Origin of the sequence: Bacillus sp. 007/AIA-02/001 (assembly GCF_004634455.1) — a bacterium.
Lineage (GTDB): Bacteria > Bacillota > Bacilli > Bacillales > Bacillaceae_G > Bacillus_A > Bacillus_A cereus.
The window spans coordinates 1-115,343 of the sequence record NZ_SEIY01000006.1; the positions used below are offsets into that span (position 1 = coordinate 1).

Sequence of the window (115,343 nt, forward strand, 5' to 3'; positions counted from 1 at the left end):
AAGAATTAAAACAAAACTAAAAGGATTGTCCCCTGTGCAATACAGAGTTCAATCCTTAGTAGCTGCTTAATATATTTGTCTAATTTTTTGGGTTCAGTTCATACATGACTGGTCTTTTACATTCATACATTTAACTTTCATTAACACTTATATTCATTTTCTAATAACAACTTGAATAACATCAGCTAAACCAGTGTGCCCTTTCCCTTCAATTCGCTCTTGTTCGCCATTAAAGAAATGAATTACCTTATGTTCTTCACACCAAGTAAGGATATCAATTGGATTATACAGCATATCAACATCTTTTGGTCCACCAGTACCATAGTTTATTTGTTTTTTTGAGTAAACTTCAAACATAATTAAACCACCAGGCTTTATCGTTTGTATCATTTTACCTAATATCATTTTTTTATAATTATCATGAAAATGTCCAAATACCATAATTGCTGCATCATATTCATTTTCTGGCAAACTATCAGCTAATAAATCTACTTTTTTTGTATGCACGTTTACGTTATGCTTCTCTGCCAATTTTTTTGTCTTCTCTAATCCATCTTCCGAATAATCAATAGCTGTTACTTCGTTCCCTTGTCTTGCTAGAAATACAGCATTTCTACCTTCTCCCTCCGCGAAAGCTATTACTTTATTGTGATTTGCTAAACGAAATGCTTGTTCTTTAATAAATGTATTAGGTTCTTCCCCGTAAAAATATTCATCTGATTTATATCGATCATTCCAAAATTTAGTCATCATCTTCTCTCCTTCTTCATATCATTTTCTAACTACAATTAAAGATATCGAAGAGTCTTTTTATCCTTAATTAATTTAAAAATAAAAGCAGATTAAAAATCCACTTTTATTTTTTTCGCAAGATCTACGATTTTTTGATTTCGTAACTCTTCTTCCATTTTCTCTTCTGCTGCGAGCATTACTTCATTAATTAAACATCCAGGTTTGTCATGTAAACAACATTCAAACAATGATGTTTTACCTTCAATTGCATGTATAATATCTAAAAATGAAATATCTTCCCAATTCTTACTAAGCGAGTAACCGCCCTTTGGACCAGATGATGAATGTATCATCCCTTCCTTCGTCAACTTAGTTAGTATTTTAGACAAGTACGTTGGTGAAACATTTTGCATTTCTGCTAATTGGTGAACACTAACTAACTTATTTGGTGTAGCCTTTGCCAGAAAAAGCATTGTATGAAGAGCATAATTTGTAGCTTTAGAATATTTCATAATACAGCTCCTATTGTAGACTTCATGTATCTACAATAACTTTATTTTTTTATTATGTCAAACGTTTGTAATACTCCATACAACATTATTTCTTCACAAGTAATACATCTGCCGCGCAAATCGTCACTTCTCTAAATGGAGAGTCAAATAAAACACCTAGTTCAAAACCATCTTCAGTAAGAGCTATTTCATGATATAACCACCAAGCATTTTCAAAGCTTTCCGGCATAGAACACTTTGTTACTCCTATAAAGGTTACTTCAAGTTTATCAAATTCACTAAAAGTACCACTGCAATCTAATACGATAGACAAAGTATCTTCTGATTCTCTCTTTATTACTTTAATTACACTATCGTGTAGTGATGTCTTGTGTAACTGAGCGACATTTGACGGAAGTTTTTTCTCAATGGAATTAAAATATTCTACGTATAATTGATCTAATTGTGCCACTCTTTTCTCATAATCTGTTGTCCACTTTTGCATACGTTTTTTCAGTTCACCTGATGGGTATTCTGAATTAATTGTGATGTTTTGTATAATTGAGTATATCGATTCAGGAAGGAATTTTAATAAATCTATTTTCCTTTCCTCTATTTCTTCCTTTAAACTTTGTATATCCATTTCTGACCATTCTTTTATAGACTCTATAAAACTTACAAATTCTAAAACTTGCATTTTTTTATACCAATCTCTTGTAAAATATTTCAATGACACCTCTCCTAAAACATTTTTAAATCCAGTAAAAACAATATATCCACTTATTATATCATTCCAATAACTATTTTTTCTAAAGAAAAAATGTAAAACTGTAAATATTCCGCCTATTTTTTCTAAAACTTCAGAATATTTATAAAAGTATAAAATTAGAATACATTTTAGCTGTACAAGATTCACCTGTACAAAAATTCAAACAAAAAGGGATGGTTATATGTTGAAGAAATTAGTAGCAGGAACATTAGTAGCGGGTTTTGCATTAACTGGAGGACTAGGTGTGGTAAGTGCTGAAGAAAAAAGCAACACAATTAAGTCATTTGATTATTTAAAAGTGGATGAACAAAATGTTAATTCATTTGCAAAATTAAATGATCAGGATAAGAAAAATATCCAAATTACTATGGTATTACCAGAGCAAAATGAAAATGGGGATTGGCTAGCTTATGGTTTTACTAGTCGTGAAACATTAGATGCGTATATTGAAAAGGATAAAAAAGCAATTAAAAATAAAATTAATCCTTTAGGTAGCGGTGCTGGTAGTACTGATTTTTATGAACATAAAGATAAAGGTGGCCAATACATTTACTGGAGCAGCGGATTTAAAAACTTACCATCTAGCTGGAATGACAGAATTTCTTCTGTAAGTACAGCGTCACCTTCTGCAAGTTATTCAACGACACTTTGGGAGCACACTTCAACACAAGGATATGGAAAAGGCGTTTTATTTAAACATGCTGATTGGTACGGTAAAACTGCTAATTTAGCTGCTGATTGGAACGATATTACTTCAGCGATTGAAATTAAATAGTAATAAGACATTTAATTTCTTCTATAAAAATTCAAACCACTATTCTCTCTTTCATTTAGAGAATAGTGGTTTATCATATTTCTATTTAAGCATGTACAGCATGTCCTACTGCTTGCATTAACGCTTCATGAATCGCCTCAGATAAAGTTGGATGTGCTGCAATATAATCTCTCATTATATCAGCGGTAACTTCTGTATGAATCATTACGGTTCCTTGACCAATAAGTTCAGTTGCATAAGGACCGATAATAGAAATCCCTACAATTTCTTGGTATTTAGGTTCCACAATGACTTTTACTTTCCCTACTTGTTCTCCTAAAATAAGAGCTTTTCCGTTCGCTGTAAAAGGAAATTCTCCGATGAGAATATCACCATATTGTTCTCTTGCACCTTTTTCACTTAACCCGACACTAGCTATTTCTGGAGCTGTGTATATACATCGAGGCACAGCGTGATAATTTACTTTCACGTCTTCTCCACTTGCGTGTAATGCTGCTGTCGTTCCTTCATGGAAGGCAACGTGAGCAAGCTGAATTCCACCGATCACATCACCAGCTGCGTAAATATGTGATACGTTCGTTTGCATATGTTCGTTCACAGCAATCCCTTTATTTGAAAACTGAACCCCTGCTTTTTCTAAATCTAATTGTTGTACACGTGGTTTTCGGCCGACAGAAATGAGAACATATTCCGGGTTAGCTTCTTGGATACTACCTTCATATTCAAATGAAGCTTGCTTCTTATAATTATTTAATCCTTTTAAAGCAGCTCCTGTAAATATTTCTACGCCATCACTTTCTAATTTCTCTCTTAAAATATGTGCGATATCTTCATCTTCACCTGGTAATAATTGCGGTGCCATTTCAACAATCGTAACTTTTGTCCCAAGGCGACTATAAATACTTGCAAACTCACATCCTATTACACCACCGCCAACGATTAACAATGAAGATGGTACACTCTCAAGAGACATCGCATGGCTACTATTTAAAATCCATTTTCCATCAAACGGAGCGAATGGTAATTCTGTAGGTTCGGAACCAGCTGCGATAATAAACCTCTCTCCATCCACTACTTCTTCTTTATTTCCTTGTACAACTCGCACACGATGATCCGTTTCGAATTTCGCTTTTCCTTTTACAACTTTAATTTTATTTTTCTTCATTAAATATTGTATTCCTTGGACGAGTTGCATTACGATTTGTGATTTCCTTGCCTGTATTTGATCCCAATCAATTGATATACTTCCTGTATTAAGCGTAACCCCATAATCATTCGCTTTTCTCACAATGTCATGCACTTCTGCACTTTCTAACAATGATTTCGTCGGCATACACCCAACATTTAAACACGTTCCGCCAAGGTCAGCTTCATCAATAAGAGTGACCTCTTTTCCATTTTGAGCCGCGGTAATTGCCGCTACATATCCAGCTGGTCCGCCTCCAATTACAACTAATTTACTCATTCTCTCACCTTCTCTTTATAAAAGAATTGTTATAGGTTCTTCTAAATAATATTTAATTGTGCGTAAAAATGCAGCTGCTGGTGCACCGTCTAGTACACGATGATCGAATGTTAAACTTAAAGGTAACATACTACCTTTTTTAAATTTTTTCCCTTTATATACAGGAACATGTTCAATTGCGCCAATACCTAAAATACCAGTCTCAGGTGTATTTAATACAGGTGTGAAATATTCAATACCAAAGCTACCTAAATTACTAATTGTAAATGTCGTTCCGTGCATATCATCACTACTTAAGCTACCTGCTCGCGCCTTTTGTGCCATATCCTTAATCTCTTTAGACAACTCTACTAAAGATAAATTATTTGCAAAGCGAATAGCTGGAACGACTAATCCTTTTTCTAATGCGACTGCTATGCCTAAATGCACATGTTCAAATTGATGAATGGCATCATCTATATAAGCGCTGTTCATTTCTTTATGCTCTCTAAGCGCTAATACAACAGCACGAGAAACGAAATCCGTAATGGTTAGTTTGTTTTCGTATCGTTTTTGCACAACTTCCGCTATGTCTTTATGTAATGCAACTAAATCTGTAACATCTACTTTCATCGTTAACGTTAATTGCGCACTATTTTGTAAGCTTGCATGCATACGACTCGCAATTGCTTTTCTCATACCAGTAACAGGAACGACTGTACTTTCTTCTTGTTCAGGTACTTCTGGATTTGCTACTCTTTCTTCTAGCGCCTTTAATACATCTGCCTTTGTAATCCTTCCGCCAGGACCTGTACCAACTAATGCCTTGATATCCAGATTTTCAGACTTTGCAATTTTCTTCGCTACAGGTGAAATTTTAATTCTTTGCTTCGATACTTCTTTCCCATTTGGTTCTTGATTTTGTACATTTTGTACTTCTATATTAGATGTTTTTTCTTCTATAACATGTGTGCTTTCCTGCATTTCTACTTTTTCATTCGGTTTACCGATGTAGCAAATTACAGTACCAGGCGGCACTCCTTCATCTTCACTTACAGCTATATCAAGTACCGTACCATCAGCTGGCGCTTCAATTTCCGTTTCAATTTTTTCTGAATTAATACTAGCAATCAGTTCTCCTTTTGCTACATTATCGCCTGCTTTAATATTCCAGCTCGTAATAATACCTTCTTTCATCGCCATACCTAACTTCGGCATTACAACTTCTACAGCCATGTGTCTCTCTCCCTTCTCATCGTTTTATTACACATGTAATAAAGATTGGTCTCCAATCATTTCTGATACAGTTTCAATTACTTTTTCTGGCGTTGGCAAATACAACTTTTCAAGTGGTGGTGAGAACGGAACAGGTGTATGTGGTGCTGTAATTCGTTTAATAGGTGCATCTAACAAATCAAAACCTTTATCCGCTACAATTGCCGCAATATCTGTTGCGATACTACATCTTGGATTCGCTTCGTCAATAACGATAAGACGATTTGTTTTTTCAACAGATGATAAAATAGTATCTTCATCAAGCGGTGATAAAGATCGTGGATCAATTACTTCTACTTCAAGCCCCTTTTTCGATAATTGCTTTGCAGCTGCAAGTGCTGTATGAACTTGTTTTCCGATTGCGACAATTGTTACATCAGAACCTTCTCGTTTAATATCTGCTTTTCCTAAAGGAATTGTATAATACCCTTCCGGCACTTCACCTTTCATATTGTAAAGTGTTTTATCTTCAAAGAAGATTACTGGATCATCATCTTCAATTGCTGCTAATAATAAGCCTTTTGCATCATACGGCGTGGAAGGAACAACAACTTTAATACCTGGTATGCTCGTAAATAATGCGTACAAACTTTGTGAATGCTGAGCTGCTGCACTAAAACCAGCACCATGCATCGTACGTACTGTAACGGGTACTTTTGCTTTACCTCCAAACATATAACGGAATTTCGCACCTTGGTTTAATACTTGGTCAAGACAACTACCGATAAAATCATTAAACATTAACTCAGCTATCGGACGTAACCCAGTTGCAGCAGCTGCCATCGCAGCTCCCATATAACCCGCTTCAGAAATTGGTGTATCCAATATACGATTTCGGCCAAACTCTTGTACAAGTCCTTTCGTAACACCAAGAACACCACCCCAAGCTTCATCATCTTGCAGATGATCAACTTGTGCACCGCCTGCAACATCTTCACCTATTAAAATTACATTTTCATCACGACGCATTGAGATTTTCATCGCTTCATTAATTGCAGTTGACATACTTACTGTTCTAGTCATAATTTTTCACCCTCCTCTTATTTGTAAGAAACGTATACATCTTTTAATAATTCTTCATCGTCTGGGTATGGACTATTTTCACTAAATTCAATGGATCTTTGTACTGCATCATCTACTGCTTTTTCCATATCAACAAGTTCAGATTCCGTTAATAAACCTTCATGAATTAAATGCTTACGGAAATTCACAATCGCATCTTTTTCATTTAAATGTTCTTCTTTTTCTTCTGATGTTTTATATGTTTGCGCTTCACCTTCAAAATGACCGTAATTACGATATGTCATACATTCAATAATTGTTGGACCATCACCATTACGCGCACGTTCCACTGCTTCTGCAGCAGCTTTATATACAGCTAGAAGATCTTTTCCATCTACTTGAACGCCTGGAATATTATAAGCTTTTGCACGATCCGCAATAGAATCACAACTTGAAGCATATTCAAATGTAGTTGCTTCACCGTAACCGTTATTTTCTGCAATAAAAATAACTGGTAACTTCCAAATCGCCGCTAAATTAACCCCTTCATGGAATGTTCCTTCATTATTTGCTCCGTCACCGAAGAAACAAACACTTACATCTTTTGTTCCTTTATATTTAGCTGTCAATGCTGAACCGCAAGCAAGTGGGAAACCCCCGCCTACAATGCCATTAGCACCAAGCATTCCTTTATCTAAATCCGCAATATGCATGGAACCGCCTTTACCTTTACATAATCCTGTCGCTTTCCCGAAAAGTTCAGCCATCATACCATTTAAATCACAACCTTTTGCGATACAATGTCCATGACCTCTATGTGTACTTGTAATACTGTCACTATCCGTTAAGTGGGCACATACACCAACTGCTACCGCTTCTTCACCTGCGTATAAATGAACGAAACCTGGCAAAACGCCTTGCGCGAACAATTCATGTACCTTATCTTCAAACTTACGAATCTCTAACATTTTTTCATACATCCAACGAGCTTGTTCTTTCGTAATTTCATTCCCTTTACTTTCAGTTGTTTTTAACATGTCCAGCCCTCCTATTTTCTTGATCATCTTTTATATTGCAAGTACCGTGCCAAATTCTAATCCTTGATTTAATAGGTTTTCTCTTTTCTTTCATAATAAAAAAGTGGACAAAATGAGACATCTGTCTCGTTTTGTCCACTTTTGTTCACCTAATTTGAGAACTATTATCTTATTCATTATCAAAGCTCTGCTGTAATTTTCGGATGTAAATAATTTGGCCAATATGATATGCATTATGAGTTGTTACATTCGCTAACACTTCCCACCACTTTGCAGAAACAGGAAATCCTACTACATCACTTTCAACCTTTTCTTCATTTATAAGATTTTGCCATTGTAACAGTTTTTCTAGTAGTTTTTCCCGTAATTCATCGAAAGTTTGATTATCTGAAAGCATAAAACTTTTGTTATTATCTCCTATAGAGGGTACTGCATTAACATTTGATTCTTTATACCTAGTTTGCCACGTAGAGTTCCAATACAGTAAATGTTGTACGATTTCAGCTATACTATTACTCTCTTCATTCGGTTTCCAGAAAGCTTCCCTCTCAGATAAATCCTTAACTGCATCTGAAAATGGCATATACCAACTGGGATCATTTGCATTTGCTAATAACTGATCTGCTAATACATCTTTCACATGGACCATTTTTCTTCCCTCCTGTTAAAAAGATTCATTTCATGACAATACTCACTTCTCTAAATACGCTGAGTTTGTAAGATTTCCTCTTTTTAAGCATAACCCCATACATATGCACATAAAGAAACCGAAAGCACCTAATACATAAGCTAATGCATAACCACTTCTCCCAATAACCCAGCCCGCAATTCCAGGTCCAATCATTTGCCCAACTGCATAGAAAACAGATATAAAACTAATTGCCATTGAGACATATTTCGGAGATACTTGCTTTGAAGCTGCAACTTGAATTAATAATAGTATACCTCCGAGGCTAGAACCCCAAATAATTGCCGACACGATAAAACCAGTTATATTTCCAAATATAATTGGAGCCATATCACCTATAATAGCTAATAAAAGCGCACTACATAAACTCTTCTTTATACCAATTCGATCCGAAATAAATCCCCAGACAGATGCTCCTACGATTGAAAAGATGCCAGCAATTGCATAAACAGTCCCCGAAATTGATGCTGAGATACCACTATCAATCATAAAACTAGTTTGATATAAATTTGGAATTAAATATACAACACCAACAATAAAATACATCCATGCAATGATATATAGTTCTTTCGTTTTCCATAAAAACGATTTATTACTCATTTTTTGCTCATCTTCAGTAACTTCTGGATTTTTCAAAACAACTGAAGCGGCAAATACAATGATACATGTAATAACTCCAAACAAAAACCATGCACCACGCCAACTATACTCAGGAAATGTGCGCACTACATAAGGAACAATTATTCCACTAAATAGCATACCTATACCTGCACCGCTTAATAACAATCCCATTACAGTTCCTCTTTTGTCTGGAAACCACCCTACCGTTATTGACATGAGTGGTGTATATACAAGAGCACTACCAGCTCCAGCACATAGCATACAAAAAGCAACTATCCAAAATGAAGAAACAAACGCTAATCCCATTAAACTTATAACGACGAACCAACTGCCTATTAATAAAACTGATTTTGCGCCAAAACGGATAGTAAATATTCCAGATGTTCCTACAGTTAATAAATAACCTAAAAAAAGTATGGTTCCTAGCATACCTGATTGAGCCGTAGATAAGTGAAGTCCTTCCTGCATAAATGGCAGTATAATTCCATATGCCATACGGGCGAAACCAGTTGTTGTTATAATAAGAAAGATTCCTATTAATACAAATATCCAAAAATGACTTTCATTCCGCTCTTTCATTTAAATTCCTCCATAAAAAATTATTTCCAATTGGATGTTGATTGTAATTATAATGATTATGACAAAATACAACTACCAAATGGTGGAGGAGTTTACGGTATAACGGATTTTTAATACATACGCAAAATTTCAGAAGGTTTCATTCCATATTTCTTTTTAAATGACTCTGAAAAATGACTAATATTATTGTATCCAACAGCAACTGCCGTTTCGGTCACATTACTAGTTCCCGAACGCAATAAAAGCATTGCTCTTTCCATTCGCTGTTCTCTTAAATATGCAAATGTGGACGTGCCAAATAATTCTTTAAAACCAATTTTTAATTTATAATCATTTAATCCTACTATTTTAGCCAATTCTAATAATGATGGGGGTGACTCCATTCTTTGAAGTAAAATTTCTTCAGCTTGTTTTATTTTATTTAAATCCTTTTTGGATAATTGGCTCCTTTTATTTGCATCACGATCATTCAGTAATACTTTCCCAAAGTATATAGAAAGCAATTCGAGCGCTTTACTTTCTATTTCGAGTTGATTAATACGATCCTTTTGGGGATTCTCTAACATTCTCTTAATAATATTAGATGTTAGGGCATCAATGGGGGTTTGAAACTTTTTAAAAGATTGATTTCCTATTATAGTATGAAAATCATGACTTTTTTCAATAGCACAATTTAGCATGAAATGATTAAACAACTGTACAGGAATTCCAATTGCTAATGAATATAGTGGAGTTTCTTTTTCATATTCAAATAGAACTTCAAAGTCATTCATAAAATATAAATAGCTATTCCCAGCCATTAATTTATTTGTAGAGTAACCAACTTGTACTTCCCCGGATCCTTGTAAACAAAAATTAAGTTCCACCATTGCTGCATCCGATGCAAATTGAATGCGATGGTTTTTATGAAACTGGTAATTTGATAGCACTATTTCCATTCCAGAAAACGAGCTCCACCTTCGCACTTCACCCATACCTATTGTTTTTGGCACATACATATATCTTTCTTCTACAACTTGTAACCCATGAAAATATTTACTAAAAATATCATGAAAACTGTTAGTCTTCATGAAATCCACACTCCTTTTATATACAAATTACAATCAATTGATAATCATTTTCAATTATAACGAATATCTTTATACAATAAATAGCTTTTACCTTTATATCTCGTTATGATAAAAGAAAAAGAAAGCGAGCCGACAATGAATAAAAAAATTGCAATTATTACTGGGGCTTCAAGTGGATTCGGCCTATTAGCAACGCTTGAACTTGCGAAAAAAGACTATTTAGTCATTGCTACAATGCGAAACCTAGAAAAACAAGGAACCTTACTATCTCAAGTTACTGAACTCAACTTACAGCAAAATATAAAAGTTCAACAATTAGATGTAACAGATCAAAATTCTATACATAACTTTCAATTATATATAAAAGAAATAAACAGAGTAGACCTACTTATTAATAACGCAGGATATGCAAATGGGGGCTTTGTAGAAGAAATTCCAGTAGAGGAATACCGCAAACAATTTGAAACGAACCTATTTGGGGCTATATCAATTACTCAGCTTGTCTTACCGTATATGAGAAAACAAAGAAGTGGAAAAATCATTAATATTAGCAGCATTAGCGGCCAAGTTGGATTCCCTGGTTTATCTCCTTATGTATCTTCAAAATATGCATTAGAAGGCTGGAGTGAATCACTTCGCTTAGAAGTAAAACCTTTCGGAATAGATGTTGCTTTAATTGAACCAGGTTCTTATAACACAAACATATGGGAGGTTGGGAAACAACTCGCTGAAAACCAATCTGATACAACATCTCCTTACAAAGAGTATATGGATAAAATACAAAAACATATTAATAGCGGCAGTGATACATTTGGTAATCCGATAGATGTTGCTAATAAAATTGTAGAAATTGCTGAATCTAAGCGTACAAATTTACGATATCCAATCGGTAAAGGTGTGAAATTTATGATCTTTGCGAAGAAGATTCTTCCTTGGAGATTGTGGGAATATCTTGTTTTGAGGAGTTTTAGGAAGTTGTAAATAAAAAGAGTAACTATCAAGATAAATAATGGTAGCTACTCTTTTTAAATATTCATCATAAAAAAACAAAACGATATTAATATGTAGAAAGAGGATCAAAATAAAGTAACATTGAAACCATAAAAACAAATGCGAAGAATCCAATTATAGAAAGAATATATTCCTTTGTTTCTCTGTTATACTTCCATTCCATCCATACGCGTAATAAGGAAATTGCTCCAAAATAAGTAAGTACAGCAATTCCTATATTAGCATTTTCTACTTTGAACAGATAAATAAAACTTACTATAAGATATATGATAAAAAGACCTATTTCTAATTTTACATGTAAACCATTTACATGTTTATATATCCAAACATTCCCCTTTGGCATATTTAATTTTTTCCTTAAAAACTTTTCTAAAAAATATCCTCCAATTATCATACTAATAACTATAATCCAAATAGTAGAGTTGCCCATTGCATTCCCTCCTATTAAATTAATTATGTTTTCGTAACAAAGTGGACTATATAATTTTTTAATGTTTCGATAATATCTTCATTTTCTTTATGCTTACTTCTTTAGTAGTAGTTTTATCAAGACATGTTTTATGTATTGTACAGCAACAATCTATTTCCCATCCTTTTCTTCGGGATGTATAACTTTTTTCTTGCTATTTTTTCAAAATGAATGCAGATAGTACTCATAAAATTAATAGAGTTATTTTTCTAATTGACAAAAAAACTATCCTTTTATTTTCTTACTTTCATTTTCTCCGGCTGATCACTCGGATACGTAGCATTCTCTTTATTTTCAACGTCCCAACTAATTATAGTCGCACTATCACGTCCCAACTGATGATGCACGTGTTCTAAAACATTGTGAATATTTTCTTTAAGTGTTTTATCATTTCTGTTCATAGCATTATACAAATTTACAGGTATTTCATATCGGCGTTCCCCGCATTCTAATACTCCATCTGTCACCATTACAATTCGGTTCTTTCCAGTACGTAATTCACGAATACCTGATGAATAGCAAGGAACAGGTAAATCAAATGTGTTTACATTTCCAATCCATTCGTAAAAATGACGTTGATTTAATGCATATTGTCCTAACTTATGTAACTCTTCATGAAATACATACACTAAACAATCACCGATAGAAAGCCACCATATATAATTTTCTTTCCTTACACATAGTAAGCAAGCTGTTTCACCTTTAATTTTTTTGCACTTTTCCTTAAATGAAGATGCCTGAAAAATTGTCAGTATATGATTTTCAACAGATTGAAACACTGTATTAATTGGTTCATTCAAAATTACTTTTATATTTTCATATTCTTTTTCGATTGTATTTACTACTAAATCAACACTTTCTGCACTATTATGTCCATCTAATATAGCTGCAAATTCCCATTCGCCATTTGACCAAACTAATGCACCATCTTCATTCTTTTTCGCTCCAGCACTTATATTCCCACCATATTTACCAAGTACAATATCACCATATTGTTTAACTGAAATTTCTCCTAAACACATTTCTATATTTCCAACCCATGAATATTGTGTATTATTTTTTGTATGCATACTCATTTACCATATACTTTCGTATTCTTTCACATAGTTTTTTTATTTTCTCTTCGTCACCATATGGTGCGCCAGTCCATTTCGCTATCTCGGTTGGTGACCAAAACTCTTTTGGTGTATTCGGATAACGCGGAATAATGTGCATATGCATATGTGGTACACCATTTCCTGAAACAAAAGTGTAAATATGCTCTGCACCTTCGCTTTCTTTTAGCGCTTTACTTACTCTACTTGTTATAAGTCCGAACGCTTTCGCTTCTTCATCTGTTAGTTCAGCAAGGCCAGGTACATGTCTTTTTATATCTATCATTACATAACCCAGGTATGTTTCTTCACTATCCCAGTGGACATGTCCAACGTAAACGAGTTCATCTTCGTAAATAGCTCCACCTGGAACTATAATATTTCCTATATGTTTTTTGCAAATGAAACAGTTTTGTTCTATTTGATTGTTTGTTGACATATCCATCACCTTCCTTTTCATATATAATATCACAAAAAAAGGAAAAACAGGTTTAGTATTCAGAATTTTCATTCTTTTGATACAACAATTTTTGAAATGAATTTACATCTCATTATTTCTTCAAAAACGCAATCCCAATTATAATCCCAATCACAATTCCGATTACTAAATTATTTGTAAAGTGCCCTTGAAATACACCAATTACAACTCCTATACCGACACCTATTGCCAAAGCATCATTTCTTTTTTTATTTTTAGCCAAAATTACATCTCCTCCCATCATTTCTCCCTAAATAACATACATTTACTTGAATGTATTAATATAAGGACTATCTCGCTTAAATATTTCCAAAAAATGTACTGTAACTTCACATATAATATTTTCCATTTTCTGTACATACTCCTTTTATATTGGAAAATTTTCAAGTAACTATTAATTATACATAGGCATTTACTATAAGAAAGCTTCGTAATTTATTGAAGGAGGAACGATTCAAATGTATCCTCATTGGAATCCAAATATAAATCAACAGTATGTTTATTCCTCTCATCCCGCAAGGAATACATTGCATCATGATTCACAATATATGATGCAGCGTATTGCAAGTCTTGAAAATCAATTAACTAAATTAATCTCATTAATCGAGGAAAATAATCAATTAATTAAATCAATGGAACAACAAAAAACCAAGTTTGTGCGCCAGCTGGAGGTTCTGTTATCGTTCGTATGTGATCTGGATGCAATAAAAAACACACTTTGTATTATAAAAGTGTGTTTTTTATTCATTATTTTCTTTTCGTATGGAACCCTTGTGTAATTCGATCTAATATAATTGCGATTACTACGATAGCTAATCCAGCTTCAAATCCCATTCCGATATTAACTTGTGTTACAGAGCGATATACATCAACTCCAAGTCCTGGAGCTCCTACAAGTGATGCTGTTACAACCATCGATAACGAAAGCATAATGCTTTGGTTCACACCAGCCATAATCGTTCCGGTTGCAAGTGGTAATTGTACTTTAAATAGTTTTTGTGATGCCGTGGATCCAAACGCATTCGCTGCTTCAATTAAATCTTCTGGAACTTGTCTAATTCCTAAGTCAGTAAAACGAATTGTCGGTGGCATTGCAAAGATTACTGATGCAATAATTCCAGGTACTACACCTACTCCGAAAAATGTAATCGCTGGAATAAGGTATACGAATGCAGGCATTGTTTGCATAAAATCTAATGTTGGTTTTAAAAATTTTGAGAAACGTTCATTTTGAGATGCTAATATACCAATTGGAATTCCGACAATAATTGAAATAATAACAGACGTAAGTACGAGTGCCAATGTTTGCATCGTTTGTGCCCAGTAGTTAATATTCAAAATAAATAATAATCCAATAAGCGTAAAAATGACTAAAGATAATTTCCTCGTTGTGTACCAAATGAGGAAACATAAGATAATAATCATCAATATGGCGGGTATTATTGTTAAAAAATTAGTGAGTAAATCAACAAATCCGCCAATAATATAAGAGAATCCTCGGAATAAGCCTTCAAAGTGCTCATATAAACTTGCAACAAATGAGTCGACCCATTCCCCTAATGGAATCCGCGGTATACTATTCATCGTCTTTCACCTCTTCCTCAATGTTTCCTGCAAGAGCTTGAATGACACTTTCACGTTTAATAATTCCTCTTAGCCTTTTCTTCTCATCGATTACTGGTAACGGATATTTCATCTCTGCCATTTTTGCATATGTCTCTTCCAGTAAAGTATCCAAATACACATGCGGAATATCATTAAGTAATAAATCAGCAATCGGCCACTGTTTTTGTACTGCTTTACTCGCATCATCCGCAGTTAATATACCTAAAAACTCATACTTTTTGTTTACAACATATACAGTTGAAACACCTGCATTCCTCATAATTTGAAGGGCTACACGAGGTCCACGATCAATTAATAAAGTTTCTGGTCGTTTTAAAATAGACTCCGCCGTAATTACTTTTCCTAAATTCACATCCGCAACAAACTTTTCTACAAATTCATTAGCGGGGCTCATCATAATTTCTTCTGGTGTTCCAATTTGGACGATTTCTCCATCTTTCATTAATGCGATACGATCTCCAATTCGAAGCGCTTCGTCTAAATCATGCGTAATAAATATAATCGTTTTTTCCATTTTATCTTGTAACTCTAACAATTCATCTTGCATTTCTTTTCGAATAAGTGGATCTAATGCACTGAATGACTCGTCCATTAGTAATACATCTGGATTATTCGTTAGTGCCCTTGCGATTCCAACGCGCTGTTGCATACCACCACTAAGTTGACTTGGGTAATTATCTTTATGATGATCGAGTCCTACTAACTGTAGCGATTCTAACGCTTTTTTCTCTCGCTCTTCAACCGGAACTCCTTGTATTTCTAAACCATATGCAACATTTTGTATAACTGTACGATGCGGAAATAGAGCGAATTTCTGAAATACCATACTCATTTTCGTTCTTCTTACTCTCCGTAACTCTTCTTTTCCCATCGTTGCGATGTCTTCACCATCTATGTATATATGACCTGCAGTTGGTTTAATCAATTGATTTAACATACGAACTAGCGTAGATTTCCCGCTACCAGACAAACCCATAATAACGAAAATCTCTCCAGAGTAAACTTCAAACGTTGCTTTTTTCACCCCAACGTTCATTCCTGTCTCTTTTAAAATTTCCGATTTACTTTTTCCTTCTTTTAATAAGGAAAGGGCCCTTTGCGGATGTTTCCCGAATACTTTTGTTACGTTTTCAACACGCACCTTTGTATTATCCATGTCACTACTCCTTTTCTACCCATCTATTCACATAGTGTTGCGATTTTACCAAGAAATATTACATAAAAATGACATTCATAAGATTTCTTTAAAATTCTCGTTTCCGTTCATAATAAGAATGCTTACTTATACATTTATTTTATAAGGCAAACGTTACTTAGGAGGTTTTCGATGCGAAAGAAAATTTGGTTTATATGCCTTGCATTATTTATTACTATGATTTTCACTTCATGTAATGCAACAAATGCAAATTCGAAAGGAAAAATTAAACTTGGTGTAACAAGTTGGAAAGAAAATATTGCAACCGCAAACATGTGGAAAGTTTTATTAGAAGAAAAAGGCTACAAAGTTGAGCTCATGTATTTAGAAAAAGCCGCAATTTGGACTGGTGTCGCTCGTGGTGATGTTGATGCGAATTTAGAAGTATGGCTACCAGTTACAGATAAACCGCTAAACGATCGTTATAAAGATGATATTGTCTTAAAATCAAAATGGTACGAAGGTACTGGACTAGGTTTAGTCGTCCCTTCTTATATGAAAAACATAAACAGTATCGAAGATTTAAATGCTCATAAAGATGAACTAGAGAATAAAATTGTCGGTATCGAACCCGGTAGTAGTCTTATGAATTTAACGAATAAAGCAATGAAAGAATATGATATAAAACTAAAACTTGTCCAATCCTCTGAAGCTGCGATGATGAGTGAACTAAAGAAAGCATATACGAAAAAGAAACCAATCGCTGTTACGCTTTGGAATCCGCATTGGGGCTTTTCAGAATTTGACTTAAAATATTTAAAAGACCCTAAGAAAGTATATGGTGAAAAAGATGACATTTATTACTCTGTTCGTAAAGGTTTCGAAAAAGACCATCCGGATATCATAAAATACTTTGACAAATGGAAGATGAACGATGAACAGCTTGGTACATTAATGGTCGAGTTAAATAAAACGAAAGATCCCGAAGAAGCGGCGCGAAAATGGATTAAGAAGAATCAAGCGCTAGTTGATGAATGGATAAAAGATTAATAAAAATAGGCTAGAGGGTTAGCATATCCTCTAGCCTGTTTTTAACTTATTTTTTCGTAACAACGTTATCTACAATCCCATATGCCTTCGCTTCTTCTGCAGTCATAAAATAATCTCTTTCTGTATCATGTGCTACTCTTTCAATCGGTTGCCCCGTTTTTTCTGCAATCATTTTATTAATATCATGCTTTAACTTTAATATTCTTTTCGCAGTTATTTCAATTTCTGTTGCTTGCCCTTGTGCACCACCAAGCGGCTGATGAATCATAATTTCACTGTTAGGGAGAGCAAACCGTTTTCCTTTTGCCCCTGATAATAATAACAATGCACCGAATGATGCCGCAAAGCCCATGCATAGCGTTTGCACATCTGGTTTAATTAAATTCATCGTATCTAATATTGCAAAACCTGCTGTCGTTGAACCGCCAGGGCTATTGATGTATAAGAATATATCTTTTTCTGCATCTTCTGCTTCTAAAAATAATAATTGCGCTACGACACTACTCGCTACTTGATCATTAATTTCTGAGCCGATAATAATAATGCGGTCTTTCAATAACCTTGAATATATATCATAGGAACGTTCTCCTAATTTTGTTTGTTCTACTACATATGGAATTGCATTCATTTTAAATCCCTCCAATACTTGTTATGCTGCGTAAAGCATATAACTGTAGGAAGAAGGGTTTTTCACATTAAATAATAAGACTGGCTGTTTAGATGGTAACTTAGTAAAATCTATTGTCGGAAGAAGCTTCGTTAATAATTCCGGTCTTTCCTCACGAATAGATGTTACAACAACTTCAATATCCTCTGTGAATTCGACTATCTCAATCCCTTCTTCACTTACAGTTTTCAGCCTATTTCTACTCCGAAATAAAGAAGCTTTCACTGCACCTTCTGATACAGAACACACTTTAGCAATATCAGCGATACTATATTGAAAAACATCTTTTAATAATAAAATTGCGGATTGCTGTACATTTAATGAAGACAATACTTTCCCTACCATTTCATGCAAATCTGCAATGTTCTCATGTGGTTCTTCAAATGTGATTTGTTCTCTTATTTTTTCATGAACAGACTTAGACTTCATCTGATCTAACCAACGATTTCTTGCTATTTTATAGACGAGTGTCATACAAATTTCTTTATTTCTATATTTTTGAAGCACTTTACACACTGTTTCTTGGGCGAGATCTTCCCCATCCCATTTGTTTTTCGTTAAAAAAGTACAGTATCTTTTTAACTCTCCATATTGTTCAATTAAAAAGTTTATATTTGAATGATTCATATCGATATGATTCTTTAAAACATGAGTTACTTTTGTGCACAAAATAACCACTCCTTTTCAGCGCTTACTTAATAAACGATTCAACATTAAAAAAAGTTACGGGGATATAAAAAAATAATGTTTATGTTCAATAATTCGCGGTCATAAATATGTTATGTACAATTTTACGTGAGGAGGAACAAATTTGCCAAAATTAACAATTGAAGGTACGGGAACTTTTGATGTGAAAGAAGGAACAAAGTTAGTATTAGCAATTGAGGATAGCGGTGTCAACATTCTTCATCGTTGCGGCGGGAATGCACGTTGTACAACTTGTAGAGTAGAAATACTAGCAGGTGATTTCTGTGAAGCGAGTGCGAATGAGAAACATGCAATGACGGAAAAAGGAATTGAAGATCATTTACGATTATCTTGTCAAATGCGTGTACATAAAGATATAGTCGTTCGTCCGGTACTTACAGTTGAAAATTCAGGTCTTGATGCTGGGCCACGCCCGGCGGAGTAAAGTGATGAATTTAAAACAGCTCGCTGGCGAATATGCTGCTAACTTTGTAAATGATGGCATGAAAATTGGGCTTGGTACAGGTTCTACTGTATATTGGACAATACAAAAATTAGGTGAACGTGTAAAAGAAGGATTATCATTTCAAGCTGTACCGACATCAAAGGAAACTGAAGCATTAGCACAGCAACTAAATATCCCCCTAATTTCGTTAAACGACGTACAAAGCCTTGATCTTACAATTGATGGAGCGGATGAAATTGATTCAAATTTACAACTTATAAAAGGCGGTGGTGGTGCATTACTTCGTGAAAAAATCGTTGCCTCTTCCTCTAAAGAACTAATTATCATTGCTGATGAATCGAAATTTGTAACACATTTAGGTAATTTTCCATTACCTGTTGAAATCATCCCTTTTTCATGGAAACAAACCGAAAATAAAATTCAGTCTTTAGGGTGTCAAACCACATTACGTTTGAAAAATGATGAAACTTATATAACCGATAACAATAACATGATTATCGATTGTATATTCCCTAATCATATTTCTAATCCTGCCCATTTACACACCCAATTAAAAATGATTACTGGTGTAGTTGAAACAGGGTTGTTTATAAGTATGACGAGTACAGCAATTATTGGTACTAAAAATGGGATAAAGAAATTGTAATAAAAGCTAACTTTTTAAAGTTGGCTTTTTAGTATGTTCTTCTTCTCTTAATAGTGCTTTATTATGATATACTAGGAAAACGTAAACTGATTACACTAGAAAGGACTGAACATTTTGCAATCCAAACTTATAACAGAACTTGCTGATTTAGAAACTGCCTTTCATATTCGAAAAGAAGTATTTGTAAAAGAACAAGGTGTCCCTCTTGCAGATGAATTCGATACATTCGATGAAATCGGAGAGCAATGTAAACATATTTTAGTTTATTATCATGAACTTCCTGTAGGCACAGGTCGTATACGATTTGTTGATGGTGTCGGAAAATTAGAACGTATTTGTATTTTAAAAGATTATCGTACATACGGATTAGGTAAAGTCATCATTCAAACGTTAGAAGAACTTGCTCGTAACGAACAAGTTACGAAAGTGAAACTACACGGTCAAACACAAGCTGAAGGATTTTATAAAAAATTAGACTATGAAACTTCTTCTGATATATTTATGGAAGATGGCATTCCGCACATACTTATGACGAAAATGTTATCATAATAAAAAGGGTAGTATATGAATCTTATGTATTCATACACTACCCTTTTTTATTAATAGAAAAGTGAATTCTTAAGATTACCTTTTGCATCAAAGCCCATCATCTCTTAGTTCATACCTAAGTAAAGCTTACACTGTTTTCCATAATGATAATGCATAAATCCAGTTTGGATCACCATTTCCTTGATAACTCTGGACTGCTTCATATACTTTTCCTTCGTGTAGAACTCTATCTCCCTTTTTATATGCTTTTTTTGCATCCCACGCTTCATATGAAGCGCTTTCGGTTTTTGTAGTAATTGTGAATATATCACTCTGTACGGATTCATTTCCAGCTACATCAACAGCTTTCACTACATATTTATAAGTAGTATTAGCGAGCAGATTTTTATCCAAATAAGAAGTTGTATTGGATGTTGCAATCTTTTTCATTGATCCTTCTGTTTCTCTATAAATATCATAATGGTCTACACCAATATTATCGTCAGATGGACTCCACATTAAATCCACACTTGACGCTGTCGTTCCCATACTATGTAATCCTTTTGGTTGTGTTGGTGCTTCTGTATCAGGAGTCTCAACTGTCGTTTTTACTGTAAGCGCTGTACTTTCTGTCGATACATTGCCAGCTGCGTCAATTGCTTTTACAGTATAAGAGTATTCTGTACTTGGTTGTAACTTCTTATCAATAAAATGAGTCCCTGGTACTGTATCAATCATCTCTCCGTTACGGAAGATTTGATATCCTTTTACCCCTACATTATCCGTAGAAGCGTTCCATGTTAGTTCTACACTATTCGCTGTTACTTTTTGCGTCTGAAGTCCATTTGGAATACTTGGTGCTTCTATGTCTGGTTTCACATCATTAATAAGATTAACATCAATTACATTATAGAATGCATTTGCTGTATCAGCTACATCCCATACTGCTAAAATCACATGATATCCACTACGATCAGTAGGTACATTGATTTTATGAGTTAAATTATTTGAAGCTGCAGAACCATCATGTTGTACAGTTCCAATTGGTTCGAAATCTGCTCTTGTTAGCGCTTTATTTGGATTCCATCCTTTTTTAGTAATATAGTAATGCCACTTACTCGTTAAGTGAGGCGCAGTATACTTCCAAGTAAATGTATTTTCCCCACCAGTGATTGTATTTTTAAACCAACGATTTGCTGTTTGTTGATCTAAAATACCACCAAATTTTCCGCCTGCTGAAGCAATTTGTCCATCTACTGGACCACCTTGTGGGAACCCTTTTGGAGCTTCTAAACTTTGTGGTTCATACATAACACTTCCACAGTTTACATTTAGCGCACCATAAGTTGGACTACATAAAGCGGATCGGCTACCGGGCTTTTCAACAAAACCGTGCGCATAAGCATTTTGAGGAATAAGTGTCGTACTAATAATTCCAGCTGTTAATGCTACAACTCCTAAACTTTTTTTGTTCATTTTCATATTTTGTAGTTGTTTTAAAAATCGATTATTCATGTTCATGTCCCCTTCTTGTTATACTTTGTAGTGGAATGTGGGCTTTGATGTAAAAGAATAACAAGAGACAAACTTGTACCGATGTATGTGTTAATTATGCATACACCGCAGTGAAAATATATTTTTTCCTTGTGAAATATTTCACTTTATGAATATATCATGACATAGAACTCGCCTAAGCATGTGCAGAAGTTGTGCAGAAACAGTGAAATTATTACTAACATATAAAACCACATCCTGAAATCATAAAGTAAAACTTTAATTAGTTGGGGTTTTACGGTCGGTTAATACGGGATAAAATAAAAGTGTGCAGCAGAAATTGTAGACTTAGTTCTCAAAATTCACATTTAGTATTTTCATTTTTTCCATTTAAACAATTCTTCTCTTCTTACAACAGAAAAGTGTCTATATCATTTAATATAGACACTTTTTTCATGTATAACTTTATATTTATTACTGACCTACAAATGTAAAGATTTCATCAACAGCTTCTTTATATCCACCCGATGTTCGGAATGATTCCTTCAAATTCAAAGCAGCCTCTTTATATGAAGGGTTATTTAAAACTAACTCCACACTTTCACGCAATTTCTCCACGGTTAATTCATTCATATGTAATTGAACTCCTGCTCCAAGACTCTCCACTTGCTTTGCGATTGCTGGCTGATCTGCACTTTGCGGTATTACAACGAGCGGAATCCCATTATACAGTCCTTCATGCACACTGTTCATCCCGCCGTGTGTAATAAATAGTTTCGTATAAGTAAGCAGTTCGGTTTGAGGCACATAGTTTTTCACAATGAAGTTTTTAGGGATTTCGCCTAGATCACTTATTTTTGTTTTATTACCAATAGACATGACAATTGTATGCTCGCTATTCTCAAAGGCCTTCATACACAGTTTATAAAAATCAATCACTTCATTAAAAACAGTACCTAATGAAATATAAATCGGACTTTTTTCTTGAATTGAAGTAAAATCAACGTCTCTGTTTTTTACTTGTGCAGAGATAGATGGTCCTACAAATTTATATGTTTCATCAAACGTATCACCAAAAGGCTGGAACTCCTTAATTGTATACACAATAGTAAGGGGTGCAGGATTACAGAAAACTTCATACGGTGATTTTATTTCAACACCATATTTTTCAGCAATTCCCTTCGTTAAGTTTTGAAAATCATTCTGTATTTTATCATGAATTTCTACTGGGATATTTTTTGACAGATGACCTAACATTTGCTCAAAAGATTTTTCATCCTGCGCAAAAGATGTACATGAATTTATAGATGGCAATTTAAGAATTTGAGCAATTAAGTGCCCACAGCCAAACATAGAATCATGAATTATGTAATCAAAATGTTCACCTTCAATTTGTTCTAGAACACTAGGTATAACAACATCTGCTGTATGTAGAAGACCGTTTATTCTTTCCTGTAAATAATTTCTGCCTCCAGATAGAAACGCTTTTATAAATTTTTGATCGTCAATCGTTCGTACAGTAGCACCTGTCTTCTCAATTCGTTCCCTAAAAGCTTCTATTGAAAAATAAACGACCTCTTCACCACGAGAAATCAATTCTTCTACAACTTGTAAAGTTGGATTTATATGTCCTTCTGATCCAGCGTTAATAAATAAAACACGCGCCATAATAAACACTCCTTACGTTAAATCGTTTCTATGTTGGAAAAGTACGGATTCTCTCCATACTCTTTTCTTAGTTGTTCGTATCATGTTCCTACTAAATTGATCTAGCAAGTCTAAAACCGAGATCATCTATATGAAATGTAGGATGGCTTCGACGACGACAAGTAGCGCCGCACCCTCTCGCTGTTTCAGCCCAACTACCACCACGAAAAATGCGGTATGATCCGTACACTGTTTCATCATACAAATCATAACACCATTCCCAAACGTTCCCTAGCATATCATAAAGTCCCCATGCATTCGGTTCTTTTTGGCCAACGTCATGAATCTCTCCATTTGAATTTTCATTATACCACGCTATATCATGAAGTTTCCCGTATGTATATCCGGTTGTACTTGCTTTACATGCATATTGCCACTCTGCCTCACATGGTAATCGGTAGCCATTCGAATCTAAATTACATTTCACAATTTGACCACCATCACTAATAGAATAATATTCTTTTAATCCCGCTATTTTTGAAAGTACATTACAAAACGCAATGGCATCGTTCCATGAAATATTTACAACTGGTTTATGATTTTTTTCAAAATTATTTAATGTGCTATTTGTAATAGCATCATATAGTTCGATTGTTACAGCATACTTTGCAAGAAGAAATGGTTGAATTTGTACTAGCCATTCTTTTTTTATTCGATCATCTCTTAATACTACCTCTCCAGCTGGAATATTTACCATTAATGAATCGATTGTTTGAATTAAATCATTAGTCATTTTCTATTCCTCCAAACGTTCATTTTATATGAATTTATAGTCATATACTCATTACAAAATACAATTTTCAAAAAGCGTTAAATTTTTCATAATAAAAAACGATTAGTTTAATTAAACTAATCGGTAAGATCCAAAAAGAATTGTTGTGTCACATTGTATTATTATATGTGCTCTAAAAATTTCCGAACCTCATTTGGAGATTTTAAAACAATAACCTTTTTCTCTTCGGACAATTGCTCTAACCCTTTTAAAATTGTAGGTCGTTTAGCATTAGGATATTTCCATATCCATTTAAAAAATTGCAAATCAAATCTTTCTTCACATCCCGCGCCCATATCTGGTCTTGTTTTATTCCGGTATTTTACAATTCTTTTAAACGCACGATAAATACAAATTGTTCTATGAATATCAAGGAAGATAATTGTATCAGCTGCATTCAGTCTGATATCCATCGTCCCGCCATAATTCCCATCAATAATCCACTTCTCATCTTTAATTAAGTTATTTTGAACTGCTATTTGTTCTTCTCTCGGAACACCTTCCCAATTCGGTTTCCAAAATAATGCATCAAGATGATGCACCTTAATATTTAATTTATTTCCTAACTGCCTTGCTAATGTAGATTTTCCTGAACCACCAGAACCAATTAATATTATTTTTTTCATACCTTTACGATACATTCTATAACTTCTTCAATAGCTTCCTTATTAGCAAAAATCCAGAAGAACATTTCTTCATTTAACTTTAATAAATCTGGTAACTGGACAAAATAAGCAATAAAGATAATTTGAATTGAAAGCATAACATACCAAATAGCTTTTAGTTCTTCTTTCGTTAAATCATTTTGTTTATAATAACCTTCAAAGACTTTGCTAACGATATGTAACCATTTCCCTCTTAATCTTTCATTACTAAATAGCTCGCTTAATACACTTGTACAGCAATAACATAAATCAAATATTTTTACATTATTTTCTAAAATCTCAAAATCTATAAACCCTTCCAGTTTATCATCTTTAAAGATTACATTCGATAGATGCATATCACGATGAATAATTTGTCTCGGTAATGAATGGACCGTTTCCTTGAAAGCTGCGTGCATTCGCTCCGTCTTTTGAATTACCTCTCGATGAACATACTCATTCTTTTCTAAAATCGGTATAGCCCATTCAAATACCATCTTATATAAATCTCTTTTTATTAACTCATGGTCACTATTCACCGAATGTAATGCTTTGTGCAGATTAGCTATTTCTTCTCCAATTGTACTTGCTAGCCTTTCCAGCTTATTCGTATCTTTTATTTCTAAAACACTTCCGGCAACATACTCATATAAGCAATAATATTTTTCTTTATATAATACATATTGTTCATCATTTTCTGTCTTTACTACTCTCTGTACTTTAATTCCCTTTTCATACAGTTGCTTCAAAACATCGAATTCAACTAGAAGTTGCTTTATCGATCCCGTTCTCTTTAAAATGTACTCTTTATTCTTGCATAAAACCTTCGCTACTTTTGGTTGCATTACAGTAGCTGTGACATGTTCATTTCGAAACCAAAGCTTTGCAATTTCCAGTGCTTGTTCCATTTACAAATACCCCTTTTACAATTCTTATTTCTTCCGAAAAATAACCTCACACAGTATTCCCACTCCAACACCAATTGTATAAGCCACTACATCACTCCACAAAAAACCGTATCCCAACACGAGTCCCCCCAAAGTCGTTGCACGAATGCTATCTATCCATTCCGCATGATACAATTGGCTCGCTTCAATCCCGTAGCAAAACATTAAACTAATAAAAGCCAACTTCTTCGTCTCTGTTTTAGGAAACAAAAATCCAAAGCCAGTGAAAATCATTAATGCCCATAATGCATCACCTAAATAATCATTTAATAGATGTGGTAGTGCAAAAGCAAACTTTCTTGAGCTAAGACCTAAAATAATAACAACTATAGTAAATAGTGCATATACTACTCTATTTCGTTTCGTATTCATTTTAAAGTCTCCTAATATGTAATGTAAAACTGTAAATAGCTAGTAAAACAAAGTTATTTTACTAGCTATTTATTGATTGCTTTTATGATAAGAAAATGTGGATTCATATTTAAATAATGATATGATTTTTCGCTTACTTCTTTCATTTTTTCAATTGCCTTCGGTTCCACTATCTCTTCTAATACAAAATAATTTGTAGTTTCATTTAGTATGTCTTGTAATGATCTTCTAAAAAACTTGACTTCAATAGTAATATTCGGTTTAACCCAAGTATCTATTAATAACTGTTTTTCAAAATAATTTTCACATGGAAACTTTGTGAAATCCATAAAAGGATGATGAATAGAATAAATAAGTTCTCCACCTGGCTTCAATACACGACGAAATTCTTGAAATACTTGATTCCAATTTTCTATATAATGAAGAGTTAATGAACTTACAATCACATCATACGTATTATCTTCAAATGGCAATGTTTCTTGCAGATCATGACAAAGGAACGTCGCTTCTTCTCCTATATTTTCTTTTGCTGCTTTTACCATTTCAGGACTTACATCAATTGCTGTAACATTTGCTCCTCTTCCTATGAATTGAGAAGTATACCATCCAGCTGCACATCCAGCATCTAATATCTTTTTTCCTTCTAGTTCCTTTGGAATAAGCTCCATCATCGCCGGTCTTTCATAATAACTGTTATATGGATTTGCGAAATCTAGATTTTCTTTATATGTACTCGCTAATTTATCATACGTATCTTTAATCGAATCTTTCATTACACACACTCCTAATACATATTAATCCATTAACTCCTGCTGCTTTTTCTTTGAAAATGATTGTAGTACTAAATCATACGACCAATCAATCATTTTATTAATTTGCTCCTGCTCTATACCCTTATGAATATAAACGGTATTCCAATGTTTTTTATTCATATGATACCCTGGAATAATTGTTTCTGGATAATCTTCTCTTATTCTTAATGCGACTTCTGGATCACACTTTAATGTAATCGCAGCCTTTTCACCTTCTTCATGATTTACTATCGCAAATATTTTATTATTAAGCCTCATACATGTTGCACTCCAGCCATCTGGAGAATCTTCTGTCGCTTTTCTTTTCGATAAACAGTACGCTCTTGTTGCATTCATTTTAATTGGCACCTCTTATTCTTTCCCTGTTTGATTACGATGCATCACAATTTGCTTCGTTGCTTGAAATTGCTGCTCACCGTAAAACTTTATTAGCTTCTCTCCGCAAAATAGACTAACAATATTAATATGAGATATTTCTCGAAGTAATATTGTAAGCATTTTCTCTCCAATACCTTTATTTCTTACATTCTCATGTACGACAACATCTTCAATGTATGCTCGAAAAACACCATCAGAAACGACTCTAGCAAATCCAACTAATTCATTTTCTTCCCATACTCCAATGGCTATACTATTCTTTAACATTTTTTCAATATCGACTTCTTTTCTTTCTGGCCACCAGCCGACAGAATCATAAAGCTTCTTAATTTTTTCTGCACAGATTGGTTGTTCTTGTTGCAATTTATACGTGTACATATGCTTTCTCCCATCAATCAGTATACATAATATTATTATAATCTCTTTTCAAAAAAGTGCTGACTATGACCTTTTGGATGATCTTCAACGATACCATACTCTCGGTAACCGTGCTTTTTATAAAATTCTGGCGCTTGAAAACTAAATGAATCTAGCAATATTAATCTGCACCCTTTTTCCTTCGCAATTTCTTCAATTTTATGTAACAGTTGACTACCATAACCGTCATGACGAACTGATTTATCAACCCATAAAAAGTCGATATGAAGATGATAAAAATACATCGTACCTGTTACACCACCAAATATTTTTCCTTCTTCATTTTTTACTACGAGGCTTACTTTTTCCATCGGCTGTTTTACTTCATCTGTTAAGATGGACATATTATATTGAATGACTTTATTTTTAATGTATTCTCCTTCAATACGTGTACCGTTCTCTATATGTTTCATATACATTGCTTCCTTTCAACTTAGTAAGCTACATTTTATTTTTCCCCTTTAAAATACTAATCAAAACGAATCCACCATATGTAACAAAGCATGAAAAGCCAATTATCCCTGGTACAGAGACATAGCCTACCCTTATGTAATTTATAACTGCAAAACAAGCGATAGACAATAAAATAGATGGCCAAAATATAACAGCTATTTTTCTTCGCCCTCGTTTCGATGTACTTTCTTTCTCTTCAGAAACACGTGTGCCAAAAAGCAATACAATACAAATAAGGATCGCTGCAAAGTAAATTGTATCTAATGACAAATTGTGATCATATAGGGCGATTCCAACTTCAAGAGCAATAATCGTTAAAATTAAAATAATGATTGTTAAAGTCTTTAAGTTTCTTTTCAATCGCTCACTCCTAGCATGCTTTCACTATATTCTTTGTATATGTACTTTAAAACTACTGCAAAAGCTTCATCTACCTCTTTATTTTCACGGCGATTCGGTAAATCTTTTCCCCCAATCACATAAAGAAGTGGAAATTCGTTAAACATTCCTATAATACCAATATTTATTGTAGCTGTGAGTAATCCACCTGTCATATGAGTTATATGATAATATGGAATTTCTTCATACTCTCCTTGCTGTCTTACCATGCCGCTAATAATTGGTTCCCATAATTCTGGTTCTGATTTATAACCTTGAAAGGTTTGTATGAAAAGGGCAAGAACTTCACTTAATTCTCCAACATTTTTCTCATCTCTAGCATTCTCTTGTATATGAATTTTTGAAAAGTACGTTTGTGCGTACATTTTCACAGCATCCCATCCACCACAGTGCATTACAACTGACTGTGCAACGTAACTATCATGACAAGCAATCATTACCTCTACCGCTTGACTAAGTGTTAAAGAAGTTCTTCCTTGTAAATGCGGATATAACTGCGCACTATCTTCATGTGGATTAAATTTAATGTAATGAAGTATATCATTCCAATTATGTTTATTTTCCTTCACCATTTGCGTTACTACAAATCCAATGACTAATTTTGCTGCTGATGCTAACGGAATATTTAATTCACTATTATACGAAGCAACTATACGATTATTTTTTGTAGAATAAATTGCCATTCCCACATAATTAGATTGTACCTCTTTTATTTTATTTATAACAGTTTCCATTTCTATCCCTCTTTTTATATCGTTATATTAACTTCTAATATTTCAACATTGAATGTAAAAAACCTTTTCATTAGCTATTAAAATAAGAAAAAGGTAGCATGAATTTTTTCTTGCTACCGAAAAATATTTATTCTTCTATAGGATTTTCAGGACCGTTAAGTTCCAGCTGATAAAAAGCTAAATCTAGCCATTTATTAAACTTATAACCAGCTTTTTTTATTGTTCCTGCATGAACAAATCCATAGTTTTGATGCAAGGCAATACTTTTCTCATTCTCTGCATCAATTCCAGCAATTAAGGTCATATACTCTCTTTCCTTTGCAATTTTGATTAATTCTTTCATTAATGAAGACCCAATGCCATTTTTTCTATATGCCTTATCTACATACACAGAATGTTCAACTGAATATTTATAAGCAGGCCACGCTCTAAATGGGCCGAATGTCGCAAATCCTACTACTTTATTATCTAATTCATATACGATAATTGGATACTCTTCAGCCTTTTTTTGTTCATACCAATCTATTCTATTTTCAAGGGTTACAGGTTTATACGCATATACAGCTGTTGTATAAAGTATCGCATCGTTATAAATATCTAAAATGTATGCTAAATCTTTTTTCGTTGCTTCCCTTATCATTATTTTCTTCCTTTCATCATGTTCACCTTATTTTACTATCTTTTTAATAGTTTTATTTTATCGAAATTTCCGATTTTTATCTACATACGAATACTAGCTTTTCGGAAACCATCAAATATATTTATTGCAGCAGATAACATGTAGAAGAAAATTCCTCCCCCAATGAGCCACGTTTTAAACTCCTCTGAGGAAATAGTAAATGCATTTGCCAAATACGTAATAAACCCTGCGTTAAATACATGTGGATTTACTACAATTACAATGAATACTATCGTCCCAGCTATTTGAAGAATAGCATTCCCAATCGCCAATCTTTGCGTCCATTGTCCCTGCACTAATTTATAAAGGGATATACATATTTCAAAAACGATCATAATTACAACGATTGGCCAGTACTGCAATAAAACATCTTGATTAAAAGTTGGCGAGACAAACTTCAGTCCATTTGCCGTACCGTTATATACGCCAACAAGATAATTCGCATAAAAGTAAAGTGTAGCCCAAACTGCTGTCCACATTAAACCTCCAAAAACTTCAAACTTCGAGATTGCTTTTTTCTTTGGGATATACGAGATGTTTTTCAAATCATCTGGTGTCCATTTTTTTAAACTTGTCGTCAACGGCTCGATACCTTTGTCTTTATCTGTTCTTTCTAAAATAACAAACACAACTGTCAACCAGAAAAATACATGGAGGCCCACTTCAAAAATTCCCCCAATGCCTTTACCTATCAATTGTAAAATAACATTTAATACCGCTTGATCACCACTATAGCCTATAAAATTTTCTGCAACCATTGATATGAGTGCAATGACAGCTGCGATTGGTATAATCATTTTTAACAACGTTGTATATACATCAAAATAACGTGGTCCAATTAAATGCATCGGTCTATCCAAATAACCATTAGCCAATGAAACCGGACTCCCCAATTTTTCGAGAACGCTCTTTACATCTTTCTCATTATAATCTTCAGGTAACATATCATCTATAGTTGACCTTAGTTCAAGTGTAATATCTTCACGATTTTTTTCAGGTAATCTCTTCGCAACCTCTTGGATATAGAGATCAATTAAATTCATTCTCTTCCTCCTCCTTTAATAAGTTATAAAGTTCTTTCGAATCCTTTATCCATTCTTTTTTCAACTGCAAAAATATTTCTAATCCATAATCACTTAAAACATAATACTTACGAGGTCTACTCTCCGTTTTATCCCAACTACTCGTCACTAATTCCTGCTTTTCTAATCGGCGAAGTAGTGGATATAAAGTACTTTGATCAATTGTAACCCCTGATTGCTCTAATAACTGGACAAGTGAATATCCGTACTGCGGCGTTCTTAATTGACTTAAAACAGCTAACGTTAATGTCCCTCTTCTTAACTCAGTAATTAACGAATTTAATAAAGTATCCATTCACTCACCTCATTTCCATTACTATATGTCATACAGTATGTGTTTTATACTATGTATCGTACAGTATTAATGTGACAAAAACTATAATTTTTTACCAAAAAACAGATAATGAACAGCGCAAATTATATGATTTGTGCTTTTTTAGCTAAGTTATATATAACACTCTATAAGGTAACAACCTTAACTACTAATTTTGAAGTTCCAGTAATGCTATATTAAGTTACAAATATCGTATACATATGATGTGAACATAACATCTCACTATAGGAAGCTATAAAAACGGTGAATTACCATGCTTGAATAATTCCCGTTTTCAGCACCTAATCAACGTTATTTCCTTCATAAACTTCATCTTGTTCAAAATCTTTATTTTTGTTTGGTTTATTAGAGAAAAATAAAAAAACAATTAAATTAGGTTAATTGTTTTTCAAATACAAAATCTTTATTTTTTTAAATAACCTATGATATTCGAAAAGACAAATTCTCCAAATGCAAGTGGTATATAAATAAACCATAACTTTAATATTGCCTTTGTTTCTTTGTGATCAGAATCCCCCATTAAAACCAACCCTATCCTTTTTCTTCTAATATTTTCATTTTAATTCCAATAACAAGGAAATTATACCATTTATTAATGTTTTAGTCTATTTTTTCTGAAAATTAAATAAATAAAATTCTTGTATTCCCTCAATATTCAGATAAACATAATAACTTTTTTACGTTTCATCTTCAAAGTCAATAATGACTCCTGTTAGAACCGCTACATTACCAATCGATTGGATCCCGTGACCAATAAAATCCACCTTAAATTCTTCCTACTTTAATTTATGTAATGATATAATAACACTAAATTTTCAACACGTGCTTAATAGATTGGGGGCTTATAATGGATAAACCTCTCACTGCATTACAAACTATTATTATACATATGAATACAACTGAGCATTGGCATGATTTTATTTGTTACTGTCAGCATCGCGAAGCGGGACTTCGAAAATTAGCTTTTAAACATTTAGAGACATTTATTACAAATGCAAAGAAATGGGAATCAAAAGATCAAGAAGAGTTTGCCATTTCGCTGTTTACTATTTTAGATGTATTAAACGAAAAAGATGAGGTCTTAACTTTCTCACTAAATAGTTTTCTAATTGACATTCTATATAGATGGACAGAAAACAACCCATTTGATTCAAGACCTTTTAGATGGATAGGAATTTATATGGACTCTAGCAATAAAGAAGACGATTTAGAAAAATCCCTTCGAAAAGCGATTGAATTAGGTGGTGATACCGAACAAGAAGCCATGATATACCTAGTTTCTAATTACATCAATACTTTAGAATTTGGTACACATGAATTCCCTTCAGGTTATTGCGGAGATTTAAGTGAATGTATAGAAAAACTTCCCTATATGCTTCAATTAATTGATAGAATTCAGAATAAGAACATAAAGGAGCAAAACATTGGGCAAATACAAGAACAACTACACCTTATTCTAGATTGGTTAAAACATACACAAATTCCAGTAGATGCCGTTCGTGTACGGGAAAAAGAACAAACTAAGAAATTAGAAAAGGTCATTGTATATTATTTACACAACAGCTCAAGTCGTTAATTCATCGTGTACAGAGATAATAAAGTTGTTTAAAAAACGCCAGTCATGTTATTCAACAATCGGGCTATATAACGGAATAAATCCTTGTAAAAATTAAAAATATTTGAAATAATCGTCATTAAGTTGAAGTAGAGCGATTGCAGAAAAAGGTGATACGACTTTTTCTTACTTAATAATTGCACGATAGTTAAAAAATTCAACTAATTATATTCCGAAAGGGTGTGTGTAGTATCTTATCAACTAATGTTTTTACTTATAAATCTAAGGATGGAAAAACAATAATAATTAGAGAAGCTAAAGAACGGGATGCAGAAAGAATACTAGATTCTGCTTCAAAAGCTTTAATAAACGCTCCATACATGCTAAGTACGGTTGAGGATGTAAAAAAGGTGCGTATCGATGCTATTCAAAAAACGTTAAAAGCTTATCATGAAAATCCAAATTATGTACAGTTTATTGCTGAAGTTGATGGTAAGTTAGTCGGTGCAATAGATTTTAAGAACGGAAACAAAGAAAAAATTAGTCATCAAGGGGCTTTTGCGATGACCATACTACCCGAATATCGAAATTATGGTATTGGAAGAGCTCTTCTAGAAACGTTAATCAATTGGGCTAAAAATAACAGTAAGATTGAAAAAGTTTGTCTTGAGGTAATGGAAGATAATCTAGGTGCAATCCAGTTATATAAGAATCTAGGCTTCTTTGAAGAGGGTAGAAAAGCAAAGGGTGTAAAATTGGATGGTAGCTATCAAGATTTAATATTAATGGCTTTATTCGTTTAAAATTGAACATTAATTTCAATATAAAAAGAGGGTCTTCATAGTCATCTCCCTGTTAAGTAGACAGTAATAGAAACCCTCTTTTTATATTTATCCCACATTAGCTTGCAGTAAAACTCCCCACTGATTATAGTTTCACTTTATTTTAATCCTTTAATTAAAGGTGACGCTTCCCCACTATGGAAAATCCATAGGTCATGAAGTGATCTCGTACATCCAACATATAGTAACTTTGCATCATGTTTTGTGTCTTTGTAATGTTCTTCATCCACATCAATTAAAAGCACCGCATCAAATTCTAAACCTTTCGCTAAATAGACAGGTACTACTGATATACCACCTTCATATTTACTTTGGTTTGCTTCAATTACGTTTACCGTTAATCCTGCATTTGTTAATTCCACATATATATCACGGCATTCATCTTCTGTTCTTCCGATTACCGCAATTGTTTTCACATCTGCATTTTGCAAATGTTTTACCGTCTTCACAATTTCAGTAAATTGATTTTCCGCATGAATTACTTTCACATCTTCTCCACTGCGGAAGACTGGTGTTGCGAGTCCTACTGGGATTTCTGCATTTTTAATTATTTCATTTGCAAATTCAATAATTTCTTTTGTAGAACGATAACTTCTTGTCAATTCATAATAACCGGTTTCTTGGAATACTTCCTTAAAAGCATTCCAATCTTCAATTCCTTGGTAATCATAAATCGCTTGCGATAAATCACCTAATATAGTGAAAGAATTACCTAATGTAATTTCTTTTAATACATAAACTTGGAAAGGCGAAAAATCTTGCGCTTCATCAATAACAACGTGATGAAACTTCTGCCCGATTTCAATCCCTGTTATACGATGATGTATGTATATTAAAGCTGGTAAATCTTCTACATACACTTCTTTTTTACGACAACTCTTTTCTGTTTCTTTAACAAGTTCTTCAGGTAATACCTCGAGTATTTCTTTACTTTTTACTATTGAACTATACAGTGAAAGAGCACTCATTTTCGGCCAAAACTTCATATATGCGTTCAGTCTCTTAGTCGCTTCTTTTTTAAGTAATTTTTTCTCGTTTGTTTCCCCGAATTTTTTAAGTTCAATTTCAATCCAGCGCTTCATTCGTCCTACTAATCGTTCTCTTCTTTTCTGTAAAGGATAATGTTTATATTCAACTTGCATCCATTTTTTAATATCTTCTACTGGAATAATCGCTCTATCCCACGCCTCAAAATCTTTTGTCGGAACTAACTCATTTTCAAATTGGATCATTCTCTCTTCAATAAACGTCTTAAATTCCAACGTACCCTTTAATTTACCTAGCATTATCTTCTTTTCATCACGATTAATTGAAAATGCTTCTTTCAATTTTTCTTCTGTCTGCTTTAGTTTCACTGAATCATCTAACGTACGTAATGCCCAATCCAGAAACGTTGTTTGACTAATATTCCCTACACCTAATTCAGGAAGTACACTCGAAATGTAGTCTAAAAACAGACTATTCGGCGCAAATACGATCATTCTTTCTGCTTCTAGTTGTTCACGATATTCATAAATTAAAAAAGCAAGGCGATGTAAAGCAATTGTTGTCTTTCCGCTCCCTGCAACCCCTTGAATAAGTAATGGTAAATTTCTTTCCGCTCGAATAATATCATTTTGTTCCGATTGAATCGTTGAAACAATATCCTTTAGCTTATTATCTTTATTCTCACCTAATCGATATAGAAGAAAATCATCGGCATGCGATACATCTTCATTTCCTTTTACATATGTATCAACAACACGTTCAAGTTCTCTTTTTCGAATGGAAATGTTTCGTTTTAAATACACATCACCTTCTACTAAGCCATCTGGTGATTGATAAAATGCTAATTCTTCTCCACCGGTAAATGAATAAAACATACTTGCGACAGGCGCCCGCCAATCAATAATGATTGGCTTCATCGTGTCCATATCCGAAACCCCTACTTTTCCGATATAAATCGGCATAACTTCTTCTTTTCCATCTTCCTGAAAATCTAACCTTCCAAAGTACGGCTCTTGCACACCAATACGTAAGTTTTGTCTATTAGACTCCCTCATACTTTCAAGAATTTGCTCTTTAAAATCTTCTCCATAATAAACCGGGGTTTTTTCAAGCTTATCCAATTGCTCATCCATCGTATGTAAAGTATCCTTCATTTTTTGTAACTCATCTTCAAATATGTTGCTCATTTCGACGATTCCCTCCTGTCCGTTCTAATTTTTCAGTCGAAGTATCATTGTATTAAAAACCCAATCATAAAGTCAATAGTTTTCGTTTAAATTTTCCGAAAAAACTTACTTTTCATCTTTCTAATTTAAAAAGAATATGCAACATCAAAATCACACAAATACACATATAGTATAGTGATGCATACAAAAGATACTACTTTCTATTTGTCTCCTATTTAATTTATCTATTAACAAATATTGTAAAAATTAAAGACTTTAATCAATGGGCGTTTTACTGCCCACAAATAGTAGGATAAATAAAAGTAAAGGAGGCTCTTCGAATGAATATTTTTAACATTTTGAATCCATCTCAAGATTAAATATGCTTTTATCTGGCTGTATCCTTATGGTTTGTTGGTCAATTATGTATGTTGAAATATATAGACTTACAAAATCCGTCTGGCCATGTGTTATCATGCATGCGATCGAGGATGCTGTTTCTACTGTTTTAGTTACAATAACAGGGATTATTACTCTTACAAACAGTAGTGATTTTTGGTTAAATCCTACTAGCGGGGTCGCTGCTACTGTTTTATTTCTCGGAATTGGAATCGTACTAAGAACTATAAGAATAGAAAGAGAACGACAATTATTCACACAATAAAAAGCAGATAATGAATTCGTCATTATCTGCTTTCCAATTTTTAAAACTACCTTATTATATTTTTTGATACATAAGCCAGTCACCAGAGTCTATCACTTTCTTTAACATCTTTTTATTCTGAGCGATATACACATATGCCTCAATTTCCCTATCAGCAACATATACTGTTTGCGTGATTCGATCATATAAATCAGTCTCCGCATTACCTGTATATTCTTCTAGTTCATCTAACTTACACAATATCTCATCATTTACTACATAAACTTCTCCATACACCTGTTCTTCAATCGAATAAGTCATGGCCGGATATCCTTCATTCGTATCAAATAATTTTCCATATGTCCAAGCTCTGTCTGCGATGCATGTTGCACCTTGCATATAATGAGCATTCGTTTGTCCTCTTCTTAATGTGCCATAAACGAACACATGATACATAAATTCTTATCCCCTTTATATGTCTCTACTTTCTTATTTGTAAATAAGCACGAATCATAAAGTAACTCACTTCATTCGGAAGCTGTTCTTTAATAGATTTCAGCCCACCCTCTGCATTTTGAACGGCAGTTTCAATAAGAGATTCATACTCTGCTGGAACAAAGCTTTGCCAATCTACTTCCATTCCATCCTCATAGCAGCGAATTAAATGGTTTTCAATTGTTTGTCTTGATAAGTTACGTTCTTTTGCAATCTCATTCAAATCAATACCTTGTTTATACATTTCATATGTTTCTAAATGAGAATTTGCGGTTGCTTTTCCTGACTTTTTACGCTCTGAAACTACTTCTGTCTTAATCGTTTCAGCATAATTTGGATTTTCCTCAATAAAATGCTGAACTGCTTGTAAGAAGTGCGAGCCATATTTCACAAGTTTGTGTTCTCCGATACCTTTTACCGTCAACAATTCAGAATCATTTTGCGGCATTTTCACACACATATCTTTTAATGTTTGGTCAGAGAAAATAACGAACGGAGGTACACCTTCTCCTTGTGCAATTTCTTTACGTACTTCACGAAGCACTTCAAATAAAGGATGGTCTTGAACAATTTGTCTTGTCTCTACTCGTTCTTTTCGTAAAACATTCTCTTTACCAAGTAATACTTCTTTCCCTTTTTCAGTTACTTTTAACGTCGGATAAGTGCCATGTTCAACTGCAATTAACTCGTCTGAAATTAAAAACTCAATAAACTCACTGACCTCTTTTACACTACGGTTCGATAAAAGCCCATACGTTGGTAAAGTATGAAAATTAAATTCAATAACTTTCTTATTCTTCGACCCAGTTAATACTTGCGCTATCATTTGCTTTCCAAAGCGTTGGTTCGTTCTAATCATGCATGATAAAACCATTTGTGATTCTCTTGTCACATCGATGCTCTCGCGATTGTCTGTACAATTACCACAGCGTCCACAATCTTCTTTCGGTTCTTCTCCAAAGTATTGCAAAATGAATGATTGTAAACATTGTTCTGTATGACAGTAATCGGTCATATTTTGCAATTTTTCAAGTTCATTTGAAAAACGTGATTCTCCAGTTGATTGATCAATTAAAAAACGCTGTACTTGTACATCTTGAGAAGAATATAACAATATACATGTACTATCTAATCCGTCACGACCAGCACGTCCTGCTTCTTGATAGTAACTTTCCATATTTTTTGGAAGCTGATAATGAATTACGTAACGAATATTCGATTTATCAATACCCATCCCGAATGCAGATGTTGCTACCATTACACTTACTTCATCTCGTAAAAAGAGTTCTTGTTGCTCATTTCGATCACTATCACTCATACCAGCATGATATTTTGATACAGAAACACCTGCCTTCATCAAATCTTCATATAACTGATCGACTACTTTTCTAGTAGCTGCATATATAATCCCGGATTCCTTTTGATTTTGACGAATATAATCCGCCAAATATGCATTTCGATCTTGCCCTTTAATGACAGAAAACGATAAGTTCTCACGCTCAAACGTTGTCATAATTGTATTTTCTTGATTAATTTCAAGTGTGTTACAAATATCATCACGTACTTGCGGTGTTGCTGTTGCTGTTAATGCTAATACGAGCGGCTTTTCTGGAAGATAATCTAATATGCGATGTATATGTAAATAACTTGGACGGAAATCATGTCCCCACTGTGAAATACAGTGTGCTTCATCAATCGCAATCATAGGGATTTTCATATCAATAAGTTGATCAACAAACTCCATCGAATCAAGACGCTCAGGCGCCACATAAAGTAACTTGTAATGTCCTTGTTTCGCTAATTGAATTCGCTGATTTGCTTCTGCAATAGATATAGAACTATTAATATATGTAGCTGAAATGCCATTCTGTACCAATGTATCTACTTGATCCTTCATAAGTGATATTAGAGGCGATATAACCAACGTCGTTCCTTCAAATACTAATGCCGGAATTTGATAACAAATCGACTTACCGCCACCCGTTGGCATAATACAAACCGTATCTTTCCCATCTAGTACATTTTTAATTGTTTCATCTTGTCCTCTTCGAAACGAAGAATAACCAAAGTAGGACGCTAAAAGTTCTTGTGCTTTAGTAAACAAAAAAGAGTCACCCGCTTTTCTTTATCTTTCATCTACTTCTATTATATCAATCACTTATGCGACTTGAAAGGGATGATTAGATGCTTATTGTTTTTTCATTATTCTATGTTTCTTCACTTATTTAATATGAATTAGCATCATTATTTTATATGTTTTACAACATTTATAACGTAAATCCAGTACACAAGAAGAAAGAGTTTCAATTTAAATGTTCATTTTATTTCCCTTTCTTGAATACTACTAATCGTATACATATAAATTCAGGAGGTTACTATATGAAACATCGTAATATGAGTTCCATCAAGGCAAAAACGAAAACACAAAAACTCCAATTCTCTAATAATGATGCGTGGAAATATGAATCATACTATAAGTACCAGCCATTATTCTCTTATAAAAAGCTTTTTAATTTTCTTTCTCAACTTTTTAGACGTTAATATATGTGCAAAAAATATATCATTCACAGAATTTTTCTCAATATTAAATGTATAGACTTACTACAATTCAGTTGTTACCATATATAATAATCTGTTGGATAAACCCCTTAAGTTGACCTGCTTATATTAGCAGGTCTTTTTCATGATTACATACTTCTGTGTACCTCGATCTCACTTCCAAGTCTTTTCTCCATTTTATAACCATATTTAGATCCCAACAATTAATGATAATCATAAATTGTTGGGATTTAAATTGTTCACATATAATTATGCAATTCTTCTTTCTCAATACACAAAACACATTTTACTTGTTACTATAAAAGTACTCCAGATGAGTTTTTTGCTCATCGACATTATCTAGTTATTGGGGCCTGCCGCGGGAAGCAGGTCCCTTTGACTGTATGAAGGTCCCAATTTCATTTGGACACATTTACCAGGTTTTTTCAAAAGAATTTTATGATAACATTACGTAGTCGAGTCCGACATCTCGGCAATACCCTTTTGAGGGTCTGCAACTTCCCTTACAGACCCTCTTTTACTTTATATTCAATTTATTCATATATACCACAACACCATTCATTGAATTTCTCCATTTCAAATTCCCTAAAAATAATCTAGGACACGTAACTAAAAATAAATCTTCATCATACTTTGAGTTATACATGTTCAAAGGAGTGTTACTATTTATGTATTCTTATTGGCAATCGTATTACTCCCCCTACCATAACCCTTATGTAAACTATGATTTATCCGTACGGAACTACCGAATTAGTAAAAATGAGAATTTTTTAAAAGGGTATATGCGTTCTTTATGGGAACAACACGTCGCTTGGACGAGATTGGCTATTATAAGTATAGTATTTAATTTACCAGATGTTAATGTTACTGTTGGACGACTTCTACAAAACGCAACACATATGGGACTATCACTTGAACCATTTTACGGTGAGGATGCAGTGAAAAAATATAGTGCATTAATTAAAGATCACTTAGTAATTGCAGCGGATCTTGTTAAAGCCGCAAAAGCTGGTAATCAAAATGCAGCGGCCGCTATAGAGAAAAAATGGTACGCTAATGGTGACGCAATTATTGAATTCCTTAACAGAATCAACCCATATATAGATAAAGAAGAATTTAGAAAAATGTTTTATGAACATTTAGCACTAACGAAAGCAGAAGCACTTGCCTTCCTAAATAAAGATTATGAAGCAGGAGTAAAACTTTACGATAAAATTGAAAAAGAAGCATTAGAAATGGCTGACATGATAACAAACGCAATCGTAAAACAATTCCCGCAAGTATTTCAATAAAGTGAAACTTTAATCAGTGAGGGGTTTGTTCATCCCCCACTGATTATCAGCTCTCACCAATCGGCTTATTTAGTTTTCTCTCCATGATATTTCACCTCTCCTCTTTACATTTAGCTTATATCGATATATTTTATTAATATCCGTTTTTTATAGGAGGAAATAGTTTGATTAACGCGATTGGTCTCGTTTTTATACTTACAAATAAACACGAGAAAAAAAAGAAAGTTTACTTAAATGAAAAATTTGCACTAATAGATATTATTGATTCTAAAGAAGTATTTGATGATGAAGGGAATCCTTTAGTAGAACTAACATGTAAATACAGTATATATTTAGATGAAAAATATTACTGTAAATCTCTCGATGATTATACCGGACAAGTCTTTCCTTTCTTAAGTGCAAAAATAGGAAAAGGTCTTCTAAGAAACTTAAACTATTACTTTTCTTACGTTGATGCCTATGATAAGAAACCACCAGTTAAAGAAATAAGACCACTTATGAAACAAGTAACTAACAGATAGCCAAAAATACCAAAAAAGAAAGCATCTAACCCTGGATGTTTTCTTTTTTATTAAAAACTCATTAACTTTCATCCTCTTCTAAAAGTATGTATCCAAGCATATTTTAAATTAAAAACATTGGAGGATTAGAGTGAATGAAATACTCAGAAACAATTATAAGCAAACGACTTCGAATACTTAAAATGACGGGTATGTTTTTCATGCTAGTGTTAATAGCATGGATTGGCTATACAAAATTACTTTATGAAAACGGCTTTCTTCAAGAAAAAAAGAATTCAGTAGAAGTAATGAACACTAGCATTACAGGAGAAATAGAGCAGCTTTTTCATATAAACTTGCAAGGTTATCGAAAAACAAGCCTTGATGCTGTTATAGAAGCCAGTAAAACCGATCCAAGTGAACTATCCTTAATTGAACTAGTCAACAAATCCTGCTCGCGAGATTGCATAGGTGAACCAGTTACATATGTAAACTCAAACAATGGATATATCTTTTATAAGGAATCTAATGGAACTAATGTAGCTATAACGGTTAAAAAGAAAGACAAATGGGTAATTGTAAAGAAATCTGTTCAAGATGGAATATAATCACCCAAAAAAAGAGTACGCATCGTACTCTTTTTTATTATTAATACCCTTCCTCTTCATGCCTACAATGGCATTTCGCTTTTGTTTTACAATGACATTTTTCACACTCACACTTCGGTTTCTCTTTGCAACAACACTCGTGAAAATCATTGCGCTTACATCTACATCTCCCAAACATTAAATCATCCCAAAATTTATTACAATCTTGAAAATGTCCACAATGACAAGTATTTCTCATAAATATGCTTCCTCCTTGATAGAATTCATCATATTCTATGTTTGAAAGTATACAAAGGCTTGTTTATTAGTCTATTTTCTCCATATTATAAGTAGAGTTAAAAGATTAAATAAAAATAAAAACCGTCACATGACGGCTCTTATTTTTGCAAACTACTCTTTTGTATAAAAATATTTAATTCCTTTCATATCTAACCAAGCAGTTGCTTTATCCAGTTCGTTCCCTTGACGATAATCTGTTTCGAAATACACAAGCCCTTGGTTATCTCCACGAGATATTATTTTAGAAGTATATCCAAGCTTATCCATCATTTGAATCATGTCAGAAATTAAATTTACACCAAATTCATAAGTAACTACTTTGCTATATTTATTCACTATAATTCCAACCCCTTCTTGTTTTTTTATCGGCTCAACAATTTGATTTGTAAACCAAGCTAACGGCTTATTTCCAATCAGCTTATTTAAATCACACTTGCCGATACCAGCCACATTGCCTGTCTCTGTGTATTGCCAAATATCACATGGATACGTCGGTTTGTTACCACCATAACGAGGAATCCATACAAAATCACAATTGACATTTTCCATTTCAAATGGAGCATACATATGATGAGCAATATATAAACCGACTTTCTTAGCTCCTAATCTGCGTAATTCATCAATAAAAGCTTGTGCACCCGCTCTCATATCGTTCATTGTTCTTACTTCTACGTCAGCTACCCAAACTGTTGCATTTTTATCACCACGGTTCCAAAAGTCTCTTGCTTCTATCCGTGCATCCTCTACTGAAACGAAACGACAGAACGCATAATTACCAAACGGAATATTCCTTGCTTTCATTGCTTGTACATAATTTTTATATAAAGGATCTACATAGTTTGAACCATCTTGCACACGTGCAATTACGAAATCTAATTGTGGTGCTGCGATATCCCAGTTAATGTCGCCATTCCATTTCGAAATATCTACAATATAACCCATTATTTAACATCTCCTTTTTCATTATTATATTCAAAGCTTGTTTTTTTGTTATTATCAACTAATAAATAGTATGAGAGGTATTATATTATTGGGTAATAATTTAAAATTCGGCTTATGTATTGAGAAAACAAAATATTATTACGGGTTTAATAAGTAAAGATTTACAAAACTCTAAACTATATAAAGTGAAACGATAATTAGTAGGAGGCTACGAGCAGTGTAATTCCCACCTAATTTCTTAGCTTCATCCGAATTTTGAGGTAAGAATTTTACTTCCCGCAAATAGCTTGATAAATAAAACCACCTTTCTGACAGGTGGTTTTGTGTACTAATTTACATATAAATTGTCCATATTTTTATAGTTACTTAATATACTTGTTAACTAAAAATAAGACAATTTTTAGTTTTTAATCAAACCAATTTTCGTTTTATCTGACGTACTCATAGTACCATTTACGTGCATCTAACCAAGCTGTAAATTTATCGATATTCCCGGACGGATAGCCATTCGTTATAGCATAACCAATGCCATCTTTTTGAACGACAATTTGTCCATCAATACCCGCATCAACCATAGCTTGAGCCAAATCTTGTAAATTACTAAATGCTACACCACCAGTTTTTACTTTGAGCAAATCCGCTGCACCTCCTCCAGTTTGTCCTGTAAGAGCAAATACAATAGAATTAGCGATTTTATCAACATTCCATTTTGCCATGTCGGATTCATTATCAATAAACCCTAATTCAATAAGAATAGCCGGTGCCTTCGTTCCATTTAATACCGCTAAATCTGTACGTTGTTTCGCACCTCGATCACGCCATCCAATATCTTTTGCTAGTTGAGCTGAGATTTTAGCCGCCAAATCTTTCTGATCATAATATAAAACCTCAACACCCTGTCCATTTCCATCACTTGCATTAAGATGAAAAGAAATAACTAAATCCACAGCATGGGAATTGCTATTCCGAATGATATTATTTAAATTTTGTGATTGAGTTGCCCCTACCTCGTCCGTATCGTCATAAACCGTGTGTCCTAGGGCTCTTAACTTAGCCGCCACGGCATCTTTAACTTGCCTATCTAGAACGTGTTCTTTCCGATTACCGAAATTAGCACCTTGAACAATACTATTGTGTCCTCCGTGCAAACTATATCTAGCCATTATTCATCAACATCTCCTTTCTTAATATCTTATTCAAAACTTGTCTTATTGCTATTCCCACTTACAATCTTAACTGTGCCCATACGTCCTATATTTTCTAAAAGTGATGCAATTTGTTTTCGATATAAAAAAGCTATCGCTTCATAAATCGAATGATTTATTCTCTAAATTACTTTTACATGAATGACGACACGAACAAAAAAGCATCACCCTTTCGGCAATGCCTAAAAACTCTATTTTACTTTTCAGCTCCCTAAATAAATAGAGTTTAAAATCACTGAAACTACACCTATATTTCCTCCCTTTCCTTCACAGCTTCTTTCAACCTCTGCAACATATACCCAATTCCTTTACACCCCTCTAGCGGATATGTAATCATTTCTTCTGGATATAACTTTGTCACTACTTTTTTATGCTTCTTCCCTGCTAGTAAGACGATTTCGTCAAACTGTAGTAAACTTTTATCTACCATCTGTTTTTGTAATTGCTCTATACTTATTACCTCATCGCTTTTTGAATCAAATGCAAGATCATAGTTTTCTAATACAATATCACTTGGTCTTAAAAATCCATGTTTCGCTGATAATATAACCCAGTTTTCGAAAAACATAGTTGCGTACGCCTGACATGCTTTTCCGAACGGACTAATATATACATCTTTTGCTTCCATCGGTCCGTAGTCTGAATGTTTATCCCAAATTTTCTTTTTTCCGCATGGAATTATACATAGCCTTTTCATATATATTTCTACTCCCTTTACTTTGGTAAATAAAATTCGTTATTTTGTACATTTTTTTCTCGAGATACTATATAATAATTCTGAAAGTTAAAATTACATATTTTACCATATGCGTACTATAGATTACTCTCATTGCAAATATTATAATACCATAAAAAATTTTTCATTTTTTCTTCAAAATAATGAAACTAAATTATAATGCAAGTATGTATTAATAAAACAATAAAGGAGGTTCATAAAAATGAAAAATATTATTCCTGCACTATTAGTCTATTTTATCGTTTGCGTTATTTCCGTTATCATCCCAGCATCTGAAGGCTATAATTATGTCGGCTGGAAGTTATTTGTTGGGCAAGTGTATGCGATACCTATTTTCTTCATTACTACGATAATCACATTTTATATAAACAAGAAAAAATCTTACGAATAAACGATTATAAGGATAGCTAACGCTATCCTTATTTTAATTCGTTAATCAAAACTTTATATCCTTTCTTCTAAAAAGTTAAACGCAACATCTGTATTTCAGCGTTTAAACGCAGTTCCTCCGAAATCCAGCTCTCTAATTTTGAAACAGATGCAATATTTTTTCAAAAAGCCCCTGTAATTTACTTTTCAATACTTCCATATCATTAAGCATACACAATGCGACTGTTTAAAAGTTAAAAATTTCTGCTTATTATAAATAAAAAAGGACAAATAGCCAATCTGACTACTTGTCCTTACTGTTCATCTGTACGCAATACGATTAAGCTTGGAATGCTTCTGTTAATACTGGTACGATTTGTTTTTTACGAGATACAACACCTTTTAAAGTAGCTGTATTGTTTTCTAGTGATACGTTGTATGCTTTCTCAACAACGTTTGCTGCTTTACCGATCGCAAGACCGACAGAATCGTTAGTTAAGATATCAGTTACAACGAATAAGAATAGGTCTAAACCTTTTTCTTCTACTACTGCAGAAATTACTTTTTCAAGTTCCGCTTGGTGTACAAGAACGTCGTTTGTATCAACAGCGTTTACTTGTGCGATTTCAACTTTCGCATTACCCATTTGGAATTCTTTAGCATCAAGAGAGATTAATTGCTCCATTGTTTTTCCGCTTAAGTCAGCACCAGCTTTTAACATTTCTAAGCCGTAGTTATCTGCATCTACACCAGCGATTTCCGCTAATTCACGAGCAGCTGCTACATCTTGTTCTGTGCAAGTTGGAGATTTGAATAGTAAAGAATCTGAAATGATTGCAGATAACATTAAACCTGCAACTTCTTTACGAATTGTTACGCCATTTTCTTTGTACATTTTGTTTAAGATTGTAGCTGTACAGCCAACTGGCTCACAACGATAGTATATAGGATCGCTTGTTTCAAAGTTAGCAATACGGTGATGGTCAATAACTTCTAACACACGAACTGATTCGATATCGTTAGCACTTTGTTGACGCTCGTTATGGTCAACTAAAATAACGTTGTCCACTTCGCTTGCTACTGTCTCAACAAAACGCGGTCCTTCTACTTTAAAATAGTCTAACGCAAATTGAGTTTCACCGCTGATTTCGCCTAAACGTACAGGCTCAGCATTCATTCCTAATTCTTTTTTCAATTCTGCATAAGCAATTGCAGAACAAATTGCATCTGTATCTGGGTTTTTATGCCCGAAAACTAGTACTTTTTCCATGTTTTCCACCTCTTCATGAAAAGGATATCTTAAAGAAGCAAATATGACAATATTTAAAGCATATTTTTTTATAAATAATTGCACTTTCTTCTATATTTTTCATCATTTTCATAAAAAAAATCATCTAAAATGAATTAGATGATCGAAATGTATGTTTCAATTAAAATAGTGTAGGAGCTTGCACTACATTGTTAAAAGCAAAATTTGAGGATAAGCCATTATTCAAAAGGTTTACATCTATAACTTGATAAAACGCATTTCCAGTGTCTGCAATTTCCCAAACAGCTAAAATAAGATGGTATCCACTACGGTCAGTTGGTACATTTGCTTCGTGCGTTACTGTTGTCCCTGGTCTAGCTCCACCGTCATTTTTTACATAGAATGGCACTAAATCTAAATCTGATCGCGTCAAAGGTTTATTTGGATTCCAACCTTTTTTCGTAATATAATATTTCCACTCTTTCGTACTATGAGGAGCCGTTAGTTTCCACTTGAATGTATTCGTCCCGCCATTTAACGTAACTTTCTTCCACCTATCTACAGTTTGAACATCTAAAGCGGGAAAATGACCAGCCCCTGCAATTTGTCCATCAGAAGGTCCTAGTTGTGGAAATCCACCTATCCCTTCTACACTTTGTGGTTCATATTGAATTGGTCCACAATTTACATTTACACCTTGCTTACATAAATAAGATCGGCTCGCTGGTGATTCTACATATCCATGAGCTGAAGCCTTTTCTGAAAACCCAAATGTTAATAATCCCGTAAGTAATACGCCACCACTTAAAATAACTTTCTTCATCTTTTGTAAACTATTCTTTTTCATTCTTTCATCCCCTTCCCATAATAAAGCGAAAATAACTATAGTCGGCTAGTCATCTTCTCTACATTTATTATAAGACGAGAATCATTACTAAAAGAACCCTCTAAAAACTTTCTCAAATTCATTTAGTGCGTTAATTAGATTATAATTAACTATTTTAACACCGCCAGAAAAATATAGACGGTGTTAAAAATAGTCGTTTATTATTCACTTACTAATAATTAAGCACTCTCCCCGTTTGATTATAACTTAAATGTTTTTATAATAAAGAACCGTAGCATCTAACTTTCCATTCGGAGAAATTGCATACCCTGGTATTGTTCCAACTTCTTGGTAGTCTAGTGATTTGTACAATTTATTGGAAGGATCTCCTTCTCTAGTATCTAATACTAAAAGAGACCTGTTTTCTTGCTTTGCTCGTTCCTCTGCTTTTTGCATAAGCGATCGTCCAATACCGTTTCGTCTAAAGTTTGGATGAGTCATTAATTTGCAAATCTCAGCTCTATGAATTCCGTTAGGCTTAGTAACTAATTGTAATTGAATACTCCCTGCTACTTCGTTGTTTATTTTAGCCACATACAATATCACTTCTGGCGCTAATACTGTTTGCCAATACTTTGTTGCATCTTTTTGTTCCAGTGGAGGCAAAAAACCAATTGATGCCCCATCATTTACAACCATTTTCAAAAGTTTCGAAAGTTCTTCTATATCATTTTCTAGTTTCTTAATTTCTTCAATTACTAAATTTCGCATTACTTTTCCCCCTTTTGTTTCATTGTAACAATTTTTAAAGAAGGAATAATGAAATAATAAGAGGAATTTATAGTTAAGATATGATTTTTTGTGAAAGGATAACGATATGAAATATATATTAGATAAAATGTACGCAAAAGAATTACTCGAATGGGCATATGAACAAAACCCGGGCCCTTGGTTTGAACATTCACTACATGTTGCTCATGCAACTGAAAACATAATTATAGAACTTATAAAAAAAGGGTACAAGCTAGATGCTGACATAGCATATAACGCTGCCCTTTTGCATGATATCGGAAGATACAAAGGTTTTACCAAATCGGTCATTCATTCCTATGATGGTTATATGTATATGAATGATTTAGGGTATACAGGAAACGCTGTTATTTGTGTGACACACTCATTCCCATGCAAAAATGAACATATAGATATCGCAGCAGAATGGAGTCTCGTTCCTGACCATATGAGAAGCCTATTAGTTGAAATATTAAATGAACATTGTAACTACGACTTATACAATAAAGTAATTACTCTTTGTGACGCTCTTGCTGATGCGGATGGCTTTACTACGCTGGAAAGAAGATTAATTTCTGTTGGTTTGCGTCATGGTACAACATCTCATACATCTTTACATTGGAAAGGGTTTTATGCGATTAAGAAAGAATTAGAAGCTTTAATCGGTAAGAGTATATACACAGTTCTTCCTGATGTAGAAAAATCTATTTATGAAGATATAGAATATTAAAGTAAATACAAATTGAAAACGATAAAATTTGTATTTATGTTTCTAAAAGACTCTTTCAAAAATGGAGGGATTTCTTATTAGTAAAATAGGATTTGACTTGATAAACCTTGAGGGGAATTTTGAATTTGGATATGAAGATATAAAAAAGATTTCTATGAGATGTAAATTTTCTAACTGTTCACATACAAACGAACCAAACTGCGCGGTTAAAAGAGCTATCTCTGACGGTGCTCTTTCTGAAGAAGTAGTTAACAGTTACTATAGAGATTTTAATGAGGCACATTATGTTTCTAAACAGAAAAATAAAACAAAAGCCATTGATTATATGAAGCAATTGAAGCTTTTTACAAAACCTTAAAATTAAATAAATAGTTGTTATTTCTCATTCCTACTAAATTTAAAATTCTCCCATTATTGTATAACCATAAATTGAACCCATCCTAGATAATTTTTATACTCAAATTTAATTTCACATAAAAAACGTTTTAAACATAAAGTTTAAAACGTTTTTTTATTCAATGCTTTTGATTTTTCAATTCTGTTAAACACTCTTGCACTAAAGTTACCGCTTGACTCATCGCAGCTCCGCCAGCAAATGCTGCTGAAACACCACATGCTTCTAGAATCTCTTTATCCGAACATCCTTGATCAAGACAACCTTTTGTATGATAAATTGTACAATACTCATCTTGCGTTGCTAAACTAATTCCTAATGCAATAAGTTGTTTTTCTCTTTTTGTTAAAGAACCCTCTTGAAAACAAGCTTGCGTGAACGCATTATATGTCTCAGCGATTTCAGGAATTTGATTTGTAAAACTACCTATACCTTCTTTATAATGATGTAGAATATCATTTATCGAACTATGTTGCTCATGTTCCATCTTATTCCCTCCAGTCATATTATCCATACTTATTGTAGTATGTGATGAAATGGAGGCAATATACCTTCTTTTAAATTAAGAATTTTTAGTTAATTTAAGTTATAATTTTAAATTATCATCTACAATAACTTTTTCTCTAGAACTTTTTCTTTCAACCTCTTTACTTCTTTCTTCCCAAAATGTTAATCCTTCAATCCCCACATTTTTAGGATTAAATACTGGATCTTTCCCTTCTTTTTTCTGCGTTTCATAATCTTTTAACACTTTTAATGCGGTTTTACTTAAAAGTAAGATTGCGATTAAGTTTAACCATGCCATACTACCGATTCCTAAATCTCCAAGATTCCATAAAAGCGACGCTGATTCAACGCTACCGATGTAAACCATAATTAAAAATCCAAATTTTAAAACTGGTTTTAACCAGCCATACTTCAGTTGACGATCTAAATAAGTAAGTGTCGTTTCAGCGATATAGTAATAAGCGAGTAACGTTGTAAATGCAAAAAAGAAAATCGCAATTGAAATAAATATTGGACCAAACCCTGTTATCACAGTTTCAACTGCTTGTTGTGTATAAATTGGACCAGCTTCCACATTTCCTATGTTTTGTACAATGGCGGTTTTCCCTTCAGGTATAACATTATACATACCTGTTATTAAAATCATAAGAGCTGTCGCTGTACATACGACAATTGTATCGATATATACGGAAAACGCTTGAACTAATCCTTGTTTTGCGGGATGCGATACTTCAGCAGCCGCCGAACTATACGTCGCTTCTCCGACACCAGCAACGTTTGAAAATACAGCGCGTTTTACGCCCCATGCAATAGCTGCACCAACAATTCCACCAAACATTTCATTTACACCAAATGCGCTAGAGAAAATTAAAGCAAACATCCTTGGAATCTCCGTTACATTCGCAATTAATATGATACATGTAACAATTACATAACCAATTGCCATAAATGGAACAAGCATTTGAGAAACGCCAGCAATTCTCTTTACACCACCAAAAATAATTGCTGCTAGTAACATGACTAAAAATATACCAGTTATATATTTGCTAATACCATTAGAGTTTTCAATTCCAACTGCGATACTACTAGATTGAATACCTGGTAATAACACGCCATATGAAAGTGTTACAACTACTGCTACAATGACTGCAAACCATTTCATTTTCAAACCTTTCTCAATGAAATATGGAGTACCGCCGCGATATTCATTCCCTACTTTAATTTTGTATACTTGAGATAATGTTGATTCTACAAACGCGCTCGCTGCCCCTAACAAAGCCATTACCCACATCCAAAATACAGCTCCAGGACCGCCGAAAGCAATTGCTGTCGCTACCCCTGCAATATTACCAATTCCAACTCTTCCTGATAAGGCTAAACAAAATGCCTGAAAAGATGATATTCCCGTCTCTGAACTCTTTCCTTCAAATAATAGTTTAATCATCTCTTTAAAATAACGGATTTGCAAAAAGCGTGTTGCAATCGTGAAATATACGCCTGCCCCTAATGCAAAAACAACTAAACCGATACTCCACACTTGCCCTACTAACCATTCTACTAAATTCTCCATCCAAATCCCCCTTATCATTCTTTGGAAAAGCAATTTTGTATATAAAAAAAACGGACAACTATTATCAAACTTTCTAGTTGTCCGCATCTTTCATTATTTCATCCCTCAATTTTTATCAGTAAAACGCCCTATTACTTTATATTTACCCAAACACTTTTCACTTCTGTATAATTATCAAGCGCATATGAACCTAATTCGCGGCCAATACCAGATTGTTTATATCCACCAAATGGTGTAGCTGCATTTTCTAAGTTATAATCATTAATCCACACTGTTCCTGCTTTTAATTTATTTGCTACTTGATGACCCGTTTTGATATTTTTCGTCCATACACCCGCAGCAAGGCCATAGGATGAGTTGTTCGCTCGTTCAATTACTTCTTCTGTCGAATCAAATGGAAGTACGACAACAACTGGTCCAAATATTTCTTCCTTAACGATTGTCATATTGTCTGTAACATCTGTGAATATAGTTGGCTTAACGAAATAACCTTTTTCAAGCGCACGTTCGCCACCAGCCGCAACTGTAGCACCTTCTTTCTTCCCTTGCTCAATATAATTTAACACACGCTCTTGTTGTTTCTTAGATACGAGTGGACCCATTTCCGTTCCTTTCTCCATACCTGCTCCAAGTTTTACGTTGTTCGCCATTTTCACAAGTGCATCTACTACAGTTTCATAATGTTTACGATGAACAAATACACGTGATCCTGCGCTACAATTTTGACCGTGATTATACATAATACCTTGGAATGCACCATTTATCGCTTCTTCCAAGTCCGCATCTTCTAAAATGATATTTGGTGATTTTCCGCCAAGCTCTAACGTTACATGCTTAATCATTTCTGCAGATTGACGCATAATATACTTTCCTGTAACAGTAGATCCTGTAAAAGCAACTTTATCAATGTCATGATGATTTACAATTGCAGCCCCTGCTTCAGGACCAAAGCCTGATACAAAGTTTACAACGCCGTTTGGAAATCCAGCCTCTTTAAAGAGTTTCGCTGTATATAGTAAAGATAAAGGCGTTTGCTCTGCTGGCTTTAATACAATCGTACAACCTGTCGCCAGTGCAGCTCCCATTTTCCAAGAAGACATAACAAGCGGAAAATTCCACGGAATAATTTGTCCTACAACACCAACAGGTTCATGTCTCGTATAATTCAAGTAATCTTTTGAAATCGGGATTGTTTGCCCAATAATTTTTGTAGCCCATCCTGCGTAATAACGATAATTTTCTACAGTCGCTGAAATATCATCATCAAGTGCTACTTGATATGGCTTTCCATTATCTAAAGCTTCTAGTTGCGCTAATTCTTCTCTATGTTCTTCAATTAAATCTGCTAATTTATAAATAAGATGCGCTCTTTCAGCAGTAGTCATTTCTGCCCACGGGCCAGATTCAAATGCAGATCTTGCCGCTTTTACTGCAGCATCAATATCCTCTTCTTGCGCTTCACATACGACTGCTAGAACCTCTTCTGTTGCTGGATTGTACGTTTCAAACGTCTTTCCGCCAATAGCAGAAACAAATTCGCCATTAATAAACATTTTAATTTCTTCATTTAAAAACGCTTCCACTTTTGGTTTCAGCTCAATATTTGTCTTTAACATTATGTTCTCCTCCTTATTTAAACAGCTGCATGAGCTGCAATATTTGATAAAATCGTTTGAAGCTTTTGATCTTCTTCTACAGTTAACCCTAGTCTTGGATAGCGAGAAGGTCCTCCCGCTTGCCCATGTAATTCCATAGAACGTTTAACGATTTGAACATATTTCCCTGATCCTTCAAGAAACTCGCAAAGTGGTAAAATAGCATCGTTTATTTCCCACGCCTTTTCTAATTCACCATTTTGAAAATGCTCATACATTTTTGTAACGAGACCGGGAACAATATTTCCTGCTACTGAAACCCATCCCGAGGCACCAACTAAATATGATTCCATAACTAAATCTTCAGAACCACAGAAGACTTGGAAAGCCCCTTCACTTTGTCTTACTAAATCTCTCGCTTTTCGAATATCTCCGCTAGATTCTTTAATATGTGTAACATTTCCACACTCTTTTCCAATACGGAGCATTAGCTCTGTACTCATATCAACACCAGAAGTAAATGGATTATTGTATAACATAATTGGTATATTTACAGAGTTTGAGATTTCTTTAAAATGAAAATAAATCTCCTCTTCCTTCGGTTTACAATAGTAAGAGTTTATAATTAATACACAATCCGCTCCGTGCGCTTCTGCATGTTTCGTATATTCAATTGTTTCTTTCGTCGTCTCTGCTGCAGTTCCAACAATAACTGGAATACGGCCATCAATTTCTTTCAACACGGTTGCTACCATTTTAAATCGTTCTTCTTTTGATAAACTTACAAATTCTCCTGTACTTCCATTAATGATGATACCTGCAACGTTTTGTTCGATAAAGTAATTTACATTTTGCTTTACCCCATCCCAATTAATTTCCTGAAATTCATCCATCGGTGTTATTAATACTGGAAATGCCCCTTTAATTTTTTGCATATTTATCTCTCCCTATCACATTTTATTTTAATAAGAAACCTGCCGGAAACGGATCCGTAGGGTCTAATAGAAATGTCTGCATCCCTGTAATAAACCCTCTACTTTCAAAACGGAAAATGTATCCTAGTTCCTCCTTCTTCACTTTCTCCACAGTTATAAAACTATTAAATATACTTTCATTTTTAAAAGGTTTATCCGCCATATAATCATTTTTAAATAACGCATGAACATAGGAAACAATAGTAGAAACAAAACCTGGCGAACGTACGATAAAGTTATCTTCATGAAATGTAATCGACTTTATATGGTTCTTTTCTTTTTGCGAAGGATCTACTAAAATAAGCCTTTTTATTAGCGACTGTTTTTGTATAGTCTGTAGTGTAGCTTCTCCCCATCTTTTCAATTCAGAAATGTTTTCCATGCGAATTTCTGGCGAATACGCACCTTTCTCTACAACTGCATATACTTTATCTGCTTGTATGAGAGAATAACTTACATTACCAACCTGTAAATTTTCCTCAATCATATAGCATAGTTTGCTTTCAAACGAAACCGATATAACTTCATCATTCTCTACATACGCATGAACTAAAAATATTCCAGATAACGTTTCAATTTTATATTGATTGGACTCTCTCTTTTTTAAATAACCACTTTCGAGTAACATCGTTATTACTGCAACAATGCCTCCATAATGAAGCGGAATCGAACCTTCATGATTAAAAAATAATACAGCTGCATCCACTTCATTATGGATAGATGGAACGACAATACACCCATTCAAACCGATAAAACCACGTGGTTCATTTAATAAAAGCTTCATCTCTTCTGCTAATTCACCTGAAAATTGTTCATTTAATTGCTCCAAACTGTAGTAGTATTTGCATGGTACGTCTTTCATTACACGAAATGTCTCGCCATTTACATGTACGTCTACTGCTGTATACATTTTTTGAATGTTCATTTTATATCCTCCGTTTCATGTTCCATCGGCGGAATTAGCAAAAATCCTTCTTTAAGTGGATCCATTTCATTGTAAAAAAATCTATGCATACCCATAAGCCAAGCTGATCCCGTAATTTTCGTTATGACAGCTTCAATATTTTCAACATGTGTCGTATCCATGACATATCCTTTAAATAAAGAACCAACGATACTCTCATGAATGAACTCTTCACCAATTTCGATTTCTTTCTGAGCGTATAATACAGCTAGCTTCGCAGATGTTCCTGTACCGCATGGAGATCGATCTATTCCGCCTGGTGGTACAACAACTGTATTTTTCACATGCGCACATTCATGAGTAGGATCTGTATAAAATTCAACATGTGTTAATCCTCTTATAAACGAATACTCTGGATGAGTGATTTCAAACTTCTCATTAATTGTGTTCCTTATATGAACCGCCTTATCGATGATTGTAGATGCATTTTCTGGTACTAATTCTAGATCTACTGATTTCGCATCAATAATGGCATAAAAATTTCCTCCATACGCAATATCAGCCTCTATAGTTCCAATGTCTTTCACTTGTACAGTAATATTTTTCAATAAAAAAGCTGGTATGTTACAGAAAGATACTTCTTTTGCTTTTCCATCTTGAACAGCAATATCTACTTCAACTAAGCCAGCCGGTGTATCTAGTTTTAAAGAAGTAATCGGTTCAACTACCGGAATTAAACCTGATTCAACTAACGCTGTACATACACCGATTGTATCGTGACCACACATCGGTAAATATCCACCTGTCTCTATGTATATAACACCTATATCAGCCTCAGGATGACACGGGTCTGTTAATAATGCTCCTGACATTACATCATGACCACGCGGTTCATTCATTAACAATTTTCGAATCCAATCATACTCCTTTTTCATATGTAACATCTTCTCTGCCATCGTCTCTCCAATCAACTTTGGAAGTCCACTAATTAATGTCCTCGTTGGATTCCCACCTGTGTGTGTATCAATCGTCGTAAAGACTCTTTGTGACCTCATCCATTTAACACCCTTTCTGTAAAACGACTCAAACGAAGTGGTTCAATAGGAATAATTGTCTCTTTTTCATTTAATAACTCTTCAATTACTTTTCCAGTAACTGCTGCAAGACTAATCCCATCACCTTCATGTCCAGCGGCAATGAAATAATTCGGAATATGTTCCACTCGTGAAATAATCGGTAAATGATCTTCTGTCCACGGACGTAAACCAGCGTAAGAACGAATTACCATCATATCTGCCATTTTCGGATAAAAACGAATTGCTCTATTTGCGATACATTTAATGACTTCATTATTTATCCTCGTATGAAATCCTACAAATTCACGACTACTACCAATTAAGAAATTTTGACTTTCAGTAGGCTCAAATACGAGCGCAACCCCGTATTTTTCAGTTAAAGCATCCACTTTTCGTTTTCCGCCAAATTTAGAAATTAAATAACCGAATTCCATTACTTTACGGCATCCTACGTGTTGTTGCCTTGAAGCTACAATAATATGCCCTTTTCTCGGTTCAATTGGTATATTTATATTTAACATCTGACCAATCTTAGGAGCCCACACACCGGCTGCATTTACAACTTGTTGTGCTGTAAAAGTTCCATTCGTAGTTTCTACAACAAATGAACCATCCGTCTCTATTTCCATACTCTTTACTTCCGTCTGCTTAAAAGCTTTTGCGCCAAACTTTTGTGCCTCTGACAGAAGCGAGAAAGCAAGGAGATATGGATTCACAGTTGAATCCGTCGCACATTCTAAACCGCCTAATAAATCATCAGCAAAAAAAGGCGACTCTTCCCTTATATCTTGCCTATCAAGCATTCGAAACGGTAATCCAGCTTCTTGTTGCCGATTTACCCATTGCTGCGCAGCTTCCATCTCTTCGTCTGACTCACATACGAGAATACTTCCTGGTGCCCTATATTCAAATGAATGCTCTAATTCTTCACTTAAATCAGTTACTAATTTTTGACTTACTAAAGACATTTGACTATCAAATCCCGGGTCTTTATCAATGGCCAAAATATTCCCATCACACCGTGAAGACGTCCCGCTGACAAATTCCCCTTTTTCAATGATTGTTACGTCTCTTCCGTATTTTGAAGTGTAATAAGCGATAGAACACCCTATTATTCCACCACCTATAATTAAAACGTCGCAGTGCCTCACAATATACTCCTCCTTTCCTAGCCCTCTCACTTTCTTTTTATGCAATTGACGTGCCAATTCTGTACATATACAATTTTTATAAAAAATATTTTTATTTGTAAAAATATTTTAAATTCATAGTAAATAGGTGTATTATTTTTTTATCACTGTCAAAATTTTTATACATAACAGGAGGACATTATGGAATTCTCATTTCCGACTATACAAGAATTTTTGGAAAGCGTTTTAATCAATCATACATGTAGCCTTGATCGCATTAAGAAAATAAACGAAAGGTTTTATTACCTCCCTTCTACTACAGAAGAATATAATTGCGCAATTATTTATGTAGATGACTCATTCACTGCATTAATTGACGCTTTTTCTTATGAATTAGCTGTTATCATCCTTAACGAAAACGATGAGCCGATATGCTGTATAACTTCTCAGCAAATGATTCCATTTCTTTATAAGTCCTACAATGAACTACAGTCATTTTATGACACTGTAATACAAACAACTGACTCTTCTGTTACAGTAATTGATAGTAAAGAATGCGTTCGAACTTGGACAGATGGTGCTGAAAAAATATTTTCAGTCAACCATAATGAGATTATTGGGCAACCGATTACTCGTTTTTTTGATTATAAAGACTTGGAAATTTTACAATCTTTACATGATGGAAAAAGCATAGTCGCTCAGTTCCATCAGCCTCGCCCCGATTTATTCGTATTAATTAATTCAAATCCAGTTTATTGTAATGATGAAATTATAGGAGCAGTCGTTTCAGAAACAGATGTTACAAATCAAGTCGCTTTAAATGAAAAACTATTTAATATGTCACATGAAATGCACCGTTTAGAACAAGAAGTGGCAAAGTATAAAGATGAATCCGATCCATTCCTTGCGATGAATGGAAAAAGTCCTGTTATACAAAGAACGATACAATTAGCTAGAAAAGTTTGTTCGGTGAAATCAACTGTTTTAATACTTGGGGAAAGCGGAGTTGGAAAAGAAGTATTTGCGAAAGCAATTCATGAAGCAAGTGAAGTAGCGAAGGCGCCTTTCATTTCGATTAACTGCGGGGCAATTCCAGAAGCATTATTTGAAAGTGAATTATTCGGTTACGAGCGTGGGGCGTTTTCTGGAGCAAATAGTAAAGGAAAAAAAGGTAAAATTGAACTCGCGCAAGGCGGTACTTTATTTCTTGATGAAATAGGTGAAATGCCACTTGATATGCAAGTAAAACTGTTACGTGTACTGCAAGAGCGAAAGTATTACCGAGTTGGTGGTGAAAAAGAAATTAATATTGATTTCCGTATTATCGCTGCTACAAATCGTGATTTACAAGAAGAAATGAGAAAAGGAACTTTCCGAGAAGATTTATATTACCGCTTAAATGTAGTTAGCTTGCAGATTCCACCGCTGCGCGAAAGACGCGAGGATATTATTGAATTAACCTATTCTTTCTTAAACGATTTTTCAATCAACTATAACAGACCAATTCGTGACTTACCTTCAAGCATTATGCATGAACTGCTTCATTACAATTGGCCAGGTAATATTCGCGAACTTCGAAACGTTGTTGAACGGCTTGTGGTATTCGCAACAGACGGAATTATAAAACAAGAATATTTACCATTTCATACGACTGAAACTTTAGACAACCATACAGCCCATTCCCTATTACTCAGCAACAATAATACAATCCTTTCTTTACAAGAAGAGATGGATGAGCATGAGAAAAAAGTTATTGAAAGGGCTTTACGAATTTTAAATGGGAATAAATTAGAATGCGCAAAACAACTTGGTGTAACAAGGGCTACTTTATATAACCGTTTAAAGAAACTTGGACTTCAATAAAGAATCAGTATGCACCGATCAGGCGTTTACAGGTAGCCCTCTCTCCCTCCTCTATATTGGCATGATTTTTGCTTATATAATTTGTGAAAACCGAACTAGAGGAGGAATACACATGACAAATAAAAACAACTTAATCGTTTGTCGTTGTGAAGAGGTTACATATGGGCAACTTCAATCGACAATTGCTGAATATAACTGCTCGGCAAGAGAATTAAAACTAAGAACACGTGCTGGCATGGGATTTTGCGGTGGTCGCACATGCAGAATAATGATAGATCGAATGATTGAAAATGCGAATCCTGACGTAACTCTTAATGAACTACCGTTAAAATATCAACCACCAATACGTGCAGTTACTTTTGGATCGGTAGGTGAAAGTAAATGAGTAGAATTACACATCACCCTATTTTAGGTACTTTACAAAGTAGTGAGCATATTACCTTTCAATTTAACGGTCATCAATACGGAGCATATGAACATGAAACGATAGCTGCTGCCCTGTTAGCAAATGGAATTAGGACATTAAGAGTTCATGAAGATAGCGGAACACCGCGAGGTATTTATTGTAATATCGGACACTGTTCCGAATGCCGCATGACAGTAAATAATCAAACAAATGTACGCGCATGCTTAACTGTTGTAGAAGAAAACATGGTTGTTGAAAGCGGGAAACAGCATCCGAATATCGTGAGAGAGATGGTGAAAAAACGATGAGTGATGTAATTATTATTGGTGCAGGGCCAGCGGGATTATCTGCTTCTATTTCTTGTGCTCGTTTCGGACTAAAAGTGCTCGTTATTGATGAATTTATGAAGCCGGGCGGGAGATTGTTAGGACAGTTGCATCAAGAGCCTACTGGAGAATGGTGGAACGGAATAAAAGAATCGAAGCGACTTCATGAAGAAGCAGAATCACTTTCAGTACATATCAGGTGCGGTGTTTCGGTCTATAATTTAGATAGAGATGAAAACAATTGGTTTGTACATACTAATATCGGTACGTTAGAAGCACCTTTCGTACTACTTGCTACTGGAGCTGCGGAATATTCTATTCCCCTTCCTGGCTGGACACTTCCAGGAGTGATGTCAATTGGAGCAGCTCAAGTTATGACAAATGTTCATCGCGTGCAAGTTGGAAAAAAAGGAATTATTATTGGTGCTAACATTTTGTCTTTCGCCATTTTAAGTGAATTGCAATTAGCGGGAATTACAGTGGATCATATTGTACTCCCTGAGAAAAGCGAGTTAAGTCAAAAAGCTGGTGAACCTGAAGAAGTTTTAAACTCTCTTTTAAATGCAGCACATCTCGCTCCTTCTGCTATTTTGCGAATAGGTAGCCACTTTATGAAATATGATTGGGTTCGAAAAGCTGGATTAACATTCTATCCAAACAGCGGAATGAAAATAAACGGAACGCCACTTCACCTTCGGAAAGCAGCTCTTGAAATTATCGGAACAGATCAAGTTGAAGGTGTACGTGTTGCTAATATTGACTCTAAAGGAAATGTTATTAATGGATCAGAGAAAATATATGAAGCAGATTTTGTTTGTATTGCCGGGGGATTATACCCACTTGCCGAACTTGCAGCTGTAGCTGGTTGTCCCTTCCATTACATTTCAGAATTAGGTGGACACGTTCCTCTCCATTCCGAAACAATGGAAACTCCTCTTCCTGGTTTATTTGTAGCTGGCAATATTACAGGCATTGAAAGCGGAAAAATTGCGATGGCGCAAGGAACAGTTGCAGGTCTATCTATTGCTAAATATGCAAGCAAAAAACGTGATATAGTCGACCAACAATTATCTCACGCCATTCAAAACGTTCACTTTATTCGTCAGAAAGCTGCAATTCAGTTTAATCCGATGGTAGATATCGGTAGACGAAAGATGAATGAAATTTGGCGTGATTACTCTTCTACATATGCACATACTAAAAAGAGCTGCTGAGATTATTCTCAACAGCTCTTTTCTCTATTCATCTGAGTTATTAAATTTCGCTAATGCGTAAATGCCTTCTTCATCATCTAATTCAAGTTGTAATCTCGCTGCGAATGGATTGACATTATATTCTCTGTCAAGCAATAAGCGTAAAGCTTCGATTAAGTTTGCTTGAATTAAAATTTGCTGGCGACCATTTACCTCTACTTCCGCAGAGAAACCGTAGTCGTCATCATACATGAGTTCAACTAATACTTCTTCTGGACCCACTTGTCTTTTTTCAGCGATATATATACAAAGCGCATTTATAAGCTCTTGTTCAGAAATTTTTATTGTTTCCATGCTACTTCATCTGCCTTCTTCTTACGTTGGTCTTTGAAGTATTTAAATGCACGAACTGCTAACATTACGATACCAGCCATTACTAACATATTTACCATAAACGCTAATACAGAACCAAGAGCTCCCATATTTGCAAATAAGCTACCCATTAGTAAACCACCAAGACCACCTAGTAATAAACCTTTCATAAAGCTTCCTTTATTACTTTTTGGTGCCGTGTTTGTTGCTTTCGTTTTTGAATCTGGAGTCGTTTTTTGAGAATTTACATTTGAGTCTTTTTTGTTTAAATCAACTTTTGACTTTTGACCTGAACTTGGTGTAAATGATTTTTTACCAGATTTGTAACTTTTCGCTGCTGCATGATCTACGAACATAAAGCTACTAGCCCCAAAGATAACCATGAATGCTGTCATTACTGCTACAAGTTTTTTCAACATATTATATCCATTCTCCTTTTATATAGATATATGTGAAATCTATCTTTCTAGTAAATTCAGAATGATAGATTTGTTTTTAAGAACATTTTAAAGGTTCTTATGAACTTATTATATGAACTTTTGTCGAAATATGCAAGTATTATTTACTTTCAACAGTTTGGTCACAAAGGAAAAATTAAGCAAAACAGAATTGACTTTAAATGCAACAAAACATATTATAAGTTCATAAGAACTTTTTATTATTTTGGAGGTGAAAAGATGGAAACATTTCATCTCACACGAAACGAAATGGCTACCCTTCTTCTATCACTAAGAGGATGGAATACGAAAAAGCCTCTCGGTATTTTACAAGAAGCTTGGGCAAAGTCACATAAAAAAGATATTGAAAGCGGACAAAGCGTTACAGCTTTTATTACTACCGCACTTTCACCTATTTTTGAAAAGCTGATTAAAATTGACGATACTGATGTCGGTTTTTCTTTAAATGAAATAGTTGCGCTTGGCAATCAGATTGAAAACACAAGTTTCTCTGTAACTGCTATGCAAAACTGGGTGAAACGAGATATAAAAGAAATGATTGGCTCTCCTCAAAAAGGAAAAAAATATTCAATTGAACAAGCAGCCTTACTATTTATTGTCGAAGATTTAAAAACAGCACTTGATTTTGAATCCATTCGTAAGCTATTACGCCTTATTGTAAATGACCCAGCTGATCGAAGTGATGATTTAATCAATCCTGTTCATTTATATGTAGCATACTCTTCTCTATTTGAAGAACTCAATCAAGGGAATTGCTTACAATTAAATGCAACAGATACCGTTCATACAATTGAAAACATCGTAAAAGAAAAAGCTGATAAAATCGCAAGTAAGTTCGATCAAATTAATAACGAACAACGCGAAGCAATTCGTAACGCTATTATTATTGCGACCCTTTCTGTACATACCGCTTATGTACAAATGTTAGCAAAGCGTTACGTAACAGCAACTTTATTTTTACAGAACTTAGATGTGAAGCCTTAAAAAATAGGAGCAGAAATGCTTCTATTTTTTTATGAGAAATTTTTAATAATCTTTTCATTAACCCTTCATGAAAACGTAGCTTATATACTTTACTATAATACTTATGAGAGACATAAAAGAATTGAAATAGCAATCCCCTATGTAAATAAGGTATAATCTACATATGGTGAACCTTTTATGCAATTAAATAAAAGGTTCTTATACTCAAAAATTCATAAACTAGAAGGTGCAACAATGTTAAGTAGTTTTATTCATTCAGTATTAACGTTTTTTGAAGGATTAGGTTATTGGGGCATTATGCTTGGACTTATGATTGAGATTATCCCAAGTGAAATTGTCCTTGCTTATGCAGGATACTTAGTATTCAATGGAAGTATCTCATTTATAGGCGCAGTTGTATTCGGTACAATTGGCGGTGTTATTGCCCAAATCTTTATTTATTGGCTTGGACGATATGGTGGACGCCCTATATTAGAACGTTATGGAAAATATATTTTCATACATAAAAAGCAAATAGACGCTGCAGAAGATTGGTTTAATCGTTACGGAACTGGTGTCATTTTTACAGCACGCTTCATTCCAGTAGTGCGTCATGCGATTTCAATTCCTGCTGGTATTACAAAAATGCCTTTACTACGTTTCACTACACTAACAGCACTTGCGATTATCCCTTGGTCTATCATTTTCATTTATTTAGGTGAAAAGCTAGGTGAAAATTGGGAAAATATTAACGATATTGCTGGTCCGTATGTGAAATCATTCGCAATTGGTGGCGTCGTACTTATACTTTTATACTTCGTTATAAAAAAATGGACAAAAAAGCGTAAAAATCTTGCTTAAGAATATAAAAAAGCCGCTATAAATTCAGAATTATAGCGGTTTTTTATTTATATTAATCTTCAGGAATTATATAACACCTTTCCATCTACATTTACATGGATAAGCAACCATTCAATCATTTCTTTCGTATATTATCTCAAAAAGGAGTGATTCCCCTATGCATTGGCAGCAAAAAATACCATACTTAATCGGACGCCCTATCGGTATCTCTTTCATAAATGGGCAAGGAACTTCTGGTGTATTATGTTCAGCGCATGATGGTCAATTATATGTGTATGAATACCTTTATCAAGCCCAGTTCGCAATGAAACATTATGATTATGGACAGATTCAAGATATACATGCATTCCCAAATTGTCCTCACCAAAATCCTCTATACTAAAAAAAACGGAACGGCTCATAGCCATTCCGATTTCTATACTTTATTTCTCAGAATTAAATTTATGCACTGCTTCATCAAAATAAATCCAACCTTTCCAGCCCAAATGAATCGTATCTTTTAAGAAATACTTATCATATTCATGACCAGAGAAATCAACTACTGGATATCCTGCTTTCTCAACCTGTTCTCGAACTTTTTTATAATACACTTCACGGCGTTCTTTCGGGAAGCCAGTATAATCATACCAAGGCCCATTTACGGGTACAGAAATAAAGAGTGGTTTGACATTTTTCTCTTTAAATAAATCTAAAATAATTTGTAAATCATCGTATTCTGGTGATTCATCATATGTTTCATTTGCTCTAAAGTTTTTTAAACCTTTTAGTTTTTTCTTCAGATTATTCTTATGATAATACGGATTTTCAATTCCGAATGTATTTGTAGTAGACTCTGCTTTCCCTTCTTGTTCTGCGTGTTTACGTGCGTCTTCCCAAGAAATTGAACGAAGTCCGATATTTGTTTTCTCTTTCATCGGTTCGATTTTAAATAAAGAGTTAAATAAATCTCTATGATCTAAAATATTTCGATGCATATAAGCAAGTGGTTTAACTAAACCTGCTTTTATGTTATGTTTCGTATCATTATATACAATACCTTCTAATGAATTTTTTAATATATCATCTTCTTGAACAACTTTATAATCTAATAGCCGTTTCGCGATTTGCTTCTTCATTCCTGGATTTATCTCATCATTAAAAATAAAATGATATGCTTGTTGTTTGGAGAAATTATTAGTGAAATCCCCTTGTGATACACCAGTCTTTGTAAACCATTGTGGTGAAAGAACAAACACTACTTTTTTACCTTCTAATTCATCCATAGTAGATGTCATATTTAAAATATGAGCTAAACTTTGTGTACCACCAGTTCCAATTAAAAACGGTGTAAAACCAGCTGGATTTACTTTGAAATAATTAGACGGATGATATGCATCCATTCGTAAAAATTCTGATGAACCGTACATCGGTAAATACTGTGAATTCTCTAACATTTTTTGCTGTAAGAAAACACTTTGTAATTTCTCTTTTTGTAAAGAAGTTGCCGCATCTTCTACCTTCTTATCACTAATAAGCGATACTAAACTTTTCGATGGGATTAGAATGATAATGAAAAAAAGCACACACGCTAAAATTATAGGACCAAAAGCATGCTTCATTTTCATCTTCTGTCCCTCTTTCTATCGTTATTAAATTGTAACCCTTGTTTTTGACACGTCATCTTTTCTCTCCTTTGTCTCTATACATGTTCCATTCTATTTATCTATTATATACATGTATGTATTTCCTTCCTTGTTCTATTAAGCCCTATATAAATAGCGCAAGAAAATGTTTCCATAGAAACATGTTAATTATACAAGATTCTACATAAATTTCACACTGGAATTTTAGTAATAATTTTATTTTTTAACAATGAAAAAATATATGAAATGTCTAGAATTCTTTGGATGATGTATGGAGTTCAAAATATGATAATAAGCGCCCGCTATGATCAACTTCATGAGTATATATAAACCCGAGCTTTCGTAAAAGTTTTTTCGAGCTCTCATTTGCTACTTTAACTCTAGCAATTATTCTTGTTACATTCAAAGTCTCTATTGCATATTTAATGGAAGCCTCTGCTGCTTCTAATGCATACCCATTCCTCCAATGTTCTGGGTCAAGAAGATACATAATTTCTATTTCACCTGTTTCATCTACCTTTCTTAAACCACAATGTCCTAAAAGCTTTCCTGTTTCACTATTAAATAACAACCATACCCCGAAGTCATACTGTTCCCAATGTAAGATAAGTTGCCCAATATAATCATTTGTTTCTTCCTTCGACATTCCTCTTGATTTAGCCAGCCATTTGCCAACAGTATCTTTTTTTAATATGTTATAAAACTGATCAATATCTTCTACAATTGGTTTCCTCATAAATAATCTTTTTGCATAAATTACTTTCTCTTCTTCAAACATAGACATCATTTTCCCTCCAAATACTGTTTACAGACTAATAAATTATACCATGAACTATTTTTCTAACTTTAAATAAGAAAAAACAGACTATCACATACGTGAAGTCTGTTTCCCCATTCTTTTATTTTTGTAAATCTGCCCATTTTAAACTTGTAGCTGGACCAAATTGATGTACATATAAATCTTTCACATATGGTTTTTGTAAGTAAGATAATCCACGCTGGAATACCGGTGCAATTACTGCATCATCAAGTAGCATTTTTTCAGCATCTTGCATTGCTTTCCAGCGAGCCTTTTCATCATTACCTAATTCTGTTTTAATCTTCTTAATTAATGCATCATATTCTGGATTTGCATATTCTGTATTATTAACACTGCTTCCAGAAAGGAATACTTCTAAGTAAGTCATTGGATCTGGATAATCTGGTAACCAGCGTGATAACGACATTTCATATTCTTTCTTCTTCTCAAGTGCTAATTTTTGCGTATGCGGCTGTAATTTCACATTCACTTTTAATCCTGGTAAGTTTTTCTCAAGCTGCTCTTTAATGTACTCTCCAACTTTTTTAAAGTTTTCTAAGTCATAATTTAATAATTCTAAAGTCACTTCATTTGTACCTGTCTCTTGTTTTGCTTTCTCCCAATATTCCTTCGCCTGTTTTACATTTGTCTTATTAAACTCACCAGACGTACTTCTAAAATCTTTCTTATCTGGGCCCTTTAAAAATCCTTTTGGTACGTAATAGTTCGCTGCAACCGATCCATCATTTAAAAATGAATCTGCGAGTCCCTTCTTATCAAAAACTGTACTTAGCGCAAGACGTGCATTTTTATTTTTAAGAATCGGTACATTTTCATTAAATCGGAAGAAGTACATAACTGGATCTGTATATTGTTTTAGCTCTTTATTATTTTTATATTTATCTACGAATTCTGTAGAAATAACAGCTCTATCAACTTTATCTGTTTCATATAAATTTACCGCAGTTGAAATTTCTTTTACAATTTGATAGTTTACTTCATCTAACTTCACTTCTTTTTTATCCCAATACTTATCGTTTTTCTTCATTGTAAAGCTAGCTTCATGCTTCCACTCTGATAATGTAAACGGTCCATTATATACCGCTTTATTTGCTTCTAATCCATATTTATCACCTTGCTCTTTCGCATATTTTTCGTTAATTGGATAGAAGGATGGTAAAATTAATAATTTCGTAAAATACGGTACAGGATGTTCTAGCTCTACGACGAATGTTTTATCATCCTTCGCTTTTACTCCTAATTCATCTAGACCTAGTTGTTTTTTATTTATCTTCTCAGCATTTTTTACATCGTACGCAATGTATGCATATTGAGAAGCTGTATCTGGATTAATCAATTGCTTCCAAGCGTATACGTAATCATGGGCGGTTACTGGATCTCCGTTAGACCATTTCGCATCACGCAATTGGAATGTATATGTCTTTCCATCTTTACTCACTTCATATTTTTGTGCGCCGGCTTCAATTTCTTCATCATTTTTCGATAGACGAAATAGTCCTTCCATTACGTTATTCAAAACGTTAAACGAGACTGCATCTGTTACTTTCCCTGAATTTAACGACGGAATTTCACCCGTTTCTAGTAACTGTAATACTTTCTTCTCATCTTTCGGCTTTGTTGCAGTTTTTTCTTTTGCGCAGCCAACTAAAAATGAAGAAACTAATAGAGTACTAACTAATGAATAACGAACAACTTTTTTCATTTAAAAACCCCCTCTATTTTTAAGGTAAGTAACGACGAGCACCAGCGTATTCTTCTATATATCCTGGTGTATTTAGCGGTATAATCTCTACCGATCTTTCAGCTCTTGGTGAGTGAATCATATTGCCATCACCAATATACATTGCGACGTGATGGACACTACCTTTCCCTTGATCATGTGCAAAGAAAATTAAATCTCCCTTTTGTAGATTTTCTTTATCAACTGCAACTCCTGCTCTTGATTGCGGTCCAGAATCTCGCGGAATTGTAATGCCGTGCGATTTATAGATCGTATGCGTGAAGCCAGAGCAATCAAATCCAAAACCACTTGTACCAGCCCATATATACGGTAATCCTAAAAACATTTTCCCTGTGTTAATTAAATCATCGGCCGCCGGAGTTGGAATATCAGTTTGAGATTGGTAAACTGTTCCATCATTTTTACGTATCCATGCTTTTTGCCCATTTGGCAACAATACACGGTATGAAATTGTGTCTTCACTTAATAGCGGCAGTCTTGTATTATAACTGACTTCAAGTGATTTATGTTTTTCAGAAGGGTTTATATATAAAATCGCTGTTGGTTTGGTTATTAAGACAAAAGGTTCATTTGTTTTATCTGCAAATTCTTGATTATATGTTAATTGTTTTTCAGGCATCCAGCCCGGATAACCTTCTTCATTTCGGGGTGTTGGCTGTCCATGCACTAATACCTTCACCCATTCGCCTTTCTTATCAATAACAGTTACTTCTTGACCGAGTAACGCTTGTGTTTCTAATTTATTTGCATTTGTTAACCATAGTTTCTCGTCAAGTGTCATTGATTTCGTCCATTTCCATAGATCCACTGGATTTGTTGTACTCGGTGTATCGATTGGCCTTAATGAATCAGGTACTGTCCATAACGTTGCAGCAGATACATCTATAAATGCTTTATTATCCTTCTTTTCTTCAGCATTTGCCGATGTAAACGATGAAAATAAAAATAAAGTTGTTAAAAATGCAGTTCCTACTTTTTTCATATTTATCCCCCTTAAAAGATAGTTTACTAGTCTCTTCTCCTAAGACTTACTATTCACTGTCGATTGAAGGTTTACCTTTGATCCAGAATAAGTCATTCCTTCTGGCTCTTCCATTAACCAAAGCGGTGCATCAAGATCAAAATAATGAATATTAGGATGCGCTGCCGCTAAATGCGCAACAGCACTAACGGAAAGTGAAGATTCCATCATGCTGCCCACCATACACTTCACACCAGCTGTTTCTGCGATATCTGCAATACGCCATGCTTCACGTATACCACCACATTTCATTAATTTAATATTAATGAAATCTGCATATCTTCCTTGAACGAGCTTTAATGCGTCACTTGCTGAAAATATACTTTCATCGGCCATAATTGGCGTTTGCACACGATCTTTGACATACTTTAACCCATCCCAATCTTTCGCGTGTACTGGTTGTTCAATAAATTCTATATTTAAATTACGATTTTCCATCTCTTGAATGATAGAGATCGCTTCTTTTGGACTCCAACCTTGATTCGCATCTAAACGTAATATCGTATTTCTTGGTACCACATTTCGAATTGCCTCAATACGTTCCAAATCTAAATGCGCCTCTTTACCCACTTTAATCTTTAATGTTTGAAATCCTTTTTCTATATGTTTCTTCGCTTCTTTTGCCATTAATACAGGCTCATCCACACTCACTGTAATATCAGTATGAATTTCTTTCTTCCCGCCTAACAAGGCATATAACGGCACATTTTGATATTGGCAATATACATCATATAAAGCGATATCTACCGCTGCTTTCGCACTGGAATTTCCAATACAACTCATTTGAATGCCCTGTAGTAACTGCTGAAACTGAATGATATTTTGACCAATTAAACATGAACGCATCGGTCCTAAAATCGCTTCTTCCATTCCGCTGGTGAAATCCCCCGTAATAACTGGCGTTGCGGCTGCAGCCCCCTTACCAATCACTCCTTCGTCTGTATGAATATAAACATCTATACTTTCAATTTCTGTTACAGTACGAAGCGCGGTTTTAAACGGTGTATGCAGTTTTACACGTCTACGATTTACTTTTACATCTGTAATTTTCATTTTGTTCATCCTTTCATTCTCCAATGAAGTGAAATTTTAATCCACCGGAGATTTATACCCACGGATTATTAGGTAAACCTATTGGGCATTTACTCTTCTATCTCTCTACTTTGTTTTCGTTCACTTTTGATGTAGGACGATAATGTGAAATAAAAAAATCCAGCCATAAGAATGATTCTTACGGCTGGATTTTGTCTATGATTGAGTAGACAAAGCAGCAATCTGATTATATTTTTTCTGTGCATCTTTTAGCGCTACAAGTAACGCTTTTTGAGAAGAACCGAAATATCGGTTCTTTACTTCCATTACTAACGCCGGGTCATTTATATTTTTATGTAGAAATAAATATTTAACAAATTGAGATGTTAATGCAATTGTCGCTGAGCAGTCTGCATCTACAATTTCCCCTGTATCCTTAACAAGTATAAATGCTACGAAATAGCTTTTAAACTTTTCAGTAATGGGATTATTTTGAGGTGCTTTCGCATCCCCTACGATATAAATTGTATTTGAAGCGTACACAGCTATCTTCCTTTCTTATACGAGGATAACGGGTTTCTTAATAGTCGTATGAGCGAGGAACTCAACGTTGATTAAAAAATGTATCCGCTTACCTTGTATTATAATATAATTGACAGAATTTTAACAACATTTATTTTAGTGCATATTCCATATTTATGAAAATAGCTTAAACTCTTCATTTCTACAATATGTGATTGTTCCTTGTACCATGACATTCATACATAAAAAACTGCACCCCCAATTGTTAGACGGTGTCTAACAATTGGGGGTGCAGTTCAATGGCTAACTGTTTTTATTACTTTGGCATCACAAATATAGTTTCATTTGACTTAGAAAATTGATACTCTTTTCTCGCTAACTTCAAAATTTCTTCCTCATCGTCTGTTAAATTTTCTATGTTAGTCTTTAAAGAATCTTTATCTTTCTTTAAAGATACTAATCGCTTCTTTTGATCCGTAATCGTATCTTTCTTTTTATCAATTACTTCTTGTTGTTTCGTTAAAATATATTGAACATATAGAGTAGTTGCCGCAATAAAAAGGACCATTAAAATAAGTCGCCTTAACTTCTTTTTATTTATCCTACGCTTGTCACTAGGTTGTGATAATTGCTCTGGTATATTAGGAACATTTACTCGCTCGAGTTTCCTCATTCAAATCCCCCTAACCCATATTTTTCACTACCATCGGCACGTTTTCTTACTAAACTAAATTCTATTCTTATAAAATAAACTCCTTCACAAAAATATCCCATAAATTAACCAATTAAAGATAGCATTCGACGACATTTCCATATTTACACCGATTTTTTTTATACATGCTGCTATAAAATAGTAGTTTCTGTAATTCTTTTTCTACTATTGTAGAAGAGTTTTTTCACACACAAAATTCCTTCCCCACATATCCATGTTATAACATGCTTACAAGGAGGGGGAATATGCATTACCGCACATTAGGTAAAACTGGAATAACTGTTTCTGAAATAGGTTTTGGCGCATGGGCAATCGGTGGTGATGAATGGGGACCTGTTAACGATAAACAATCTATAACCGCTATAAAAAAAGCAATTGAGTGTGGTGTGAATTTTATTGATACTGCGGATGTGTATGGTTTAGGACATAGTGAAAAGTTGGTAGCTACCGCGATTAAAGGACATCGTAATGATATTATCCTATCAACGAAAGGTGGTTTAATCGGACATCACTACGACCCTAATGGAGTTCCTGTATATGATACTCCCGAAAAAATCATCGCCGTATTCGAAACAAGTTTACAACGTCTTCAAACAGATTATATTGATCTTTATTTTTGTCATATTTGGTGGCATAATCGTAGAGAAACAGAAGCATTTCTACGTGCATTTGACATATTAAAACGTGATGGCAAAGTAAGAGCAGTCGGTGTTTCGACTCATGATTTACAATACATTCATCATTTCAATAACAACAACGAAATTGATATCGTACAACTTGATTACAATATATTAAATCGAAAACCAGAAAAAGATATATTACCATTCTTACAAGAGAAAAATCTAGGAGCTGTTATTCGTGGTCCATTAAAAATGGGCATTTTAACTGGAAAATTCACAAATAAAACAATTTTTCCAGATGGAGATTTACGCAAAGATTGGCCAAATGAAACTTGGTTTCAAGAAGACTTACAAACCGTAGAGAAACTTCGGCTGCTCTCAAATAAAAATCAGACCCTAGGGCAACTTGCACTTCGCTATGTACTCTCTCATCCGGCAGTAAGTGTTGTAATTCCTGGTGCAAAAACAGGAACACAAGCACAAGAAAATGCAAATGCATCTGTTCGCCCTATTTTGAGTGATGAAGAGCTTAACTATATTCATTCAATATAAAAAGCCCAATCCGGGCTTTTTAATTTGGCAAACTAATATCATACTCCATTCGCTTCGCTGTGTCCTCCGCAACATGCACACCTAACAAGTTTTTCACAATATGAAATGCCATATTAATTCCAGCTGAAATTCCGGCAGATGTTATAATATGTCCTTCATCTACAAACTTTACATTTTCTATAACTTTAACATTTTGAAACTCATTTTTAAACTTTTCAATACTAGCCCAATGTGTTGTTGCTTTTAAACCTTCCAGTAAACCTGCTTTCGCCAGTAATAGCGCTCCTGTACAAACTGAAGTCATCAGCTTTACTTCTTTCATTTGTTGGCGAATCCATTTTATTACTATTTCATTTTTCATTTCATATTTTCTAGCACCTAGTCCACCCGGAATTATTAAAATATCCACTGGTGGTAAATTTTCAATACTATAATCTGGCTGTACCTTCAATCCATTCCTTGCTGTAATCATTTCCCCATTCTCGCTAACTGTATAAACAGTAAATGTTTTTTCTTCATTCACCTCAGTCACAGAAAAAACTTCAAATGGCCCTGCAAAGTCTAACACTTCTACTTCATTAAATAAAAATATACCAACACTCCATTTATTCATCATAAGTTCACTTCCTGTTTCAAATGATGTAAAAGGTGATTATATCCTTTTTCTAATGCAATATCATACGCTGTTTTCCCATCATTTTTCTTAATCATCTTATTAGCTCCATTTTTAAGGAGCAACATAATTATTTCTTCATTTCCTAATAATGCTGCTTCGTGGAGTCCTGTCCAGCCACCACTTTGCATAATATTTACATCTGATCCTTTTTCAATTAAGAAAGCGACAAGTTCACTTTGCTTGTTCGCAATTGCCGCTTGCAAAGGTGTATTTTCATTTTCGTTTTTCGCTCTACTATGTAAATCTGCACCGCTTTCTAAAAGAAAACTCGCTATTTCTTTCTGTCCAAAATAAGCTGCTAAATGAAGTGGTGTCCAGCCATCTTCACTACATTCGTTAACAATACTTGGACTCGCCTTTATAAACTTCACTACTTTTTCCTTATTACCACTTATAACAGCTTGTGCTATTGATTGTAAATGCTCCATAATAATCTCCCATCCTTCAAAATATTTAAGCATCTCCTTCTACATGTTCTATTAATTATTATATTTTCCTTTTAAAATCTTAAGTTTACATAATAATATTATATATATTACTTTTTTGTGCTTAATGGCTGAATAGCAATAATGTTAAAAATACTGCCTTTAAACAATGAAGACCATGATTTCATTAGAGTTACTGAAAAAGCAAGCAAAAAACTATACACATAGTTTTCATCATATTTGTTCAGTTTCATGAACTAAAACAGGTAATGTTTATTCTGCTATTTATGCTTTCAACATATCAAATAATATTATTCCAATAAAAAAACAATCCCTTTTTAAAATGGATTGTTTTTTTATTTCTTTTTTATACTGTTTATTTTATTTTTGTATTTTCGATGATGAAATAATTACATTTACAAAAATGAAACGATACTATCTTAAACTCTCTTATAGTAAATTTTTCGTTTGAAAACAAAAAACACACTTCCACCTTACGATTGAAAAAACATATGTAAAAGTCTCTAAAACAGCTGCCTTATCATACTAATCTATAGCAATTCTGTCTTCTTCCCTTACCTGTTTCCTTTAACACATACGATTTTAAAACTAGCGCCGTTAATGAATCTGTTAATGTTTTATATGATAAATTTGATAATGCCAATAGATCGTTCGTATATAGCATTCTATGCTTCTCTAATAATAATAGTACTAATCGTTCAGACGGTTTTAATGCCTCATCACTTTCTAGTATAAAGTCTATATTTTTCATTTCTCTAATTATTACTCCTTATATAAAAAAATACTTTAGACGCTTATTTAATATAAAAATAATACATAACAAAATTATAAATATATTAAAATAGCACCATCTAAAAACACTATTATACTATAACATAGAAGTAGTGTTTCCCCAAATAGGAAATGCTTTTTTATATCGCTTATAAGATTCTTGCAAACCTACATAATATTTTGTACCATTACCCGCCAAGTTTTCTTCTAATTTCGCTGCTCATCCTGATGTATTTGTAATCAATGAAGTTCTTCTAAATTTATAAACAAATAAAAAACGGTTCGTCTATCATGCCCTAAACATGAATGACAACCGTTTTCCAGCTTCTTCTTAATTAACATGTTCTATCTTAAATATTTCTTGCAATATGCGGCTTACTGTAATGACTTGTTCCACCGCCACCAACTACTACTTTACCGCCTTTTTCGAAAATTAATAATTTACTTGAACCATCTGCAAGAAGCACTATTACTTCAGCATTATTACTTGTTGCTACATAAATTACATAACCACTCTTTGATATACAAGTTTCCCAATTCGAATCAAATTCTGATCTTACTACACGATTTGAATACACTTGATTTTCAATTCTATCTTGTTCTACGTTTTCCAAATTGATTCCTCCCACTTCACTAAAATAGCATTTATAGGAAAATAACAGCCCTATATAAAATAGTAGCCGACTTTAACATAAATAGTATATGTAATTAGTAGGAGAATGCTTGGACAACGAAAACGAAATAGACTTCAAAAATTTCACAATTGAAACTTCTCTTTAATCATTTCCGCTACTTCTTTTGCACTCAAATACGTGTTATTAATTTTTATATACTCTTCTTTTTCAATTTCACCATGAAGAGAGTTTAATCTATGCTTTTTCATCGTTTCTTTCAAATTATTTTCAGACCACTCAATATCTCTTTTTTTCGGTTTATGTTCTAATCTATTCGGGCTTTTATTTCGTTCTAATCTTTCATCTAATTCTGCTTCCAGCTCTACAAAATACACTGTCCCACCTTTTGATTCAAAAATACTTTCTACATGATGTATATAATCCCAATCCGCTTGGAGGTCAAATGCCCATATATACGTAAAAATCATTCCAGATAAATCACTTTTAGATACTTCTTCAAATATTTCATTACGAAATAAACTTACTAGTCTTTTTGCTTCTTTCGTACTGTAATCAAAAATTGGACTTACTAAATCAATTGTCATGTGGTTATGAAAAAGTTTTAAACCGGTTAATGTTGCTAATTCTTGCCCCACTGTCATTTTTCCAACTGCTTGTGGGCCAAATATTAATATAAGTTTCATTTATTTCCTTCCAATCTTTCTCTATAAACCATTACATAAAATAAAAAATAGGGCAGCCGATTTTAAATCGATTGCCTTATTTTTTATTCATAGTTTTAGTTCTATTCTTTTCGCACAGCTTCAAAAGTAATCATTTGATTTGCATTTGACGGTTCTTTTTCATAATCATATTCAGCAGAACACGTAATATTAGAGAAACCTATACTTTCTAAAAGAAGTTTAAACTCTTCTATTCCATACCAGCGCAGCGCAAAGCGTTGTAGTTCTGTTTGTACTAACTGTCCTTTACTCCACTTTTCATATTTCAAATATGACACAGTAACTTGGTTCAGCCAATCTATTTCAATTGATTTATTTTCTAATGTGATTCCGTCTCCACTCGACAAAGAGAAAGTCGATGTATGAATTTCCCCAGTCTTCCAGTCATGCGGAAGCATAATATCTACGATTAATCGTCCATCTGGATTAAGATGTTCATAAAAACATTTCAATGCATTTATAGAATCCACACGATTTTCAATTAAACAAAAAGATCCAGTAGGAATGATAATTGTGTCATATTTATACGGAAGTGAAAATTGTTGCAAGCTTCCTTCATATAAATTAGGATGTAAGCCTCTCTCTTTACAGCGCTTACGGCAAGAATCTAGCATTTCAGGTGAATAATCTATCCCATCCACTTTAAAACCAGCCTCTAGAAGCGTAATGATGACACGTCCTGAACCTACTGCGGCTTCGAGGATTCTTCCTCTACAATCTTTTAAACGTTTTTTGTAATACTCAATATCACCATTTAAAGAATAACCGACTGGTTTTGTGTAATCATACAGTTCTGTACAAAGTGTACTATAAAAGCTAAACATTTATTTTCTCCTCCGTTTTTACGTACGGAAGATTTCAATTCAACTAATCTTCCTGCACCTCTGATTTTAATGATATTTCGAAAGAGCTGACTGTCATAATATATCACTCACTTTCCATAGAATATAATGATATTGTATTACATAACCTTCCAATTTGAAATATAAAAATTAAAAATTCAGACTACAAATTAAAGAGCTTACTTTAGTAAGCTCTTTAGAAAAAATATTTATTTCACAATCGGCAATGTCACTTCACTTAATTTCACTGTAAGTTTCGTGCCAGCTTTCGGTCTAATTGTATAATCATAATCACTTGCAATTAAAACAACTCCGATTTGATGCCCCGCTTTAAATACATAATCATCTGGCTGCATGTCCCATGTAAATGTATAATCTTTGCCCGGTTGAATCGCTGTTGAATTTTCTATACTCTTTAAGTTTTGTGGATCCATCCAGCCTCTCGTTACGATTTCCGGCTTCGCTCCTCCATAGTCAACAAGTAATGCTGTTAAATTTGATACAGATCGATCAATATTTCCTGTAATTGAAATCTTTGGTGTACCACTTATACGCGTATCTTTTTGCAGTACAGGCATTGTATATACTAATCGATTTGCTACTTCTAATTCTGGGTTTGCTACTAATTGGTTTGATTTCATTTGTGCATCATCTAAGAATGAGAAAACTTTATTAGCCGATCCCATACTTAATGGCAAATTGACTAATTTATTACTTAAATACATACGGATTTTTGAAGGTACAGCTGATGGATCTGGCCAATTTTTTATCTTTTGCCACGTTTTATTTTCTCTTTGCACATCAACCATTGGTTCATCCATAATTCCATTTTCAATTCCGTATAACCAATAATCTAACCATTTATTTTGTGTTTGCTGCCAGTTATTACTTGATGTCCCACCGTGACCACCTTGATGTAGCCACATTTTACGAGGAACATTATTTTCTCCAAGTGCTTCCCACCATTGCGCGAACTGTTTTGTTTTAACATTCCAATCGTTTAAACCATGAACAACAAATACACTCGCTTTTACATTTTTAGCATCTTTTACATAGTTACGTTTATCCCAAAAATCATTATAATTACCTGTTTTTCTGTCTTGTCCAGCCGTTAACTCTTTTATAACTTGTCCGCAAACTTCAGGGTTTTCCCTTGTCAGTACTGCTTCTGCCATATTATCTGTATCTTCCCCTTGATATCCGCCTGGAGCAATGACTGCACCATTTGCACGATAATAATCATACCAACTACTAATTGCTGCGATTGGAATAATTGTTTTTAAACCTTCGACTCCAGTAGTCGCAACAGCATTTGGTAAAGTACCATTATAGGAAACTCCAGTCATACCTACATTTCCTGTAGACCAATTTGCCTGAACTTCCTCACCCTGTTCTGTAAATGCTTTCGCGCGACCGTTTACCCAATCAATAACAGATTTTGTCCCGAGTATCTCTTGTTCATCTCCAGTTGTAGGGCATCCATCTGATTTTCCAGTACCGATACTTTCGCCTAGAATAACTGCATAACCTCTTGGCACGTAATAGTTCCCATACGAACCAAGATTAACCGCTCCATACGGTTTTCCTTCATACGCATACAATTCTTCATCTACATTATATACAGGAACATCTTTTAATCCAGATCGATATGGACTCATTTCATAAATAACAGGAACTTTCACATTCGGATCTGTCTTTGGACGCATAACTTTTATCGATACTCTGTCTTTCTTACCGTCTCGATCACTATCAACTTCTGTCTCTACATATAAATTTTCGATAATAGCTTCATCGAGAGAATAAATCGGTTTTGTCATCCCATTTTCTAATTCAATTTTCGTACTTTTAGTCTCTTCCTTCTTCTCTGCATGCACATCCATAGTAAAGCTAGGTATAATTGTTGCAGATAGCATTGCTGACAGTGTAATTGCCATTTTCTTTTTACTCAAAATGTTCCCTCCCCTTATTCGTTCTCTTTTACTATATAACAAAATAACTGAAAATTCAGTTTTATTTTATATAAAAGTTGAGAAACTCAAAGATTTCTTATTAAGTAAAATTTAATGCAGGTATGAAAGTATTTTCCCACTTCCTCCTTCTTTATAAAGTGAAACTTTAATCAGCCCTCACCAATTGGGCATTTACGATCAGCAGGGCCACTTCTTTGCTTTCGCTGAATTTTGAGGTGGGGTCTTACTGCCCGGCAAATAGCGGGATAAATAGAGAAAAAGACAACCGATATTTCTATCGCTTGCCTTACATTCCATTTATTATTTTTCTAACTCTTTAAAGGTATCTTTCAAGTCTTTATCAGATACCTTTATATCTGCATTTTTAAGCAGTTCTCTAGTAACTTGTTGATGGAATTGAGGATCTTGTATACGTTGCTGTTCTAATTCTTTACGAATATTCTCTTTCTCTTCCTCATACGGTTTAAGCTCTTTTTTATCCGTTAGCTTAATAATATGATATCCGAAAGAAGATTTAACAGGTTCACTCAATTGACCAACTTCTAACTTATACGCAGCATCCTCAAATTCTTTCACCATCATACCAGGTCCAAATTCAGATAGTTCCCCACCTTTTTCTTTAGAACCTGGATCCTCTGAATATTGTTTAGCCAATGCCGCGAAATCTTCGCCACTATTTAATTTTTCTTTAATTTCTTTTGCTGTCTTTTCATCTTTTACTAAAATATGGCTAACTTGAAGCTTTGGCTTATAATGATCTTTAATATCTTTTTCCGTTACGGTTGCTTTAATAGCTTTTTCAAAAGCAAAAGTAAGCTTTAATTTCTCTTTCAACTGATCTTCATTTTTCACACCATTAGATTCCATATATGTATTAAAATTATCGCCCATCTTGTCTTTTAATTCTTTTAGTTGTTTCGTTACCTCTTCATCCGTAACTTTATATTTATCATTTAATACTTTTTCTACTACCATTTCAGATAAATTCTGTTTACCGTAGTTTTCTTTTAATTTTTTGTTAAAATCACTTTCTGAAATGCTTCCTGATTTTGTCGTTACAATATTATCTGATGAACCACATGCAGATAAAGATAACGTCATACCCATTAAAATGCTACCAATTACTAATTTCTTTCTTTTCAAATCTGAATACCTCACTTCATTAAATTCAAATATAACTATGTAAATATAACGTTTTCCTGTGAACTTCACGTGAATTTAATGAAAGTAGAACATTTGCTAATTCTCCATTTAATACATCAATTTTGAAAATTATGGTGATTCATCCTGTATCGCTAATCTCTAAAGCTGCAAAAAGGACTAATATTTTCATTAGTCCTTTTTCACATTTATATAAAATTGAATTTCTCCATCTATAGAGGAAACTCCATATTCAAAACCATGCCTTTCTAAAATACTTTTCACTATCGCTAAACCTAATCCTGTACCTGATTTTTCTTTACTACGAGAAAATTCTAGTACGTAAAAAGGCTCCCAAATTTTCTCGATATCTTTAATTTTATCCGTATGAATGCCATTTTTTATTTGAAAATATATACTTTTATTTCTATCTTCTAAAGTAATTATTATGTTTTGATTTGCTGAATATTTTATTGCATTAGAAATTAAATTTTGAAACACCATTCTCATTTTATTTAAATCTGCATAAACGATTGTATCGCTCATATTACAGTTTACTTGCAAGTTAATTTCTTTCGAATCCAGTTCAATCTGGTGCTTATCTAATATACTCTGGACCAGTGGTTCAATGGGGAATTCTTCTTTTTGTAAAATATCTCTTTCTAGTTTAGAAAATCGTAATAATTCTTCAATTAAGTTTGATATTTGATCTGTTTGTTTAATAATTGTATCTACATAAGTCCCATCATCTAATCCATCTTTAATCCCCATAGAGTATGCTTTTACTAATGCGATCGGTGTCTTTAATTCATGCGTTACATCACCCATAAATCGTTTTAAATGTTCATTACGATCAGTTAAGTCTTGATGTGCTTCATGTAGTTTTTCACTCATGATATTAATACTATTGGCCAACTCTCCTATTTCATCATTCGTTTTCACTTTCGTTCTTTTAAACTGCAAATGTGAAATATCCTGAGCCACATCACTTAACTCTTTCAGTGGTGTCGTTATTATTTTTGAAAGTATCCACACAAGTAAAATAATAAGAAGGAGCGAGAAACATAGGATATATAAGTAAAATGTATTTAACGTATTTATAATTTCATTTGAATTCGCAATGGAAGTCCCAATTAAAATTATCGTATCATCTTTCGCAATATATTTAGCAAAAAAACTCGCTTTTACCTTTCCTTGATCGTACAGTTTATTCGATTGCCCTTCCGTCTTCACTTTCATAACTTCGTCTTTCGTAATCCAAAGCTTATTTAACGTTACTTTCTTTTTCGTAAGTTGCATGCGTAACGCGTCGTTCATAGCATCTTCTGACTGATTAATTGGCGTATACGCAATTGTAACATTATTTTCACTTTCAATTGTATGAATAACATCTTCTAAATCATTGACTGGCGCATTTTGTATTTGAGTTGTAAATTCATTTAAGTTTTCACGTGTTTTATAAATATTATATTTCGGCAGGAGAAAGTTAATTAATAATAAAGAAATTGTAAATATAAGAATAACGGTTAAAGAAATGCTGAGAAATAGCTTTTTCCCAAGTTTATTCACTTTGTTCCTCCAAACTATAACCCAGCCCACGATGCGTCTTAATAATATTTTCTCCAATTTTTTTACGCAGCCTTCTTACATGTGTATCAACCGTTCTCTCTTCTCCAAAATAGTCAAATCCCCATACAATGTCTAACAATTTTTTACGAGTTAAAATAGTTCCTTTATGATTTAAAAAGCATTTTATTAATTCGAGCTCTGTTTTTGTAATTTCTAACTCTATATCATTTTTATATACTTTATTTTTGGCGAAATTTATCTTTACATCTTGTACTTGAATAATATCATCATGCTGAATAAGTTTTTTCGCTCGTGTAATTAGTACTCCTGGATGAAATGGTTTTTTTACGTACTCATCTGCCCCACTTTGAAGCGCTGCTAATTCATCTTCACTTTCACTTTTCGCCGTAAGCATTAATACTTTTACGCTTGAATTCTTTTTTATTTCCTGACAGACAGTAATACCACTATGTTTCGGCATCATCCAATCCAAAATAGCTAAATCAATTTTTTCATCATAAAATATTTGAAGTGCTTCCTCTCCGTCTTTCGCTAATAATACTTCAAAGCCTTCTTTTTCAAAATAAGCTTTTAAAATCCTTAACATATCTTGTTCGTCATCTGCAATTAAAACTTTCATATTTTTTCCTCCATTGCTTTTAAACAAAAACCAATTGTATCATACAACATCTTTGTTACATGAATGTGACAGAAAAATATTTAAAGCTTTTGAGGGGATAGTAATGGTGAGGTGTTGTACTATGATAAAAAAAATCGGGGTCATTTCTCTTCTTCTATTTCTATTATCAACAAATGCGTTCGCAAATACAAATCAACAAATTGAAGTATTTGATTGTCAAAAAGAAATGGTCATTCAAAAACAATCTTTAGATCCAATAGTCCAAAAAGAAGCAGTTCAATACGCTAAAGCAATTACTGGTCCATTTAAAAACTTAAATGTCGTTCCAAAAGATGGCTATATGATAAAAATCCCATTATCTAAGCCGGTTTCTATTACTAATCAATGGTTACACACTACAATAGACGAAGTACTTATACTGCTCCCACTAAATGAAAAGCCTTATATTATGCTTTATGATGATGAAAATAACCCGCATTTTTATTATGTAAAAGGTAAACCAGGATTATTATTGAAACAAATGAACGTTAAAACATAATTGACTGAAAAGGAGTCACCTTATAAGCTAAATTTTAAAAGCTAAGGTGCTCTTTTTTATAATAACAATTTAGTAAATGAAATTATAAAAGTTGTCTTTTAATATAAGGATCGCAACTTCATATATCAGCGATTTTTAAGATATATCGATTTACCAACAAAAAACCTGTTCGTAGCTATTATTTGGATAGCAATCTCTATAATAGTTTGTAGTGACTCGATCCCTTATATAATCCCCCTTTTACAAATCCATTCGCAGTATAAAACACATCCCCTTGCTTCGTGTCAGTATGTAAAACAATCACTTCAAAATATTTTTCCGCATGACATAATAGTTGGTTTAATAATAAGTTCCCTAACCCTATACGCCGATAATCCCTTGAAATATAAAATCTCCTTAACCGCCCAATCTTATTGTCTTTTGTGTACGGATCCTCATTTAAACCTCCAACTCCAATTAACATATCACCTTGGAAAACACCATATAAACATTCTCCAGTTTTATTGAATACATTTATTTTGTTTTTATATTCATTTATTAGCCTTATAAGGAAACTAAAACCTTCTTCTTCACTTTCTTGAACGAGATGACTGAATTCATATTCCATTAAATTTTCTATTTGTTGAATATGTATATCTTTCAAGTCCATTCCCCCTAAGTATGAAAATACATAAAAATGCTCGAGAATCATTTATTCTGAGCATTTTTATGCTTATTACTTTATTTAATTCATAGTATGCATATACTTCACTTCATATGTAAATCGATAATACAGTTGATTAATTTTATTATGAAAATATAAGAGCCTTGTTACAATCTAGTGTGTCGTAAGGCTCTTTAAAGTTTTTTAATTCTTATTGAACTAAAGCATCTGTTTGTTTAAGTGTATACATTCACCATTTATAATTTCTCTCAAATATACTATCAGTTTATATATTCCTCATTCTTCTCTAACAGGTTCAAGATAAATTATAATTTGTTAATCGATATGTTTGTGTAACCACTGTTCAAATATCTTTAACTGTTCTTCGGTATGAAAGTAATGTTCACCCGTCTCCATAACTTCTAATTCACAACGATGTTTTTCTGTAAAATAGTTAACAGTTTCAAGTTCACACAGTTCATCCTTAGCTCCGTACATAATATATGTATCTATATTCCATATATTAATAGGATGTTCTTTTACATAGCATAAATAATCCCAATGTAACTTTTGACCAATAGGTGTCTCTATAGTCATTTCTTTTTGCAAAAGCTCTGGTGTTACATTAAACCATTTCATCATATTTTCGATAATTCGTTCCATATTAACTACTGGTGATAAAAATAATGCCTTTTCTACCACATCATTTTGATAAGCTAAAAGGCTAAAATACGCTCCCATACTACATGCAAACACGTTTATTTCTTTCCAATGTTCTTTTGCATAATTCATAATTATAGATAATTCACTAACACAAATCTGTACTTTGCAAGGCGTATTATCATCTTTTCTTTCTCCATGCTCAGGTAAATCAAAGCTTAATACTTGATAACCTTTTTGTTTGGCTTCTTCAGCTAATATTTGAATAATTGTATCTTCCTTATTTGACATATTTCCATGTACTGCAATAAAAATTTTATCACTCTTATCTCCCCATAAAACCGCAGGAATATTACTAATTTTAAAATTATTTTTAATCATATTCCCTCCATAAACTAAGACATATAGGACTTGGCAAAAAACGCACACACTTTATTTACCTCTGTACAGCAGGTAATATCCCCTTCAACTCCATTAAATCATCTATTACTACATCAGCCTGAGCAAGTTCATCTTCTTGCGCAAAATCAAAATTACACCCAATTGCAAGTAAACCGTTGTCTTTCGCTGCATTTATATCAGATAGCCGGTCACCAACTACCGCTGCCTCTTTTATATCATATTTGTTCATAATACTTTTAACTAAGTCACCTTTATTTAGCGATTGTATTTGTTCAATACTAAACGTTTCAATCACCCACTTGTCTAAAGCATAATAAGTTACGATTGCTCGTAAATATTCTTTCAAACCATTACTAGCAATGTAAATGGAACAATTATTTCCTTTTATATATGTAAATATTTCTTTTACATTTGGATATAAAGCGCCTTTTCCGCTTTTTATGTTTTCAATAAGTCTATCTAAAAAATATGCATCTGTTTGTTCTCTTATTTCAATAGAATGGTCCGGTAATAAAGCTTCCCAAACTTTCGGTAACGGCACACCCATAATTTCTCTATATTTATCAATTGGTGTTACTGTATCCCATAATTGTAATGATCTTAAGTGATCAAAAGTATCATCTAATGATAATTCTAAAATTTTATCTGTTTGAAATAACGTACCATCCATATCAAAAATTAATGCTTGTAACATTCCTATCTCTCCTTTTGGACTATGGTTTTACCAGATATATTTTTAAGCATCTCAATAATAATTTCTGAGCAATAATTCGCAGCAGTTTTCGCGAAGTCATCATAAGAAATTTGAGCTTCATCATTTGCGCTGTCAGAAATACATCTTATAATGAGAAACGGTATATCATTTATATAGGCAACATGTCCAATTGCTGCCCCTTCCATTTCTGTACAATGAGGTGCGTATTCGTCTATTAATTTCCCCTTTAACTTTGAATCTTCAACAAAACATTCACCGCTGACAATTCTTCCTTCATGAACTGCAATCTGTAAACTACTACTAATACAAGCTTTACGTGCTAACTCTACCAATTCCTTACTTGCAATAAATTCTTCTTGGAACGGAAATAAGTTTTTCATTTGAGTTTTACTTACATCATGATGAGTAACATTCGTTGAAATAACTATATCGCCGACTTTTACATCTGAATGTAATCCACCAGCAACGCCCGTATTAATGATAGAGTCTACATCAAATTTATGAATTAATGTTTGCGCGCATGCAGCTGCATTTACTTTCCCTACACCAGAACGTGTAATAATTACTTCTGTTCCCATGAATTCTCCAATATAAAAAGGCATTCCCGCTATTGTCTGTTCCTCTTGTATAACTAGTTTTTCTAAAAGTAAATCTATTTCAATTTGCATTGCTCCGATAATGCCGATTCTGTTTATGTATGTAGTCCCCTTTATTAATTAATCCCTTTAATCCGCTCAGACATAACCGATAATAAAAATTTCGGAAGTACAAGTTGTCTCTTTAATCTTTTCGGCTGTGAGAGTAACCTATACAGCCATTCAGTTCCAGTATCCCTCATTATTTTTGGTGCTCTTTTTACAGTACCAGATATTATATCAATCATACCTCCGATACCAATAGATAGCGGAACGTTTAATGTTTGTATGTTTTCATAGATGAACTCTTCTTGTTTTGGTGAACCTAGTCCTACGAGTAGTAAATGCGGCTTGAACTGCTTAATTTTCATTTTTATTTCCTCTATTTCTTCACCATTTACAAATCCATGCTGTCCTTTAAATTGTGCTCCTGGGAACTGCTCATTTAATTTTTCTAATGCCTTTTTATTACTTTCTGGCGCAGCTCCAAAAAGAAAGAAACGATATTCATTGTCGTTACAATATTTTATTAAATCGTGAGTTAAATCCGCCCCAGTAACACGTTCTTTCAAACTTCCTTTTAATATTTTCGAGCCAATTATGACACCAATCCCATCCGCTGTTATTAAATCCGCAGATAGTAACATCTTTTTAAATTCCTTTGATTTTTCCGTATTTTCCTTTGCAGACATAACAATTTCAGGATTTGCAGTTACTACAAACCTTGGTTTCTCTTGTTGTTCATGTAGCCAACCTTTTAATAAACTTATAGCTTTTGCATATTCTAAAGTTGAAAAAGGTATACCTTTTATAAACTGCTGATCCACTGTACTCTCCCCTTACATAAGCTGCAAATATTCATCAATGTCTTTAGAAATTTGAATAAAAGCTTTATTCCAAAATTCATAATTTCTTATATCTATTTCAAAATGTTTTTTCATAAGCTCCTCTACTGGAGCCTTTCCTGTTTCTCGTAAGAACTCTTTATATTTCGAATGAAAAGTACTTTTACCTTCTTGAGCTATTTCTAATAAGCTAAAACTTACTAAATATCCAAATGTGTATGGATAATTGTAAAAAGGAACATCTGCTATATAAAATTGAATATATTTCATCCATACAAACGGCTGGTATTCACTTAAAGCTTTTCCATAAGCTTCTTTTTGTGCAATTATAGATAATTTCTCAATTTCATCAGCACTTAAAGGACCCTCTTTACATTTTTCATAAAATGTTTTTTCAAACTGATACGATGCTCGTATTGCCATTACATAATTAAAACTATTTCTTATTTTCCAGCTAAGTAATGACTTTTTCGTATCTTTACTATCCGTTGTTTCAATTAGATAATTTAAGAGTACCGTTTCAAAGAAAATAGATGCTGATTCAGCCGTACTCATTGGCAAATAATCATCTAAAAAAGATGTAGATTGTTCAAAACTCATATTATAAAAATGCCAAGCATGTCCTAATTCATGAGCGAGCACTCTTACACTATCTATACTCCCATCATAACGAATGGAAATTCGCGATTCTTTCTCACTGAAAAATGGAGCACAAAACCCACCTGGTGGTTTATTCTCTCTCGGTTCAGCATCTACCCAACCACTTTCTATCGCATTACGTGCAAATTCTGCTAATTCTTCATCAATATTCTTACATGCATCATAAACGTTTTGTATTGTTACTGAAAAAGGAATCATGATCTCATTACTTTCCTTTACCGTCATAAGTTCATGCCATGTAATTGAAGCTTTTCCTTTCTTATACACGTTTAAAGCACTTACTAATTTATCAAGGTTTTCTTCTGTCGCATTCCACATTTGGAATAATACAGTTTCTGAAATGCCATTCGCATGAAAAGATTGTGTTAAAATCTCTCTATCTTCTATTTCATTACTCTTTGCATTACGCAATCTCCCTATTTGATTTAATACAGTAGCAAAGATTTCTTTTTCCTTATGTAAAGTACTTGTAAGTAACTCGAATACTTCTAATCTTTCCTTTTCATTATCACTATTCATTGCAATAGTATTTGCTTGTCCAAAGGATAATTGTTTATTATTGTGCTCTATTTCTATCCTATCCCGTAATTGTATGTACATATTTTCCCAAGCATTAAGCTCATCTTTTATTAACTTAGTATTATCTGAAGTTTCCACTTCATTATGTTTTATTACTTGCTGTAATTCATTTTTTAGTTCCTTCACTTTCACGGTCAATTTAGTAAGGTCAGATGGTACACTTTCTTCAACTGATCTACAGTACAAATAGTATTCTGTTTTCTCAATAGCTTGTATTAGCTTTGAAAGAACCTCTACATCTTTTGTTACAAAATATTTCTCTTTCAACTCCAAAATTGGAAATAGAATATCCTCATTCAAATACAAGCGATTTAAATCCCATCTAGCAATTTCTTGCATTTTTATAGTCGCCTCCTATTTTTACAAATAGTTACAGATATTTCTCCCCACACAATTATATATGAAATGGCAAAATTTTGATATCTTCAAATATTTAAATTCCTACAAATACATTCTTATTTATACTCTTTTCTTCTACCATTAAGTATCATTCCACATATAAAAAATACTCCCTCTACAAGAGAGCAATTCATATAGGAAAACTTCAAAGATTTTATCTTCACCAATACCATATCGACCGGTAATCACAGATTAAAGAAAAAAGGATTGATCAAATGATCAATCCTTTACTCTACTTCATTTAAGAAAAATAACGTTATAACGCCAGGTCCTGTATGTGCTCCGATTGCTGCACCAATTGTATTTACGATAAATACTTCACAACCGAATCTTTCCGTAATTAATGATTTTAATGCTTCCGCTGTTTCTAAGTCATCACCATGAGTGATACCGATTGTTTGACCTTTAAGGTCTTTACCACGCTCTTCCATAATATCAACAATTCGGCTTAATACTTTCTTTTTCCCTCTTACCTTTTCAAGTGGTACAAGTTTTCCTTCTTCCACGTTTAAGATAGGCTTAATGTTTAGTAAACCACCGATAAAACCAGCTACTTTACTTAAACGTCCACCTCTAACAAGGTACTGTAAGTCAGCTACAGTGAAGATGTGCTCCATATGGTTCATTAGAAAAGCGACACGGTTTAAAATATCTTCTTTTGATGCGCCGTCTTTTGCCATTTTAGCAGCTTCTAAAACGACAAGACCTTGACCAAGCGAAGCACATTTTGTATCAATAATTTCTAAATCTAAATCTGCATATGTTTCTTTTACTTCCTCTTTAATGACAACTGATGATTGATATGTACCAGACAGTTCAGATGAAAAAGCTAAATATATACAAGGATTACCTTCTTTTGCATAAGAAACAAATTTTTCTTGGAAAGTTTCAAGTGAAGGCAATGATGTTCTATAAACAGCGCCTTCTCTCATTTTTTGTAATAATGTAACTGACTCTAATGTTACTCCATCTAAATACTCTGTTTCTGCTTCATCATATACACGGAGTGGAATTAAATCAATATCATATGCTTGCAGCAATTCTACTGGTAAATCCGCCGCACTATCCGTAATGATTTTAACACTCATTTTTAAACCTCTATTCTGTTATAAATATAAAATAATAAAATAAAAATAGTACTTTTAAATTATATACGTAAAACTTAAATGAAGAAAGGAAAACACTTTATATTGTATGCACTATTCTTCAAAACTTGAACTATTAATGAAAATGATTCTATTTTAAACACCTTTTTCTTATTATTTTTCTATAACACGAGTAATTTTATAAGTATTTTGTATCCGTATATTTTACTTCTTTAACTTAATATTAACTTTTCAAATTCATACTGTTTAAAATTGAAAAGCCAAATCCAATAAAGGAAATGGCTTTTCAATTTTCATAAAATAACCAAACTTTATTTTCCATCACATTGTTTGTTTACATTCATACTTTGGTGATGTTGAATATTAGTCCAGTTATGATAAATATTTATAGCCTGTACTATAATTAAAACAGTGAATATTTACCTGTAAGATGCACTATATCTAAATAAGGTTAAACATTTTATAAAATATTTAATTTTACTAGTAAAGCTAATAAAATTTGGAGAAGAATTTGAACATTTACTGCTATGTCTGTATCTGTAGTCGTAACTGTAACATTTCTAGAATTTCTAATAACAGTTTCTTGTTTATTAATTTGTTTAATAGATGATTTTTGAAACAATTCTTGTGCTACACGGTCAGCTTTTTCACTATCTGCTATAGAAATACTTATTATAACCACGATAGCTGCTTGTAATGCAGCTTGAATAGATAACGCAGCTTTTGTATCTGTAGTAGTAACTTCTACATCTGCTGAATCAACTATTGTAATAGATTCTTCAGAAATTTGGTAAGTTTTACTTTCTTGTGCTGCAGCTTCTGAAACGGTAGCATTTTTAAAAGATGGATGAGGATTTGAGGAGTCTAATGCACTCCACCTTTTATTTTCATCTGAATGACATGTTTTTTTCATACATTCACCCCCTTTCAATCTAAATAATTATTAACTTGTGATTGTATTTCAGAAACAATACTTTTAATTTGCTGCTTTTTTTCTGGCGATAAATTTTTTAGTTTTTCTTCATTTATCCCATGCCTATTAAAAATATCTGAGAGTAAAAGGTCTATAATTATATTCTTTTGATCCTTATCAAACTTAAAGGAAGAAAATTTATTTAAATCATCCATTTACAATATTCACTCCTATCAGTTTTCTATAAAAATTTAGATTAACTACCAGCATTATATGTATTTAAATAAAAAATGCTTGGACAAGTAACTTAATCTTTTATTTTCACGGCTTTTTACTAATAAAATCAAAAAGCTGTCTTCTAATACGAAGACAGCTTTCCTTTACTTCACATATATAAGTTTTATTCACTGTTAAATAATAGGTTCACCTTTGTTATTGTGTAGTTTTCCACACTTAATTTCCCATCAATCTTGAATATTAATTCAGTCATAATGAGAAAGTCCAAGCTTGTACCACATATTACAACAAAAAATATTTACTTAGAGTGAACCCTTATAGCTAAATATAAATAGGATAGACACTTTATAAAATGTTTAGTTTAACTAGTAACGCTAATAAAATTTGAAGAAGAATTTGAATATTCACTGCAATATCTGTATCAGTAGTTGTTACGGTTACGTTTCTGGAATTTTTAATAAATGTTTTTTGTCTATTAATTTGTTTAATAGATGATTTTTGAAACAGTTCTTGTGTTATTTTATCTGCCTTTTCACTATCTGCTATAGAAATACTTACTACAACCACAATAGCTGCTTGTAACGCGGCTTGGATAGATAGTGCAGCTTTTGTATCTGTAGTAGTAACTTGTACATCTGCTGAATCTACTATTTCAATATATTCCTCAGAAACTTGATCGATTTCATCTGTTTGTATAGCTTCTTCTAAAAAATTTGCATTTTTACTAAATGAATAAGAATTTACTGATTCGGAATCCTGTTTTTTTGGTTCAGAACCCCGATTTAATGGATCACGTTTTTTCTTTCTTCTACAAACTTCACAATCACACATAAAATCACCCCTTTTAGTCTAAAAAATTAGCAATATAAAAATATTGGCTAACTACTAGCATTTTATGTATTTTTAAAAAAATTGTTTGGACAAGTAACTGAATTTATATTTTATTTCTAATTCTTTTTTGTAATAACAAAAAGCTGCCTTCTAATAAGAAGACAACCCTCTTTTATTTCACATTTATATAAAAGACCCATACTTAAATACATTTAACTTCATATGATATATTGCATCCTTTCTTTTTAGAATGAGTAGTCGTTACTGAAGGGCACTTTTCGAAGTGCTCTTATCTTTAATCCCCCTCTTTTTCAGGAAGAATTTTTTTTACTAAATCCTAATATGATTTGTATCACTAGGGCTGGCGATTACCACATTTCCTTAATAGCTTCAATGAATACAGTAGCTACTAATTAAAATAACCCTATGATTTTCTCTACACTTAAACAATCGTGCGTTACCGAACACATAAACTAATTTTTATTTTGACTATGTAACACTAAATTTACAAGATTACTATCCTATGTTTGGTGAAGCCATCATTTCAATGCCAGCAATCCCACACTTTTAACTAATAACTTAAACAAATGTGCTATCTCAAGGTTCTTTTGATATAGTATCTTATGTTCTATATAATGAAGAGAGCGCTAGTATTCCGAAGGAGGATGTATATGAGTATTCAATTGGCCACATCTAACGATTTAGAATGGATTAATAACCAATATGACTCAATAGGATTTGTACGGAGTGATTTAAAGAGAGATAAAGTTGCAATTATTACATATAACAACGAGTATGCAGGCGTTGGCCGATTAGTCCAAATAGATGAAGATACTTTAGAAATGGGCGGAATTTTTATTCTGCCTCAATTTAGAGGGCTACAATTAGCTGGTGAGCTTGTTTTATTTTTAGTAGAAACTGCAAAAAAATCACAAATACAAAATGTATATTGTCTTCCTTTTGAGGAATTAGAAAACTTTTATAAGAAATATGGATATACTGAAGTCAATACTACGAAAGAAGCAGTCCATCCAATTATTCTAAAAAAATATAATTGGTGTTTGGAGAATTACGATAAACACGTTCTACTCTTCAAATTGTAAATGTAATAAAAAAATATATTCTCAATCGTTTTTCTATCAGTACTCCTAATCGGAGCTAAGGATTAATCAAAGATATTTTATCTCTCCTTTTATAAATGGCTGATTAAAACTCAATGTTCTGTCAATACTATAGGTAACATGATTGTATTTCTCCATTCCCCCTTGGAGAAGAGCAGTTAGCTTTTGCTAACTGCTCTTTTATTTTTTCAAAAAGTCACATAAATATCTTTAATTCCAAACATTCAAAAGATAAAATGTGATAAAATTGTTATGAAGATATTTACCAACTAATACATGTGCCCTAGACTTACGTACTAGGGCGCATGTATTTTTTAGTATGTAACTCCTTCACTCATCTATTATCTACAAAATAAGTATCATATGCCTTATCAAATTCATATCCTAACTTTTCTGCTAGTTTAGCAGATGTAGTATTCGCTGCGTCCCAGTTTGGATACTTTCCATTTTCTAAGCAATCCAATATAATAGCTGCACTAACTACAGTTGCCAAGCCCTCTCTTCTATGATTGTGATCAGTCGCAACTTCAATTTCAATCCCATCATTATAAATACTATAGGAGGATGCACCGCATACAACTTCTCCATTATATAAAATGCTATAACCTATACCACGGTTTATATAATCTTCTATCGAATGAAATTGACTTGTAAAATCTTCAGATATCTTATGTAATTTGGGGCTATTTGCGATATGCTCATCTATTCTTCTTAACTCATATTCTTTTGGAAGTGCTGATATAAAAGATTGTAATTTTGAACGATTAAAAACTTCTGGATTTCGTTTGAATTTATAACGTAAAAACTTATCTATTTTTCTTTCATGGAATGTTTCTAAGCGTTGTTTCCACTCTTCACTATTTACGATAACTAAAATTCTTTCTGGAATATTACGTAATAACTCTTCTGTTTCTTTCGTATTTGGGTCTCCAGCGTAAAATGTAAAAATTCCTACCGTAACTTGTGCTACTGTTGGATTTTCAAGATCATTTACCCAAGCAGTACCCATATGCCCTTGTAAATAAGAAAGTAAAACAACGTTATTGAAATCCTCAAACATAGAAACTAGTTTTTTTCTTGTATGTATATTCGCTTCATATATCATTTACATTCCCGCCTTCTTTAGAATCAACCACTCTTAACATTTTCATGAGCGCTCCATAATTCGTATTCATATACACACCCACCTGTTCATCATAAAAGCAATTGACTATTAAATTGAAACTTCGAATATTTATAAAATATCAGTAAACATAAAATGATTATAACATCTACTAACTATGAAATGATCAACCTATAAAATAAGTCAACAATAAATATATTTCTTACTCGTTAACAAACGGTTTGAAGGATCAACATAATTAATTATGTAACAACCCTCAACAATAGTTTGAGGGTGCATTTAAATACATGTATTATAACTCATTTTTATAAATAAAAGATTCCGTCTCACCGTTCTTATATACTTTAGTCAATTTAACAACTGACTTGTACGTATTATCGTCATCCTCTATCATTTTTTCATCTCTTCTATTTCGGCATCACCAGTTCCGCCCTCTATTTTTAAACAGTTCGAAATGGCAAGGTATCCGCTTGATGCCAATATAAAAATAAAAATCGTATCAGGAAAATTAATAAATAATAATCCGTAGTTTAAAGGGTCTCCAGCTGGATGTGATAAAAGTAATCGAAAACCTACCAGTTCAGGTACTTGAACAAAATCTCTAGAAACTCTCGGTTCACAACCCACTTACACTCCATCCCTTCTCTATATAGAATTGCTACTACATACATATAGGAAGAAAATAAGAAAAGCTTGGACAATATAACTTTAACGTAACATTATCGTTACCTACTCGTACATTTATATGGAAATCACACCAATTTTGAGTAAGAACACATAATTTTTACTATAAATACATATAACAATTTCATCTTTCATAAAAAAAACGTTATAATGAGGTGTAGCCTCTACGATTACGTTATAAAGGAGATTAAAATTATGGCTAAAATTAAAGTGTACCAAGCAAAAGAAGAAAATATGGATGCAGTAAAAAATATCATTGATGTTGAGGAACAAAACCCAACTGCTGAAAATTTACAAAATCTATATGCGTGTGTATTAGATACTGAAGATATGGCATTGCCTGAATCATATATTGAAGAAGATATCTTAATTGATTCTATTGAAGTTATGGTTAACGCTTCTCAAAGCAAAGTAAGAGACTTAGGCGCATACGATGTAATCGAAGTTCAAAACAAAGGCAAGAAAACGCAAATTTTATTACTTGCAGACGAAGAATACGAAATTATCGAAGGCTAATCTAACACCGTACATATGAAAAAGCTCCTTTCCAATTGGAAAGGAGCTTTTTCATTACGCTTTTGATGTTTCACTCTTTTTATTCATTTGTTCTTTCTTAATTACCATACGCTCATTTCCCATAAAGAAAATGAACATGAATGCTAATCCAGCTGGTACCAATGCCCACATGAATGTTTGAACAATTGAACTAGAAAGAGCGTCAATAATCTTATCTAATATTTGCGGAGGGATTTGAGATCTTGCCGATTCTGATAAAATGGCTCTTGAATCCCCTAATTTTGTATTCATTCCCCCGCTCATCCCTTTAAATGCTTCTTCTAATTGATCTTGGAAACCTGTTCTTTGGATCATTCCGAAGATTGTAATACCTAGTGTCATTCCTAATGAACGAATGAAGTTACTCGTTGAAGTTGCAGATCCACGCTGTTCCATACCGAAGTTATGAATTGAAGCCATACTTAGTACAGAGAATGAGAAACCTACTCCAAATCCGATAATAATCATATAAACCGTTAATAATGCACGACTTGTTTCTGGCGTTAATGTACTTAATAAGAATAATCCGATTAACATAATAACAGCAGAAATAATCATAATGTTTCGGTAGCTCAGCTTAGTCGTTAAAAATCCACCTAACTGCGCTGTTACGACTGATCCTAGCATCATAGGTAAAAGTAATAATCCTGAGTTTGTTGCAGTCCCGCCGTATACACCTTGAATGAATAACGGAATGTAAACAGTTGCTGACATAAATGCAGCACCGTAACATAATGCAATAATTGTACTCATTCCGAATAAGCGCTGCTTAAACATCTCAAATGAAATAATTGGTTCTTCTACTTTTCGTTCAATAAAAATGAATGCGATGATTAAAATAGCGAATCCACCAAATAAACTTAAAATAAAGCTAGAATCCCAATCATATTTTTGTCCGCCTAGTTCAAGCGCAAACATTAAAGAAACTACTGCACCAACTAAAGTAATTGCGCCAAACCAATCAATCTTTTGCTTTCTATGAACGCGTGATTCTTTATAAAAGAATGTAATAAAAATAAGTGCTAAAATGCCAAGTGGTAAGTTAATATAAAATACCCAGTGCCAGCTAATGTAATCGGTAATATATGCGCCAAGTAATGGCCCGAAAATACTAGATAATCCAAATACAGCTCCGAATAAACCACCCATTTTCCCGCGTTTTTCAGGTGGAAAAATATCAAAAACGATAGTAAACGCGATCGGCACTAATGCCCCGCCGCCAATACCTTGAATGGCACGATAAATACCTAACTGTGTAATATTTTCAGCAGTACCACAAAGTGCCGAACCAATCATAAAGACAATTAAACCGAAAATAAAGAATCTCTTTCTACCATACATATCTGATAGCTTACCGAAAATAGGCATGCCTGCCATTTCTGCGACCATATAGGCAGAAACGACCCATACAAAGTTTTCGAGGCCTCCTAAGTCACCAACGATTGTTCCCATCGCCGTTACGACAATGGTATTATCCATCGATGCCATTAAAATACCTAGCAATAAGCCCGCCACAACAAAGCCGAGCTTATTATTCTTCTCAACCATATCTCTTGCTCTCCCTCATACTACTTATATTTGTTTATGTTCTTTTACGACTGCATTACCTTTTTGATTAAAACTAGTATGATATTCTACAACACTAATTTCACATCCAGGACCAATTGTGACGTTGTTGCCTCTTACAACTTCAGCAATCGTATGTTCTAAATAGATATCATCTCCTTCAACAATTGAAGTTTGGAGGTTTCCAGCATGACTAGTAAAAGGAATAAATCTCGCTTTTTTACGAACGGTAATTTTTTTACCACCAATTTCTCTTACCTTACTGCCTTCATAACGAAGTGAGATTTGAATATTTTCAGCATTAAGTAATCCATCACTTTCAAGACCACCAGTTAATGATAAATCTTCTACTTCAATATCTCCCTTTACATTTAAAGCACCTTTTACATCTACGAAATCACCTGAAAACTTTCCTTCAATATTTATCATACCTCTAACTTTTGTTTTTTCAATATGAGCATCACCATGAATTTGTGTATTACCATATACTTTTACATATTCCGCATCTACATTTCCTTGTACTTCGTTATCTCCATACACGACATAGTTTTTCACTTTCACATTACCGCGTACATCACTCGTTCCGTACGTTTTAAACTCATTGCAACTCATATCATTCGTAATTGTTCCTTCACCGCGAATCTTCACTTTATTATAATCTCCGCCTGCTGAATTACCAGAACCATTTACTGTGAGACTATGTGGATGTTCCATACTGATTTCTCCCTTCCGTTAAACCTGCTTAATTTCTTTTACATTTGCATTTTTATCAACAGTAAGAACACCGGTATATTCAATCAGTTCAATCTCACAGTTTGCTCCTACTGTAACATTGTTTCCTCTTACCGTTCTTATGTGAGCATAATCAATATCGATATTGTCACCTTCTAATAGTTCAGCTTCTAACTGCAAGCCAAATACTGTTTTAAATAGCCTACTAAATGTACCTGATCTATGTCTTACTTTAATCGTTTGACCACCAATTTCTTTCGCTCGACATGTACCGTGAATATTTATATTAATTTCATCTGCGCTTAATAAACCACCGATTGTAAATTGTCCTTCTGAAGAAAAAGTATCCACTTCACAATTACCGTCAATTGTAGCTTGACCATTGACTTTAAATTCTTCACCAGTGACATTTCCACCTATCGTACCTTTTCCTGCAATTTTTAAACTGTTTGCTTTTACATTTTGCGTAATTGTTGCTTTTCCATCAATTCGCATCGTTTCAGCATGAACTGTGCCATCAACTTTACCAGATCCGCTAATTCGTGCACTGCTACTTTTCAAATCGCCAGTAACTGCACCGTAACCGTTACATTCAAATTGCTCACATTCAACATTTCCATTCACAGTTCCTTTTCCGTTTAATTGCACTTTATGAAACTCGCCACCATTCGATGAACCGTAACCATTTATAATCAAATTATCTGTACGCATACTTTCTCCTCCACTACAACAATTTAGTTTTTAATGCTTCGGTATATTTCATAATCGCTTCGCGTAAAACGATTTTGGTGCCTTTTTCAAAAATTAAATCGTCCACGTTTGAAACCAATAAACATGTAGAAATACCTAACTTTCGGACAATAATTAAGTCACAAGTTTTATGTTTAATTGCTTCATAATTTTCACGTAAAACTTGCAAGACCATTTTTCCTTCTTCTAAACTAATCTCTCCTGATTGTAGTAATTCTTCTAACATGTACACATAAAGAATATCTACAAATTGAAACTCTGCTCTTTTATTCGTTTGTTCTATGAAAAATTGTAAAACTGGTTCTGATGCAATCCCCTTGCATAAAATGTCTTCCTTTGTTAAAAGAATTTCTCTCACACTCGGCGAAAACATGTTCGCTAGTTCATCAAGTGATAAATCCTCTTTCATCGTTTGGATTTTATCGATACGCTCTAATATCTTTTCTTTCGGAAAAAATGTCTCTTGACCTGTAAACGTTGATTTTCGTACAAACCAATCTTCCGGAATTAAATTTTTTCTTTTCCACCTATATAACTGTCCGTATGAAATACCAGTTAGTTCTAATAAATCTTTTTTTGAAATTAAATCTGTACTCAACTGTATAACACTCCTTCCTGATAACAATGTAACATAACACTGTTACGCTGTAAATAGACTTTTATCACAAGTAGCGTAACAATGTGTAAAACAAACCTATTCCTACATACAAAAAAGGCTCTTACACACCTTATGAAAATGTGCAAAAGCCCTTATATATCAAGACTTAAACCAAATATTATAAAAATCAATCCAACCTTGTGAATTAATCATTATATTTTGAACTTTTTCATGTGTACTTACCTCTTGTTTATTACGATATAAAGGAATAATATGAATTTGACGTAACAAAGTATCCTCGATATCGCGTAACAGTGTAACTCTTTTCTCTAATTCTTCTTGTCTAAAATAAGGAGACAACTTTTCATGAAAGTCCATGCTGCTTTGTCCATGAATAAAACTATTTTTTGTAAGAAACATATATAATAGACTATCTTCTATTCGTTCACTAATTGTAGCACTATCATGCATCATATCGGCCTTTTGTATCGTACTTACTTCCAATAGCTCTTCTATATCAAGAAAATTATTTTCTACACGAATCCCGTATTTCGCACACTCTTTTTGTATCCACTGTGCATCTTCAACATGATCTCGTCCTGTAAATGTGTAGAGTTGTAGCACTTCATTATGATAAGTACTCCTTTTAATTAAACTTTCTACATCTTCCTCAATCTCTACAATGCTTTCACCTGCTAATATTAGTTTTTTTGCCACTTCTCCACGTTCTCCGCCGAGTTCTTGAACGATTGTATAACCATGAATGATGTTATATAACGCTTTCCGAAATAACGCATCTTGCATTGGTCCTTCTTTCGTAAGATTACATGTTATATATGTCACGTTCGACTCAAGCCGAGACAATTCTTTATTATGTTTTTCTTTATCTTTATACTGCGCCTTTACTAAAACATCGTATGTACTTACACCTTGTTCTACATTCCACAACTCAATACGATCTAAAAAAGGTCTTTCACGAAAATATAAAGGATGTCCTTCTAAAATGAACAGATTTTCATTACTTTTATATAATTGAAAAGGCCCTGTTCCAATTAGCTCTCCTGCTTCATCTTCATTCACGATAGAACACTGTTCTGCACTTAGCATATGTAAAAACATTCGATTTTCCGTATGTAATTGAATTTCGAAAACGTAGTCATCCACTGAACGGATATTTTCAACGTGTTGTAACATCCATGCGTGTGCATTATTTTCCAGCTTCATAAATCGATTCAACGAGTATATAACATCATGTGCAGTAAGTTGTTTTCCATTATGAAAGTGAACTCCTTTTCGTAAGTAAAACGTCCATATTTTTTCAGCGTCATTATATTCCCAGTGAAATGCAAGTCTTGGCTCTATAATGTTTGTATTACCGTCTACATACACGAGTGTGTCGAATATATGTTTTACCATATGGCATTCTGAACGCATTGTAGCGTATACAGGATCTAATGTGATATCTAAATTCATTTGTACTTGCAACCGGAGTACATCTCTTCTCCCTTCAGATGTCATTTCAACCTTATGACCAAATATTGAATCCACCCAGGAGTGATATTCTCCCTTTACCGATGGAAAATGTGAGCTATAGCGTTCCACAAATATGCTTCCGCTTTTCACATCCCCTTTTTTCGTTATTTCTTTTCCTCTATCTAAAATTAAAGACATCGGGTGCTTTTGAAATATTAATTTAGAACGATTTCCTCTGCCGCGACCTGGAAACCACTTAATCCAATTTAACTCATCTAATTTTTTTATAATTAATTTACTATTACGCTCTGTACAAAATAGTGTTCCAGATATATTTTGCACTGTTACTTCCAATCGTTCTCCCTCTTTTTTCCCTTTTCCATAAGCAATCCATAGTTCAATGTATTGATCTAAAATAAACATCATACTCCCCCTAAAAGGTGAAAAATACTCCCTATTGTTTCTACCCTTTTTCCAACTCTCCTTTCATCTTATCATTTCAATATAGAAAGGAGGAATTAATATTGAATTATCTCTTACTTCGTTACAATAAACCTATTTTTATTAGACTGTGCGGTGAATTATTAACCCGAACGACTGAATCTATGTTAGCTCTCATTATGATTATTTACATCAATAAAATGTTAAACGGCAATGTAATAATAACTATGCTAATTTTCGGATTACAGCCACTTTCAGACATTTTATTTACACTTATTGCTGGAGGAATTACTGATAAATATGGCCGAAAAAAGATTATGTTACTCGGATTATTACTACAAGGTGTTGCAATCGGTAGTTTCGTTTTCGCTCAATCCGTTTTTATATTTGCACTGTTATATGTCATTAATGGTATTGGCCGTTCCTTATACATTCCAGCTCAGCGTGCACAAATTGCTGATTTAACAAAACAAGAGCAGCAAGCAGAAGTTTTTGCTCTCCTACAAACGATGGGAGCAATTGGATCCGTAGTCGGCCCTTTAATAGGTGCAAGTTTTTATAATACTCACCCAGAATATTTATTTATCGTGCAAAGTGTAACCCTTACGATATATGCCGTTGTTGTTTGGACCCAGCTCCCAGAAACCGTTCCACCTATGAGTAAGTCGAAACAAACAGTTGAGGCAAGTTCACCAAAGCAATTTATTTTTAAACATTATGCCATATTCGGTCTTATGGTTTCTACACTTCCTATTAGCTTTTTTTATGCACAAACTGAGACGAATTATCGTATTTTTGCAGAACATGTATTTCCTAATCTCGTATTCATACTCGCATTTATTTCAACATGCAAAGCCATTTTGGAAATCATTCTACAAATCTTCCTCGTAAAATGGTCTGAACGATTTTCTATGGCGAAAATCATCCTTATTTCTTACGCCTGCTATACAATAGCTGCAGTTGGCTTTAGTTATTCAACGACGATATTCTCGTTGTTCTTCACCTTACTCTTTTTAGTCATTGGAGAAAGTATTGCTCTAAACCATTTATTACGATTCGTTTCAGAAATTGCACCTCACAATAAACGTGGTTTATATTTTTCAATTTACGGTATACACTGGGATATATCTCGAACATGCGGACCAGTTATTGGTGCAGTTTTATTAAGTAAGTTAAATGGAAGTATGCTGTTTTATATTTGTGCTAGTTTCTTATTAATTGGAGGTATTGTTCAAGCACTGTTTGTTCAAAATTTAGAACGTAAAAAAATCATGAACCAGCCTACACATAATTTATAGGTTACTACTTTTTCAGTAGATCAATATTTCTTATTGGATGAATATTAAAAAACAAAAGTGAAGTATTTCGCGTATGAAAGTATGTTTTATTTGGCAGGAGACGTTCCTTATTTACAACTAAAAACACCTCACTTAAGGAAAGTGAGGTGTTTTTGAAATCACTTAATTTCTTATCCTGCCATTTTATTAATACTATCCTCTGGTGAAAATACAGAAATATGATCTACCTTACCAGTCGATTTTGGAATGACAAATTTCAGCTCATACTGGTTATTTACTTTGTATACATATATTTTATCTTCACCATTCTCTTTAACTGAAGATGGTTTTCCTAATGCTTTTTCAATTTCTTGTAATGTAATCAATTTTAGTTCTGCATGATATGAGCGTACATCAAAAACTTGTGACCCTTTATTAAATCCGAAAACAACATTTTTATTTGTAAAAATTGCGTACATTCCGTTCCCTGCATATTCGGTTTTATTTGCTTTCCCCCACACTTTTTCAATTTCTTCAATATCCCCTGTATGGGCTCCAAATGGTACATTAGGTACTTTTCCTTCTTTTGCGAGTTCAAACAAATCTTTAACGTGGTTAATTGATTTTTGATTAAGTGTTCTATTTTTCGAATCTGGGTCAGGCGATGGTTTTGTTGTTTTTTCATTGCTTGGTTTTGCTTCAGGATTTTTCTGTTCTTCTGAAAAATTACTTTGTTCATTTTTATTATTTTCCGAGGTTGGATTTGTTTCCTTTTTTTCGTCTGTCTCTTTACATGCGGCTAGCGCAAACATACATGTAAACACCAAAAATAACATAACTATTTTTAAATATATTTTCATCATTTTTACCCCCTATTGCATCTTATTCATTTCGTTAACCAACCCATTACACTACTTTTCAAATTATGTTTGTTCCAAAAAGTCAGTGCTTCATTCTCTCCAAAAGCTTGTACAAAATATATTACAAAAGCTGTTTCTAAAAAGTAACCAAGTCTGTTATATCCGAAGTAACTACCTCCTGATAAACGAAACCATTTTCATATCCTTATTTAAACCTTCTCTTCTCAATGATAATATCCTCTATCTATAACTTAAAACATGCTCTCACAACAGCTCCTTGAAACAGAAAAAAACCAGTAGGAAGTGATTACTCTTTTCCTACTGGTTGAAATAAAATTATACGGTAAATCTTAGCTTCTTAAAAAATGTAGCGATAGTATTTTTTACAGTTTCAAAATTATAAGCAAACGTGTTATCTCCACTTAATGATGAAATACATGTTAAACCTGCAGCTTTAATAAAAGCTTTTACATCTACAAGCATAGAATTAGCCTCCATGAATTTAATTACAATAATTATAACAGGTGTTTTACGATGCTAACATGAAAGTAATAAATAAATTTCTATTATTAATTTATCCCGCTATTTGCCGGGCAGTAAGATCCCCACCTCAAAATTCAGCGGAAACAAAGAAGTTAGGTGGGGGCCCTGCTGTCCGTAAAAGCCCGATTGGTGAGGGCTGATAATCAGTGGGGATGAACAAAACCCCCACTGATTAAAGTTTCACTTTATTTAGCTCACAGTACACCATTCCAATGTCATATAAAAAAGCTGCCCAAAAAGGGCAGCTTCAAATATGTATATTACACTTCGATTGATTTACCATCTTCAACAATATGATAAAGTAAATGCGCTAAATGATGAATTGGACCGTATTCTTCCTCTTCCTCATCTGTTTCACCTTGGAACTCAAGATCGTTTAAGTACAGTGCTAAAAATTGATAGTATAGTTTTAAATCAAATCCGTAGCACGCAGTTGGCTCTTCATGATCACCTTCGTATTGTAACATTAAGTATTGATCGTTTCCTTCTGCATCTTCTGCGTCAAAGAATACGAAGAATCCAACGTTTGTATCTAAATCAAATAGATGACGAGTGCCTTTTTCTGTTGCTTTGTTGAAGTCCTCTTCACTTAATTTATGTACTGTTGTCGCTTTAGCATTATCTTCTTGATGGAAATTTACTGTAAATGTTTTCAATGCTGACACCTCCTGATTGTATAATACTAGCATAACATATAAAAAGGACTGCTTACAAATGTAAACAGCCCTTACATTCATTTTCGCATTGCTCGTAATAAGAAGCTTACGATGAAAATCAAAATGATCGCACCGATTAAAGCTGGAATAATTGCATATCCGCCAATGACTGGACCAAAACTACCAAGTAATTTCGAACCAACCCAAGAACCGATAATACCAGCAATAATATTACCAATTACACCACCAGGTACGTCCTTTCCAGTAATTAAGCTCGCAAGCCATCCTAATATACCACCGACGATTAAAGACCAAATCATATAATAACCTCCTTTGCATTTCACCAATCAAAATATAATTAGAAACAATTGCTTACCATTAGTTATGTGACATTTTTCATAAGTTATTCATGTTGTTCAACTTTAAGATTTTTGAGAATAATACACACAGATTAAACCTTTTTTGAACTAACGATTTATCCGACTTGTTATTACACACATTAAGGACAATCTGGCTTCAATATTGTTCGCATAAACTCTTCTTTAAAAGCTGCATAGTTAAAACCAACAGCAATTCTTTGAATCGGCCGATTATCAAACCTTGTTGGCTCAGCTATTTTTCTAAAGTCTGCTACACTTTGGCCCCTAGTCACATCATTTGTCGTACTAATCCACACTGCCGATTTTTTATATTCGAAAATACTGTCATCTATAAACGAGATAAACGGTAGTAAATCGTGTATAGGACTTCCACCAATACCCGGATATTCTTTTTTATAGAAGTTCTCATAATAAAAATCAATCATTGGTTTAATGAGTTTCGCCTGTCCAGTTCCTTGTTTATCTATTATATTGGCCATTTCAGGCGTAATAAGCGCGCCCTGTGTTACATTTAACGGGTATATGCTAGCGTTTTTCGCATATTTCATAACAATATTTGCTGCAATTGGATCACCATAAAAATTCGCTTCAGATACTGGTGTAACATTACCTGGAAATAGGAAAGCGCCGCCCATTATATAATACGAACAAATACGATCCATTATATTTGGATACAATAAAAATAACGTAGCAAGCGTCGTTAGTCTCCCTGTCGCCACAATTATAATATCTTCTGGACAAGGTTCGATTAATTTGATTAATTCACAAAAATTTTCTCGTTTACAAATTCTCATCTCAGGTGGAATAATAGGACCTAAACCGTGATCCCCGTGGATTTCAGGGAAAAACAAAGGCTCTTCAGCTGTCATCGGTCTACTCGCACCTTCAATAATTTTCACTTGTGTAGCATAGTACCTTTCTAAAAAATAAACATTTTCCGTAACGATATCTCGTGATACATTCCCGTACTCAGCAACAATACCTAGAATATCTAATTTACATGTTTTATTTGCATAAATTAACGCTACGGCGTCATCAATACCAAAGTCTCCAAAAAAGATAATTTTCTTATTAACTATTCTCACCCCTCTTCAGCATAATCTACTATTATTATTATGTGAAAAAGACAAGGCGGTGAAACAGCGCAAACTAAAAAAGCCGCCTATTTATTGGCGACTTCAATCTTTTTATAAGACAAATATGCAAGTACATTTTTACTTGAATCGTATTTCGGGTTATTTCCTTTTCTCGGCTCTCTCATATGTGTCTTTTCAAATCCAGGAATGTCTGGCATTTTCCCCATAAATTCAAGCATTTCTTCCTCAGTACCTTCAATGCGTACACGAATCATTATAACTATTCCTCAATTCTCAGTTTCTCTGTACTAAGTATATCGTACTTCAGAAAGACTGCAACACATTTATCTTTTTAACGTTATACTTTTTTTACATATAAACATAGCCATTTCAGTATAGAACGATTCTACTTTATTATTTTTAAATTGAATATTAAAATATTCCTTCATTTCGTTTGGTGCTTTCATCATACATTCTGTTAATTTTTCACGCTTTTGTAAAGGGACATCCATCATATTACACCACCAGTCAAAATCAAACTTCTTATTAAAAGTAAGACATGACTGCATTTGTAAACCATTTTTTTCTAATAAAGTAAGCCATTCTGTCTTTTTTAGAGCTCGTTCATGACTTGGGTCACGCTTTTTTTCTATAAAATTATAAAATGTATCATATTCATTATTTTCTGGCGAAACATTATCTATTAAGATGAATAATCCATTATCCTCCAACGTACGATTTACTTCATAAATAAATTGAGCCGGACTCGTAAAATGATGGGCTGCAATCCGGCATGTAATTGTATCAAAAAAATGGTCTGCAAATGGTAAATTCTCTGCATTTCCTGCTACAAAAGATACATTTTCATGACCATTCTGCTTTATAAAAACTTTTGCTTTTTCTAACATCTGTTCTGTTAAATCAAGTGCAACTACTTCTTCAAACATAGGTGCTAACATATTTGCCACATGCCCGCCACCAGTAGCAACATCAAGAAGACGATTATTATGACGAGACTCAACTTGTTGAACTACATATTGTAAATCCAGTCCTTTAGCATGTATTTTACTATTTACATATTTATCTGCATTGCTGCCAAACTGTTTTTTCACAAGCTCTTCTTTACTCATATTATCATCTTCTTTCTATTGTTATTTACATATACGACTCATATAATTATTACAATTCTCTTAATGTATTTTCAAATCCTCTTTTCATCTCACTTCTTATCATATTTACCTTTCATTAAAATAATATAATTTTGCATTTTATTATTAAACAAAAAAAAGGCTATGGGAACTTCCCCCCTAACCTGAATAAATATTTACTACATTTTTATTTCTTCGTATATATCTATATAATATAAATCCTCTTTCAACTTCATAATAACATCTACTTCGTTATAAGTAGCCTCACGAGCATGTAAACCAAATTGATCCATACCAATCCATATCCACCCAGGTGTAAGATATAAAACATCTATATTAAAATAATCTAACTTAGTAAGCTCCGATGTAATAAATTTATCTTTATTAGCGATTTGTTTATCTATTAAACCGTATTCTTTCCCATTTTCAAATAGCGATATAAATTTCCCTACAATCGGATGTTCACGAACAATAAAATGATATTCTTTTTCCTCTATATTTACCACAATCAAACGAGAAACAGATAAATCAGGCCCTGAATTCGACATATTTGTTTATTCACCTCCTTATATAGGCTTCTTAAATATGATAACAAATGAATATTCAAATTAAGTTAATATAATGTAAAAAATAAAAAAGCTGATTTCCCTTTAGAAATCAGCCTTTATAATTTGATCAACTTTATTCTTTTACAAATTATTATAATGTTTCTTTTTCCTCATCATTTCCAGAAACTAAATTTCCTATAGCATCTGCTGTTACTTCCACTACAAATTCACAAATACCAGCCACAACTTCTCCAATTATTTCATCCATCTTTTTACCCCCTTATTTTATGTAACCTATTTGCATTATAGAAGAAACTGGTAAATACAAACTATCGAAAAAGGTGACATAAACCTTACAGAATTGTAAGCTCTTTCATTTCTTTACTTATCCCCTTTGAAACTCCAAGTATTTTTAGCAGACATATAGGCCATCATAATATGAAGCAAGTAATAATCTAGTGTCAGGAGGCGTTTAATATGTATTACGTAAAATTAATTAAAGGTCAATCTTTCTACGCTTTTGATCATCGTTTCTTAGTGTCTGAAGAAGAAGAGGTTTCAGAGAAAATTTATAATTACTTGCGACGTAATGAATTTTTTGAAGTACGTAAAGAAGAATATTCTGCTTAATTACAAAAAGCATTAAGAAAAATATCATCTTATTGTGATATATTCTTAATGCTTTTATGTGAATTTCTTCTTTTCAATAATTATTGTTGACTCTATTAAATAATCCAGTATTTGTCCAAGCTAATTCTTCACTATTTTCATATTCTAGTATATGAGGAGGTGAAGAATATGACTCATATCATTGATTACCAAGCTACTCAGCCTATAAGTAAAACTGGTGAAACAACTTTTGCAATCCCAGCTTCTCCAAATAAAGCAATTTTAGCAAATTTAAAATTGAGAATTTCAAGTAGAGATTCACGAAATAATCGAGTAGAATTAATCGCTACAATTGGTGTAGAAGGTATAACTGAGACTTCACAAGTTTTATTCCGAATTTTCCGTGATAACATTGAAATTTTTAATGCACAAGTAGGTATTGAATCTACAGATTCTGAACAATTCTACGTACAAACATTTCAAGCTATAGATCAAAACGTTAGCAGTGGAACACACGAATATTCATTAACTGTAGAAAACCTTACTAGTGGTGCAAGCGCAGAAGTTGTTGGCCCATTATCTTTTAGCGCTTTAGCTATTGGACAAGAGCGTAAATGTTGCTAAGTGAATCTAATATTTAATTTTGTACTTGAGAAAAGCGAGGCGTAGTTATACGTTCTTGCTTTTTTATATGTATCCTTACTTTCTATTAGCTTTAATCATAAATTTTTTACGTTTTGATTCACTTATTTCATCAATTAACACATCAAATTTTTGACAAATCAAAAAGATTGAAATCCAATTATGAAACACGTAATATAGACTCTGACTCTAAAAAAGTTCGTATGAAAATAGTGCATAAATAAGGAGGTTTTATATACGAGTTTTTCATTTTTAAAAGACGGAGAGGTTTTATGTTATGTGGCGTAATAAAAACGTTTGGATTGTTCTAATTGGGGAGTTTATTGCAGGTCTAGGATTATGGCTTGGTATTCTTGGCAACCTTGAATTTATGCAAAAATATGTCCCTTCTGATTTCATGAAATCAGTTATATTATTTATCGGACTATTAGCCGGTGTTCTAGTTGGACCTATGGCTGGCCGTGTCATCGATCAGTATGAAAAGAAAAAAGTTCTTCTTTACGCTGGGTTTGGTCGAGTTTTAAGTGTTATTTTCATGTTTTTTGCTATTCAATTTGAAAGTATCGCATTTATGATCGCATTTATGGTTGCTCTTCAAATTTCAGCAGCATTTTATTTCCCTGCATTACAATCTGTAATTCCACTCATCGTACGTGAGCATGAGTTATTACAAATGAACGGTGTACATATGAATGTTGGTACAATTGCTCGTATTGCAGGCACTTCACTAGGTGGAATTCTTTTAGTTGTGATGAGTTTACAGTACATGTATGCCTTCTCAATGGCAGCATACGCCTTATTATTCCTCTCGACTTTCTTCCTACAATTCGAAGACAAGAAATCAACAACACCAAGTAAACAAGCTGCAAAAGATAATAGCTTTATGGAAGTATTTCGTATTTTAAAAGGAATTCCTATTGCTTTTACAGCACTTATATTAAGTATCATCCCTCTATTATTTATAGCTGGGTTTAATTTAATGGTTATTAACATTAGCGAAATGCAACATGATCCTACGATTAAAGGGTTCATATATACAATTGAAGGTGTCGCATTTATGTTAGGTGCCTTCGTAATTAAACGTCTATCTGATCATTTCAAACCTGAAAAATTACTATATTTCTTCGCAGTTTGTACTGCTTTTGCACATCTGTCATTGTTCTTTAGCGATATAAAATGGATGGCTCTTACATCATTTGGTTTGTTTGGGTTTAGTGTTGGCTGCTTCTTCCCTATTATGTCGACGATTTTCCAAACGAAAGTGGAAAAAAGTTATCACGGTCGCCTCTTCTCATTCCGTAATATGTTTGAGAGGGTTATGTTCCAAATCGTCTTACTTGGCACAGGTTTCTTCTTAGATACAATTGGGTTACAATATATGGTTCTCATCTTTGGAGTCGTTTCATTATTGATTATTTCTATTTCCCTTTCTAAGCAGAAACATTATGAAAAACAGCATTCGCAATCTGCAAATTTATAAAATAAACAAAGAAGTATGGGTCTAATATTGAATCCATACTTCTTTGTTTTATAATACGCCTATTTATTACGTTTATTGAAATTACCTAAAGGAGTATCCCCTTTTATTTCGAATAGATTATAAAAAGTACTCTTTATAAAAGGAGTGGTAAAATGTCTGATGGCATCGAAGTATTTATTGTCCTGCTCTTTGCAATTGCTCTGTTTAGCATCCTAAACTTTTTAGCCATTTCCTTATCTGGACATAGTTTTAAAAAAAGAATCGTGGCAGGTTTCATATTTTTACTACTGACTCCCATTATCTTTTTGACTATCGCAACATTTGCTTCTATATTCGATAAAGCAGGATTTGGCGCAGGTACGTTAGCCTTTATGACCGCAAGCGTATATATATTAAATGGAATAGTGATTCTGCTTTCCTCTTTATTTATCCTCAAAAAAGACATAACATAGGCTATAGTACTAGCATGAATCTGACTTTACACTAGATTCATGCTTATTTAATTTCTCCTAAATTTTTATATGAAATTAAATAATTCTTTAAAAAAATTTAAACTTTATTTATTATAATATCCCTATCGTATTCGCACGTTTATTAAAATTTAAAAGAAAGGAGCACAAAATGAAAAAGGTTCTACTTACAATTCCTATACTAATCATCCTACTTAGTGGATGCAGCAATAACGATATATACGGTTCTTGGGAAGTCGTTGACAATAAAAAAGGGGAATGCCCTGTATATTATAAATTTGAAACAGTTATCAAAAAAGAAAATAAAGAGGAAATTGTGCAAAATTTAGTAGAAATGCAAACAACAAAGAATAAAGACGATTTATATAAAGGCTCATTTGTCAAAAATTCTAATATATATCACATTGATTATGGTAATTCATTTACATCGGACCAAACTTTAAAAGTTGCCGACGGTACATTAAATGTATACTTTTTGACAGCCGAAAAATTATGCACATATAAAAAGAAATGATTACATTTCAGAGGAGACGCAGAAAATATTTTCTGCGTTATTTCACTTTAGAAATCGTCCACAAAAATAGCCCTTGTTTTCGTATTCTTTTTCATTCAAAACATGAGAAATATACTTAATAAAAACTAGAAAATATCTTAAGTTATATAAAATGAATCCTATAATAGACATTTCAATTAACACATCTACGCTATTTACATCGTTACTTTTCAAAATAGGCTAATCCTTCCTCTAAATTTGTCAATCGTTTTAATTTTCATAAAAAAATGATAAAATATAAACATGTGTTTTCAGAATAATTAAAAATGAAGAATGAAAGCACTGTTTTAGGAGGGGTTTTGATGACTTACACGTTAGCAACTAGAATGAAAGCATTCCAATCTTCTATATTTAGTGAATTAGGAGCCTATAAAAAAGAAAAAATTGCAGCAGGTCATAACATGATTGATTTGAGCATCGGAAATCCTGATATGCCGCCCGCTGATTTTGTAAGAGAAACAATGGTACATACAGCGAGTGAGAAAGAGAGCTACGGGTATACATTATCAGGTATTCAAGAATTTCACGAAGCTGTAACTGAATATTACAACAACACTCATAACGTTTTATTAAATGCGGATAAAGAAGTTTTATTGTTAATGGGTTCACAAGACGGGCTCGTTCATTTACCTATGGTTTATGCAAATCCAGGTGATATTATATTAGTTCCTGATCCAGGATATACAGCTTATGAAACAGGTATTCAAATGGCTGGTGCAACATCTTACTACATGCCTTTAAAGAAAGAGAATGATTTCTTACCAGACTTAGAAGTCATCCCTGAAGAAATTGCCGATCAAGCAAAGATGATGATTTTAAACTTCCCAGGGAATCCCGTTCCAGCAATGGCTCATGAAGATTTCTTTAAAGAAGTAATCGCATTCGCGAAAAAGCATAATATTATCGTTGTCCATGATTTTGCTTATGCTGAATTTTATTTCGATGGTAATAAGCCAATTAGCTTTCTCTCTGTACCTGGTGCTAAAGAAGTTGGTGTAGAAATCAATTCTTTGTCAAAAAGTTATAGTTTAGCAGGTAGCCGTATTGGATATATGATTGGAAACGAAGAAATTGTTCGTGCACTTACTCAATTTAAATCTAATACCGATTACGGTGTATTTTTACCAATTCAAAAAGCGGCATCTGTAGCACTAAGAAATGGCGCTGCATTTTGTGAGAAAAACCGCGATATTTATCAAGAACGGAGAGATACTTTAGTCGATGGATTCCGAGCATTTGGCTGGAATGTCGATAAGCCAGCTGGTAGTATGTTTGTCTGGGCTGAAATTCCACAAGGATGGACTTCTCTAGACTTCGCTTATGCATTAATGGATCGTGCGAATGTCGTTGTTACACCTGGTCATGCATTTGGACCTCATGGAGAAGGCTTTGTACGTATTGCACTCGTTCAAGATAAAGAAGTATTGCAACAAGTTGTTGAAAATATTAGAAATAGCGGCATTTTCGTCCTTGAAAAAGTAGATGAATTAGTTAAAAATTAGTTCCCACTCCCCTGCTTAACTTTAGCAGGGGTATTATTAATTGGAGGTACTTTCATATGCATATTAAAGACACGCTTCCCCATCGTTATCCATTTTTAATGATTGATAAAGTAACAAATGTAAAACAAGGTGAATCCGTTACAGGATATAAACTCATTACAAATAACGAATGGTTTATAAATGATAGTCAAAAACATATGCCTCATATGTTAATTGTAGAATCACTTGCCCAGCTTAGTGCATTTGTACATACAAGTGATTCTGAAGGACTAGGATTTCTCTCCTCTTTAGATGGAGTTGAATTCCACGGAAAAGCATATCCCGGTGATAAACTTGATTTACATTATGAGCTAACGCGCAATCGCCGAGGTTTTATTCTTGGTAAAGGTATTGCAACTGTAAACGACCAGCCTATTGTAACTATAGAAAAACTATTAATATATCAAGCAGATTAAAGTGTTCCTTATATCAGTTGGAAATATCTATTCTCAACCAATTAAGTAAATAGGAAAACATATTACGTAGTTAGGAGCAGGAAAATGGAACGTACTATCGGTATCGATGCTGGAGGCACATTAACGAAAATAGCTTATTTTAACGAAAAAAAGCTATTAACTTTTGAAAAATTTTATTCACATGAACAACATAAAATAATAGATTGGATTAAAAACAACAATGGCATAAAACAAATATGTATTACGGGTGGTAAATCGAAACTATTACAGCATCTGCTTACAGGTTCATATAAAATAATAGAGCTAAACGAATTTGAATCTACTCTTGCAGGTGTCCAATACATATTAAAAGAAGAAAAACACACTATAAACAATTTTATTTTAACCAATATCGGTACAGGTACTTCTATCCATTATGTTTATAATGAACAATATATTCGCGCTGGTGGAACCGGAGTTGGCGGTGGGACTATTATGGGACTTTCAAAATTGTTAACAAATACAAATCATTTTGAAGATGTAATCCCTCTAACAAAAGTAGGATCTAGAAAAGAACTAGATATTACGGTTGGAGATATTTATAGTGGTATTCTTTCCCCTATCGATAATAACTTAACTGCTAGCAATTTTGGTAAAGCCGCTATTTCAGAATCGAAATATAATAGCTCAGACATACTTGCTACTATACAAGGACTTGTCGGTGAAGTCGTTACTGCATTAAGCCTTCAATTCGCTGAAACAAAAAACATTAAACATATTATTTATATTGGTTCGACTTTATGTAATAACGTACAACTTCAACATATTATAAGTAGCTACACCGAATATCAAAATAAAACACCAATCTTTTTACAAGATGGTGGTAATAGCGGTGCAATTGGTGCATTACTTCATGCTACGAAATAAAAAGCTGACTTTTGTCAGCTTTTTAAAAATGGCACTTCAAATTCAATAATTGATTCCCCGTTCTCTCCAATTCGCTCCACGCTTATTCTATCAATCACACAATTTAACTTCCCATGAAAACTAGGAATCTCCTTCACTACTTCAGCAGCTAATTTGGCACTTTCTTTTCTTCCGACTGTTACATGCGGGATGTACGGAATGTCTTCTTTCAAAAATTGTAATAAAGGTCCTGTATACAGCCTATCATGTAGTTCTTCTATTTGTTTTCTTCCTCTATCAACTTCTAAAAACAAATAGTTTCCTACGCTAGTGATACGATTTGCAAACTCAATTTCAATTTTGCCTCCCCCTTTTGATACATTAAAAATATGAGATTTTAATTCATCATTTGAAATATTACTCTTAAACGGGAATACGATTGTTATATGCGGTGGAATTAATCCAAATAAAGGATCATGTTTATGTCTAATGTTCTCTATTTTATTGATGGACATGTTGTTTAGAAAAAGTAAAATTGTACGCATTTTTATCCCCTCAACTTTTCCTCATTATAATATGTATCATATTCTATGACAGCCTGCCCTTCAACAACTTGTTTTGCTTACCTATAAAAATAAAAAAACCTCTCAAATGAGAAGTTTTCATATAGCATGATTATTATTTTCCCGCCAAACTTTCCTAAACTTTATATAACAAGCAATTCTCCATGGAATAATATACGAGACAGCAACAACGTAAAATAATAAACCAATCGTTTGTTGATCTAAATCAACGATAAATTGTCTTGAACCATATCTTAAAACGACAAGTGCAATAAAAGTAATTAAAAAAGCTGCACTTTTTTTCGTATAAATATTCCCATCATCTCTTCGCTCATAATTTGTTAGTGCTATAAGTGGTACAGAGAAAAGAATCCCAATAAATGCTGCTATCGCCACTTGTAGTACAGCTGGATGTACGGGACCTAAAAACCATACAATACCTGGTGTTAAAAATAGTAATGGCCATAAAATACGTTTTCCCGATCCCTTTATTGGCTTATACATGGAGCGATAACGACGCCAAAATATTAGTAGTGCAATGCATAAAAAAACGGTTATTAATGAAGAAGTATCTCCCATTTACTCTTCCTTCTCCCCTAAAATAATTGTATTTAAATTGTATCTTCAAACGAAACCTTACGAATAAATAGAGCGCTAATTACAATATATATGCAAATAAGAACTATCGAAACTAATATGAAATTAGGTATTTCTAGTAACATTTTACTATTAATAAACACCAACTCTTTTATACCTATCCCTGCATACATTGTACTCGCCAATCCGAATAAAACTATTATACTAAAGGCCAATCCGAACCAATTAAATCTTTTCTGAACAATAGTTATTGATTGGAATAAACAAGCTAATGTACTATAAAATATGAATTGTACAAAGAATTGTTCAATTGCAGATGCTCCTAAATTTACATGTTCTGTTTTATAAAATGTATCCTGTAAAAACAAAGCTTGAAGACATGAAAACAATGCTGATTGCAATAAATTAAAACATATTGAACCAATCAAAAATTGCAACCTAGTGACACCAAACGAGACGACTGTAGGAAAAATATCAAGTTGAATAAGAAACACGCTTATCACAATAAACATTACGATTACAATTGATGAATTATTGAAAATATCATGTAAAAATGCTACCTTTATTCCCTTTAAATCAGTTGCAGTCATTGTCCCTTTTATAAGTAATGCCACAGTCCAAAAGATAAGAATGGCTCTATACTGATATTTTATATGTAACTTCAACTGCTTCATTAACATCGTCATTTTATTTCACCACCAGTTATATGAATAAATAGTTTTTGTAATGTAATTCTATCAATTGATAACCCTTCTTTTTCAAGAGAGTAATAATCTTCATTAGAAAGTTCTTCCCATATAACAGAAATCCTCTTATTTCCATAAACTTCTCGATTTATTACTTTTTTATTGATTGAAAACTCATCCACTTTATCTTTTTTTCCTGAAATAATATGACCTTGTCGTAATAAAT

The 115,343-nt window shown here is 33.3% G+C and carries 131 protein-coding genes and 4 pseudogenes (1 of these 135 running past the window's edge); 36 read left to right on the top strand and 99 right to left on the bottom strand.

Going from position 1 to position 115,343, the window contains the following annotated elements; translation table 11 throughout:
• Positions 1-153 precede the first annotated feature (153 nt).
• From ES895_RS14485 to ES895_RS14495, 3 genes are all read right to left on the bottom strand, one after another.
• A complete protein-coding gene (locus ES895_RS14485) occupies positions 154-753 on the bottom strand; it encodes a class I SAM-dependent methyltransferase (protein ID WP_135238443.1) in 600 nt (199 codons plus the stop codon).
• 89 nt (positions 754-842) lie between these two features.
• Entirely contained in the window at positions 843-1,244 is a 402-nt protein-coding gene (locus tag ES895_RS14490; protein WP_000877650.1) for an Rrf2 family transcriptional regulator, read from the bottom strand.
• An 85-nt stretch (positions 1,245-1,329) separates the two neighbouring features.
• Complete coding sequence (locus ES895_RS14495) at positions 1,330-1,953, bottom strand: DUF4085 domain-containing protein (protein WP_098281305.1); 624 nt, start codon at positions 1,951-1,953, stop codon at positions 1,330-1,332.
• Between the two features lie 220 nt (positions 1,954-2,173).
• Here ES895_RS14495 and ES895_RS14500 point away from each other — a divergent pair, with 220 nt between their 5' ends.
• A complete protein-coding gene (locus ES895_RS14500) occupies positions 2,174-2,767 on the top strand; it encodes a hypothetical protein (protein ID WP_061656032.1) in 594 nt (197 codons plus the stop codon).
• Between the two features lie 85 nt (positions 2,768-2,852).
• Here ES895_RS14500 and lpdA read toward each other — a convergent pair whose 3' ends face one another.
• The 7 genes from lpdA to ES895_RS14535 form a co-directional block, all read right to left on the bottom strand.
• Positions 2,853-4,232: a dihydrolipoyl dehydrogenase gene (lpdA, locus tag ES895_RS14505; RefSeq protein WP_000041211.1), complete on the bottom strand. Its 1,380-nt coding sequence runs from the start codon at positions 4,230-4,232 to the stop codon at positions 2,853-2,855.
• Between the two features lie 15 nt (positions 4,233-4,247).
• On the bottom strand, positions 4,248-5,447 hold the full coding sequence (locus ES895_RS14510; protein WP_000257764.1) for a dihydrolipoamide acetyltransferase family protein: 1,200 nt from the start codon (positions 5,445-5,447) through the stop codon (positions 4,248-4,250).
• A gap of 27 nt (positions 5,448-5,474) precedes the next feature.
• Complete coding sequence (gene acoB, locus ES895_RS14515; RefSeq protein WP_000198898.1) at positions 5,475-6,509, bottom strand: acetoin:2,6-dichlorophenolindophenol oxidoreductase subunit beta; 1,035 nt, start codon at positions 6,507-6,509, stop codon at positions 5,475-5,477.
• A gap of 17 nt (positions 6,510-6,526) precedes the next feature.
• On the bottom strand, positions 6,527-7,525 hold the full coding sequence (gene acoA / locus ES895_RS14520) for an acetoin:2,6-dichlorophenolindophenol oxidoreductase subunit alpha (RefSeq protein ID WP_000921275.1): 999 nt from the start codon (positions 7,523-7,525) through the stop codon (positions 6,527-6,529).
• Positions 7,526-7,694: 169 nt separating this feature from the next.
• Positions 7,695-8,174, bottom strand: coding sequence for a DinB family protein (locus tag ES895_RS14525; protein ID WP_000233797.1), 480 nt, complete (start codon positions 8,172-8,174; stop codon positions 7,695-7,697).
• A gap of 42 nt (positions 8,175-8,216) precedes the next feature.
• A complete protein-coding gene (locus ES895_RS14530) occupies positions 8,217-9,413 on the bottom strand; it encodes an MFS transporter (RefSeq protein WP_000664567.1) in 1,197 nt (398 codons plus the stop codon).
• Positions 9,414-9,523: 110 nt separating this feature from the next.
• Positions 9,524-10,483: a helix-turn-helix transcriptional regulator gene (locus ES895_RS14535; protein WP_000856359.1), complete on the bottom strand. Its 960-nt coding sequence runs from the start codon at positions 10,481-10,483 to the stop codon at positions 9,524-9,526.
• Positions 10,484-10,618: 135 nt separating this feature from the next.
• On the opposite strand from ES895_RS14535, the gene ES895_RS14540 reads away from it, so the two are divergent.
• Positions 10,619-11,464, top strand: a complete 846-nt coding sequence (locus ES895_RS14540) for an oxidoreductase (protein ID WP_001034787.1) — start codon at positions 10,619-10,621, stop codon at positions 11,462-11,464.
• A 76-nt stretch (positions 11,465-11,540) separates the two neighbouring features.
• Here the strand turns inward: ES895_RS14540 and ES895_RS14545 are convergent, their stop codons facing one another.
• The 4 genes from ES895_RS14545 to ES895_RS14560 all read right to left on the bottom strand — a co-directional run bounded on the left by ES895_RS14545 (position 11,541) and on the right by ES895_RS14560 (position 13,776).
• Positions 11,541-11,924, bottom strand: coding sequence for a DUF4181 domain-containing protein (locus tag ES895_RS14545; RefSeq protein WP_135238444.1), 384 nt, complete (start codon positions 11,922-11,924; stop codon positions 11,541-11,543).
• A gap of 272 nt (positions 11,925-12,196) precedes the next feature.
• Entirely contained in the window at positions 12,197-13,033 is an 837-nt protein-coding gene (locus ES895_RS14550) for a PP2C family serine/threonine-protein phosphatase (protein WP_135238445.1), read from the bottom strand.
• Entirely contained in the window at positions 13,017-13,517 is a 501-nt protein-coding gene (locus ES895_RS14555) for an HIT family protein (protein ID WP_003284488.1), read from the bottom strand. Before ES895_RS14555 ends, ES895_RS14550 begins: the two co-directional genes overlap by 17 nt.
• Positions 13,518-13,608: 91 nt before the next feature.
• Entirely contained in the window at positions 13,609-13,776 is a 168-nt protein-coding gene (locus ES895_RS14560; protein WP_000508470.1) for a glycine zipper domain-containing protein, read from the bottom strand.
• A 217-nt stretch (positions 13,777-13,993) separates the two neighbouring features.
• Between ES895_RS14560 and ES895_RS14565 the strand changes: the two are divergent.
• A pseudogene (locus tag ES895_RS14565) lies at positions 13,994-14,229 on the top strand (hypothetical protein).
• Positions 14,230-14,282: 53 nt separating this feature from the next.
• On the opposite strand, the gene ES895_RS14570 reads toward ES895_RS14565, so the two are convergent.
• Both ES895_RS14570 and ES895_RS14575 read right to left on the bottom strand, forming a co-directional pair.
• Positions 14,283-15,119: an ABC transporter permease gene (locus ES895_RS14570; RefSeq protein WP_001084760.1), complete on the bottom strand. Its 837-nt coding sequence runs from the start codon at positions 15,117-15,119 to the stop codon at positions 14,283-14,285.
• Entirely contained in the window at positions 15,112-16,317 is a 1,206-nt protein-coding gene (locus ES895_RS14575; protein WP_000370606.1) for a quaternary amine ABC transporter ATP-binding protein, read from the bottom strand. The genes ES895_RS14570 and ES895_RS14575 overlap by 8 nt, the downstream gene beginning before the upstream one ends.
• 171 nt (positions 16,318-16,488) lie before the next feature.
• Between ES895_RS14575 and ES895_RS14580 the strand changes: the two genes are divergently transcribed.
• On the top strand, positions 16,489-17,346 hold the full coding sequence (locus ES895_RS14580) for a glycine betaine ABC transporter substrate-binding protein (RefSeq protein ID WP_001227619.1): 858 nt from the start codon (positions 16,489-16,491) through the stop codon (positions 17,344-17,346).
• A gap of 46 nt (positions 17,347-17,392) precedes the next feature.
• Here ES895_RS14580 and clpP read toward each other — a convergent pair whose 3' ends face one another.
• Positions 17,393-17,974, bottom strand: a complete 582-nt coding sequence (gene clpP / locus ES895_RS14585) for an ATP-dependent Clp endopeptidase proteolytic subunit ClpP (RefSeq protein ID WP_000991611.1) — start codon at positions 17,972-17,974, stop codon at positions 17,393-17,395.
• A 21-nt stretch (positions 17,975-17,995) separates the two neighbouring features.
• Complete coding sequence (locus ES895_RS14590) at positions 17,996-18,682, bottom strand: RNA polymerase subunit sigma-70 (protein WP_000337519.1); 687 nt, start codon at positions 18,680-18,682, stop codon at positions 17,996-17,998.
• A 142-nt stretch (positions 18,683-18,824) separates the two neighbouring features.
• On the opposite strand from ES895_RS14590, the gene ES895_RS14595 reads away from it, so the two are divergent.
• The 3 genes from ES895_RS14595 (at position 18,825) to ES895_RS14605 (ending at position 20,361) form a co-directional block, all read left to right on the top strand.
• Positions 18,825-19,145, top strand: a complete 321-nt coding sequence (locus tag ES895_RS14595; protein ID WP_001125395.1) for a 2Fe-2S iron-sulfur cluster-binding protein — start codon at positions 18,825-18,827, stop codon at positions 19,143-19,145.
• A gap of 4 nt (positions 19,146-19,149) precedes the next feature.
• Entirely contained in the window at positions 19,150-19,812 is a 663-nt protein-coding gene (gene rpiA, locus ES895_RS14600; RefSeq protein WP_001049987.1) for a ribose 5-phosphate isomerase A, read from the top strand.
• 114 nt (positions 19,813-19,926) lie between these two features.
• Positions 19,927-20,361 carry a GNAT family N-acetyltransferase gene (locus ES895_RS14605; protein WP_001190864.1) on the top strand — a complete coding sequence of 145 codons (435 nt, stop codon included), beginning with the start codon at positions 19,927-19,929 and terminating at the stop codon, positions 20,359-20,361.
• Positions 20,362-20,487: 126 nt separating this feature from the next.
• On the opposite strand, the gene ES895_RS14610 is transcribed toward ES895_RS14605, so the two are convergent.
• The 15 genes from ES895_RS14610 to ES895_RS14680 form a co-directional block, all read right to left on the bottom strand.
• Positions 20,488-21,855 carry a lytic polysaccharide monooxygenase gene (locus ES895_RS14610; RefSeq protein ID WP_001065164.1) on the bottom strand — a complete coding sequence of 456 codons (1,368 nt, stop codon included), beginning with the start codon at positions 21,853-21,855 and terminating at the stop codon, positions 20,488-20,490.
• 453 nt (positions 21,856-22,308) lie between these two features.
• On the bottom strand, positions 22,309-23,502 hold the full coding sequence (locus ES895_RS14615) for a macrolide family glycosyltransferase (RefSeq protein WP_097813688.1): 1,194 nt from the start codon (positions 23,500-23,502) through the stop codon (positions 22,309-22,311).
• Between the two features lie 91 nt (positions 23,503-23,593).
• Entirely contained in the window at positions 23,594-24,274 is a 681-nt protein-coding gene (locus ES895_RS14620; protein WP_044584535.1) for a formylglycine-generating enzyme family protein, read from the bottom strand.
• 161 nt (positions 24,275-24,435) lie between these two features.
• Complete coding sequence (locus tag ES895_RS14625; RefSeq protein WP_000720552.1) at positions 24,436-24,939, bottom strand: DNA topology modulation protein; 504 nt, start codon at positions 24,937-24,939, stop codon at positions 24,436-24,438.
• Positions 24,936-25,865, bottom strand: coding sequence for a phosphotransferase enzyme family protein (locus ES895_RS14630; protein ID WP_097813689.1), 930 nt, complete (start codon positions 25,863-25,865; stop codon positions 24,936-24,938). The genes ES895_RS14625 and ES895_RS14630 overlap by 4 nt, the downstream gene beginning before the upstream one ends.
• A 24-nt stretch (positions 25,866-25,889) precedes the next feature.
• Positions 25,890-26,276: a ribosomal maturation YjgA family protein gene (locus ES895_RS14635; protein WP_001093461.1), complete on the bottom strand. Its 387-nt coding sequence runs from the start codon at positions 26,274-26,276 to the stop codon at positions 25,890-25,892.
• Positions 26,277-26,341: 65 nt separating this feature from the next.
• Complete coding sequence (locus tag ES895_RS14640) at positions 26,342-27,049, bottom strand: class I SAM-dependent methyltransferase (protein ID WP_000655256.1); 708 nt, start codon at positions 27,047-27,049, stop codon at positions 26,342-26,344.
• Positions 27,050-27,070: 21 nt separating this feature from the next.
• Positions 27,071-27,424: an MmcQ/YjbR family DNA-binding protein gene (locus tag ES895_RS14645; protein WP_000994622.1), complete on the bottom strand. Its 354-nt coding sequence runs from the start codon at positions 27,422-27,424 to the stop codon at positions 27,071-27,073.
• A 15-nt stretch (positions 27,425-27,439) separates the two neighbouring features.
• Positions 27,440-27,844, bottom strand: a complete 405-nt coding sequence (locus ES895_RS14650; protein WP_000288970.1) for a GNAT family N-acetyltransferase — start codon at positions 27,842-27,844, stop codon at positions 27,440-27,442.
• A 35-nt stretch (positions 27,845-27,879) separates the two neighbouring features.
• On the bottom strand, positions 27,880-28,296 hold the full coding sequence (locus tag ES895_RS14655) for a GNAT family N-acetyltransferase (RefSeq protein ID WP_000680418.1): 417 nt from the start codon (positions 28,294-28,296) through the stop codon (positions 27,880-27,882).
• Positions 28,297-28,324: 28 nt separating this feature from the next.
• Positions 28,325-28,696: a hypothetical protein gene (locus ES895_RS14660; RefSeq protein ID WP_000827981.1), complete on the bottom strand. Its 372-nt coding sequence runs from the start codon at positions 28,694-28,696 to the stop codon at positions 28,325-28,327.
• Positions 28,693-29,469 (bottom strand): serine hydrolase, encoded by a 777-nt coding sequence (locus tag ES895_RS14665; RefSeq protein ID WP_000450752.1) that lies wholly within the window; start codon positions 29,467-29,469, stop codon positions 28,693-28,695. The genes ES895_RS14660 and ES895_RS14665 overlap by 4 nt, the downstream gene beginning before the upstream one ends.
• Positions 29,470-29,596: 127 nt before the next feature.
• Positions 29,597-30,109, bottom strand: coding sequence for a GNAT family N-acetyltransferase (locus ES895_RS14670; protein WP_000617511.1), 513 nt, complete (start codon positions 30,107-30,109; stop codon positions 29,597-29,599).
• An 80-nt stretch (positions 30,110-30,189) separates the two neighbouring features.
• Positions 30,190-31,191, bottom strand: a complete 1,002-nt coding sequence (locus tag ES895_RS14675; protein ID WP_001048881.1) for an HAAS signaling domain-containing protein — start codon at positions 31,189-31,191, stop codon at positions 30,190-30,192.
• The gene (locus ES895_RS14680; RefSeq protein ID WP_000380301.1) at positions 31,178-31,525 is read right to left on the bottom strand and encodes a PadR family transcriptional regulator; all 348 of its coding nucleotides are present in this window, start codon (positions 31,523-31,525) and stop codon (positions 31,178-31,180) included. The genes ES895_RS14675 and ES895_RS14680 overlap by 14 nt, the downstream gene beginning before the upstream one ends.
• 886 nt (positions 31,526-32,411) lie before the next feature.
• Between ES895_RS14680 and ES895_RS14685 the strand changes: the two genes are divergently transcribed.
• Both ES895_RS14685 and ES895_RS14690 read left to right on the top strand, forming a co-directional pair.
• Positions 32,412-33,140: a hypothetical protein gene (locus ES895_RS14685; protein WP_097813691.1), complete on the top strand. Its 729-nt coding sequence runs from the start codon at positions 32,412-32,414 to the stop codon at positions 33,138-33,140.
• Positions 33,141-33,361: 221 nt separating this feature from the next.
• A complete protein-coding gene (locus ES895_RS14690; protein WP_000337114.1) occupies positions 33,362-33,922 on the top strand; it encodes a GNAT family N-acetyltransferase in 561 nt (186 codons plus the stop codon).
• Between the two features lie 137 nt (positions 33,923-34,059).
• On the opposite strand, the gene ES895_RS14695 is transcribed toward ES895_RS14690, so the two are convergent.
• Positions 34,060-36,135, bottom strand: coding sequence for a HelD family protein (locus ES895_RS14695; RefSeq protein ID WP_000065177.1), 2,076 nt, complete (start codon positions 36,133-36,135; stop codon positions 34,060-34,062).
• Positions 36,136-36,469: 334 nt separating this feature from the next.
• Between ES895_RS14695 and ES895_RS14700 the strand changes: the two are divergent.
• Positions 36,470-36,778: pseudogene (locus ES895_RS14700) on the top strand (CPBP family intramembrane glutamate endopeptidase); the annotation flags it as partial.
• A 54-nt stretch (positions 36,779-36,832) separates the two neighbouring features.
• On the opposite strand, the gene ES895_RS14705 reads toward ES895_RS14700, so the two are convergent.
• Both ES895_RS14705 and recQ read right to left on the bottom strand, forming a co-directional pair.
• A complete protein-coding gene (locus tag ES895_RS14705) occupies positions 36,833-37,213 on the bottom strand; it encodes a gamma-glutamylcyclotransferase family protein (protein WP_000274915.1) in 381 nt (126 codons plus the stop codon).
• A gap of 25 nt (positions 37,214-37,238) precedes the next feature.
• Positions 37,239-39,356 carry a DNA helicase RecQ gene (gene recQ / locus ES895_RS14710; protein WP_135238446.1) on the bottom strand — a complete coding sequence of 706 codons (2,118 nt, stop codon included), beginning with the start codon at positions 39,354-39,356 and terminating at the stop codon, positions 37,239-37,241.
• A gap of 1,123 nt (positions 39,357-40,479) precedes the next feature.
• On the opposite strand from recQ, the gene ES895_RS14715 reads away from it, so the two are divergent.
• The 3 genes from ES895_RS14715 to ES895_RS14725 all read left to right on the top strand — a co-directional run bounded on the left by ES895_RS14715 (position 40,480) and on the right by ES895_RS14725 (position 42,211).
• Entirely contained in the window at positions 40,480-41,103 is a 624-nt protein-coding gene (locus ES895_RS14715; protein WP_000287725.1) for a hypothetical protein, read from the top strand.
• 164 nt (positions 41,104-41,267) lie between these two features.
• Positions 41,268-41,624: a hypothetical protein gene (locus ES895_RS14720; RefSeq protein ID WP_000606231.1), complete on the top strand. Its 357-nt coding sequence runs from the start codon at positions 41,268-41,270 to the stop codon at positions 41,622-41,624.
• Between the two features lie 134 nt (positions 41,625-41,758).
• Positions 41,759-42,211 (top strand): hypothetical protein, encoded by a 453-nt coding sequence (locus ES895_RS14725; RefSeq protein WP_000877571.1) that lies wholly within the window; start codon positions 41,759-41,761, stop codon positions 42,209-42,211.
• Here the strand turns inward: ES895_RS14725 and ES895_RS29315 are convergent, their stop codons facing one another.
• The 4 genes from ES895_RS29315 to ES895_RS14740 all read right to left on the bottom strand — a co-directional run bounded on the left by ES895_RS29315 (position 42,212) and on the right by ES895_RS14740 (position 45,334).
• Positions 42,212-42,385, bottom strand: a complete 174-nt coding sequence (locus ES895_RS29315; RefSeq protein ID WP_000503011.1) for a hypothetical protein — start codon at positions 42,383-42,385, stop codon at positions 42,212-42,214. It lies immediately after the preceding gene.
• Positions 42,386-42,601: 216 nt separating this feature from the next.
• A complete protein-coding gene (locus ES895_RS14730) occupies positions 42,602-43,432 on the bottom strand; it encodes a GH25 family lysozyme (protein ID WP_135238447.1) in 831 nt (276 codons plus the stop codon).
• A 428-nt stretch (positions 43,433-43,860) separates the two neighbouring features.
• Positions 43,861-44,595 (bottom strand): N-acetylmuramoyl-L-alanine amidase, encoded by a 735-nt coding sequence (locus tag ES895_RS14735; protein ID WP_000135278.1) that lies wholly within the window; start codon positions 44,593-44,595, stop codon positions 43,861-43,863.
• A 289-nt stretch (positions 44,596-44,884) separates the two neighbouring features.
• Complete coding sequence (locus ES895_RS14740) at positions 44,885-45,334, bottom strand: DUF6884 domain-containing protein (RefSeq protein ID WP_000824873.1); 450 nt, start codon at positions 45,332-45,334, stop codon at positions 44,885-44,887.
• A 241-nt stretch (positions 45,335-45,575) separates the two neighbouring features.
• On the opposite strand from ES895_RS14740, the gene ES895_RS14745 reads away from it, so the two are divergent.
• Positions 45,576-45,764 carry a DUF4017 family protein gene (locus ES895_RS14745; protein ID WP_000789486.1) on the top strand — a complete coding sequence of 63 codons (189 nt, stop codon included), beginning with the start codon at positions 45,576-45,578 and terminating at the stop codon, positions 45,762-45,764.
• A gap of 318 nt (positions 45,765-46,082) precedes the next feature.
• Here ES895_RS14745 and ppaC read toward each other — a convergent pair whose 3' ends face one another.
• The 3 genes from ppaC to ES895_RS14760 all read right to left on the bottom strand — a co-directional run bounded on the left by ppaC (position 46,083) and on the right by ES895_RS14760 (position 48,588).
• A complete protein-coding gene (gene ppaC / locus ES895_RS14750) occupies positions 46,083-47,012 on the bottom strand; it encodes a manganese-dependent inorganic pyrophosphatase (protein WP_000416865.1) in 930 nt (309 codons plus the stop codon).
• Between the two features lie 160 nt (positions 47,013-47,172).
• On the bottom strand, positions 47,173-47,838 hold the full coding sequence (locus ES895_RS14755; protein WP_000742279.1) for a lytic polysaccharide monooxygenase: 666 nt from the start codon (positions 47,836-47,838) through the stop codon (positions 47,173-47,175).
• Positions 47,839-48,084: 246 nt separating this feature from the next.
• Positions 48,085-48,588, bottom strand: a complete 504-nt coding sequence (locus ES895_RS14760) for a GNAT family N-acetyltransferase (RefSeq protein WP_001245250.1) — start codon at positions 48,586-48,588, stop codon at positions 48,085-48,087.
• A 106-nt stretch (positions 48,589-48,694) separates the two neighbouring features.
• On the opposite strand from ES895_RS14760, the gene ES895_RS14765 reads away from it, so the two are divergent.
• Positions 48,695-49,336: an HD domain-containing protein gene (locus tag ES895_RS14765; RefSeq protein ID WP_098202719.1), complete on the top strand. Its 642-nt coding sequence runs from the start codon at positions 48,695-48,697 to the stop codon at positions 49,334-49,336.
• A gap of 61 nt (positions 49,337-49,397) precedes the next feature.
• Positions 49,398-49,694, top strand: a complete 297-nt coding sequence (locus ES895_RS14770) for a P-loop NTPase family protein (protein ID WP_000398281.1) — start codon at positions 49,398-49,400, stop codon at positions 49,692-49,694.
• Between the two features lie 157 nt (positions 49,695-49,851).
• Here ES895_RS14770 and ES895_RS14775 read toward each other — a convergent pair whose 3' ends face one another.
• The 7 genes from ES895_RS14775 to ES895_RS14805 all read right to left on the bottom strand — a co-directional run bounded on the left by ES895_RS14775 (position 49,852) and on the right by ES895_RS14805 (position 57,507).
• On the bottom strand, positions 49,852-50,244 hold the full coding sequence (locus ES895_RS14775; protein WP_002005224.1) for a carboxymuconolactone decarboxylase family protein: 393 nt from the start codon (positions 50,242-50,244) through the stop codon (positions 49,852-49,854).
• 72 nt (positions 50,245-50,316) lie between these two features.
• Complete coding sequence (locus ES895_RS14780) at positions 50,317-51,807, bottom strand: alanine/glycine:cation symporter family protein (RefSeq protein ID WP_135238448.1); 1,491 nt, start codon at positions 51,805-51,807, stop codon at positions 50,317-50,319.
• Between the two features lie 131 nt (positions 51,808-51,938).
• Positions 51,939-53,423 (bottom strand): aldehyde dehydrogenase family protein, encoded by a 1,485-nt coding sequence (locus tag ES895_RS14785; protein ID WP_135238449.1) that lies wholly within the window; start codon positions 53,421-53,423, stop codon positions 51,939-51,941.
• 17 nt (positions 53,424-53,440) lie between these two features.
• On the bottom strand, positions 53,441-54,337 hold the full coding sequence (dapA, locus tag ES895_RS14790) for a 4-hydroxy-tetrahydrodipicolinate synthase (protein ID WP_001169463.1): 897 nt from the start codon (positions 54,335-54,337) through the stop codon (positions 53,441-53,443).
• Between the two features lie 22 nt (positions 54,338-54,359).
• Positions 54,360-55,301, bottom strand: a complete 942-nt coding sequence (locus ES895_RS14795; RefSeq protein WP_061139182.1) for a proline racemase family protein — start codon at positions 55,299-55,301, stop codon at positions 54,360-54,362.
• Positions 55,298-56,335: a proline racemase family protein gene (locus tag ES895_RS14800; protein ID WP_061113183.1), complete on the bottom strand. Its 1,038-nt coding sequence runs from the start codon at positions 56,333-56,335 to the stop codon at positions 55,298-55,300. The genes ES895_RS14795 and ES895_RS14800 overlap by 4 nt, the downstream gene beginning before the upstream one ends.
• Positions 56,332-57,507, bottom strand: coding sequence for an NAD(P)/FAD-dependent oxidoreductase (locus tag ES895_RS14805; protein ID WP_044584549.1), 1,176 nt, complete (start codon positions 57,505-57,507; stop codon positions 56,332-56,334). The genes ES895_RS14800 and ES895_RS14805 overlap by 4 nt, the downstream gene beginning before the upstream one ends.
• 180 nt (positions 57,508-57,687) lie before the next feature.
• Here ES895_RS14805 and ES895_RS14810 point away from each other — a divergent pair, with 180 nt between their 5' ends.
• The 4 genes from ES895_RS14810 (at position 57,688) to ES895_RS14825 (ending at position 61,295) form a co-directional block, all read left to right on the top strand.
• Complete coding sequence (locus ES895_RS14810; protein WP_135238450.1) at positions 57,688-59,349, top strand: sigma-54 interaction domain-containing protein; 1,662 nt, start codon at positions 57,688-57,690, stop codon at positions 59,347-59,349.
• A 112-nt stretch (positions 59,350-59,461) separates the two neighbouring features.
• Positions 59,462-59,734, top strand: coding sequence for a (2Fe-2S)-binding protein (locus tag ES895_RS14815; protein ID WP_000182619.1), 273 nt, complete (start codon positions 59,462-59,464; stop codon positions 59,732-59,734).
• Positions 59,731-60,063: a (2Fe-2S)-binding protein gene (locus tag ES895_RS14820; RefSeq protein WP_135238451.1), complete on the top strand. Its 333-nt coding sequence runs from the start codon at positions 59,731-59,733 to the stop codon at positions 60,061-60,063. The genes ES895_RS14815 and ES895_RS14820 overlap by 4 nt, the downstream gene beginning before the upstream one ends.
• Positions 60,060-61,295 (top strand): NAD(P)/FAD-dependent oxidoreductase, encoded by a 1,236-nt coding sequence (locus ES895_RS14825; RefSeq protein ID WP_098607572.1) that lies wholly within the window; start codon positions 60,060-60,062, stop codon positions 61,293-61,295. The genes ES895_RS14820 and ES895_RS14825 overlap by 4 nt, the downstream gene beginning before the upstream one ends.
• A gap of 24 nt (positions 61,296-61,319) precedes the next feature.
• On the opposite strand, the gene ES895_RS14830 is transcribed toward ES895_RS14825, so the two are convergent.
• Positions 61,320-61,628: a YxcD family protein gene (locus tag ES895_RS14830; RefSeq protein WP_000447747.1), complete on the bottom strand. Its 309-nt coding sequence runs from the start codon at positions 61,626-61,628 to the stop codon at positions 61,320-61,322.
• A complete protein-coding gene (locus tag ES895_RS14835) occupies positions 61,616-62,065 on the bottom strand; it encodes a hypothetical protein (RefSeq protein WP_000914478.1) in 450 nt (149 codons plus the stop codon). Before ES895_RS14835 ends, ES895_RS14830 begins: the two co-directional genes overlap by 13 nt.
• 258 nt (positions 62,066-62,323) lie before the next feature.
• Between ES895_RS14835 and ES895_RS14840 the strand changes: the two genes are divergently transcribed.
• From ES895_RS14840 to ES895_RS14850, 3 genes are all read left to right on the top strand, one after another.
• Positions 62,324-63,088: a DUF1836 domain-containing protein gene (locus tag ES895_RS14840; RefSeq protein WP_000447231.1), complete on the top strand. Its 765-nt coding sequence runs from the start codon at positions 62,324-62,326 to the stop codon at positions 63,086-63,088.
• Positions 63,089-63,322: 234 nt separating this feature from the next.
• Positions 63,323-63,928: an undecaprenyl phosphate transporter UptA gene (gene uptA, locus ES895_RS14845; RefSeq protein WP_000952913.1), complete on the top strand. Its 606-nt coding sequence runs from the start codon at positions 63,323-63,325 to the stop codon at positions 63,926-63,928.
• Between the two features lie 157 nt (positions 63,929-64,085).
• Positions 64,086-64,310, top strand: coding sequence for a hypothetical protein (locus tag ES895_RS14850; RefSeq protein WP_087875452.1), 225 nt, complete (start codon positions 64,086-64,088; stop codon positions 64,308-64,310).
• A 40-nt stretch (positions 64,311-64,350) separates the two neighbouring features.
• Here ES895_RS14850 and dltD read toward each other — a convergent pair whose 3' ends face one another.
• The 7 genes from dltD to ES895_RS14885 all read right to left on the bottom strand — a co-directional run bounded on the left by dltD (position 64,351) and on the right by ES895_RS14885 (position 71,359).
• On the bottom strand, positions 64,351-65,532 hold the full coding sequence (gene dltD / locus ES895_RS14855; RefSeq protein ID WP_000782304.1) for a D-alanyl-lipoteichoic acid biosynthesis protein DltD: 1,182 nt from the start codon (positions 65,530-65,532) through the stop codon (positions 64,351-64,353).
• Positions 65,533-65,800: 268 nt separating this feature from the next.
• Positions 65,801-66,334, bottom strand: a complete 534-nt coding sequence (locus ES895_RS14860) for a GNAT family N-acetyltransferase (RefSeq protein WP_135238452.1) — start codon at positions 66,332-66,334, stop codon at positions 65,801-65,803.
• A 115-nt stretch (positions 66,335-66,449) separates the two neighbouring features.
• Positions 66,450-68,072 (bottom strand): peptide ABC transporter substrate-binding protein, encoded by a 1,623-nt coding sequence (locus ES895_RS14865; protein WP_000758254.1) that lies wholly within the window; start codon positions 68,070-68,072, stop codon positions 66,450-66,452.
• A gap of 19 nt (positions 68,073-68,091) precedes the next feature.
• Complete coding sequence (locus tag ES895_RS14870) at positions 68,092-69,093, bottom strand: C40 family peptidase (protein ID WP_087875453.1); 1,002 nt, start codon at positions 69,091-69,093, stop codon at positions 68,092-68,094.
• Between the two features lie 39 nt (positions 69,094-69,132).
• Positions 69,133-70,194 carry a dipeptide epimerase gene (locus ES895_RS14875; protein ID WP_135238453.1) on the bottom strand — a complete coding sequence of 354 codons (1,062 nt, stop codon included), beginning with the start codon at positions 70,192-70,194 and terminating at the stop codon, positions 69,133-69,135.
• Positions 70,195-70,380: 186 nt separating this feature from the next.
• Positions 70,381-70,707 carry a DUF3870 domain-containing protein gene (locus ES895_RS14880; protein ID WP_000271312.1) on the bottom strand — a complete coding sequence of 109 codons (327 nt, stop codon included), beginning with the start codon at positions 70,705-70,707 and terminating at the stop codon, positions 70,381-70,383.
• A 295-nt stretch (positions 70,708-71,002) separates the two neighbouring features.
• The gene (locus ES895_RS14885; protein ID WP_001228372.1) at positions 71,003-71,359 is read right to left on the bottom strand and encodes an FtsB family cell division protein; all 357 of its coding nucleotides are present in this window, start codon (positions 71,357-71,359) and stop codon (positions 71,003-71,005) included.
• Between the two features lie 284 nt (positions 71,360-71,643).
• Here ES895_RS14885 and ES895_RS14890 point away from each other — a divergent pair, with 284 nt between their 5' ends.
• Positions 71,644-72,570, top strand: a complete 927-nt coding sequence (locus tag ES895_RS14890) for an aldo/keto reductase (RefSeq protein ID WP_000559359.1) — start codon at positions 71,644-71,646, stop codon at positions 72,568-72,570.
• A gap of 19 nt (positions 72,571-72,589) precedes the next feature.
• Here ES895_RS14890 and ES895_RS14895 read toward each other — a convergent pair whose 3' ends face one another.
• From ES895_RS14895 to ES895_RS14940, 10 genes are all read right to left on the bottom strand, one after another.
• The gene (locus ES895_RS14895; RefSeq protein WP_098567278.1) at positions 72,590-73,186 is read right to left on the bottom strand and encodes a DJ-1/PfpI family protein; all 597 of its coding nucleotides are present in this window, start codon (positions 73,184-73,186) and stop codon (positions 72,590-72,592) included.
• A complete protein-coding gene (locus ES895_RS14900; RefSeq protein ID WP_000400684.1) occupies positions 73,183-73,674 on the bottom strand; it encodes an ankyrin repeat domain-containing protein in 492 nt (163 codons plus the stop codon). Before ES895_RS14900 ends, ES895_RS14895 begins: the two co-directional genes overlap by 4 nt.
• 538 nt (positions 73,675-74,212) lie before the next feature.
• Positions 74,213-74,443, bottom strand: coding sequence for a hypothetical protein (locus ES895_RS14905; protein WP_000789031.1), 231 nt, complete (start codon positions 74,441-74,443; stop codon positions 74,213-74,215).
• 370 nt (positions 74,444-74,813) lie between these two features.
• On the bottom strand, positions 74,814-75,077 hold the full coding sequence (locus ES895_RS14910) for a hypothetical protein (protein ID WP_000432429.1): 264 nt from the start codon (positions 75,075-75,077) through the stop codon (positions 74,814-74,816).
• A gap of 143 nt (positions 75,078-75,220) precedes the next feature.
• On the bottom strand, positions 75,221-75,781 hold the full coding sequence (locus ES895_RS14915) for an AAA family ATPase (protein ID WP_000767062.1): 561 nt from the start codon (positions 75,779-75,781) through the stop codon (positions 75,221-75,223).
• A 101-nt stretch (positions 75,782-75,882) separates the two neighbouring features.
• Positions 75,883-76,644, bottom strand: coding sequence for a class I SAM-dependent methyltransferase (locus ES895_RS14920; protein WP_000490929.1), 762 nt, complete (start codon positions 76,642-76,644; stop codon positions 75,883-75,885).
• Positions 76,645-76,871: 227 nt separating this feature from the next.
• Positions 76,872-78,611 carry a Xaa-Pro dipeptidyl-peptidase gene (locus tag ES895_RS14925; protein ID WP_000038302.1) on the bottom strand — a complete coding sequence of 580 codons (1,740 nt, stop codon included), beginning with the start codon at positions 78,609-78,611 and terminating at the stop codon, positions 76,872-76,874.
• Between the two features lie 321 nt (positions 78,612-78,932).
• On the bottom strand, positions 78,933-79,775 hold the full coding sequence (locus ES895_RS14930; protein WP_002103226.1) for a peptidylprolyl isomerase PrsA: 843 nt from the start codon (positions 79,773-79,775) through the stop codon (positions 78,933-78,935).
• Between the two features lie 189 nt (positions 79,776-79,964).
• A complete protein-coding gene (locus ES895_RS14935; protein ID WP_135238454.1) occupies positions 79,965-81,341 on the bottom strand; it encodes a sensor histidine kinase in 1,377 nt (458 codons plus the stop codon).
• The gene (locus ES895_RS14940; RefSeq protein ID WP_000865979.1) at positions 81,334-81,981 is read right to left on the bottom strand and encodes a response regulator transcription factor; all 648 of its coding nucleotides are present in this window, start codon (positions 81,979-81,981) and stop codon (positions 81,334-81,336) included. The genes ES895_RS14935 and ES895_RS14940 overlap by 8 nt, the downstream gene beginning before the upstream one ends.
• A gap of 121 nt (positions 81,982-82,102) precedes the next feature.
• Here ES895_RS14940 and ES895_RS14945 point away from each other — a divergent pair, with 121 nt between their 5' ends.
• Entirely contained in the window at positions 82,103-82,519 is a 417-nt protein-coding gene (locus tag ES895_RS14945) for a hypothetical protein (RefSeq protein WP_000591761.1), read from the top strand.
• Between the two features lie 196 nt (positions 82,520-82,715).
• Here ES895_RS14945 and ES895_RS14950 read toward each other — a convergent pair whose 3' ends face one another.
• From ES895_RS14950 to ES895_RS14995, 10 genes are all read right to left on the bottom strand, one after another.
• Positions 82,716-83,210, bottom strand: coding sequence for a GNAT family N-acetyltransferase (locus ES895_RS14950; RefSeq protein ID WP_002103229.1), 495 nt, complete (start codon positions 83,208-83,210; stop codon positions 82,716-82,718).
• 288 nt (positions 83,211-83,498) lie between these two features.
• Positions 83,499-84,203, bottom strand: coding sequence for an alpha/beta hydrolase (locus tag ES895_RS14955; protein WP_135238455.1), 705 nt, complete (start codon positions 84,201-84,203; stop codon positions 83,499-83,501).
• Between the two features lie 55 nt (positions 84,204-84,258).
• Entirely contained in the window at positions 84,259-84,918 is a 660-nt protein-coding gene (locus ES895_RS14960; RefSeq protein ID WP_097813701.1) for an HAD family hydrolase, read from the bottom strand.
• A 2-nt stretch (positions 84,919-84,920) separates the two neighbouring features.
• Complete coding sequence (locus ES895_RS14965) at positions 84,921-85,634, bottom strand: 5'-methylthioadenosine/adenosylhomocysteine nucleosidase (RefSeq protein WP_098312387.1); 714 nt, start codon at positions 85,632-85,634, stop codon at positions 84,921-84,923.
• A 17-nt stretch (positions 85,635-85,651) separates the two neighbouring features.
• Entirely contained in the window at positions 85,652-86,401 is a 750-nt protein-coding gene (locus ES895_RS14970) for a WecB/TagA/CpsF family glycosyltransferase (protein WP_098312386.1), read from the bottom strand.
• 12 nt (positions 86,402-86,413) lie between these two features.
• The gene (locus ES895_RS14975) at positions 86,414-87,997 is read right to left on the bottom strand and encodes a M3 family metallopeptidase (RefSeq protein WP_135238456.1); all 1,584 of its coding nucleotides are present in this window, start codon (positions 87,995-87,997) and stop codon (positions 86,414-86,416) included.
• 287 nt (positions 87,998-88,284) lie between these two features.
• Positions 88,285-89,145, bottom strand: a complete 861-nt coding sequence (locus ES895_RS14980) for a DegV family protein (RefSeq protein WP_000111645.1) — start codon at positions 89,143-89,145, stop codon at positions 88,285-88,287.
• A 478-nt stretch (positions 89,146-89,623) separates the two neighbouring features.
• Positions 89,624-90,076: a spore coat protein gene (locus ES895_RS14985; protein WP_000750486.1), complete on the bottom strand. Its 453-nt coding sequence runs from the start codon at positions 90,074-90,076 to the stop codon at positions 89,624-89,626.
• 14 nt (positions 90,077-90,090) lie between these two features.
• Positions 90,091-90,291 (bottom strand): spore coat protein W, encoded by a 201-nt coding sequence (locus tag ES895_RS14990; RefSeq protein WP_000342253.1) that lies wholly within the window; start codon positions 90,289-90,291, stop codon positions 90,091-90,093.
• A gap of 367 nt (positions 90,292-90,658) precedes the next feature.
• Positions 90,659-91,144, bottom strand: a complete 486-nt coding sequence (locus ES895_RS14995; protein WP_000332786.1) for a spore coat protein — start codon at positions 91,142-91,144, stop codon at positions 90,659-90,661.
• Between the two features lie 671 nt (positions 91,145-91,815).
• Between ES895_RS14995 and ES895_RS15000 the strand changes: the two genes are divergently transcribed.
• Positions 91,816-92,247 carry a GNAT family N-acetyltransferase gene (locus tag ES895_RS15000; RefSeq protein WP_000027150.1) on the top strand — a complete coding sequence of 144 codons (432 nt, stop codon included), beginning with the start codon at positions 91,816-91,818 and terminating at the stop codon, positions 92,245-92,247.
• Between the two features lie 352 nt (positions 92,248-92,599).
• Here the strand turns inward: ES895_RS15000 and ES895_RS15005 are convergent, their stop codons facing one another.
• Positions 92,600-93,370 (bottom strand): GNAT family N-acetyltransferase, encoded by a 771-nt coding sequence (locus tag ES895_RS15005; RefSeq protein WP_000638734.1) that lies wholly within the window; start codon positions 93,368-93,370, stop codon positions 92,600-92,602.
• Between the two features lie 310 nt (positions 93,371-93,680).
• Positions 93,681-94,006: pseudogene (locus tag ES895_RS15010) on the bottom strand (BC_2878 family exosporium-associated protein); the annotation flags it as partial.
• A 261-nt stretch (positions 94,007-94,267) separates the two neighbouring features.
• Here ES895_RS15010 and ES895_RS15015 point away from each other — a divergent pair.
• Positions 94,268-94,588 (top strand): hypothetical protein, encoded by a 321-nt coding sequence (locus tag ES895_RS15015; protein WP_001062727.1) that lies wholly within the window; start codon positions 94,268-94,270, stop codon positions 94,586-94,588.
• A 54-nt stretch (positions 94,589-94,642) separates the two neighbouring features.
• On the opposite strand, the gene ES895_RS15020 is transcribed toward ES895_RS15015, so the two are convergent.
• The 5 genes from ES895_RS15020 to ES895_RS15040 form a co-directional block, all read right to left on the bottom strand.
• Positions 94,643-96,175 (bottom strand): MDR family MFS transporter, encoded by a 1,533-nt coding sequence (locus tag ES895_RS15020; RefSeq protein WP_000229619.1) that lies wholly within the window; start codon positions 96,173-96,175, stop codon positions 94,643-94,645.
• A 24-nt stretch (positions 96,176-96,199) separates the two neighbouring features.
• A complete protein-coding gene (locus tag ES895_RS15025) occupies positions 96,200-96,907 on the bottom strand; it encodes a hypothetical protein (protein ID WP_000400911.1) in 708 nt (235 codons plus the stop codon).
• 18 nt (positions 96,908-96,925) lie between these two features.
• A complete protein-coding gene (locus tag ES895_RS15030) occupies positions 96,926-97,636 on the bottom strand; it encodes a bactofilin family protein (RefSeq protein ID WP_001258384.1) in 711 nt (236 codons plus the stop codon).
• A 13-nt stretch (positions 97,637-97,649) separates the two neighbouring features.
• Positions 97,650-98,273, bottom strand: a complete 624-nt coding sequence (locus tag ES895_RS15035; RefSeq protein ID WP_000102238.1) for a YhbD family protein — start codon at positions 98,271-98,273, stop codon at positions 97,650-97,652.
• Positions 98,274-98,432: 159 nt separating this feature from the next.
• Positions 98,433-100,169: an ABC transporter substrate-binding protein gene (locus ES895_RS15040; protein WP_000470207.1), complete on the bottom strand. Its 1,737-nt coding sequence runs from the start codon at positions 100,167-100,169 to the stop codon at positions 98,433-98,435.
• A gap of 101 nt (positions 100,170-100,270) precedes the next feature.
• Between ES895_RS15040 and ES895_RS15045 the strand changes: the two genes are divergently transcribed.
• Positions 100,271-101,485 carry an MDR family MFS transporter gene (locus tag ES895_RS15045; RefSeq protein WP_001108454.1) on the top strand — a complete coding sequence of 405 codons (1,215 nt, stop codon included), beginning with the start codon at positions 100,271-100,273 and terminating at the stop codon, positions 101,483-101,485.
• A gap of 170 nt (positions 101,486-101,655) precedes the next feature.
• On the opposite strand, the gene ES895_RS15050 is transcribed toward ES895_RS15045, so the two are convergent.
• From ES895_RS15050 to ES895_RS15090, 9 genes and pseudogenes are all read right to left on the bottom strand, one after another.
• Positions 101,656-102,327: a YjgB family protein gene (locus ES895_RS15050; protein WP_002103234.1), complete on the bottom strand. Its 672-nt coding sequence runs from the start codon at positions 102,325-102,327 to the stop codon at positions 101,656-101,658.
• A gap of 23 nt (positions 102,328-102,350) precedes the next feature.
• A pseudogene (locus tag ES895_RS15055) lies at positions 102,351-102,521 on the bottom strand (aminopeptidase); the annotation flags it as partial.
• A gap of 139 nt (positions 102,522-102,660) precedes the next feature.
• Positions 102,661-102,807, bottom strand: a complete 147-nt coding sequence (locus ES895_RS15060) for a hypothetical protein (protein WP_000959548.1) — start codon at positions 102,805-102,807, stop codon at positions 102,661-102,663.
• Between the two features lie 320 nt (positions 102,808-103,127).
• Complete coding sequence (locus ES895_RS15065) at positions 103,128-103,523, bottom strand: hypothetical protein (RefSeq protein ID WP_000847587.1); 396 nt, start codon at positions 103,521-103,523, stop codon at positions 103,128-103,130.
• Between the two features lie 77 nt (positions 103,524-103,600).
• Complete coding sequence (locus tag ES895_RS15070) at positions 103,601-103,843, bottom strand: GlsB/YeaQ/YmgE family stress response membrane protein (protein WP_000638306.1); 243 nt, start codon at positions 103,841-103,843, stop codon at positions 103,601-103,603.
• 179 nt (positions 103,844-104,022) lie between these two features.
• On the bottom strand, positions 104,023-104,988 hold the full coding sequence (locus ES895_RS15075; RefSeq protein WP_001223680.1) for a nucleoside hydrolase: 966 nt from the start codon (positions 104,986-104,988) through the stop codon (positions 104,023-104,025).
• Positions 104,989-105,065: 77 nt separating this feature from the next.
• Positions 105,066-105,254, bottom strand: coding sequence for a DUF3970 family protein (locus tag ES895_RS15080; RefSeq protein WP_000621885.1), 189 nt, complete (start codon positions 105,252-105,254; stop codon positions 105,066-105,068).
• Between the two features lie 69 nt (positions 105,255-105,323).
• On the bottom strand, positions 105,324-106,109 hold the full coding sequence (locus tag ES895_RS15085) for a class I SAM-dependent methyltransferase (RefSeq protein WP_000031306.1): 786 nt from the start codon (positions 106,107-106,109) through the stop codon (positions 105,324-105,326).
• A 197-nt stretch (positions 106,110-106,306) separates the two neighbouring features.
• Positions 106,307-106,675: a hypothetical protein gene (locus ES895_RS15090; protein WP_000071478.1), complete on the bottom strand. Its 369-nt coding sequence runs from the start codon at positions 106,673-106,675 to the stop codon at positions 106,307-106,309.
• Positions 106,676-107,152: 477 nt separating this feature from the next.
• On the opposite strand from ES895_RS15090, the gene ES895_RS15095 reads away from it, so the two are divergent.
• From ES895_RS15095 to coaW, 8 genes are all read left to right on the top strand, one after another.
• Complete coding sequence (locus ES895_RS15095) at positions 107,153-107,305, top strand: YqbF domain-containing protein (protein WP_000291905.1); 153 nt, start codon at positions 107,153-107,155, stop codon at positions 107,303-107,305.
• Positions 107,306-107,473: 168 nt separating this feature from the next.
• Positions 107,474-107,908, top strand: a complete 435-nt coding sequence (exsC, locus tag ES895_RS15100) for an exosporium protein ExsC (protein ID WP_000148797.1) — start codon at positions 107,474-107,476, stop codon at positions 107,906-107,908.
• A gap of 295 nt (positions 107,909-108,203) precedes the next feature.
• On the top strand, positions 108,204-109,406 hold the full coding sequence (locus tag ES895_RS15105; RefSeq protein ID WP_000269261.1) for an MFS transporter: 1,203 nt from the start codon (positions 108,204-108,206) through the stop codon (positions 109,404-109,406).
• A gap of 152 nt (positions 109,407-109,558) precedes the next feature.
• Complete coding sequence (locus ES895_RS15110) at positions 109,559-109,858, top strand: hypothetical protein (RefSeq protein ID WP_001279464.1); 300 nt, start codon at positions 109,559-109,561, stop codon at positions 109,856-109,858.
• A gap of 169 nt (positions 109,859-110,027) precedes the next feature.
• Complete coding sequence (locus ES895_RS15115; protein WP_000757016.1) at positions 110,028-110,390, top strand: hypothetical protein; 363 nt, start codon at positions 110,028-110,030, stop codon at positions 110,388-110,390.
• A gap of 341 nt (positions 110,391-110,731) precedes the next feature.
• The gene (locus tag ES895_RS15120; protein ID WP_000222698.1) at positions 110,732-111,931 is read left to right on the top strand and encodes an LL-diaminopimelate aminotransferase; all 1,200 of its coding nucleotides are present in this window, start codon (positions 110,732-110,734) and stop codon (positions 111,929-111,931) included.
• A 56-nt stretch (positions 111,932-111,987) separates the two neighbouring features.
• Complete coding sequence (locus ES895_RS15125) at positions 111,988-112,386, top strand: 3-hydroxyacyl-ACP dehydratase FabZ family protein (RefSeq protein WP_000547659.1); 399 nt, start codon at positions 111,988-111,990, stop codon at positions 112,384-112,386.
• 84 nt (positions 112,387-112,470) lie between these two features.
• Positions 112,471-113,292 carry a type II pantothenate kinase gene (gene coaW / locus ES895_RS15130; protein ID WP_000442495.1) on the top strand — a complete coding sequence of 274 codons (822 nt, stop codon included), beginning with the start codon at positions 112,471-112,473 and terminating at the stop codon, positions 113,290-113,292.
• Positions 113,293-113,306: 14 nt separating this feature from the next.
• Here coaW and ES895_RS15135 read toward each other — a convergent pair whose 3' ends face one another.
• From ES895_RS15135 to ES895_RS15150, 4 genes are all read right to left on the bottom strand, one after another.
• Entirely contained in the window at positions 113,307-113,816 is a 510-nt protein-coding gene (locus ES895_RS15135; RefSeq protein ID WP_001259213.1) for a 2'-5' RNA ligase family protein, read from the bottom strand.
• 117 nt (positions 113,817-113,933) lie between these two features.
• A complete protein-coding gene (locus ES895_RS15140; RefSeq protein WP_000502975.1) occupies positions 113,934-114,413 on the bottom strand; it encodes a CcdC family protein in 480 nt (159 codons plus the stop codon).
• Positions 114,414-114,445: 32 nt separating this feature from the next.
• Positions 114,446-115,117: a DUF4052 family protein gene (locus tag ES895_RS15145; protein WP_000178185.1), complete on the bottom strand. Its 672-nt coding sequence runs from the start codon at positions 115,115-115,117 to the stop codon at positions 114,446-114,448.
• Positions 115,114-115,343, bottom strand: partial view of an ATP-binding cassette domain-containing protein gene (locus tag ES895_RS15150; protein ID WP_135238457.1) — the 3' portion only. It continues 643 nt past the right edge of the window; only the last 230 of its 873 coding nucleotides appear in the window; the start codon falls outside the window, past its right edge; its stop codon occupies positions 115,114-115,116. The genes ES895_RS15145 and ES895_RS15150 overlap by 4 nt, the downstream gene beginning before the upstream one ends.

What these genes read in the sequence shown, in the direction of transcription:
- ES895_RS14485 (WP_135238443.1), bottom strand. Translation starts at nt 753, where the DNA reads ATGATGACTAAATTTTGGAATGATCGATATAAATCAGATGAATATTTT.
- ES895_RS14490 (WP_000877650.1), bottom strand. Translation starts at nt 1,244, where the DNA reads ATGAAATATTCTAAAGCTACAAATTATGCTCTTCATACAATGCTTTTT.
- ES895_RS14500 (WP_061656032.1), top strand. Translation starts at nt 2,174, where the DNA reads ATGTTGAAGAAATTAGTAGCAGGAACATTAGTAGCGGGTTTTGCATTA.
- lpdA (WP_000041211.1), bottom strand. Translation starts at nt 4,232, where the DNA reads ATGAGTAAATTAGTTGTAATTGGAGGCGGACCAGCTGGATATGTAGCG.
- ES895_RS14510 (WP_000257764.1), bottom strand. Translation starts at nt 5,447, where the DNA reads ATGGCTGTAGAAGTTGTAATGCCGAAGTTAGGTATGGCGATGAAAGAA.
- acoB (WP_000198898.1), bottom strand. Translation starts at nt 6,509, where the DNA reads ATGACTAGAACAGTAAGTATGTCAACTGCAATTAATGAAGCGATGAAA.
- acoA (WP_000921275.1), bottom strand. Translation starts at nt 7,525, where the DNA reads ATGTTAAAAACAACTGAAAGTAAAGGGAATGAAATTACGAAAGAACAA.
- ES895_RS14525 (WP_000233797.1), bottom strand. Translation starts at nt 8,174, where the DNA reads ATGGTCCATGTGAAAGATGTATTAGCAGATCAGTTATTAGCAAATGCA.
- ES895_RS14530 (WP_000664567.1), bottom strand. Translation starts at nt 9,413, where the DNA reads ATGAAAGAGCGGAATGAAAGTCATTTTTGGATATTTGTATTAATAGGA.
- ES895_RS14535 (WP_000856359.1), bottom strand. Translation starts at nt 10,483, where the DNA reads ATGAAGACTAACAGTTTTCATGATATTTTTAGTAAATATTTTCATGGG.
- ES895_RS14540 (WP_001034787.1), top strand. Translation starts at nt 10,619, where the DNA reads ATGAATAAAAAAATTGCAATTATTACTGGGGCTTCAAGTGGATTCGGC.
- ES895_RS14545 (WP_135238444.1), bottom strand. Translation starts at nt 11,924, where the DNA reads ATGGGCAACTCTACTATTTGGATTATAGTTATTAGTATGATAATTGGA.
- ES895_RS14550 (WP_135238445.1), bottom strand. Translation starts at nt 13,033, where the DNA reads ATGCATACAAAAAATAATACACAATATTCATGGGTTGGAAATATAGAA.
- ES895_RS14555 (WP_003284488.1), bottom strand. Translation starts at nt 13,517, where the DNA reads ATGAAAAGGAAGGTGATGGATATGTCAACAAACAATCAAATAGAACAA.
- ES895_RS14560 (WP_000508470.1), bottom strand. Translation starts at nt 13,776, where the DNA reads ATGGGAGGAGATGTAATTTTGGCTAAAAATAAAAAAAGAAATGATGCT.
- ES895_RS14570 (WP_001084760.1), bottom strand. Translation starts at nt 15,119, where the DNA reads ATGAATAGTATACCGCGGATTCCATTAGGGGAATGGGTCGACTCATTT.
- ES895_RS14575 (WP_000370606.1), bottom strand. Translation starts at nt 16,317, where the DNA reads ATGGATAATACAAAGGTGCGTGTTGAAAACGTAACAAAAGTATTCGGG.
- ES895_RS14580 (WP_001227619.1), top strand. Translation starts at nt 16,489, where the DNA reads ATGCGAAAGAAAATTTGGTTTATATGCCTTGCATTATTTATTACTATG.
- clpP (WP_000991611.1), bottom strand. Translation starts at nt 17,974, where the DNA reads ATGAATGCAATTCCATATGTAGTAGAACAAACAAAATTAGGAGAACGT.
- rpiA (WP_001049987.1), top strand. Translation starts at nt 19,150, where the DNA reads ATGAATTTAAAACAGCTCGCTGGCGAATATGCTGCTAACTTTGTAAAT.
- ES895_RS14610 (WP_001065164.1), bottom strand. Translation starts at nt 21,855, where the DNA reads ATGAATAATCGATTTTTAAAACAACTACAAAATATGAAAATGAACAAA.
- ES895_RS14615 (WP_097813688.1), bottom strand. Translation starts at nt 23,502, where the DNA reads ATGGCGCGTGTTTTATTTATTAACGCTGGATCAGAAGGACATATAAAT.
- ES895_RS14620 (WP_044584535.1), bottom strand. Translation starts at nt 24,274, where the DNA reads ATGACTAATGATTTAATTCAAACAATCGATTCATTAATGGTAAATATT.
- ES895_RS14625 (WP_000720552.1), bottom strand. Translation starts at nt 24,939, where the DNA reads ATGAAAAAAATAATATTAATTGGTTCTGGTGGTTCAGGAAAATCTACA.
- ES895_RS14630 (WP_097813689.1), bottom strand. Translation starts at nt 25,865, where the DNA reads ATGGAACAAGCACTGGAAATTGCAAAGCTTTGGTTTCGAAATGAACAT.
- ES895_RS14635 (WP_001093461.1), bottom strand. Translation starts at nt 26,276, where the DNA reads ATGAATACGAAACGAAATAGAGTAGTATATGCACTATTTACTATAGTT.
- ES895_RS14640 (WP_000655256.1), bottom strand. Translation starts at nt 27,049, where the DNA reads ATGAAAGATTCGATTAAAGATACGTATGATAAATTAGCGAGTACATAT.
- ES895_RS14645 (WP_000994622.1), bottom strand. Translation starts at nt 27,424, where the DNA reads ATGAATGCAACAAGAGCGTACTGTTTATCGAAAAGAAAAGCGACAGAA.
- ES895_RS14650 (WP_000288970.1), bottom strand. Translation starts at nt 27,844, where the DNA reads ATGTACACGTATAAATTGCAACAAGAACAACCAATCTGTGCAGAAAAA.
- ES895_RS14655 (WP_000680418.1), bottom strand. Translation starts at nt 28,296, where the DNA reads ATGAAACATATAGAGAACGGTACACGTATTGAAGGAGAATACATTAAA.
- ES895_RS14665 (WP_000450752.1), bottom strand. Translation starts at nt 29,469, where the DNA reads ATGGAAACTGTTATAAATAAAATAAAAGAGGTACAATCTAATTATGTG.
- ES895_RS14670 (WP_000617511.1), bottom strand. Translation starts at nt 30,109, where the DNA reads ATGATAAGGGAAGCAACGAAAAAAGATTTAGCATACATTTTAGATATT.
- ES895_RS14675 (WP_001048881.1), bottom strand. Translation starts at nt 31,191, where the DNA reads ATGAATTTAATTGATCTCTATATCCAAGAGGTTGCGAAGAGATTACCT.
- ES895_RS14680 (WP_000380301.1), bottom strand. Translation starts at nt 31,525, where the DNA reads ATGGATACTTTATTAAATTCGTTAATTACTGAGTTAAGAAGAGGGACA.
- ES895_RS14685 (WP_097813691.1), top strand. Translation starts at nt 32,412, where the DNA reads ATGGATAAACCTCTCACTGCATTACAAACTATTATTATACATATGAAT.
- ES895_RS14695 (WP_000065177.1), bottom strand. Translation starts at nt 36,135, where the DNA reads ATGAGCAACATATTTGAAGATGAGTTACAAAAAATGAAGGATACTTTA.
- ES895_RS14705 (WP_000274915.1), bottom strand. Translation starts at nt 37,213, where the DNA reads ATGTATCATGTGTTCGTTTATGGCACATTAAGAAGAGGACAAACGAAT.
- ES895_RS14715 (WP_000287725.1), top strand. Translation starts at nt 40,480, where the DNA reads ATGTATTCTTATTGGCAATCGTATTACTCCCCCTACCATAACCCTTAT.
- ES895_RS14725 (WP_000877571.1), top strand. Translation starts at nt 41,759, where the DNA reads ATGAAATACTCAGAAACAATTATAAGCAAACGACTTCGAATACTTAAA.
- ES895_RS14730 (WP_135238447.1), bottom strand. Translation starts at nt 43,432, where the DNA reads ATGGGTTATATTGTAGATATTTCGAAATGGAATGGCGACATTAACTGG.
- ES895_RS14735 (WP_000135278.1), bottom strand. Translation starts at nt 44,595, where the DNA reads ATGGCTAGATATAGTTTGCACGGAGGACACAATAGTATTGTTCAAGGT.
- ES895_RS14740 (WP_000824873.1), bottom strand. Translation starts at nt 45,334, where the DNA reads ATGAAAAGGCTATGTATAATTCCATGCGGAAAAAAGAAAATTTGGGAT.
- ES895_RS14745 (WP_000789486.1), top strand. Translation starts at nt 45,576, where the DNA reads ATGAAAAATATTATTCCTGCACTATTAGTCTATTTTATCGTTTGCGTT.
- ppaC (WP_000416865.1), bottom strand. Translation starts at nt 47,012, where the DNA reads ATGGAAAAAGTACTAGTTTTCGGGCATAAAAACCCAGATACAGATGCA.
- ES895_RS14755 (WP_000742279.1), bottom strand. Translation starts at nt 47,838, where the DNA reads ATGAAAAAGAATAGTTTACAAAAGATGAAGAAAGTTATTTTAAGTGGT.
- ES895_RS14760 (WP_001245250.1), bottom strand. Translation starts at nt 48,588, where the DNA reads ATGCGAAATTTAGTAATTGAAGAAATTAAGAAACTAGAAAATGATATA.
- ES895_RS14765 (WP_098202719.1), top strand. Translation starts at nt 48,695, where the DNA reads ATGAAATATATATTAGATAAAATGTACGCAAAAGAATTACTCGAATGG.
- ES895_RS14770 (WP_000398281.1), top strand. Translation starts at nt 49,398, where the DNA reads ATGGAGGGATTTCTTATTAGTAAAATAGGATTTGACTTGATAAACCTT.
- ES895_RS14775 (WP_002005224.1), bottom strand. Translation starts at nt 50,244, where the DNA reads ATGGATAATATGACTGGAGGGAATAAGATGGAACATGAGCAACATAGT.
- ES895_RS14780 (WP_135238448.1), bottom strand. Translation starts at nt 51,807, where the DNA reads ATGGAGAATTTAGTAGAATGGTTAGTAGGGCAAGTGTGGAGTATCGGT.
- ES895_RS14785 (WP_135238449.1), bottom strand. Translation starts at nt 53,423, where the DNA reads ATGTTAAAGACAAATATTGAGCTGAAACCAAAAGTGGAAGCGTTTTTA.
- dapA (WP_001169463.1), bottom strand. Translation starts at nt 54,337, where the DNA reads ATGCAAAAAATTAAAGGGGCATTTCCAGTATTAATAACACCGATGGAT.
- ES895_RS14795 (WP_061139182.1), bottom strand. Translation starts at nt 55,301, where the DNA reads ATGAACATTCAAAAAATGTATACAGCAGTAGACGTACATGTAAATGGC.
- ES895_RS14800 (WP_061113183.1), bottom strand. Translation starts at nt 56,335, where the DNA reads ATGAGGTCACAAAGAGTCTTTACGACGATTGATACACACACAGGTGGG.
- ES895_RS14810 (WP_135238450.1), top strand. Translation starts at nt 57,688, where the DNA reads ATGGAATTCTCATTTCCGACTATACAAGAATTTTTGGAAAGCGTTTTA.
- ES895_RS14815 (WP_000182619.1), top strand. Translation starts at nt 59,462, where the DNA reads ATGACAAATAAAAACAACTTAATCGTTTGTCGTTGTGAAGAGGTTACA.
- ES895_RS14820 (WP_135238451.1), top strand. Translation starts at nt 59,731, where the DNA reads ATGAGTAGAATTACACATCACCCTATTTTAGGTACTTTACAAAGTAGT.
- ES895_RS14825 (WP_098607572.1), top strand. Translation starts at nt 60,060, where the DNA reads ATGAGTGATGTAATTATTATTGGTGCAGGGCCAGCGGGATTATCTGCT.
- ES895_RS14830 (WP_000447747.1), bottom strand. Translation starts at nt 61,628, where the DNA reads ATGGAAACAATAAAAATTTCTGAACAAGAGCTTATAAATGCGCTTTGT.
- ES895_RS14835 (WP_000914478.1), bottom strand. Translation starts at nt 62,065, where the DNA reads ATGTTGAAAAAACTTGTAGCAGTAATGACAGCATTCATGGTTATCTTT.
- ES895_RS14840 (WP_000447231.1), top strand. Translation starts at nt 62,324, where the DNA reads ATGGAAACATTTCATCTCACACGAAACGAAATGGCTACCCTTCTTCTA.
- uptA (WP_000952913.1), top strand. Translation starts at nt 63,323, where the DNA reads ATGTTAAGTAGTTTTATTCATTCAGTATTAACGTTTTTTGAAGGATTA.
- ES895_RS14850 (WP_087875452.1), top strand. Translation starts at nt 64,086, where the DNA reads ATGCATTGGCAGCAAAAAATACCATACTTAATCGGACGCCCTATCGGT.
- dltD (WP_000782304.1), bottom strand. Translation starts at nt 65,532, where the DNA reads ATGAAAATGAAGCATGCTTTTGGTCCTATAATTTTAGCGTGTGTGCTT.
- ES895_RS14860 (WP_135238452.1), bottom strand. Translation starts at nt 66,334, where the DNA reads ATGTCTATGTTTGAAGAAGAGAAAGTAATTTATGCAAAAAGATTATTT.
- ES895_RS14865 (WP_000758254.1), bottom strand. Translation starts at nt 68,072, where the DNA reads ATGAAAAAAGTTGTTCGTTATTCATTAGTTAGTACTCTATTAGTTTCT.
- ES895_RS14870 (WP_087875453.1), bottom strand. Translation starts at nt 69,093, where the DNA reads ATGAAAAAAGTAGGAACTGCATTTTTAACAACTTTATTTTTATTTTCA.
- ES895_RS14875 (WP_135238453.1), bottom strand. Translation starts at nt 70,194, where the DNA reads ATGAACAAAATGAAAATTACAGATGTAAAAGTAAATCGTAGACGTGTA.
- ES895_RS14885 (WP_001228372.1), bottom strand. Translation starts at nt 71,359, where the DNA reads ATGAGGAAACTCGAGCGAGTAAATGTTCCTAATATACCAGAGCAATTA.
- ES895_RS14890 (WP_000559359.1), top strand. Translation starts at nt 71,644, where the DNA reads ATGCATTACCGCACATTAGGTAAAACTGGAATAACTGTTTCTGAAATA.
- ES895_RS14895 (WP_098567278.1), bottom strand. Translation starts at nt 73,186, where the DNA reads ATGATGAATAAATGGAGTGTTGGTATATTTTTATTTAATGAAGTAGAA.
- ES895_RS14900 (WP_000400684.1), bottom strand. Translation starts at nt 73,674, where the DNA reads ATGGAGCATTTACAATCAATAGCACAAGCTGTTATAAGTGGTAATAAG.
- ES895_RS14905 (WP_000789031.1), bottom strand. Translation starts at nt 74,443, where the DNA reads ATGAAAAATATAGACTTTATACTAGAAAGTGATGAGGCATTAAAACCG.
- ES895_RS14915 (WP_000767062.1), bottom strand. Translation starts at nt 75,781, where the DNA reads ATGAAACTTATATTAATATTTGGCCCACAAGCAGTTGGAAAAATGACA.
- ES895_RS14920 (WP_000490929.1), bottom strand. Translation starts at nt 76,644, where the DNA reads ATGTTTAGCTTTTATAGTACACTTTGTACAGAACTGTATGATTACACA.
- ES895_RS14940 (WP_000865979.1), bottom strand. Translation starts at nt 81,981, where the DNA reads ATGAAAGTTTTAATTGCAGATGACGAACAAGATATGTTAAGGATTTTA.
- ES895_RS14945 (WP_000591761.1), top strand. Translation starts at nt 82,103, where the DNA reads ATGATAAAAAAAATCGGGGTCATTTCTCTTCTTCTATTTCTATTATCA.
- ES895_RS14950 (WP_002103229.1), bottom strand. Translation starts at nt 83,210, where the DNA reads ATGATTCTCGAGCATTTTTATGTATTTTCATACTTAGGGGGAATGGAC.
- ES895_RS14955 (WP_135238455.1), bottom strand. Translation starts at nt 84,203, where the DNA reads ATGATTAAAAATAATTTTAAAATTAGTAATATTCCTGCGGTTTTATGG.
- ES895_RS14960 (WP_097813701.1), bottom strand. Translation starts at nt 84,918, where the DNA reads ATGTTACAAGCATTAATTTTTGATATGGATGGTACGTTATTTCAAACA.
- ES895_RS14975 (WP_135238456.1), bottom strand. Translation starts at nt 87,997, where the DNA reads ATGCAAGAAATTGCTAGATGGGATTTAAATCGCTTGTATTTGAATGAG.
- ES895_RS14980 (WP_000111645.1), bottom strand. Translation starts at nt 89,145, where the DNA reads ATGAGTGTTAAAATCATTACGGATAGTGCGGCGGATTTACCAGTAGAA.
- ES895_RS14985 (WP_000750486.1), bottom strand. Translation starts at nt 90,076, where the DNA reads ATGAAAAAAACATGTCATTCAGATGAAAATAAAAGGTGGAGTGCATTA.
- ES895_RS14990 (WP_000342253.1), bottom strand. Translation starts at nt 90,291, where the DNA reads ATGGATGATTTAAATAAATTTTCTTCCTTTAAGTTTGATAAGGATCAA.
- ES895_RS14995 (WP_000332786.1), bottom strand. Translation starts at nt 91,144, where the DNA reads ATGTGTGATTGTGAAGTTTGTAGAAGAAAGAAAAAACGTGATCCATTA.
- ES895_RS15000 (WP_000027150.1), top strand. Translation starts at nt 91,816, where the DNA reads ATGAGTATTCAATTGGCCACATCTAACGATTTAGAATGGATTAATAAC.
- ES895_RS15005 (WP_000638734.1), bottom strand. Translation starts at nt 93,370, where the DNA reads ATGATATATGAAGCGAATATACATACAAGAAAAAAACTAGTTTCTATG.
- ES895_RS15015 (WP_001062727.1), top strand. Translation starts at nt 94,268, where the DNA reads ATGGCTAAAATTAAAGTGTACCAAGCAAAAGAAGAAAATATGGATGCA.
- ES895_RS15020 (WP_000229619.1), bottom strand. Translation starts at nt 96,175, where the DNA reads ATGGTTGAGAAGAATAATAAGCTCGGCTTTGTTGTGGCGGGCTTATTG.
- ES895_RS15025 (WP_000400911.1), bottom strand. Translation starts at nt 96,907, where the DNA reads ATGGAACATCCACATAGTCTCACAGTAAATGGTTCTGGTAATTCAGCA.
- ES895_RS15030 (WP_001258384.1), bottom strand. Translation starts at nt 97,636, where the DNA reads ATGCGTACAGATAATTTGATTATAAATGGTTACGGTTCATCGAATGGT.
- ES895_RS15040 (WP_000470207.1), bottom strand. Translation starts at nt 100,169, where the DNA reads ATGTTTATTTTAGATCAATACATTGAACTATGGATTGCTTATGGAAAA.
- ES895_RS15050 (WP_002103234.1), bottom strand. Translation starts at nt 102,327, where the DNA reads ATGATGAAAATATATTTAAAAATAGTTATGTTATTTTTGGTGTTTACA.
- ES895_RS15060 (WP_000959548.1), bottom strand. Translation starts at nt 102,807, where the DNA reads ATGCTTGTAGATGTAAAAGCTTTTATTAAAGCTGCAGGTTTAACATGT.
- ES895_RS15070 (WP_000638306.1), bottom strand. Translation starts at nt 103,843, where the DNA reads ATGATTTGGTCTTTAATCGTCGGTGGTATATTAGGATGGCTTGCGAGC.
- ES895_RS15080 (WP_000621885.1), bottom strand. Translation starts at nt 105,254, where the DNA reads ATGATTCGTGTACGCATTGAAGGTACTGAGGAAGAAATGCTTGAATTT.
- ES895_RS15085 (WP_000031306.1), bottom strand. Translation starts at nt 106,109, where the DNA reads ATGAGTAAAGAAGAGCTTGTGAAAAAACAGTTTGGCAGCAATGCAGAT.
- ES895_RS15090 (WP_000071478.1), bottom strand. Translation starts at nt 106,675, where the DNA reads ATGTCGAATTCAGGGCCTGATTTATCTGTTTCTCGTTTGATTGTGGTA.
- ES895_RS15095 (WP_000291905.1), top strand. Translation starts at nt 107,153, where the DNA reads ATGTATTACGTAAAATTAATTAAAGGTCAATCTTTCTACGCTTTTGAT.
- exsC (WP_000148797.1), top strand. Translation starts at nt 107,474, where the DNA reads ATGACTCATATCATTGATTACCAAGCTACTCAGCCTATAAGTAAAACT.
- ES895_RS15105 (WP_000269261.1), top strand. Translation starts at nt 108,204, where the DNA reads ATGTGGCGTAATAAAAACGTTTGGATTGTTCTAATTGGGGAGTTTATT.
- ES895_RS15110 (WP_001279464.1), top strand. Translation starts at nt 109,559, where the DNA reads ATGTCTGATGGCATCGAAGTATTTATTGTCCTGCTCTTTGCAATTGCT.
- ES895_RS15115 (WP_000757016.1), top strand. Translation starts at nt 110,028, where the DNA reads ATGAAAAAGGTTCTACTTACAATTCCTATACTAATCATCCTACTTAGT.
- ES895_RS15120 (WP_000222698.1), top strand. Translation starts at nt 110,732, where the DNA reads ATGACTTACACGTTAGCAACTAGAATGAAAGCATTCCAATCTTCTATA.
- ES895_RS15125 (WP_000547659.1), top strand. Translation starts at nt 111,988, where the DNA reads ATGCATATTAAAGACACGCTTCCCCATCGTTATCCATTTTTAATGATT.
- coaW (WP_000442495.1), top strand. Translation starts at nt 112,471, where the DNA reads ATGGAACGTACTATCGGTATCGATGCTGGAGGCACATTAACGAAAATA.
- ES895_RS15135 (WP_001259213.1), bottom strand. Translation starts at nt 113,816, where the DNA reads ATGCGTACAATTTTACTTTTTCTAAACAACATGTCCATCAATAAAATA.
- ES895_RS15140 (WP_000502975.1), bottom strand. Translation starts at nt 114,413, where the DNA reads ATGGGAGATACTTCTTCATTAATAACCGTTTTTTTATGCATTGCACTA.
- ES895_RS15145 (WP_000178185.1), bottom strand. Translation starts at nt 115,117, where the DNA reads ATGACGATGTTAATGAAGCAGTTGAAGTTACATATAAAATATCAGTAT.